Source organism: Allobosea spartocytisi (assembly GCF_014764685.1).
Lineage (GTDB): Bacteria > Pseudomonadota > Alphaproteobacteria > Rhizobiales > Beijerinckiaceae > Allobosea > Allobosea spartocytisi.
The window spans coordinates 56,516-170,333 of the sequence record NZ_JACXWY010000008.1 but is presented as its reverse complement, the minus strand read 5'-3'; the positions used below and the strand labels follow the sequence as shown (position 1 = coordinate 170,333).

General features: G+C 66.7%; 98 protein-coding genes (1 of these 98 only partly in view). 43 read left to right on the top strand and 55 right to left on the bottom strand.

Translation table 11 applies throughout. The features are described from left to right. Positions 1 to 109: 109 nt before the first annotated feature. From IED13_RS15090 to IED13_RS15070, 5 genes are all read right to left on the bottom strand, one after another. A complete protein-coding gene (locus IED13_RS15090) occupies positions 110 to 400 on the bottom strand; it encodes a (2Fe-2S)-binding protein (RefSeq protein WP_038363536.1) in 291 nt (96 codons plus the stop codon). After that, positions 397 to 930: an iron response transcriptional regulator IrrA gene (gene irrA / locus IED13_RS15085; protein WP_051988175.1), complete on the bottom strand. Its 534-nt coding sequence runs from the start codon at positions 928 to 930 to the stop codon at positions 397 to 399. Before irrA ends, IED13_RS15090 begins: the two co-directional genes overlap by 4 nt. 168 nt (positions 931 to 1,098) lie before the next feature. Further along, positions 1,099 to 1,674, bottom strand: a complete 576-nt coding sequence (locus IED13_RS15080) for a YbhB/YbcL family Raf kinase inhibitor-like protein (protein ID WP_133560645.1) — start codon at positions 1,672 to 1,674, stop codon at positions 1,099 to 1,101. Between the two features lie 43 nt (positions 1,675 to 1,717). Further along, positions 1,718 to 3,304: a DHA2 family efflux MFS transporter permease subunit gene (locus IED13_RS15075; protein WP_133560647.1), complete on the bottom strand. Its 1,587-nt coding sequence runs from the start codon at positions 3,302 to 3,304 to the stop codon at positions 1,718 to 1,720. An 18-nt stretch (positions 3,305 to 3,322) separates the two neighbouring features. After that, the gene (locus tag IED13_RS15070; RefSeq protein WP_112763645.1) at positions 3,323 to 4,510 is read right to left on the bottom strand and encodes an HlyD family secretion protein; all 1,188 of its coding nucleotides are present in this window, start codon (positions 4,508 to 4,510) and stop codon (positions 3,323 to 3,325) included. Between the two features lie 150 nt (positions 4,511 to 4,660). Between IED13_RS15070 and IED13_RS15065 the strand changes: the two genes are divergently transcribed. Next, positions 4,661 to 5,362 (top strand): TetR/AcrR family transcriptional regulator, encoded by a 702-nt coding sequence (locus IED13_RS15065; RefSeq protein WP_142022125.1) that lies wholly within the window; start codon positions 4,661 to 4,663, stop codon positions 5,360 to 5,362. Here the strand turns inward: IED13_RS15065 and IED13_RS15060 are convergent. From IED13_RS15060 to IED13_RS15050, 3 genes are all read right to left on the bottom strand, one after another. Continuing rightward, positions 5,355 to 5,849: a histidine kinase gene (locus tag IED13_RS15060; protein WP_210323623.1), complete on the bottom strand. Its 495-nt coding sequence runs from the start codon at positions 5,847 to 5,849 to the stop codon at positions 5,355 to 5,357. The two genes, IED13_RS15065 and IED13_RS15060, sit on opposite strands and share 8 nt — an antisense overlap. 99 nt (positions 5,850 to 5,948) lie before the next feature. Beyond that, complete coding sequence (locus tag IED13_RS15055) at positions 5,949 to 6,905, bottom strand: DMT family transporter (protein WP_260368447.1); 957 nt, start codon at positions 6,903 to 6,905, stop codon at positions 5,949 to 5,951. 295 nt (positions 6,906 to 7,200) lie between these two features. Beyond that, on the bottom strand, positions 7,201 to 8,235 hold the full coding sequence (locus IED13_RS15050; protein ID WP_038363528.1) for an aspartate-semialdehyde dehydrogenase: 1,035 nt from the start codon (positions 8,233 to 8,235) through the stop codon (positions 7,201 to 7,203). Between the two features lie 458 nt (positions 8,236 to 8,693). On the opposite strand from IED13_RS15050, the gene IED13_RS15045 reads away from it, so the two are divergent. Both IED13_RS15045 and IED13_RS15040 read left to right on the top strand, forming a co-directional pair. Then, the gene (locus IED13_RS15045) at positions 8,694 to 9,797 is read left to right on the top strand and encodes a hypothetical protein (RefSeq protein ID WP_191124646.1); all 1,104 of its coding nucleotides are present in this window, start codon (positions 8,694 to 8,696) and stop codon (positions 9,795 to 9,797) included. A 115-nt stretch (positions 9,798 to 9,912) separates the two neighbouring features. Beyond that, the gene (locus tag IED13_RS15040; protein ID WP_038363524.1) at positions 9,913 to 10,218 is read left to right on the top strand and encodes a hypothetical protein; all 306 of its coding nucleotides are present in this window, start codon (positions 9,913 to 9,915) and stop codon (positions 10,216 to 10,218) included. A 104-nt stretch (positions 10,219 to 10,322) separates the two neighbouring features. On the opposite strand, the gene IED13_RS15035 is transcribed toward IED13_RS15040, so the two are convergent. The 3 genes from IED13_RS15035 to IED13_RS15025 form a co-directional block, all read right to left on the bottom strand. Beyond that, positions 10,323 to 12,719 (bottom strand): transketolase-like TK C-terminal-containing protein, encoded by a 2,397-nt coding sequence (locus tag IED13_RS15035; protein WP_112763650.1) that lies wholly within the window; start codon positions 12,717 to 12,719, stop codon positions 10,323 to 10,325. A gap of 158 nt (positions 12,720 to 12,877) precedes the next feature. Further along, entirely contained in the window at positions 12,878 to 13,405 is a 528-nt protein-coding gene (locus IED13_RS28845) for an invasion associated locus B family protein (protein WP_208112833.1), read from the bottom strand. Between the two features lie 392 nt (positions 13,406 to 13,797). After that, positions 13,798 to 14,475, bottom strand: coding sequence for a GntR family transcriptional regulator (locus IED13_RS15025; RefSeq protein WP_081925417.1), 678 nt, complete (start codon positions 14,473 to 14,475; stop codon positions 13,798 to 13,800). A gap of 123 nt (positions 14,476 to 14,598) precedes the next feature. Between IED13_RS15025 and IED13_RS15020 the strand changes: the two genes are divergently transcribed. Continuing rightward, the gene (locus IED13_RS15020; RefSeq protein ID WP_191124644.1) at positions 14,599 to 16,020 is read left to right on the top strand and encodes a M20 family metallopeptidase; all 1,422 of its coding nucleotides are present in this window, start codon (positions 14,599 to 14,601) and stop codon (positions 16,018 to 16,020) included. Positions 16,021 to 16,041: 21 nt separating this feature from the next. Here IED13_RS15020 and IED13_RS15015 read toward each other — a convergent pair whose 3' ends face one another. Beyond that, positions 16,042 to 16,314, bottom strand: coding sequence for a hypothetical protein (locus tag IED13_RS15015; RefSeq protein ID WP_142022129.1), 273 nt, complete (start codon positions 16,312 to 16,314; stop codon positions 16,042 to 16,044). 73 nt (positions 16,315 to 16,387) lie between these two features. After that, positions 16,388 to 17,341 (bottom strand): pca operon transcription factor PcaQ, encoded by a 954-nt coding sequence (gene pcaQ, locus IED13_RS15010; RefSeq protein ID WP_191124643.1) that lies wholly within the window; start codon positions 17,339 to 17,341, stop codon positions 16,388 to 16,390. A 202-nt stretch (positions 17,342 to 17,543) separates the two neighbouring features. Here pcaQ and IED13_RS15005 point away from each other — a divergent pair, with 202 nt between their 5' ends. Further along, entirely contained in the window at positions 17,544 to 18,266 is a 723-nt protein-coding gene (locus IED13_RS15005; RefSeq protein ID WP_318652264.1) for a Crp/Fnr family transcriptional regulator, read from the top strand. 17 nt (positions 18,267 to 18,283) lie between these two features. On the opposite strand, the gene IED13_RS15000 is transcribed toward IED13_RS15005, so the two are convergent. From IED13_RS15000 to IED13_RS14985, 4 genes are read right to left on the bottom strand one after another with little or no spacing between them, the layout of a single operon-like run. Beyond that, a complete protein-coding gene (locus tag IED13_RS15000) occupies positions 18,284 to 18,754 on the bottom strand; it encodes a hemerythrin domain-containing protein (RefSeq protein WP_248312596.1) in 471 nt (156 codons plus the stop codon). Between the two features lie 14 nt (positions 18,755 to 18,768). Beyond that, positions 18,769 to 18,900 carry a cytochrome bd-I oxidase subunit CydX gene (gene cydX / locus IED13_RS14995; protein WP_112763656.1) on the bottom strand — a complete coding sequence of 44 codons (132 nt, stop codon included), beginning with the start codon at positions 18,898 to 18,900 and terminating at the stop codon, positions 18,769 to 18,771. 22 nt (positions 18,901 to 18,922) lie between these two features. Then, entirely contained in the window at positions 18,923 to 20,080 is a 1,158-nt protein-coding gene (gene cydB, locus IED13_RS14990; RefSeq protein WP_133560666.1) for a cytochrome d ubiquinol oxidase subunit II, read from the bottom strand. A gap of 24 nt (positions 20,081 to 20,104) precedes the next feature. After that, entirely contained in the window at positions 20,105 to 21,697 is a 1,593-nt protein-coding gene (locus tag IED13_RS14985) for a cytochrome ubiquinol oxidase subunit I (RefSeq protein ID WP_191124642.1), read from the bottom strand. Between the two features lie 100 nt (positions 21,698 to 21,797). Between IED13_RS14985 and IED13_RS14980 the strand changes: the two genes are divergently transcribed. Then, positions 21,798 to 23,411: an ATP-binding cassette domain-containing protein gene (locus IED13_RS14980; protein WP_191124641.1), complete on the top strand. Its 1,614-nt coding sequence runs from the start codon at positions 21,798 to 21,800 to the stop codon at positions 23,409 to 23,411. Further along, the gene (locus IED13_RS14975) at positions 23,408 to 25,006 is read left to right on the top strand and encodes an ATP-binding cassette domain-containing protein (RefSeq protein WP_113254569.1); all 1,599 of its coding nucleotides are present in this window, start codon (positions 23,408 to 23,410) and stop codon (positions 25,004 to 25,006) included. The genes IED13_RS14980 and IED13_RS14975 overlap by 4 nt, the downstream gene beginning before the upstream one ends. Positions 25,007 to 25,014: 8 nt before the next feature. Here IED13_RS14975 and IED13_RS14970 read toward each other — a convergent pair whose 3' ends face one another. The 5 genes from IED13_RS14970 to IED13_RS14950 all read right to left on the bottom strand — a co-directional run bounded on the left by IED13_RS14970 (position 25,015) and on the right by IED13_RS14950 (position 31,178). Further along, positions 25,015 to 26,718 carry an IlvD/Edd family dehydratase gene (locus tag IED13_RS14970; protein ID WP_113254570.1) on the bottom strand — a complete coding sequence of 568 codons (1,704 nt, stop codon included), beginning with the start codon at positions 26,716 to 26,718 and terminating at the stop codon, positions 25,015 to 25,017. Between the two features lie 30 nt (positions 26,719 to 26,748). Continuing rightward, on the bottom strand, positions 26,749 to 27,363 hold the full coding sequence (locus IED13_RS14965; RefSeq protein WP_038364309.1) for an HAD family hydrolase: 615 nt from the start codon (positions 27,361 to 27,363) through the stop codon (positions 26,749 to 26,751). 114 nt (positions 27,364 to 27,477) lie between these two features. Continuing rightward, entirely contained in the window at positions 27,478 to 28,113 is a 636-nt protein-coding gene (locus tag IED13_RS14960; RefSeq protein ID WP_191124640.1) for a TIGR00725 family protein, read from the bottom strand. 5 nt (positions 28,114 to 28,118) lie between these two features. Further along, a complete protein-coding gene (locus tag IED13_RS14955; protein ID WP_038363505.1) occupies positions 28,119 to 28,829 on the bottom strand; it encodes an orotate phosphoribosyltransferase in 711 nt (236 codons plus the stop codon). Positions 28,830 to 29,096: 267 nt separating this feature from the next. Further along, positions 29,097 to 31,178, bottom strand: a complete 2,082-nt coding sequence (locus IED13_RS14950) for a 3-hydroxyacyl-CoA dehydrogenase NAD-binding domain-containing protein (RefSeq protein ID WP_191124639.1) — start codon at positions 31,176 to 31,178, stop codon at positions 29,097 to 29,099. A 235-nt stretch (positions 31,179 to 31,413) separates the two neighbouring features. Between IED13_RS14950 and pgi the strand changes: the two genes are divergently transcribed. The 7 genes from pgi (at position 31,414) to IED13_RS14915 (ending at position 39,479) form a co-directional block, all read left to right on the top strand. Next, positions 31,414 to 33,054: a glucose-6-phosphate isomerase gene (gene pgi / locus IED13_RS14945; protein ID WP_191124638.1), complete on the top strand. Its 1,641-nt coding sequence runs from the start codon at positions 31,414 to 31,416 to the stop codon at positions 33,052 to 33,054. A 41-nt stretch (positions 33,055 to 33,095) separates the two neighbouring features. Then, positions 33,096 to 34,307 (top strand): acyl-CoA dehydrogenase family protein, encoded by a 1,212-nt coding sequence (locus IED13_RS14940; protein WP_191124637.1) that lies wholly within the window; start codon positions 33,096 to 33,098, stop codon positions 34,305 to 34,307. Beyond that, positions 34,304 to 35,329 carry a phosphotransferase family protein gene (locus tag IED13_RS14935; protein WP_191124636.1) on the top strand — a complete coding sequence of 342 codons (1,026 nt, stop codon included), beginning with the start codon at positions 34,304 to 34,306 and terminating at the stop codon, positions 35,327 to 35,329. Before IED13_RS14940 ends, IED13_RS14935 begins: the two co-directional genes overlap by 4 nt. 92 nt (positions 35,330 to 35,421) lie before the next feature. Beyond that, entirely contained in the window at positions 35,422 to 36,129 is a 708-nt protein-coding gene (locus tag IED13_RS14930) for a GntR family transcriptional regulator (RefSeq protein WP_038363495.1), read from the top strand. A gap of 115 nt (positions 36,130 to 36,244) precedes the next feature. Further along, entirely contained in the window at positions 36,245 to 37,207 is a 963-nt protein-coding gene (locus IED13_RS14925) for a dihydrodipicolinate synthase family protein (RefSeq protein WP_113254576.1), read from the top strand. A gap of 16 nt (positions 37,208 to 37,223) precedes the next feature. Continuing rightward, positions 37,224 to 38,465: an NAD(P)/FAD-dependent oxidoreductase gene (locus tag IED13_RS14920; RefSeq protein WP_113254577.1), complete on the top strand. Its 1,242-nt coding sequence runs from the start codon at positions 37,224 to 37,226 to the stop codon at positions 38,463 to 38,465. Between the two features lie 12 nt (positions 38,466 to 38,477). Beyond that, complete coding sequence (locus tag IED13_RS14915; RefSeq protein ID WP_038363492.1) at positions 38,478 to 39,479, top strand: 4-hydroxyproline epimerase; 1,002 nt, start codon at positions 38,478 to 38,480, stop codon at positions 39,477 to 39,479. A gap of 36 nt (positions 39,480 to 39,515) precedes the next feature. On the opposite strand, the gene minE is transcribed toward IED13_RS14915, so the two are convergent. From minE to minC, 3 genes are read right to left on the bottom strand one after another with little or no spacing between them, the layout of a single operon-like run. Further along, on the bottom strand, positions 39,516 to 39,779 hold the full coding sequence (gene minE, locus IED13_RS14910; protein WP_038363490.1) for a cell division topological specificity factor MinE: 264 nt from the start codon (positions 39,777 to 39,779) through the stop codon (positions 39,516 to 39,518). Continuing rightward, entirely contained in the window at positions 39,776 to 40,591 is an 816-nt protein-coding gene (gene minD, locus IED13_RS14905; protein ID WP_038363487.1) for a septum site-determining protein MinD, read from the bottom strand. Before minD ends, minE begins: the two co-directional genes overlap by 4 nt. Before the next feature lie 32 nt (positions 40,592 to 40,623). Beyond that, on the bottom strand, positions 40,624 to 41,358 hold the full coding sequence (gene minC / locus IED13_RS14900) for a septum site-determining protein MinC (protein ID WP_038363485.1): 735 nt from the start codon (positions 41,356 to 41,358) through the stop codon (positions 40,624 to 40,626). Between the two features lie 255 nt (positions 41,359 to 41,613). On the opposite strand from minC, the gene nhaA reads away from it, so the two are divergent. Next, entirely contained in the window at positions 41,614 to 43,455 is a 1,842-nt protein-coding gene (gene nhaA, locus IED13_RS14895; RefSeq protein WP_191124635.1) for a Na+/H+ antiporter NhaA, read from the top strand. A 190-nt stretch (positions 43,456 to 43,645) separates the two neighbouring features. On the opposite strand, the gene IED13_RS14890 is transcribed toward nhaA, so the two are convergent. From IED13_RS14890 to IED13_RS14880, 3 genes are read right to left on the bottom strand one after another with little or no spacing between them, the layout of a single operon-like run. After that, the gene (locus tag IED13_RS14890; RefSeq protein WP_191124634.1) at positions 43,646 to 44,461 is read right to left on the bottom strand and encodes an alpha/beta hydrolase; all 816 of its coding nucleotides are present in this window, start codon (positions 44,459 to 44,461) and stop codon (positions 43,646 to 43,648) included. Continuing rightward, on the bottom strand, positions 44,458 to 45,657 hold the full coding sequence (locus tag IED13_RS14885; RefSeq protein WP_191124633.1) for an NAD(P)-binding domain-containing protein: 1,200 nt from the start codon (positions 45,655 to 45,657) through the stop codon (positions 44,458 to 44,460). The genes IED13_RS14890 and IED13_RS14885 overlap by 4 nt, the downstream gene beginning before the upstream one ends. Before the next feature lie 2 nt (positions 45,658 to 45,659). Further along, positions 45,660 to 46,967, bottom strand: coding sequence for an ATP-grasp domain-containing protein (locus IED13_RS14880; RefSeq protein WP_191124632.1), 1,308 nt, complete (start codon positions 46,965 to 46,967; stop codon positions 45,660 to 45,662). 809 nt (positions 46,968 to 47,776) lie between these two features. Here IED13_RS14880 and IED13_RS14875 point away from each other — a divergent pair. Further along, a complete protein-coding gene (locus IED13_RS14875; RefSeq protein WP_191124631.1) occupies positions 47,777 to 49,282 on the top strand; it encodes a hypothetical protein in 1,506 nt (501 codons plus the stop codon). Between the two features lie 81 nt (positions 49,283 to 49,363). Here the strand turns inward: IED13_RS14875 and IED13_RS14870 are convergent, their stop codons facing one another. From IED13_RS14870 to IED13_RS28840, 3 genes are read right to left on the bottom strand one after another with little or no spacing between them, the layout of a single operon-like run. Beyond that, positions 49,364 to 51,061, bottom strand: a complete 1,698-nt coding sequence (locus tag IED13_RS14870) for an SUMF1/EgtB/PvdO family nonheme iron enzyme (protein WP_191124630.1) — start codon at positions 51,059 to 51,061, stop codon at positions 49,364 to 49,366. 21 nt (positions 51,062 to 51,082) lie between these two features. Beyond that, entirely contained in the window at positions 51,083 to 51,526 is a 444-nt protein-coding gene (locus IED13_RS14865) for a DUF4399 domain-containing protein (RefSeq protein ID WP_191124629.1), read from the bottom strand. After that, on the bottom strand, positions 51,526 to 52,773 hold the full coding sequence (locus IED13_RS28840) for a DUF4399 domain-containing protein (protein ID WP_248312595.1): 1,248 nt from the start codon (positions 52,771 to 52,773) through the stop codon (positions 51,526 to 51,528). The genes IED13_RS14865 and IED13_RS28840 overlap by 1 nt, the downstream gene beginning before the upstream one ends. A 167-nt stretch (positions 52,774 to 52,940) precedes the next feature. Between IED13_RS28840 and IED13_RS14845 the strand changes: the two genes are divergently transcribed. The 3 genes from IED13_RS14845 (at position 52,941) to IED13_RS14835 (ending at position 57,304) form a co-directional block, all read left to right on the top strand. After that, a complete protein-coding gene (locus IED13_RS14845) occupies positions 52,941 to 54,386 on the top strand; it encodes a caspase family protein (protein WP_191124628.1) in 1,446 nt (481 codons plus the stop codon). Positions 54,387 to 54,435: 49 nt separating this feature from the next. Next, on the top strand, positions 54,436 to 55,614 hold the full coding sequence (locus IED13_RS14840) for an OmpA family protein (protein ID WP_248312594.1): 1,179 nt from the start codon (positions 54,436 to 54,438) through the stop codon (positions 55,612 to 55,614). A gap of 325 nt (positions 55,615 to 55,939) precedes the next feature. Then, the gene (locus IED13_RS14835; RefSeq protein WP_191124627.1) at positions 55,940 to 57,304 is read left to right on the top strand and encodes a S41 family peptidase; all 1,365 of its coding nucleotides are present in this window, start codon (positions 55,940 to 55,942) and stop codon (positions 57,302 to 57,304) included. Positions 57,305 to 57,331: 27 nt separating this feature from the next. On the opposite strand, the gene IED13_RS14830 is transcribed toward IED13_RS14835, so the two are convergent. The 3 genes from IED13_RS14830 to IED13_RS14820 form a co-directional block, all read right to left on the bottom strand. Next, on the bottom strand, positions 57,332 to 60,631 hold the full coding sequence (locus IED13_RS14830) for a caspase family protein (protein ID WP_191124626.1): 3,300 nt from the start codon (positions 60,629 to 60,631) through the stop codon (positions 57,332 to 57,334). Between the two features lie 367 nt (positions 60,632 to 60,998). Continuing rightward, positions 60,999 to 61,598, bottom strand: a complete 600-nt coding sequence (locus tag IED13_RS14825) for an NADPH-dependent F420 reductase (RefSeq protein ID WP_191124625.1) — start codon at positions 61,596 to 61,598, stop codon at positions 60,999 to 61,001. Between the two features lie 202 nt (positions 61,599 to 61,800). After that, positions 61,801 to 62,535 (bottom strand): SDR family NAD(P)-dependent oxidoreductase, encoded by a 735-nt coding sequence (locus IED13_RS14820; RefSeq protein WP_038363466.1) that lies wholly within the window; start codon positions 62,533 to 62,535, stop codon positions 61,801 to 61,803. 289 nt (positions 62,536 to 62,824) lie between these two features. Here IED13_RS14820 and IED13_RS14815 point away from each other — a divergent pair, with 289 nt between their 5' ends. Next, positions 62,825 to 63,721 carry a LysR family transcriptional regulator gene (locus IED13_RS14815; RefSeq protein WP_191124624.1) on the top strand — a complete coding sequence of 299 codons (897 nt, stop codon included), beginning with the start codon at positions 62,825 to 62,827 and terminating at the stop codon, positions 63,719 to 63,721. 191 nt (positions 63,722 to 63,912) lie between these two features. Here the strand turns inward: IED13_RS14815 and IED13_RS14810 are convergent, their stop codons facing one another. Next, positions 63,913 to 64,206 (bottom strand): DUF982 domain-containing protein, encoded by a 294-nt coding sequence (locus IED13_RS14810; RefSeq protein WP_191124673.1) that lies wholly within the window; start codon positions 64,204 to 64,206, stop codon positions 63,913 to 63,915. Between the two features lie 173 nt (positions 64,207 to 64,379). Further along, the gene (locus tag IED13_RS14805; RefSeq protein ID WP_092156555.1) at positions 64,380 to 64,649 is read right to left on the bottom strand and encodes an usg protein; all 270 of its coding nucleotides are present in this window, start codon (positions 64,647 to 64,649) and stop codon (positions 64,380 to 64,382) included. 262 nt (positions 64,650 to 64,911) lie between these two features. On the opposite strand from IED13_RS14805, the gene groES reads away from it, so the two are divergent. The 5 genes from groES (at position 64,912) to htpG (ending at position 69,523) form a co-directional block, all read left to right on the top strand. Further along, positions 64,912 to 65,226 carry a co-chaperone GroES gene (groES, locus tag IED13_RS14800; protein ID WP_191124623.1) on the top strand — a complete coding sequence of 105 codons (315 nt, stop codon included), beginning with the start codon at positions 64,912 to 64,914 and terminating at the stop codon, positions 65,224 to 65,226. 56 nt (positions 65,227 to 65,282) lie between these two features. Next, positions 65,283 to 66,908 (top strand): chaperonin GroEL, encoded by a 1,626-nt coding sequence (gene groL / locus IED13_RS14795; RefSeq protein WP_191124622.1) that lies wholly within the window; start codon positions 65,283 to 65,285, stop codon positions 66,906 to 66,908. A gap of 69 nt (positions 66,909 to 66,977) precedes the next feature. Beyond that, positions 66,978 to 67,193 carry a hypothetical protein gene (locus IED13_RS14790; protein ID WP_191124621.1) on the top strand — a complete coding sequence of 72 codons (216 nt, stop codon included), beginning with the start codon at positions 66,978 to 66,980 and terminating at the stop codon, positions 67,191 to 67,193. Beyond that, a complete protein-coding gene (locus tag IED13_RS14785; RefSeq protein ID WP_210323621.1) occupies positions 67,147 to 67,521 on the top strand; it encodes a hypothetical protein in 375 nt (124 codons plus the stop codon). The genes IED13_RS14790 and IED13_RS14785 overlap by 47 nt, the downstream gene beginning before the upstream one ends. A 118-nt stretch (positions 67,522 to 67,639) precedes the next feature. After that, positions 67,640 to 69,523, top strand: coding sequence for a molecular chaperone HtpG (htpG, locus tag IED13_RS14780; protein WP_191124619.1), 1,884 nt, complete (start codon positions 67,640 to 67,642; stop codon positions 69,521 to 69,523). A gap of 368 nt (positions 69,524 to 69,891) precedes the next feature. Here htpG and IED13_RS14775 read toward each other — a convergent pair whose 3' ends face one another. After that, entirely contained in the window at positions 69,892 to 71,145 is a 1,254-nt protein-coding gene (locus IED13_RS14775) for an amidohydrolase family protein (protein WP_191124618.1), read from the bottom strand. A gap of 146 nt (positions 71,146 to 71,291) precedes the next feature. Then, complete coding sequence (locus IED13_RS14770; RefSeq protein ID WP_112763681.1) at positions 71,292 to 72,050, bottom strand: GntR family transcriptional regulator; 759 nt, start codon at positions 72,048 to 72,050, stop codon at positions 71,292 to 71,294. A 182-nt stretch (positions 72,051 to 72,232) separates the two neighbouring features. Here IED13_RS14770 and IED13_RS14765 point away from each other — a divergent pair, with 182 nt between their 5' ends. The 5 genes from IED13_RS14765 (at position 72,233) to IED13_RS14745 (ending at position 77,869) form a co-directional block, all read left to right on the top strand. Further along, positions 72,233 to 73,111 carry an ABC transporter ATP-binding protein gene (locus IED13_RS14765; RefSeq protein WP_191124617.1) on the top strand — a complete coding sequence of 293 codons (879 nt, stop codon included), beginning with the start codon at positions 72,233 to 72,235 and terminating at the stop codon, positions 73,109 to 73,111. Position 73,112: 1 nt separating this feature from the next. Beyond that, positions 73,113 to 73,886: an ABC transporter permease gene (locus IED13_RS14760; protein WP_191124616.1), complete on the top strand. Its 774-nt coding sequence runs from the start codon at positions 73,113 to 73,115 to the stop codon at positions 73,884 to 73,886. Positions 73,887 to 73,910: 24 nt separating this feature from the next. After that, the gene (locus IED13_RS14755; RefSeq protein ID WP_038363453.1) at positions 73,911 to 74,936 is read left to right on the top strand and encodes an ABC transporter substrate-binding protein; all 1,026 of its coding nucleotides are present in this window, start codon (positions 73,911 to 73,913) and stop codon (positions 74,934 to 74,936) included. An 18-nt stretch (positions 74,937 to 74,954) separates the two neighbouring features. Continuing rightward, a complete protein-coding gene (locus IED13_RS14750; protein ID WP_191124615.1) occupies positions 74,955 to 76,391 on the top strand; it encodes an amidohydrolase family protein in 1,437 nt (478 codons plus the stop codon). Positions 76,392 to 76,579: 188 nt separating this feature from the next. Further along, a complete protein-coding gene (locus tag IED13_RS14745; RefSeq protein ID WP_142022160.1) occupies positions 76,580 to 77,869 on the top strand; it encodes an ArgE/DapE family deacylase in 1,290 nt (429 codons plus the stop codon). Positions 77,870 to 77,876: 7 nt separating this feature from the next. Here the strand turns inward: IED13_RS14745 and IED13_RS14740 are convergent, their stop codons facing one another. The 12 genes from IED13_RS14740 to IED13_RS14685 form a co-directional block, all read right to left on the bottom strand. Next, positions 77,877 to 79,352, bottom strand: a complete 1,476-nt coding sequence (locus IED13_RS14740; protein ID WP_191124614.1) for an amidase — start codon at positions 79,350 to 79,352, stop codon at positions 77,877 to 77,879. A gap of 34 nt (positions 79,353 to 79,386) precedes the next feature. Then, entirely contained in the window at positions 79,387 to 81,006 is a 1,620-nt protein-coding gene (locus tag IED13_RS14735; protein WP_191124613.1) for an ABC transporter ATP-binding protein, read from the bottom strand. After that, positions 81,003 to 81,929, bottom strand: a complete 927-nt coding sequence (locus tag IED13_RS14730; RefSeq protein ID WP_113252967.1) for an ABC transporter permease — start codon at positions 81,927 to 81,929, stop codon at positions 81,003 to 81,005. The genes IED13_RS14735 and IED13_RS14730 overlap by 4 nt, the downstream gene beginning before the upstream one ends. Then, the gene (locus IED13_RS14725) at positions 81,926 to 82,867 is read right to left on the bottom strand and encodes an ABC transporter permease (RefSeq protein WP_191124612.1); all 942 of its coding nucleotides are present in this window, start codon (positions 82,865 to 82,867) and stop codon (positions 81,926 to 81,928) included. Before IED13_RS14725 ends, IED13_RS14730 begins: the two co-directional genes overlap by 4 nt. Positions 82,868 to 82,904: 37 nt before the next feature. After that, a complete protein-coding gene (locus tag IED13_RS14720) occupies positions 82,905 to 84,473 on the bottom strand; it encodes an ABC transporter substrate-binding protein (protein WP_191124611.1) in 1,569 nt (522 codons plus the stop codon). Between the two features lie 175 nt (positions 84,474 to 84,648). Beyond that, positions 84,649 to 85,785, bottom strand: a complete 1,137-nt coding sequence (locus tag IED13_RS14715) for a M20/M25/M40 family metallo-hydrolase (protein ID WP_191124610.1) — start codon at positions 85,783 to 85,785, stop codon at positions 84,649 to 84,651. 11 nt (positions 85,786 to 85,796) lie between these two features. Beyond that, entirely contained in the window at positions 85,797 to 86,957 is a 1,161-nt protein-coding gene (locus tag IED13_RS14710; protein WP_191124609.1) for a M20 aminoacylase family protein, read from the bottom strand. Between the two features lie 43 nt (positions 86,958 to 87,000). Further along, positions 87,001 to 88,500, bottom strand: a complete 1,500-nt coding sequence (locus IED13_RS14705) for a M81 family metallopeptidase (RefSeq protein WP_191124608.1) — start codon at positions 88,498 to 88,500, stop codon at positions 87,001 to 87,003. A gap of 239 nt (positions 88,501 to 88,739) precedes the next feature. Beyond that, a complete protein-coding gene (locus tag IED13_RS14700) occupies positions 88,740 to 89,711 on the bottom strand; it encodes an aldo/keto reductase (RefSeq protein ID WP_248312593.1) in 972 nt (323 codons plus the stop codon). A gap of 39 nt (positions 89,712 to 89,750) precedes the next feature. Next, complete coding sequence (locus IED13_RS14695) at positions 89,751 to 90,602, bottom strand: alpha/beta fold hydrolase (protein WP_191124606.1); 852 nt, start codon at positions 90,600 to 90,602, stop codon at positions 89,751 to 89,753. Between the two features lie 28 nt (positions 90,603 to 90,630). Further along, positions 90,631 to 91,632 carry an NADP-dependent oxidoreductase gene (locus IED13_RS14690; protein ID WP_191124605.1) on the bottom strand — a complete coding sequence of 334 codons (1,002 nt, stop codon included), beginning with the start codon at positions 91,630 to 91,632 and terminating at the stop codon, positions 90,631 to 90,633. A 67-nt stretch (positions 91,633 to 91,699) separates the two neighbouring features. Then, positions 91,700 to 92,488: an SDR family NAD(P)-dependent oxidoreductase gene (locus tag IED13_RS14685; RefSeq protein WP_113252959.1), complete on the bottom strand. Its 789-nt coding sequence runs from the start codon at positions 92,486 to 92,488 to the stop codon at positions 91,700 to 91,702. A 110-nt stretch (positions 92,489 to 92,598) separates the two neighbouring features. Between IED13_RS14685 and IED13_RS14680 the strand changes: the two genes are divergently transcribed. Further along, positions 92,599 to 93,162: a TetR/AcrR family transcriptional regulator gene (locus tag IED13_RS14680; protein ID WP_191124672.1), complete on the top strand. Its 564-nt coding sequence runs from the start codon at positions 92,599 to 92,601 to the stop codon at positions 93,160 to 93,162. 45 nt (positions 93,163 to 93,207) lie between these two features. Here IED13_RS14680 and IED13_RS14675 read toward each other — a convergent pair whose 3' ends face one another. After that, positions 93,208 to 94,086, bottom strand: a complete 879-nt coding sequence (locus IED13_RS14675; protein WP_038363422.1) for a LysR substrate-binding domain-containing protein — start codon at positions 94,084 to 94,086, stop codon at positions 93,208 to 93,210. A 106-nt stretch (positions 94,087 to 94,192) separates the two neighbouring features. Here IED13_RS14675 and IED13_RS14670 point away from each other — a divergent pair, with 106 nt between their 5' ends. The 7 genes from IED13_RS14670 to IED13_RS14640 all read left to right on the top strand — a co-directional run bounded on the left by IED13_RS14670 (position 94,193) and on the right by IED13_RS14640 (position 102,846). Next, positions 94,193 to 95,338, top strand: coding sequence for a 2-aminoethylphosphonate--pyruvate transaminase (locus tag IED13_RS14670; protein ID WP_191124604.1), 1,146 nt, complete (start codon positions 94,193 to 94,195; stop codon positions 95,336 to 95,338). A 10-nt stretch (positions 95,339 to 95,348) separates the two neighbouring features. Beyond that, the gene (gene phnA, locus IED13_RS14665; protein WP_191124603.1) at positions 95,349 to 96,602 is read left to right on the top strand and encodes a phosphonoacetate hydrolase; all 1,254 of its coding nucleotides are present in this window, start codon (positions 95,349 to 95,351) and stop codon (positions 96,600 to 96,602) included. 1 nt (position 96,603) lies between these two features. Next, the gene (gene phnY, locus IED13_RS14660) at positions 96,604 to 98,055 is read left to right on the top strand and encodes a phosphonoacetaldehyde dehydrogenase (RefSeq protein ID WP_112763698.1); all 1,452 of its coding nucleotides are present in this window, start codon (positions 96,604 to 96,606) and stop codon (positions 98,053 to 98,055) included. A 106-nt stretch (positions 98,056 to 98,161) separates the two neighbouring features. After that, positions 98,162 to 99,181 (top strand): putative 2-aminoethylphosphonate ABC transporter substrate-binding protein, encoded by a 1,020-nt coding sequence (locus IED13_RS14655; protein WP_142023205.1) that lies wholly within the window; start codon positions 98,162 to 98,164, stop codon positions 99,179 to 99,181. A gap of 116 nt (positions 99,182 to 99,297) precedes the next feature. Further along, positions 99,298 to 100,392, top strand: a complete 1,095-nt coding sequence (locus IED13_RS14650) for a putative 2-aminoethylphosphonate ABC transporter ATP-binding protein (RefSeq protein WP_210323620.1) — start codon at positions 99,298 to 99,300, stop codon at positions 100,390 to 100,392. After that, positions 100,389 to 102,104 (top strand): putative 2-aminoethylphosphonate ABC transporter permease subunit, encoded by a 1,716-nt coding sequence (locus IED13_RS14645; RefSeq protein ID WP_191124602.1) that lies wholly within the window; start codon positions 100,389 to 100,391, stop codon positions 102,102 to 102,104. The genes IED13_RS14650 and IED13_RS14645 overlap by 4 nt, the downstream gene beginning before the upstream one ends. Positions 102,105 to 102,114: 10 nt before the next feature. Next, positions 102,115 to 102,846: a metallophosphoesterase family protein gene (locus IED13_RS14640; protein WP_191124601.1), complete on the top strand. Its 732-nt coding sequence runs from the start codon at positions 102,115 to 102,117 to the stop codon at positions 102,844 to 102,846. A gap of 10 nt (positions 102,847 to 102,856) precedes the next feature. On the opposite strand, the gene IED13_RS14635 is transcribed toward IED13_RS14640, so the two are convergent. Further along, positions 102,857 to 103,726 (bottom strand): LysR substrate-binding domain-containing protein, encoded by an 870-nt coding sequence (locus IED13_RS14635; protein WP_191124600.1) that lies wholly within the window; start codon positions 103,724 to 103,726, stop codon positions 102,857 to 102,859. A 145-nt stretch (positions 103,727 to 103,871) separates the two neighbouring features. On the opposite strand from IED13_RS14635, the gene pbfA reads away from it, so the two are divergent. Together pbfA and IED13_RS14625 are read left to right on the top strand one after the other, a co-directional pair. Continuing rightward, positions 103,872 to 105,233 carry a (R)-1-hydroxy-2-aminoethylphosphonate ammonia-lyase gene (gene pbfA / locus IED13_RS14630; RefSeq protein ID WP_191124599.1) on the top strand — a complete coding sequence of 454 codons (1,362 nt, stop codon included), beginning with the start codon at positions 103,872 to 103,874 and terminating at the stop codon, positions 105,231 to 105,233. Positions 105,234 to 105,243: 10 nt separating this feature from the next. Further along, positions 105,244 to 106,254, top strand: a complete 1,011-nt coding sequence (locus tag IED13_RS14625) for a 2-hydroxyacid dehydrogenase (protein WP_133560755.1) — start codon at positions 105,244 to 105,246, stop codon at positions 106,252 to 106,254. Positions 106,255 to 106,415: 161 nt separating this feature from the next. Here IED13_RS14625 and purU read toward each other — a convergent pair whose 3' ends face one another. From purU to IED13_RS14610, 3 genes are all read right to left on the bottom strand, one after another. Further along, positions 106,416 to 107,318, bottom strand: coding sequence for a formyltetrahydrofolate deformylase (gene purU / locus IED13_RS14620; RefSeq protein ID WP_191124598.1), 903 nt, complete (start codon positions 107,316 to 107,318; stop codon positions 106,416 to 106,418). 11 nt (positions 107,319 to 107,329) lie between these two features. Beyond that, the gene (locus IED13_RS14615) at positions 107,330 to 109,750 is read right to left on the bottom strand and encodes a GcvT family protein (protein ID WP_191124597.1); all 2,421 of its coding nucleotides are present in this window, start codon (positions 109,748 to 109,750) and stop codon (positions 107,330 to 107,332) included. 73 nt (positions 109,751 to 109,823) lie between these two features. Further along, entirely contained in the window at positions 109,824 to 110,594 is a 771-nt protein-coding gene (locus IED13_RS14610) for a DeoR/GlpR family DNA-binding transcription regulator (protein ID WP_191124596.1), read from the bottom strand. 546 nt (positions 110,595 to 111,140) lie between these two features. Here IED13_RS14610 and IED13_RS14605 point away from each other — a divergent pair. The 3 genes from IED13_RS14605 to IED13_RS14595 all read left to right on the top strand — a co-directional run. Further along, the gene (locus IED13_RS14605) at positions 111,141 to 112,043 is read left to right on the top strand and encodes a helix-turn-helix domain-containing protein (RefSeq protein WP_112763706.1); all 903 of its coding nucleotides are present in this window, start codon (positions 111,141 to 111,143) and stop codon (positions 112,041 to 112,043) included. 127 nt (positions 112,044 to 112,170) lie between these two features. Next, positions 112,171 to 113,457: an MFS transporter gene (locus tag IED13_RS14600; RefSeq protein ID WP_113252948.1), complete on the top strand. Its 1,287-nt coding sequence runs from the start codon at positions 112,171 to 112,173 to the stop codon at positions 113,455 to 113,457. 1 nt (position 113,458) lies between these two features. Further along, positions 113,459 to 113,818: the 5' end (the start) of an amidohydrolase family protein gene (locus IED13_RS14595; RefSeq protein WP_404801891.1), read on the top strand. The gene runs 534 nt beyond the window's last position; the window shows 360 of its 894 coding nt (coding positions 1-360); the start codon lies at positions 113,459 to 113,461; the stop codon falls past the right edge of the window.

Genomic DNA, 113,818 nt, shown 5'->3' with positions numbered 1-113,818 from the left:
AATCTACATTAGAATGATACTAATGTAGAGAGGTGCATCCGGGAAGGAAAGAGGGAAAACGAAGGCGGCTGCAATCATCCAACGCCGCCCGATCCCGGCAGCGCGTCGCTTACGCGGCCTGCGAGACATCCTCTGACGGCGCGATGCCGTCCAGCATGCGGCCCACGCTGACATGGACGGCGCACGCGATCTCGCGGCTGGCGCAACTGCCGCACTGCGTCGCGCATGCGGCATGGGCCTCGGCCAGGATCGCACGGACCGCGCGCGCGCAACGCCCGCAATCGGGGCTGCAACCGAGGCAGTCATACGCCTCGCCGGCCGTCCGCGGCCCGCTGCCGTCAGCGCCGACGGTGCCCTTGATCTGCCGGCACGAAATGACGTTGCAGGAACAGACGATCACGCGTGATGGCCCGCCACCCGCTTCGTCGTCGTGACCTCTTCGCCATCGGCGCTGCGCAGCCGGACGATGACCTCAACCGAGGCGATCATCATGCCCTCCGGCGCATCCGGCAGGCCCGAGACATGGATCGTCGAGCCGGGGATGTCGGTGACCGTCTCGTCGTCCTCATTGTAGAAGTGGTGGTGCTCCGAGACATTGGTGTCGAAGAAGGTCTTGGGGCCGGACACCGAAACCTGGCGCAGCAGCCCGGCTTCCGAGAACTGGCGCAGCGTGTTGTAGACCGTGGCGAGGGACAGCGGCTCGCGGGCGCGGATCGCCTCCTCATAGAGCATCTCGGCGCTGACATGGCGGTCGCCCTTGGCGAAGAGCAGCCAGCCCAACGCCATGCGCTGCCGCGTCGGGCGAAGACCCGCCATACGCAGGCGCGCCTTCACCGCGCTGATCGGGCAGGAGGCCGGGCTTTTCTGCGGCCACGGGATATGCTCCGCCGCGACAGCCTGCTCCCGATCCTTGCTCACCAGAACGCTCATCGAAACGCCTTCCACCATGGGGCCTTGCGGCCTCGCAGTTTAGAAAACATCTAAACTACTGATATTACTGCCATATTTGCCCTGCCGGCATCGCAATGTCAATCGCGCGGTTTGCGACATTCCGCTGCAGCACCGCTCCGTCCACCGCCATCCGCGGCTGCAATCCGCCTAGATGAGCTCGAAAATTCCGGTCAGAACCGCGCGCGCCAGCACCCATCCCGCCATCCCCGATGCCAGCTCGGGAAGCATCACGTCATCGAGAGCGGGCAGGACCCGTGCCAGGGCAAAGAGCTGGAAGACATAGCGGTGCGGGCCATGGCCGCGGATCGGCCGCGGCCCCTCATAGCCGATGCGGCCGAGCGAACCCGGCAGGAAGGCGATCTGCGGATTCGTCTCGGGCCGGAGCATGCCCTCCTCCACGCCTTCGCTGTCGACGGCGATGTCCGTCGCGACGAGATGCGTTACCGGCCGCGGCAGCGGTGCGTCCGGATCCTGCATGACGAGGACGAGTTCCACCGTCTCGGCCGGGACGCCACTCCAGGCCAGCGGCGGCGACACATTCTCGCCGACTCCGCGCCCGGCATATCGGCTCGGGATATCGCCGCCCTCGGCAAAGGCCGGGCTGGTCAGCTGCATCGTCCCGGCCGCGACGGCAAGGCGCGGATCGTTGCACAGCAGGTCCGCGTCATGGCCCCGGACAGGCCGCAGCAGGCGGCCGAAGACGCGTTCGAAACTGGGGATCATGACGGAAACGATTCCAGGAGGTCCAGCGGGCGGGATCGCAGGCTCAGTGCCCGCCGCCCGCGCCAGTCGGTGCCGGTTTCGGCTTGCTGAGGAACAACGACAACACCACGAGGCAGGCGAAGATCGCCGTCAGCCCGAGGAAGACGTCGCCGAACGCCATGATGAGCGCCTGCTTGTGGGCACGCTGATTGAGCAGAGCCAGAGCCATCGTATTGGCGGCATCGCCGAAGTCGCCGAAGCGCTGCGCCGTGTTCGCCAGTGCCTCTTCGGCGACTTGCCGCCCGGCCGCGACCCATTCGTGCAGCCGGGTGATGTGCACGTCGGTGCGCGTGTTCAGCATGGTGTTGATGACGGCGAGCCCGACCGCGCCGCCGAGATTGCGGGTCAGGTTGTAGAGCCCGGAGGCGTTCTTGAGCTGCTGCGGCGGCAAGGTGCCGAGCGCGACGTTGTTGATCGGCACCATGCACAGCATCAGCCCGCAGCCGCGCAGGATCTGCGGCAGCAGCAGCTCGTAGAAGTCCCAATCCGCGGTGATGTGCGAAACGATCCAGGTTCCGAGGGCGAAGGCGCTGAACCCGATGATCATCATGATGCGCGGATCGAGCTTGGCCGAGAGCCGGCCGGCGATCGGCGCCGTCAGGAACATGGCCAGTCCCGTGACGAACATGGTTTCGCCGATCATCAGCGCGTCATAGCCGCGGATGCGCCCGAGATAGACCGGGTAGAGATAGGTCAACCCGTAAAGGCCGATGCCCATGCAGAAGGAGAACAGCGAGCCGAAGGCGAAGTTGCGGTTCCGGAAGGCATAGAGATCGACCAGGGGATCGTCGCGCGTCAGCGCACGCCAAAAGAACAGCACCGCGCCGAAGACCATGACCACCGAGAAGAAGACGATCTCGTGGCTCTCGAACCAGTCGAGCCGCGTGCCTTCCTCGAGCACATATTCGAGACTGCCGAGGAAGGCGGCCATGCCGGCGAGGCCCAGCCAGTCGAAGCGCTTCAGCAGGCCGCGATCCGGCTTGTCGAAATCGATCAGCGTCCAGGCCGCGATGGTGACGGCGATGCCGGGGACGACATTGACGAGGAACAGCCAGTGCCAGGAGAAGGCATGGCTGAGATAGCCGCCGACGGTCGGCCCGATGGTCGGCGCCAGCGTCGCCACGAGGCCGATGATCGGCGAGACGATTGGCCGCTTGGAGGGCGGGAAGATCGTGAAGGCGGCCGCGAAGACGCCGGGGATCATGCCGCCGCCGATGAAGCCCTGCACGGCGCGCCACAGGATCATCTCGTTGATCGAGGAGGCCTGGGCGCAGAGCACGCTGGAGATCGTGAAGCCGGCGGCCGCGATGGAGAAGAACACCCGCGTCGACAGGGCGCGGCTGAGATAGCCCGAGAGCGGGATCATGATCACTTCCGCGATCAGATAGGCCGTCTGCACCCAGGCGATCTCATCCGAGGACGCCGAGAGTCCGGCCTGGATCTCCGCCAGCGAGGCCGAGACGATCTGGATGTCCAGGATCGCCATGAACATGCCGAAGACCATCGCGATGAAGGCGAAGATCCGGCGTAGCGGTATGGCGTCCGAGGCCGGCGGGGCACCCGCCGGCGCGTTCAGGGTCGCGGTGGCCATGACGGCCTCCTTGCAGCGTCAGCGCTGGCCGGCGGGACGCGGATCGATGGACACGATGACCGACATGCCGGGGCGCAGCACATGCTTGCCCGTCGATTCCCGGTCGAGCGCGATGCGCACCGGCACGCGCTGGACGACCTTGGTGAAATTGCCGGTCGCGTTGTCGGGCGGCAGCAGCGTGAAGACCGAGCCCGTGCCGCCGGCGATGCCGCTGACCGTGCCGTGGAAGACCTGCCCCGGCAGCGCATCGACCGTGACGCTCGCCTTGTCGCCGATCTTCAGCGGACCGATCTGGGTCTCCTTGAAGTTGGCGTCGACATAGACCTGGTCGAGCGGGACGATCGACATCAGCCGCTTGCCGGCGCCGACGAGGTCGCCGAGCTGGACATTGGTGTTAGCGACGAGGCCGTCGATCGGCGCGTCGATCTTCATGAAGGTCAGGTCGCGGGCGGCCTTGTCCTCGGCCACCTTGAGCTCGTCGATCTGCCTTGCGGCCTCGACGCGCTGCGCCTCCAGCACCTTGATGTTCGCTTCCGCGGCGGTCACCCCGGCATTGGCGCTGACCAGCGCCGCCTGGGCCTGGTCGCGCGCCGCCGTCGCGGCATCGAGCGTCGCCTGCGAACCATAGGACTTGGCCGCGAGGCTCTTGGCGCGATCGAAATCGGCCGCCGTGCGGGTCACGCCGGCCTGGGCCGAGTTCTGCTGCGCCTTGGCCTGCAGCAGGCTGGCGCGGCCGGCCTCGATCTGGCTGTCGATGCGCCCGAGCGTGGCCTGCGCGGTCGCCGTCTTCGCCTGCGCGGCGGCGAGCGCGATGCGCTGGTCGCCGTCGTCGAGAGCGACGAGCGACTGCCCGGCCTTCACTTCCTGGTTCTGCAGCACCGAAACCTTGGCGACATTGGCCGAGAGCTTGGCCGACACCGTCGCCATCTCCGCGCCGACATAGGCGTCGTCGGTGGAGACGATGAAGCGGCCGTTGCGCCACCAGTCGATGCCGTACCAGAGGCCGGCACCGAGCGCGACGCCGGCGAGCAGGATCAGCCCGGCGCGGCGGACAGTATTGCGCTTCGAAGCCGGCTGCGCGGCCTCGACAGGAGCGGCCGGTGCGGTTTCGACGGGCTGGCGCGCCTCGGTGGGCTGTGCCGTCTCCAGGGCCGGGTCGACCAGCTTGAGGCGGTCCCGGCGCTGTTCTGTGATCTCGGCGGACATGAGCTATCCTGATGAGAACAATTCGAACCGATTGGTTCGATTGCGGTTGAAATAGCGCCAGTGATGATGCATATCAAGTGAAATCGAACTGATTGGTTCGATTATTTTTGCAAAGCAGCATTGCATGGCCGGACCGCCCGGCGGAGAAGCATGGCAGAGAACTCCAAGCCGGAGGTTAAGGTGGACCGGCGCAATCGACGCGTTGCCGGGACCGACCCCGAGAAGCGGCGCCAGATTCTCGACGGCGCCTATCAGGTCTTTACGGCCCGTGGTTTCGACGCCGCCAGCATGAGCGACATCGCCATCGCCGCCAATGTCTCGAAGGGCACGCTCTATGTCTATTTCGAGGACAAGGAACATCTCTTCGTCGCGCTGATCGAGCGCGAGCGCGAGGCCCAGAAGCGTGGCGCCATCGCGGCCCTGAACGAGGATCCCGAACCGGCGCGCGCACTGCAGAATTTCGGCCAATGCCTCGTGCGCATGATCAATCAGGAATTCGCGGTCAGCGCCCATCGCATCGTTATCGGCGTCGCCGAGCGGATGCCGGATCTCGGCCGGGAATTCTACGAGAACGGCCCGCTGACGGGCGCGAACATGATCGCGCGATATCTCGACCGCATGGTCGGCGAGGGCAAGCTCGACATCGAGGATACCCAACTTGCCGCGATGCAGTTCCTTGATCTCTGCCAGTCGACCCTGACGCGGCCGCGTCTGTTCAACGCCATCCAGACGCCCCCGAGCGACGAGGAGGTGCACCGCATCGTCAGCGAGGCGGTCACGATGTTCATGGCGCGTTACGCCCGCGCGGCCAGCGCACAGCCTGCCGCGCGCCGGCCGTTACGCTCTATTTGAGGCCCTTCAGGCTGTCGATGATCGAGGCGAGCTCCTTCAGGTTCTCCTTCTCGCCTTCGGGAGAGGCCCAGTAGGTCACAACGAGGCCCTTGGTCTCGGTGACCTGCAGCAGGGTCAGGCTGACATGGGTGGGACCGTCTTCGTCCTTACCGGTCCACTGCACCTGGACGCCCTCCATGCCATTGTTGGAGAACGGCTTCTTCTCTTGCGTCGCGGGATCGACGACGACGCCCTTGCTCTTCAGCCAGGTGACCGCTTCGGCGATGGCCTGTGCGGCGTCCTTCAGCTCCGTCACCTCGACCGAGACGTAGACCGCCTCGTCGTCGGACGTTGATTCGACACCCTTGTCGATCTCTGTGGATTCCCAATCGTCCGGCATCGTGATGACCGCGACGGGATTGGGATCGGGGATCGAATAGGTCTTGGCGCTCGCAAGCCCCGGCAGCAGGAGGAGGCTCGCGGCGAGAACCGCGCGTGCGAGATGCATCGGCATAGGGGATCCTGGCAAAAAGGGCGCCGGTTGGCGTAACGTCACCCTACAGCAACTCGGCCGCAATGCCATTCCTCCAAAGGCGGAGCGGCCGCCCTATCGCGAGCCTTGGTTACCAGCCGTGACCTGCCGCGCCCGAATCCGCTCGCGATGGGCGGTGTAGAGGCCCGAGCCCGCGATGACAGCAGCCCCAACCCAGGTCCACAGGTCCGGCAACGCCGCAAACAACAGGAAACCGAAGAGCGCGGCCCAGAAGAGCTGGATATAGGAGAAGGGTGCGAGCAGCGAGGCCGCCGCATAGCGGAAGGCGACGATCACCAGCCAGTGCCCCGCCGTCGAGACCGCCCCGATGAAGAGGCCGACCAGCGCGATCGTCCAATTCGGCTCGACCCAGTGCACCGGCAGCAGCAGGCTCGAGACGATCGCGCCGAACACGGTCGAATAGGTGATCGTCGCGATCGGATTCTCGGTCCCGCTCATCATCCGCGTCACGATGAGGGCAAAGGCCCAGCTCAGCGACGAGACCACCGGCAGCAGCGAGGCGAGTTGGAAGCCGCTGCCGCCCGGCCTGACCACGATCAGCACGCCGATCAACCCGACGATCGTGGCGAGCCAGCGCCGCCAGCCGACGCTTTCGCCGAGCAGCGGGATCGATAGGGCGGTGACGAAGAGCGGCGCAACGAAGCTGGTTGCCGTCGCATCGGCGATCTTGAGGTATTTCAGCGACGAGACGAAGAAGATCGACGAGCCGATCAGCCCGATTCCACGCAGCAATTGCAGGCCCGGCCGGCGCGTCCGCAACGAGATCTTGCCGCGCTGGAAGCCGATGATCGCGAGCAGGATGAGCGCCGAGGTGACATAACGCAGCCAGACGATATGCAGCGCCGGCACGCTCGCCGCGAGATATTTCGAGGCCGCATCGCCGGCCGACAGGAAGACCGTCGCCAGCAGCATGATGCCGATGCCGAGCAGGGCATTGTCGTGCCGCAGCGATCCGGCTGAGGTCGGATGCGCGGTTTCGGAAGCAGGTCCGGGCGGAATGGGGCTGGGCACAGGGCGGAAAATCGCGAGGGGAACCATAGTCTAATCGATTTGAGAGCCGCGTCGCTGCGCAAAGATCACAGGCGCCTTATGCAGTGTCGGTTTCAGACGCCGGTCCTCGATCGACAGCGATATCACCGTCATTCCGGACAAGCCGCGAAGCGGCACCGATCCGGAATCCATCGTAAAGCTCCGTGCTCTACGATGGATTCCGGGTTTCCCTTCGGTCGCCCGGAATGACGATTGGCAGCAAAAAGGCGGGCCGAAGCCCGCCTTGGAAACCACCCGAAAAACGCGGCCGCCCCGGTCAGGCCGCCTGCTTGCGCGGCTGGATCAGCTTGCGGTTTACCAGCACCTCGGCGATCTGGATCGCGTTCAGCGCCGCGCCCTTGCGCAGATTGTCGGAGACGCACCAGAAGGCGAGGCCGTTCTCGACGGTCGCATCCTCGCGGATGCGCGAGATATAGGTCGCGTCCTCGCCGGCCGCCTCATGCGGGGTGATGTAGCCGCCGGGCTCGTGCTTGTCGATGACGAGGATGCCCGGCGCCGTGCGCAGCACCTCGCGCGCCTCGTCGACGGTGACCGGCTTCTCGCATTCGATGTTGACGCTCTCGGAATGGCCGATGAAGACCGGCACGCGCACGCAGGTCGCGGTCAGCTTGATCTTCGGGTCGAGGATCTTCTTGGTCTCGACCATCATCTTCCACTCTTCCTTGGTGAAGCCGTCCTCCATGAAGACGTCGATCTGCGGGATGAGGTTGAAGGAGATGCGCTTCGGGAACTTCTTGGTGACGACCTCGCCGGCCGAGAACACCGCGCGGGTCTGGTTGAAGAGCTCGTCCATGCCCTCCTTGCCGGCCCCGGACACCGACTGGTAGGTCGAGACGACCACGCGCTTGACGCCGAACTTGTCATGCAGCGGCTTCAGCGCCACGACGAGCTGCGCGGTCGAGCAGTTCGGGTTCGCGATGATGTTCATCTTGGTGAAGCCGGCTGCTGCGGCGGCGTTCACTTCCGGCACGATCAGCGGCACGTCCGGATGCATGCGCCAGGCGGAGGAGTTGTCGATCACCACCGCGCCCTGCGCACCGATCTTCGGCGACCATTCCTTGGAGACCTCGCCGCCGGCCGACATCAGGCAGATATCCGTGTCGGAGAAGTCGTAATGCTCCAGCGCCCGGCACTTCAGCGTCTTGTCGCCGAAGGAGACCTCGGTGCCGATGGAGCGGGATGAGGCCAGCGCCACCACCTCGCCGACGGGGAAAGCGCGCTCGGCCAGGATGTCCAGCATCTCGCGGCCCACATTGCCGGTAGCCCCGACCACTGCGACCTTGAAGCTCATTGATGTGATCCTTTGCGGATAGATCGGTTCGGATCTCCCTTTGGGAGCCGACCCGCCCGGTCTTCGGGCTGGTTCGGCGATCTGCCCCCGCCGGGGGGAGATGGACCCGGAACCGAGGCGAAGCGTCAGCGCGACGTACCGGCTTTCCCGGTCGTCGTTTTGGTCGTGTGTTTCGTCGTCAGGCCGACAGTCACGGAACCAATCCCAAAGGGCTGCAAACTTCGCAGGCGGCGCGAGGATGCGCCGAGATCCGTGAGAACACCCGTTGCGTCGAAAAGTCAATCTCCCTCCCACTCCTGCCTGGTTCGGCCGCCCGCCCGTTAACCCTGCTTCTTGACCGCCTGTTCACGCTGCCGGTCGATTCCGCCCGCTCGGTAACCGCCGGGCGACTCCCCACGGGCAAGCTCGGCACGGGCTGGGATGGTGCAGGGGCGGCGATGCCGCGCGGGAGTGACGGGTTGCGTCTGGTTTCAAGCATGGCGGAAAAGGCGGTCCGGGAGGGGCTCGCGCGGATGCGGCCCGGTCTCGCGACGGCGCGCGATTGGGCTCGCATGCTCGCGGCACGTCTCAAGAGTCTCGATCTCGTTCCCGGGCTGATCAGCGCCGCCGATCACGGCGAGCGCTTCGCTCGTGCCTTCTGGCAAGGCATGCGCCGCCTCGCGCCACGCCGCGGCCTCGGCTTCGCCGGCGCCCTGCTCTGGCGCAGTGCTGCCGCGCTGGCCGGCCTCGGCCTGACGGCCGCGCTCATCACCGGCCTGTCGGCCAAGGATGAGGACCAGCCCCAACTTGCCAGCCTCACGATCGATCGGACGCCTTCTGAGCTGTCGCGCCCGGCCGCGACCCGTTCCGACCGCCCCGGCCCCGCGAACTGGATGGCGATTCCGCGGCCGATCGCGATGTTCCACCTCAGCTCCCCTGAGCTCGGGCGTACGACGCCGGCCTATGAAGCCCAGCGCACGGAGGATGGGCGCCGCGAGGATGTCATGACCTTCGCCGCCTTCGCTGAAGCCGGGCCGCATCTCGTCCTGCGCCTGCGCACCGGGCCGCTCGACATGGCCAGCGCGCGGCCCTTCACGATCGATCTCGTCCGCGAGGCCGCGCTGCGTTCCCTCTCGGTCGGGCGCAGCAGCGCGCCGGCTGCGATCCCGACCCGCTTCGGCCCGCTCGAAACGGCCGACGTCCTCCTCGACGACGGCAGCACGAGCCGCAATTGCCTCGCCTTCCGCTCCGCCGGCACCGAGGCAGGCTTCGCGATGAGCGGCTGGTGGTGTGCTGGCGGCAAGCCGGCGGACCGGCGCCAGCTCACCTGCCTGATCGAGCGCCTCGACCTCGCCAATGCCGCAGGCAGCGAGGAGCTGCGCCAGTCTTTCACGAAAAGCGAGCTCAAGCGCGACGCGGCCTGCGCAACGCCTTTCCTCGCCACGGCGGGCCGCAAGGCGTCCTGGCTCGACACCGACGGCTCCGTGCCGGCCCTGCGCATGAAGACGGCGACGACCGAACCGGCGAAAGCCACGCCGCCCGCGCGACCGGTCCGCCCAAAGGCCACGCGCCGGAAGCGCTGAATCCGCGCAGCGGCCCGCCGTGCTAACAATATTGTTAACAGGCAGGCGCTAGGCTTTGCTTCGTGTTCAGCATGCTTACATCGGGTGGGTAGCGCCACTCCCGGAGACCGCCGTCATGATGTCGTTCAAGCGCGTTGCCACTGCCCTCACCATCGCACTGGCGGCGTCGACCGTCATGGCGGGCATCGCCGAGGCCCAGAGCCGCCGCGAGCCGCTGCGCATCATCGTCCAGAAGCGCAGCTATTTCGATGCCGGGAACGTCGTGCCGGTCGGCTCGATGAACAACTATGCCAGCCAGCACTTCGCGGCGGCGCCGGTCTATGTGAACACCGGCTCGCTCTATGGCGAGAGCACCCTGCCCGGCCGTGTCGGCTCCGGCGCAAATCCCTTCGCCAATACGATCGAGACGCCCCGCTTCTGAACGGGCCAGCCGTCGTGATGCTCGGGCTTGACCCGAACATCACCTGACCAGCGTCTTCTGGTTTCCGAGATGGTCGGGCCAAGCCCGACCATGACGCATTCCCGTCAGGGCAGCGCCTTGAGATAGCGCACCGGCCGCCCCGGCGCGGCCGCATTCGCCGCGTGCACGATTGCGTTCGCGTCGATGCCGAAATGCCGGTAGAGATCGGCGACCGTGCCGGTCTGGCCGAAATGCTCGACGCCGAGCGCCTTTTGCCGATGGCCATGCACGCTGCCGAGCCAGGCCAAAGTCGCCGGATGCCCGTCCAGCACCGAGACGATGCCGCAATCCCGCGACAGCTCTCCGAGCAGCCGCTCGATATGGCTCGTCGCAGCATGGTTGCCGCGCTGGCGCGCCCGCTCCGCCGCCTGCCAGCCGGCATTGAGCCGATCGGCCGAGGTGATGGCGAGCAGGCCGACATCGCGCCGGTCCTCGCTGAGCAGCCCCACCGCCTCGATCGCCTCAGGTGCCACCGCACCGGTATAGGCGATGACGACCGAGGCGTTCGGACCGGGCTTACGCAGCCAGTAGGCGCCGTCGATGATCTCGCGCTCCAGCTCCGGCGTCATCGTCCGGCTCGGTTGCTCGACCTGCCGGGTCGAGAGCCTGAGATAGACAGAGCCGCCGGTCTCGTCGCGCAGCCAGGTGCGCTCGTCCGGATCGCCCTCGCCATCGCGCTGCATGTAGTCGAAGGACCAGCGCATCATCACCGCGAGTTCGTCGACGAAGGCGGGCTCGAAGGCGCAGAGCCCGTCCTGGCTCATGCCGATCAATGGCGTCGCGATCGATTGATGCGCCCCGCCTTCCGGCGCCAGCGTCACGCCCGACGGCGTCGCCACCACCATGAAGCGCGCATCCTGGTAGCAGGCATAGTTCAGCGCATCGAGCCCGCGCGAGATGAAGGGATCGTAGAGCGTGCCGATCGGGATCAATCGCTCGCCGAAGATCGAATGCGACAGGCCGAGCGCCGACAGGTTGATGAACAGGTTCATCTCGGCGATGCCCAGCTCGATATGCTGGCCGCTCTGCGAGAATTCCCATTTCTGCATCGAGGGAATGCGCTCGTCCTTGAAGGTGTCCGCCATCGAGGCCTTGGCGAAGAGCCCGCGCCGGTTCACCCAGGGGCCGAGATTGGTCGAGACGGTGACGTCCGGCGCCGTCGTCACGATGCGGTCGGCAAGCGGGCCACCCGTCTTGGCGAGATCGTCGAGCACCTTGCCGAAGCCCATCTGGGTGGACATCGTGGCCTGGATGCCGGCCTCCAGCTTCTCCGGAACCGGCAGTTTCGCGGCCGAGAAGCGCCGCCGCCCCTGCGAGAAGAACGGCACCTTGTCGAGGAACGCCCGGATCTCGCTCTCGGGCAGGTCGAGCCCCTCGAACAAATCCCATTCATGGCCGGGGCGGATATCGTTGGCCTTGCGGAAGCCGTCGAGCTGCTCCTTGGTCATCAGCCCGGCATGATTGTCCTTGTGGCCAGCGAGCGGCAGGCCAAAGCCTTTCACCGTATAGGCGAGGAAGCAGACCGGCCTGTCATGGTCGATGCTCTCGAAGGCTTCCAACAGCGACGGCAGATCATGGCCGCCGAGATTGCACATCAGCTTCGAGAGCTCCGCGTCGGAACGCTTCTCGATCAGCTTCGTCACCGGCCCCTGATCGCCGAGATCGTCCATCAGCCGCTTGCGCCAGGCCGCACCGCCCTGGAAGGTCAGGGCTGAATAGAGCTGGTTCGGGCAGGAATCGATCCAGGCCTTCAGCCGCTCGCCGCCCTTCTCCTTGAAGGCCGCCTGCTGCAGCGAGCCGTATTTCAGCGTGACAACGTCCCAGCCGAAATTGCGGAACATCGTCTCGAAGCGGTCGTAGAGCCCCTCGCGGATGACGGCGTCCAACGACTGGCGGTTGTAGTCGATGATCCACCAGGTGTTGCGCAACCCGTGCTTCCAGCCCTCCATCAGGGCCTCGAAGATGTTGCCCTCGTCGAGCTCGGCATCGCCGATCAGCGAGACCATGCGGCCTTCGGGGCGATCCTTCGCCCAGCCATGCGCCTTTACGTAATCCTGCGTCAGCGAGGAGAACAGCGTCTGCGCGACGCCGAGGCCGACCGATCCGGTCGAGAAATCGACGTCGTCGATGTCCTTGGTGCGGGACGGATAGCTCTGCGCGCCCTTGTAGCCGCGGAAATTCTCCAGCTTCTCACGGGTCTGCAGCCCCATCAGATAGTTGATGGCGTGGAAGATCGGCGAGGCATGCGGCTTCACCGCGACCCGGTCCTGCGGGCGCAGCGCCGCCATGTAGAGCGCGGTCATGATCGTGGCGAGCGAGGCCGAGGAGGCCTGATGCCCACCGACCTTCATGCCGTCGCCATTGTCGCGCAGATGATTGGCGTTGTGGATCGTCCATGAAGCCAGCCAGAGGATCTTCCTCTCCAGCTCGGCGAGAAACGGCAGGCGCGGATCGGTCGTCATGATTGGCTCGAACTCCCCAGAACTCCGATCATGCATCGAAGCCTCTGGCTAAGCGAACCAATTTTCAGCGATCGGCCCGCCCGACTTGGCGGATTCCGCCAATCGAGGCGGCATGAAAGCCGGAAGCTGCCAATCTGCTCCTGTGAGCCGAATGCCGGCTATCGATCGATCTGGGCGATGCGGTCGAGCGCCGCGGCAAAGCCGTTGAGCGACACATTGAAGGAAGCCGGTTCGCTGGTGGAGAGGTTGAGCGCCGCCACCGTCAGCGTCTTACCCGTCTTCATCGCATCGGTCGCGACCGTCGGGAAGGAGATCGGCAGGAGGCAGCCCTGCGCCAGACAGGTCGAGAAGCGCAGGCCCTGGCCCAGATTCTTGTCGTCGAGCCGCAGCACCGCGCCATTGTCGAGCTTCATGCCGAACGGCATCAGGATCGTGCCTTCCGCCCGGCCCTCGCGCGGCGTGCGCAATTCGATGGCGAAGACGCGCTGGCCTGTCTGGCTGTTGCCCTGCGACTGGCTGAGCACGCAGAGCCGCTGGCCGTTGAGGATGCGGCAATCGACCGTCCAGTCGCCATAGGTCTCGTTGATGGCGCTGGCGCCGTTGGGCAGCGTCGCGGCCTGCGTCGCGGGCTGCGTGACGGCTGGCGCCCCTTGCGCGGAAGGAGCCGGAGTGGCGGGCTTGGCCACCGGCCGTGCCGGCGCGGCTGGCCTGGGAGCCTGGCGCGGGACCGTAGGCGCCGCAGGCGCGGCAGAGGGCTCTTCCTGCGCTTGCAGCGGCCCGATGCCGAACCAAAGCGCTGAGATCAGAAACGCTGCGGAGGAAACCAAGGTCAGGCGACAAGAAAGATTCATGACGGCTCAGTTCAGCAAGAGGGCCTGGAACGACAGGTAGCAAGGCACCCGGGCAGCGTCAAAACCCGATGCACCACGTCCCCAACAAGATCTCGCCATGTGTCTTTTCGGCAAGGAAACTGAATTCGATCAAATCTAAACTTCAATCTCCAGATGCCAGCGGCGGCCGGAGAGAATGACGCTTGCGTTCGAAATCGGACCGATGAGCCATCGGCGGAATCCCGCGCCTATTCCGCGCTCTGCTGGATATGCTCCCCCACCAGCCGCCGCAGCGCCTCCGTGTCGCGCGCGGCCAGCGCCTCGACCATCGCCAGATGCTCGCGGTTCGACTGCTCGATGCGGCTGCGCTTCTGCCATTGCCCGGCCACGGCCGAGGAGATGCGCCCGCGCAGCTCCTTCACCAACGCCGCCAATTCGAGATTGCCGCACAGCCCGAGCAGATGCTCGTGGAAGGCGATGTTCGCATCGTGCAGGTCGATGGCCGTGCCGTTCAGCAGCAGCGCCTCGAAGTGCCGCGCCAGCCGCATCGCCTGCGCGATATCCTCTTCCCGCGCCCGCGCCACGATGCCGTCGACCGCGCTGGTTTCCAGGATGACCCGCACGGCCCGGATCTCCTGCGCCAGCCGCCCATCCGGCTTGAAGACGTGGTAGCCGCGATTGGGCAGATGCACGACCAGCCGCTTCTGCACCAGCCGGTCGAGCGCCCGGCGGACATCCATGCGCTTGGCTCCATGGCGCTCCTCGATGTCGATCTGCTTGAGCCATTGGCCGGGGGAAAGCGCACCGGACTGGATCTCCGCCGCGAGGAGATTCGCCAGGGCCTCGTGACGCTCCGCACGCGCCTTCGCGCTCTTGCCGCGATTCTTGCCGCGAACGGCCCCACCGCTCAGCTCGCTCTCAGACATCGTTGCCCCATGCACCGTTCGATCGGCCGCCCCGCATCCGGCTCGGCTTGTCGCGCCATGACCCTTATGCGAGAAATTGGCGCCAATATCAAAGATGACTTACATCCGGGAACAGGAACTCCGATGAGCAACAGCAAGGAAGTCTGGCAGCGCGTGGACGACAAGGCGCCGGGCTATTTCGCGTTGTCCGACCGCATCTGGCACATGCCCGAGCTCAATTATCAGGAGGTCCGTTCCGCGGCCGAGCACCGCGCCATGCTGGAGCGCGAAGGCTTCCGCATCACCGAGAATGTCGCCGGCATCCCCACCGCCCTGATCGGCGAAGCGGGAGAGGACGGCCCGGTCATCGCGATCATGGGCGAGTACGACGCCCTGCCCGGCCTGAGCCAGGAGGCCGGCATCGCGAGCGAGACGCCGGTTCAGAAGGGCGGCGATGGCCATGGCTGCGGCCACAACATGCTGGGTTCCGCCTCGCTGCTCGCGGCCGCCGCGGTCAAGGACTATCTCGCGGCCAACGGGCTCAAGGGCCGGGTGCGCTATTATGGCTGCCCCGCCGAGGAAGGCGGCTCCGCCAAGGGCTTCATGGTCCGCGCCGGCGCCTTCGGCGATGTCGACATCGCCCTGTGCTGGCACCCGGCCTCTTTCACCGGGGTCAACCGGCCGTTCTCGCTGGCCTGCGTCGAGGTCGAGTTCACCTTCACCGGACGGGCCTCGCACGCCGCCGCCGCGCCCCATCTCGGCCGCTCGGCGCTCGATGCAGTCGAACTGATGCATATCGGCGTCAACTACATGCGCGAGCACATGCCATCGACGGCCCGCGTGCACTACGCCATCATCAACGCTGGCGGCATCGCGCCGAACGTGGTGCAGGCGACGGCGACGACACGCCAGCTCATCCGGGCCGCCAACCTGTCGGAGATGTGGAGCCTCGTCGCCCGCGTGAAGAAGATCGCCGAGGGCGCCGCGCTGATGACGGAGACGCAGGTCGCAGCCAAGCAGCTTTCGGGCGACGCCAATCTCGTCGGCAACCGCCCGCTCGAGGAAGCGATGCATGCCAATCTGCAGGCGCTGGGCGGCCCCGGCTTCGACGCGGCCGATCAGGCTTTCGCGGCAAAGTTCCAGAAGACCCTCAATGGCGAGGACATCGCCTCCTCCTATGCCCGCTTCGGCTTGAAGCCGAAGGCGGGCGAATCGCTGAGCGACGAGATCTACCCGCTCGGCTCCGGCAGCGATTCCTTCGTCGGCTCCACCGATGTCGGCACGGTGAGCTGGGTCGTCCCCACCGTCCAGTGCCGCGCCGCCTGCTATGCGGTCGGCACGCCCGGCCATTCCTGGCAGCTTGTCGCGCAAGGCCTGGCGCCGGCGGCGCATAAGGGTCTCGCGCTCGCGGCCAAGGCCATGGCCGGCGTCGCCCAGGATGTGCTGAACGACCCCGCCCTGCTCAAGGCCGCGAAGGATGAGTTCGCCAGCTTCCGCGCGGGCAACCCCTTCGCCAACCCGATCACGGACGATGTCGAGCCGCCGCTCGACATGGCCGCTCACTGAGTCGATTCGGCTCGGCCGGCTCTACGCTTCGGGGCCGGTCGGGCGGGTCGCCTTGAATTCCTCGACGGCCGCGGTGGCCAGGTCCGTAACGGAAGCAGGCGGCGCGCCGATGAGGCGCAGCACGATCCGCCCGAGACGGGCCTTGGCATCGGTTTCCAGCTCCGGATCCAGCCGTCCGTCATGGTCGAGCGACGCCCAGGCGCGGGCATGGACCGCTTCGGCGACGAGCAGTTCGCTGGAGTTCAGCACTCCGGGAAAACGGAAGGAGCGGCTCTGGATCGGCGTATCGGACATGAGGCTATCGGGCATGGTCACCGCGCCGATATAGGGTCCGGGCCGGCGAGGGCAACCCCGCTCGTGGTCGCACTCAACCGTGCGGGGCCGTGTCCATGGCCCGTTGCGCCACGAGCTCCCGCAGCGCCGCGGCCAGAAGCTGCGCCGGCAGCGGCAATGCCGTATCGGTCCGCGTCGTCAGGCCGACCGGGCCGAACGTATCGCTCGTATCGGCCGGCAACACGGACAGCCAGCCCGTCCTGACATCCTCCGCGACGACGCCTTCCGAGATGAACCAGATTCCGTCGGTGAGGCGCAGATAATTGCGCGCGAAGGCATCCGAGACCGTCTCGATCACTCCGGCTGCCGGCTCCAGCGCATGGGCGACGAGATAGCGCTCCACCGTGGAACTGATCACCGAGCCCGGCGGCGGCAGCAGCCATTGATGGCGGGCGACCCCGGCGATGTCGAAAGGCGAGGATGCCAGCAGCGGATGGTGCGGACCGACCACCAGCGCGATCCGCTCGGAATAGAGATGCTCGAAGGCAAAGCCCCGCATCGTCTCCGGGTCCGCCATGCGGCCGATGACGAGATCGAGGTCGCCCAGCCTGAGCTGGGACATCAGCACGTCGTTCGGCCCGGTCACGACACGCGGGCGCATCGCGCCATGGCGCTCCATGACCTGCGCGAGCGCACGCGGCAGCATATGCGCGGAAACGGTCGGCAGCGCCCCGACGGAGAAGGCGACATCCGTATTGGCGCCGTCGCGCCCGACCATGCTGATGCCTTGCCTGAGCGCCGTCACGCTCGATCCGGCATAGCGCAGGAAGACCTCTCCCGGCCCGGTCAGCATCATCGGCCGGCGGTTCTGCTCGAACAGCGAAACCCCGAGCGCGTCCTCCAGCTCCTGAACCGTCTTGGAGATGGCCGGCTGGCTCAATCCAAGCAGAGCGGCCGCCTTCACCACGCTCTTCAGCCGCGCCACCTCCAGGAAGCACACCAGATGGCGCAGCTTGATTCGTCCGTTCAGCGGGACAGGGCGGGGCATCGTCACGTCCGGATGATCCTGAAATTGATCCTGAGTCCGATGGTTGAGCATACCGGCCCGGCCCCGCGCCAGGAAACCCGTGCCGCGCGCGGCGGATCGAGAGAGTTTTCCCCGGTGTCATAACGACGGGCCTCATCCTGCGGCATCGTGGACGGCCTGCCGAGTTGGCCGCGCAGCGCGGATCGGGATAAGGTACTTCACCGTGCGCGAAGACATTCATACAACCGGATTTCCGGCCCTTTGCGCCTCCTGCGAGGCGCGCCACCGCGGCATCTGCGGCTCGCTGACGGCCGAGCAGCTCACCCAGCTGGCGAAAGCCTCCTCGAAGCGAAGAGCCGAGCAGGGTGCCGAGCTGATCGGCGAGGCCGAGAACGTCGAGAGCTACGCGAACGTCCTGTCCGGCGTGGTGAAGCTGACGAAGATGCTCTCCGACGGCCGGCAGCAGATCGTCGGCCTGCAATTCGCGCCGGATTTCGTCGGCAGGCCCTTCCGGACCGAGAGCACGCTCACCGCCGAGGCTGCGACCGATGTCGAGCTCTGCTCCTTCCCTCGCGCGGCCGTCGAGCGGATGATGGTGGCGCAGCCCGATCTGGAGCATCGCCTGCTGCAGCAGACCCTGAAGGAGCTCGATCAGGCGCGGGACTGGATGGTGACGCTCGGCCGCAAGACCGCCGCAGAGAAGGTCGCAAGCTTCCTGCTGATGATCGCGCGCAATATCGACCCGACGATGCAGCCGGGGCAGCGCGCCGTCGCCTTCGACCTGCCGCTGTCGCGGGCCGAGATCGCCGATTTCCTCGGGCTGACCATCGAGACCGTCAGCCGACAATTCACGCGCCTGCGCACCGAGGGCGCGATCAGCATCGAGCACAACCGCCACGTCATCCTCGACGACATCCGCAAGCTCGCCGCCTCTTCGGGGGATTGACCGGACGGTCGCGCGCCTCAGCGCCCATCCGGCCCGGGCAGCGCCGACAGGATGCAGTCCTGCTCGAAGGCGATGTGCCGGCGCATCGAATCGAACAGCGCCCGCAGCATGTAGCCGAAGGCCTCCGGATTCGCGATCGGCCGGCCATTGCCATAGGCCAGCAGCGCTTCGCTGAGGTCCTCGGCGGCACAGCGATCCTGCACATGTTCGGCCCTGAGCCGGTTCACGATCCCGGCGTTGCGCCGCGACGTCGCGAAAGCCAGAAAGACCGAGCGCTCCTCGAAGCGGTGGCAGGCGTCGATCAGCGGCACCAGGCTGTTCCCCAGCATCAGGCAGCGCAGCCGGTCGACATGGGAGGGCAGGTCGTCGGCGAGCTGCTCCAGCGCGTCGCAGATTTCCAGCATCCGCGCATGGCCGCGCGCCATGTCGATATGCGGGACGAAGCCGGCCCCACTCTGTCCGCCGCCGCTGGCTGCATGCCGCGCCATGGCCGGCCCGCCGGTCAGGGCGTCGGCAGCGGCACGGTTGCCTTCGCCGGCTCCTCACGCACGGTGCGCAGCTCGTACCACAGCGCGTTCAGGATGCCGACGGAGGCGGCGAGGCCGAGGCCGAGAATCCAGGCGAAATACCACATGGCGCGTTCACTCCTGTCCGGATCAATAGGCCGAATGGCCGGCGTCCTCGACGCTCTTCTCGGTGACCTTGCCCCACAGCACGCTGTAGACCCAGGCGGTGTAGGCCAGGATCAGCGGCATGAAGATCACCGTCGCCAGCAGCATGTTGCGCAGCGTGGCGCGGCTCGACGAGGCATCGAACACCGCGAGCGAATGGCCGGGATTGCTGCTCGAGGGCAGCAGGATCGGGAACATCGCGACGCCGACCGTCGCCACGATCATGGCGACGCCGAGCTTGGAGGCGAGGAAGGTCAGCCCCTCCCACCGCGCCCGGAAGCCGATCGCCGCCAGCAGCGGCGCCACGACGCCGAGCGCCGGCACCGCCCAGAGCGCGGGATGCGCCCGGAAATTCGCAAGCCAGGCGGCGGGATCGGCGACGACGGTCTTCAGCAGCGGATTCGACGGCCCGTCCCAGACGATCGGCGAGGTCACGCGATAGCCGCCGAGCAGCCCGAGCCAGACCAGCACCCCGCCGCCGGCGAACAGCAGGGCCGTCAGGAACGCCGCCATCGTGCCGAAATCGCGGGCCCGGCCGGCGACGGCCCCGTCGGCCTTGAAGGTCAGCCAGGCGGCGCCATGCATCGTCAGCATCGCCAGCGAGACCAGCCCGCAATACAAGGCGAGCGGATTGAGCAGGCCGAAGAGATTACCCTCGTAGATCGGCCGCAGATCCGGCGTGAAATGGAAGGGCACGCCCTGCAGCGTGTTGCCGACCGCGACGCCGAAGATCAGCGAGGGAACCGCGCCGCCGATGAACAGCGCCCAGTCCCAGCGCGCGCGCCAGGCCGGATCGGGCTTCTTGGAGCGGTATTTGAAGCCGACGGGCCTGAGGATCAGCGCGCACAGCACCAGGAACATCGCGAGGTAGAAGCCCGAGAAGCTCATCGCGTAGAGCGCCGGCCAGGCCGCGAAGATCGCGCCGCCGCCCAGGATAAACCAGACTTGGTTGCCCTCCCAGACCGGGCCGATCGTGTTGATCGCCACCCGCCGCTCGATGTCTTCCTTCGCGACGAAGGGCAGGAGCGTGCCCACGCCCATGTCGAAGCCGTCCATCACGGCGAACCCGATCAGCAGGACGCCGAGCAGCACCCACCAGACCAGCCGCAGCGTTTCATAGGAGAAGAGAAAGTCGATCATCATCGTGATCCTTGGCTTGGCGTCCGGTCACTCGGCGGGATAGGGCGCGACGGCGTGCGGCCCCGGCTGCCCCGGTCGCCTCGGCCGCAGCCCCTCGACCACATCGGCGACATCGGGCCCTTTGCGGATGGCGGCGAGCATCAGCTTGACCTCGATGACGGCGAGCGTGCCGTAGAGAAGGGTGAAGCCGGCGATGGTGAGCAGCAGGTTGTAGACGCCGAGCTCGGAGGTCGCGAGGAAGGTCGGCAGCACGCCCTCGATGATCCAGGGTTGGCGACCGAACTCGGCGACGAACCAGCCGACCTCGATCGCGATCCAGGGCAGCGGCATCGCCAGAAGCGCCATGCGGAACAGCCAGCGCGGCGCTTCCGACTCGCGGATGGTGTGCCAGAGCGAGACCGCGAAGACGCCGAGCAGGATGAAGGCGCACAGCACCATCAGGCGGAAACCGAAGAACAGCCAGGGCACGCCCGGCACGGTCGACCAGGCGGCGTCCTTGATGTGCTGCTCGGTCGCCTGCCGGGGATCGGCGACGAATTGCTTCAACAGCAGCGCGTAGCCGAGATCATGCGAGGAGGCCTTGAAGGCCGCGCGGGCGACGCCGTCATTGCGATCGGCCTTCATCTTCTCCAGCGCGTCATAGGCGACGAGCCCGTCGCGGATGCGCGCCTCGGCCCGCTGCACCAGCTCGTTGATGCCGGGGATCGGCGTGTCGACCGAGCGCGTGCCGATGAGCCCCATCACCCAGGGGATATGGATGGCGAAATGGGTCTTGCGATCGGCAAGGCTGGGGAAGCCGATGGCGGTGAAGGAGGCCGGGGCCGGCTCGGTCTCCCACATCGCCTCGATCGCGGCGAGCTTCATCTTCTGGTTGTCGGTGAGCGCATAGCCGCTCTCGTCGCCGAGCACGATGACCGAGAGCGCCGAGGCGAGGCCGAAGGCCGAGGCTATGACGAAGGAGCGCTTGGCGAGCTGTACATGCCGGCCGCGCAGCATGTACCAGCCGGAGACGCCGAGCACGAAGGTGGCGGCGCAGACATAGCCGGCCGAGACGGTGTGCACGAACTTCGCCTGCGCGACGGGGTTGAAGATCACCGCCATGAAGTCGGTGACTTCCATGCGCATCGTGTCGGGGTTGAAGGCGGCGCCGACCGGGTTCTGCATCCAGCCATTGGCAATGAGGATCCACAGCGCCGAGAAATTCGTGCCCAGCGCCATCAGCCAGGTCACGATCAGATGGGCGCGCGGCGAGAGCCTGTCCCAGCCGAAGAAGAACAGGCCGACGAAGGTCGCCTCGAGGAAGAAGGCCATCAGGCCCTCGATTGCCAGCGGCGCCCCGAACACGTCGCCGACATAATGCGAGTAATAGGCCCAGTTCATGCCGAACTGGAATTCCATGGTGATGCCGGTCGCGACGCCGAGCGCGAAGTTGATGCCGAACAGCACGCCCCAGAACTTCGTCATGTCCCGCCAGATCGGCCGGCGGGTCATGACATAGACCGTCTCCATCATCGCAATCAGGATGGAGAGGCCGAGCGTCAGCGGCACGAAGAGGAAATGATAGAGGGCCGTCAGCGCGAACTGCAGGCGGGATAAATCGACGAGGAGCGGATCGACCATGGCATCATCCTTTCGGGACGCTCTCTTGTAGCCGCACTCCCCGTCGAGCCTCTTGATCTGGATCAAGCGAGCATGCGCCGCGTCATGCGAGAGAAGGGACATGGAGCAGCCCGTCACAGCGGAAGACCGGCCTGACCGTCGCGGCGAAAGCCATGACGCCTTCGCGGCGCTCGCCCGGGCGCGGCGTCTCGGCAGCGCAGGGCTCGGCCGCGTGCTCGGCTGGCAGCTCGCCCGCACCGCGCTGCGCCTCGCCGCCGCGGCGTCGATGGCCGTGCTCTTCGGCAAGCTGATCATGGAGCAGCCATTCGAGACCTCGCTCCTGACTGCGCTGGCGATCTCCGTGCCGGGCGCCGCCGTCGCCGGGCTGATGGCCGATCGCGCGCAGGCACGGGCCGAGACGGAGGTTTCGACTTCACTGCGCGACGCCGCCATCGAAAGGCTGCAAGCCATGCCGGCGGGCCGGCTGCGCGCGCTCGCGGCCGGCAGCGTCACGGTCGGCCTCCAGCGCCATCCCGAGGCGGTGGCGGGCCTCGTCATCGGTCACCGCGCCGCCAGCTTGATGATGGCGATCGGTCCGCTCATGGCGGCGGTCGCGCTCGCCGTCGTCTCCTGGCAGGCGGCCTTGCTCGTTCTCGTCCTGACGCCGGTGATGATCCTGTTCTTCGCGCTGGTCGGCGAGACCATCCGCAGCCGCGCCGACGCGCAAGAGAAGGCCTTCAGCCATCTCGCCGGCCAGTTCGCCGACCGCATCCGCACCCTCCCGACCATCCTCGCCAACGATGCGCTGGCAGGGGAGGAGGCCAAGCTCGCCGGCCGGCTCGACGCCTATGTCGGCAAGACCCTGGGTGTGCTGCGCATCGCCTTCATCAATGCCGGGCTGATCGACTTCTTCGCCTCGCTCTCGATCGCGATGCTCGCCGTCTTCCTCGGCCTCGGCCATCTCGGACTCGCCACGATTCCCGGCTTCTCCGGTCTCGAACTCTGGCAGAGCCTCTTCATCCTGATGATCGCGCCGGACTATTTCGCGCCCTTCCGCCGCTTTTCCGAGCAGTACCACGCCAAGGCCGAGGGGCTCGCCGCCGCGGCCGCGCTCGACCAGCTGCTCGACGCCGAACATGCTCTCACGCCGGCCCTGCCGGCGGTCGAGCGGGCATTGTCGGAAATGACGATGCCGCCCAGCGGCCTCCTCGTCATCTCCGGTCCGAGCGGGGCCGGCAAATCGACCTTGCTGCGCCGGCTCGCCGGCATCGAGGCGGGGCCGACGCCTTCGCCATGGACAATGCCGCAGGGCTGCGTCTGGATCGCGACCGACAGCTTCGTCGCGACCGGCACCTTGGCCGAGGCCATCGGCAACGGGCTCGACGCCCCCTGCCCGACCCGCCTGCGCGAGGCTGCAGCCTGCATCGGCCTGCTCGACGACGCCTTGCTGCCCGGCGGCCTCGCGGCCCGTATCGGCGAGGGCGGCGCCAATCTCTCCGGCGGCCAGAGACTGCGGATTGCGCTCGCCCGCGCGCTCGTCAGCCAGCGCACGGTCATCGCCGACGAGCCGACCGCCAAGCTCGACCCGGCGACGGCCGATGCGGTGCGCCGCGCCCTGCTCGACATGGCGAACAGCCGGCTCGTCATCGTCGCGAGCCACGACCCCGAGCTGATCGCGCTGGCCGATCGGCGCATCGCGCTCGATGCGACCGCCTCTCTGGAGGAAGCAGCATGACGGACAACGCCGCAACGCGAGCCGCCGCTGCTCGCAAGCTGTGGCGCTATGCCGGGATGCTTGCCGCCGCGGCGCTGCTATGCGGTGTCCTGCTGGGCGGGCTGTCGGCCTGGTTCCTCGGCTCGGTCGCCATTGCGGGGCTCACGAGCGCCGCCTACAGCTTCAATGTCCATATCCCCGGAGCCCTGGTGCGCCTCTTCGCGGTCGGCCGGACGGCGGCACGCTATGGCGAGCGCCTCGCCGGCCACCACGCGGCGCTGGCGGATCAGACGACGCATCGGGTCGGATTGTTCGAGGCGATGGCCGCGGCCCCGGCCGTGCGCGGTGCCGGCTGGCAGCTCGCCGATCAGGCGCGTCTCGCCGACTATCTCGACGATGTCGAGGATCTCGACCTCGCCCGGCTGCGAGCCGATCTCCCGGCCCTTCTCCTCGCCGCCGGCCTGATCGGCGCCTTGATCGCGACCGCTTTCGTCGCGCCGCTGGCTCTCACCCCCATCATCGCGCTGCTCTGCGCGCTCGGCGCCATGGCGCAGCAGCTCGCGCGAGCCGGTGCCACCTCATGGGCGCAAACCCGCCTGTTACGGCGCCAGGCCGCGCAGCAATTCGGGGCGGCCCTGACCTCGGCCGTCCCGCTGCAAGCGGAAAAAGCCTGGGCCGGCCGCTGCACCGATGCGCTCGGCCGCTTCTCGCAAGCCGAGGAAGCCCAGCACGCCCTGCGGCTCGCTCAGGCCGGCCTCGATGCGCTGGCCTCGCTGCTTGGCCCCGTCGCCGGCGTCAGCATCTTCGCCGCGGCCTGGTTCGCCGGCGCGCGGGGCGAGGCTCTGCTGATCCCGGCCTTCCTCGCCTTTTCCTGGATCGCGCTCGCCGAGACGGCACAAGGCCCCTCGCGCATGGTCGTCGCCGCCTTGCGCCGCCGGGCCGCGAAGGCGGAGATCGAGCGCTGGATCGGCACAGCGACGCAACCGGCGCACTCTCCGACACGGTCACCGGCAGGGCTCACAGCCCTCCACACGTCGATGCAGCGCCGCGCCCCGGACAGGCGCCCGCTCGGCGCCAGGCTCACGCTCGCGCTGACGGCCGGTCGGCCGACGATCCTCACCGGCGCGAGCGGTGCCGGCAAGACCAGCCTGCTCAAGCAGATCGCCGGCTGGATCGGGCAGGACAGCATGGAGAGCGAGACCGGCCCGCTATCGGCCGAGGACCGGCGCAGGATGGCGATGTTCTGCCCGCATGACGCCGCGATCCTCACCGACACGGTGCGGGCCAATCTCTTCGCACCCGCCCTCCCCGACGAAGAGCTCTGGCAGGCGCTCGAAGCTGTGGAGATGGCCGATCGCATCGATGCCGCCGGCGGTCTGGACGGCTGGATCGCGCAGGACATGCTCTCGCTCGGCGAGGCGCAGCGGCTCAACCTCGCCCGCGCCTGGCTTTCGACGAAGCCGCTTATCCTGCTCGACGAGCCGACCGAGCATCTGCGCGCCGATCAGGGGCAGCGCATCCTGGCACGCCTCGTCGAGCGTCTCGACGACCGCATCGTCGTGATGTCGAGCCACAACGCTACCGGCCTGCCCGACGCCGCGACGATCCGGCTCTGACGACCTCCTCAGCAGAAATCGAAATCGACGCCCTCGTCCGCTTGCAGCACATGGCTGTCATAGAGCTTGTCGTAGCCGCGCCGTTCGACCTCGACCGCAGGCGGCCGTGCCGTGCGCCGCGCCGCCAGCTCCGCCTCGCCGACCAGCAGGTCGAGCCGCCTCTCGGAGACGCTGAGCCTGATCCGGTCGCCATTGCGCACCAGCGCGAGCGGCCCGCCAACAGCCGCTTCCGGCGCGACATGCAGGACGATGGCGCCATAGGCGGTGCCGGACATGCGCGCATCGGAAATACGGACCATGTCCTTGACGCCGCGCGCCGCGAGCTTGCGTGGAATCGGCAGATAGCCGGCTTCCGGCATCGCCGCGCTGCTGCGCGGCCCGGCATTCTGCAGCACCAGCACGTCATCGGGCTCGACATCGAGGTCGGGATCGTCGATCCGGGCCGCGAGATCCTCCAGCGAGGCGAAGACGACGGCGCGGCCTTCATGCTCCAGCAGGCGCTTCTCGGCCGCCGCCCGCTTCACGATCGCACCGCGCGGCGCCAGCGTCCCGAAAACCGCGACGAGGCCGCCATCGGGATCGACCGGCTCCGCGCGCGACCGGATGACGCCGCGATCGAGCGCCTCGACCAGCGGCGCATCGATGAGCTCGCCCAGCGTCTTGCCGGTCACGCTCAGCGCATCGAGATGCAGCAGGTCGCGCAATTCGCGCAGGACCGCCGGCACGCCGCCAGCCGCGAAGAAGTCTTCCATGTAATTGGCGCCGACCGGCTTCAGATTGACCAGCACCGGCGTCTCATCCGAGAGCCGGTTGAGGCGGTCGAGGTCGACCTTGACGCCGGCGCGCCGCGCGACGGCGGTCAGATGGATGACGGCGTTGGTCGAGCCTGAGATCGCCAGCAGCACCCGCCAGGCATTCTCGATCGCCTTTTCAGTGACGATCTGGCGCGGCCGCAGCGTCTGGGTGCCGATCAGTTCCACCGCCCGCCGGCCGCTCTCCTCGGCGCAGCGCAGCCGGTCGGCATGAACGGCCGGGATCGCCGCCGAGCGCGGCAGCGCCAGCCCCAGCGTCTCGGCGATGCAGGCCATCGTGCTCGCCGTTCCCATCACCGCGCAGGTACCCGCGGTGGTGGCGAGCCGTCCCTCGACGGCCTCGATCTCGGCGGCGTCGATCTCGCTGGCGCGGTAGCGCGCCCAGAAGCGGCGGCAATCGGTGCAGGCGCCGAGACGCTCGCCGCGATGGCGCCCGGTCGACATCGGCCCGCCGACGAGCTGCACCGTCGGCACATTGGCGGAGAGCGCCGCCATGAGCTGCGCCGGCACGGTCTTGTCGCAGCCGCCCATCAGCACCACGGCGTCGATCGGCTGGGCGCGGATCATCTCCTCGGTGTCCATCGCCATCAAATTGCGGAATTTGAGGCTGGTCGGATTGAGGAAGACCTCGCCCAGCGAGATCGTCGGGAATTCCACCGGCAAGCCGCCGGCCATCAGCACGCCGCGCTTCACCGCCTCCAGCAATTCCGGGAAATGGCGGTGGCAGTTGTTGAAGCCGCTATAGGTGTTGGCGATGCCGACGATCGGCCGCGCCAGCGCCTCGTCGGAATAGCCCATCGAACGCGCGAAGGAGCGTCGCAGATAGGCGGCGAACTCCGGGTCGCCGTAATTGGTGAGGCCGCCGGCGATGCCGCGCCCCTTCGCTTGCCCATCGCCCATGCGTTCCTCCCGAAAATTTTGTCGCGACGGTCAGAGCGCCAATCCGCGCTCCCGCAGCGCTGCGCGCAGATCGATCGGCTCGACGAAATGCACCGTCCGCATGCCGACACCGTCGGCGGCGGCGATGTTCTTGGCGCTGTCGTCGACGAAGATGCAGTCACCGGCAGCGAGGCCGTAGCGCTCCAGCAGCACGTGGAAGATCGCCGGGTCCGGCTTGATCAGCCGCTCATGCGCCGAGACCACGACCCCGTCGAAGGATTGCAGGAAGGGGAAGCGGATCAGGCTCTCCGCCCATTTCTCGCGTGAGAAATTGGTGATGGCGTAGACCTTGTCACCGCGCGCCTTCAGCTCCTTCAGCGTCGCGACGCTGTCCTCGATGATGCCGGGTACGGTCTCATGCCAGCGCTCGTCATAGGCCCTGATCTCGCGCTCCCATTCCGGGTGCTCAGCCACCAGCAACGCCACCGCCTCTTCCCAGGAGCGGCCGCGATCCTGCTCGATGTTCCAGGCGGCGGTGCAGACATTCTGCATGAACCAGTCGAGCCGCTCCGGATCGGGAATCAGGTCCCGGTAGAGCAGGCGCGGATCCCACCGGATCAGCACATTGCCCACATCGAAAACCACCGTCGGGGAAGCTGCTGCCATGATCTCCATCCGCTCATCCGCCCCCGCCGGCGACAGAAGGCCCGGCACGAAGCATCGCGCCGGAGGGTGGAGCGGCACCGGCTGCCGCGTCAACCGGGCGATATGCCGTTCACCTCAGAGCGCGAGAAAAACCCGCGCGACCTGCGCAAGCGCCTCCTCGGCATCGGCGCAGCGCACCGCGCCTTCGACCGCCGGCGCCCCATCGAGCAGGAAGACCGGCCGCTTGAACTGAAGCGCGAAGGCGATTTCCGACAGGGTGCCGTAGCCGCCGCCGATAGCGACGAGACAGAAGGCCGCCCGCGCGATCAACGCATTGCGCGCCACGCCGATGCCGGTCGCCAATGGCACGGTGACGTAGGGATTGGCCGCCGCCGGCTCATCGTCAGGCAGCAAACCGATCGACAATCCTCCGGCGCCCTCGACGCCGCGGCAGACCGCCTCCATCACGCCCGAGCGGCCGCCGCAGAGCACCGTGACGCCGTGCCCGGCGAGCAGGGCGCCCATATGCTCGGCCATGGCGTCCTGCGATGCGGTCGGCGTCCGCGTCCCGATCACCGCGACGGGGACACGCACGGCCTTGCCGCTCTCCCGCTGCAGCCAGCGCAGGGCTTCGGTGGGAGAGATCGCCACATCGTCGGAAACCCCAGCCCCGGCGCCCCAGATGCGGGCCGCCGGATCGAAGCAGCGCCCGGTCCCGTCGTGCAAAACGCGGCGGCCGGCATCGAGGCGTAGTGGCTTGCCCGGCTCCATCCGCGTCAGGCCGACTTCTCCTGGCCGAACTCGGAGATGCCGCCATGCCTGGCCGACCAGCTCGCCGGGTCGTTCAGGAAGCTCTCGACCTCGGCCAGCACCTTCGGCTCGAAATGGCCGCTCTCCTTGGCGACCGCCAGCACGTCCCACCAGGTCGTCAGATAGTGCAGGTTCACGCCGATCTCGGCCATGAGCTCGCGGCTCTTCGGGAAGATGTCGTAGTAGAACAGCACGAAGCAATGATCGACGACGGCGCCGGCATCGCGCAGCGCCTGGCAGAAATTGACCTTGCTGCGCCCGTCCGTCGCGAGATCTTCGACCAGCAACGTGCGCGCGCCGACCACGACCTCGCCCTCGATCTGGGCATTGCGCCCGAAGCCCTTCGGCTTCTTGCGGACATACTGCATCGGCAGCATCAGCCGCTCGGCGATCCAGGCGGCGAAGGGAATGCCGGCGGTCTCGCCACCGGCGATATTGTCGATCGATTCGTAGCCGATGTCGCGCACGATGGTCGAGGCGGCGAAATCCATCAGCGCCGAGCGCAGGCGCGGATAGGAGATGATCTTGCGCGAGTCGGTATAGACCGGACTTGCCCAGCCGGAGGTGAAGACGAAGGGCTTGTCCTTGTAGAAATGGACCGCATTGATTTCGAGGAACATCTTGGCCGCTTCGCGCGCGAGGACCGACCGATCGGCGGCGGTGAACAGATTGGCCATGGCGTCGATTTCTCCGGTCTGAGCGCCATCGTTCGCCGCGCGCGGCGTGAGACGAGGCACCTGTCAAGTTCGCAAACGGCCCCTTCTGTTCCTTCGCGACGGGAGGGTCAATAGCGGAAAAAGGTTTTCGACAGAGAGCACCGATGCGGCGTCGCTTCCCGGAAACGCTCGGTCGCCTTGTCGGGATTTCCCAGCGCAGATCGCGGTCTGGCTGGGTCGTCGCCCCGGAGTTTCGAGCCGCGGCAGGCTGAGCCGCGCCGATCCGGCTCAGCCTGCCGCGGCACCGAAACTTGCGAATCCCTTGCCTTCGGCCGCGAGGCGCTTGAGCAGCGGTGCCGGCTCCAACGCCTTGTCGCCGCTCTCGGCCGCCTGCGCCTCCAGCCGCTTGGCGATCACGTCGAGCCCGACGCCGTCGGCCCAGTACATCGGCCCGCCGCGCCAGGCCGGCCAGTTGTAGCCGTTGATCCAGACGACATCGATGTCGCCCGGCCGCGCCGCAATGCCCTCTTCGAGGATGCGCGCGCCCTCGTTCACCATCGGGTCGAGCAGCCGTGCCAGGATCTCCGCCTGCGAGAAGGCCCGGCGCGTCACGCCCTGCTCGGCCGAGATGCGTTGGATCAGCGCCTCGACCTCCGGGCAGCGCTGGCCGGCGCGCGCGCCCTGCGGGTAGAGATAATAGCCGCGCCCGGTCTTCTGCCCGAACCAGCCGGCCTCGCAGATCGCATCCGCGACGGGAGCCTTCAGGCCCCGCGCCTTGCGCGAGCGCCAGCCGATATCGTTGCCGGCGAGATCGGCCATGGCGAAGGGGCCCATCTTGAAGCCGAAATCGACCAGCGCCTGGTCGACCTCGTAGGGCAACGCGCCCGCGACGAGCAAACGCTCGGCCGCGCGCGTGCGCTGCTCCAGCATCCGGTTGCCGACGAAGCCGAAGCCGTTTCCGACGACGACAGGCACCTTGCCGAGCTTGCGCCCGAGCGCGACGGCAGTCGCGATCGCATCGTCCGCCACGCCCTTCGGCCTGACCACTTCGAGCAGCTTCATCACATTGGCCGGGCTGAAGAAATGCATGCCGAGCACGTCCTGCGGGCGTTTCGTCGCGGCCGCGATGGTGGGCACGTCGAGATAGGAGGTGTTGCTGGCCAGGATCGCGCCGGGTTTCGTCACCTTGTCGAGCTCGCCGAAGATCTGCTGCTTGACGCCCATCTCCTCGAAAGCCGCCTCGACCACGATATCGGCTCCAGCCGCCCCGGCGAGACCGACCACGGGCTTGATCAGCGCCAGCCGCGCCGCCCGCGCCTCCGGCGTCAGCGAACCGCGCTGGACGGAGATATCGTAGATCGCGGCGATGCGGTTCACGCCGTTGTCGAGCGGTGCCTGCGCCGTCTCGATCAGCGTCACCGGGATGCCGGCATTGGCGAAGCACATGGCGATGCCGCCGCCCATCGTGCCCGCGCCGATCACGGCGGCGCTGGCGATGGGGCGCGGCTTCACCTCGGGCCCGATGCCCGGCACCTTCGCGATCTCGCGCTCGGCGAAGAAGACATGGCGCAGAGCCTTCGAGCGCGGGTCGTCAACGAGCGCGAGGAACAGCTTGCGCTCGGCCGCCAATCCCTCCTCGAACGGCAGCAGGAAGACGTTGCGGACCGCCTCGACCAGCGCCGGCACATTCGGCATCTCGCCCGCCTTGCGCAGCGCGTCTTTCGCCTGAACCTCGAAAGCGGCGCGGTCGGCTTCGGTGAGCTTGTCGACGGCAGCGCTGGTGACGGGGCGGCGCCCCTCCCCGGCGAGCCCTTCGGCGACGCGGATCGCCGTGGCGAGGAGATCGCTCGACACCACCTCGTCGAGCAGCCCCCATTCGAGCCCGCGCCCCGCCGGGATCGGGTCACCCGAGAGCATCATCGGAAACGCCTTTGCCGCGCCGATCAGCCGCGGCAGGCGCTGCGTGCCACCCGCGCCGGGAATGAGGCCGAGCTTGATTTCGGGCAGGCCGAGCTGCGCTGACGGCAGGGCGACCCGAGCATGGCAGGCGAGCGCGACCTCGAGCCCGCCGCCGAGCGCCACGCCCTGGATCGCGGCAACGACCGGCTTCGGCGAACGCTCGATCGTGTCGAGCACATCGGGCAGGAACGGCGGCACCGGCGGCTTGCCGAACTCGCTGATATCCGCGCCGGCGATGAAGGCCTTGCCGGCCGCCGCGATCACGATGGCGCTGACCGCCTCATCCGCATTGGCTCGCCCGATCGCCTCGACCAGCCCTGCCCGGACCGCCGCGCCGAGCGCGTTCACCGGAGGACTGTCGAGCGTGATGACGGCAACCGCCGCGTTGCGGGAGAAGGCGACAGGATTCAAGGCGGCGGCTCCGGTTGAGGCATCCGTGGCGGCCGGCTGCCCAGCCGCCCCGAACGACACCGAGGAATAACCGATCTCGGTTGCCGGTCAGCAGATTTTTTTGCGGCCGGGCGCATGCGGGGCACGCTGCGGAAGCCGACCGGAAACCGCCATGCATGGCAAGGTTGCAAGTCGAGGTGTCGGCACGGGCCGCTCTTGTCGTATGGTCCTGCGCATGACGAACGGAGCATCGACTATGCCGAAGCGGTTGGAAGAGATCTGGAGCGCGTTGGCGGCCTGCCGCGACGCGACGAAAGGACGCCATCTGCGCGCTTTTTTCGCCGAGGACGCTGAGCGCTTCGCCGGTTTCTCGGCCCGGCTCGACGATCTGCTTCTGGACTATTCCAAGACCTCGGTCACCCCGGACGCCTTGGCTCTTCTCCTGAAGCTCGCGCAGACCGCGGAGGTCGAGGCCAAGCGCGACGCCATGTTCGCCGGCACCGCCATCAACACCACGGAAAACCGCGCCGTGCTGCATGTCGCGCTGCGCAACCTGTCGGACCGCCCGATCCTGGTCGACGGCATCGACGTGATGCCCGAGGTGCGCGCGACGCTGGACCGTCTCTTCGCCTTCGCCGAGGGCGTGCGCGACGGCAGCATCGCCGCCGCCGATGGAGGGCGCTTCACCGATGTCGTGAACATCGGCATTGGCGGCTCCGATCTCGGGCCGGTGATGGCGACGGCGGCGCTGACGCCCTATCATGACGGCCCGCGCCTGCACTACGTCTCCAATGTCGACGGCGCCCATATCGCCGACACGATCGCGAAGCTCGATCCAGCGCGGACGCTGGTGATCGTGGCGTCCAAGACCTTCACCACCGTCGAGACCATGACCAACGCCGCCACCGCGCGCAAATGGCTGGCCGGCGCGCTCGGCGAGGCGGCGGTCGGCGCCCATTTCGCCGCGGTCTCGACCGCACTCGACAAGGTCGCCGCCTTCGGCATCCAGCCGGAACGCGTCTTCGGCTTCTGGGACTGGGTCGGCGGCCGCTATTCGGTCTGGTCGGCGATCGGCCTGCCGGTGATGATCGCGATCGGGTCGGAGAACTTCCGCGCCTTCCTCGCCGGCGCCCATGCGGTCGACGAGCATTTCCGCACCGCGCCGCTCGACAAGAACCTGCCTGTCCTCATGGGCCTGATCGGCCTGTGGCATCGCGATGTCTGCGGCTATCCCTCCCGCGCCATCCTGCCTTACGACCAGCACCTTGTCCGGTTGCCCGCCTATCTCCAGCAGCTCGACATGGAATCGAACGGCAAGCGCGTGCGCAAGGACGGCACGCCGGTGGAGCGACCGACCGGCCCCGTGGTCTGGGGCGAGCCCGGCACCAACGGCCAGCACGCCTTCTACCAGCTCATCCACCAGGGCACCGACGTCGTGCCTTGCGAGTTCCTGATCGCGGCCGAGGGCCATCATCCCGACCTCGCCCACCATCAGCGCCTGCTGATCGCCAATTGTCTCGCCCAGAGCGAAGCCCTGATGAAAGGCCGCACGCTCGACGAGACGAAAGCGCAGCTCACCAAACGGGGCCTTGCTCCCGAAAAGCTGGAAGCGCTCGCCCCGCATATGGTCTTCCCCGGCAATCGCCCCTCGCTGACCATCGCCTATCGCAAGCTCGATCCCTTCGCGCTCGGCCGGATCGTCGCGCTGTTCGAGCACCGCGTCTTCGTCGAGGCGGCGATCTGGGACATCAACGCCTTCGACCAATGGGGCGTCGAACTCGGCAAGGAGCTGGCGACGGCGCTGCTGCCGGTGATCGAGGGCAAGGCGCCCGGCGCCAGCCATGATTCCTCGACCGCGGGCCTCGCCGCCTATCTCACGGCTGGCAAGAGCGCCTAGCGGCCTGCCGCCTCTCCCTCCCTCATCAGCCTGGACCGACGATGGATTTCACGATTTCACCGGAGCTCGAGGATCTGAGGCAGCGGATCGCGGCCTTCGTCGAGAGCGAGATCATCCCGCGCGAAGCCGATCCCGCGAGCTGGGACGCGCATGAGAACATTGCCTTGCCCGCATTGGCGGAGTTGCGGGCGAAGGCCCGCGCGGCCGGGCTCTGGTGCCTTCAGCTCAAGCCGGAGACGGGTGGGCTCGGTGTCGGGCGCGTCGGCATGGCGGTCTGCTACGAGGAAATGAACCGCTCGATCTTCGGCCCGGTCGTGTTCAACTCGGCCGCGCCCGACGACGGCAACATGATGGTTCTGGAGGCGGTGGCGACGCCCGACCAGAAGCGCCGCTGGCTCGCGCCGATCGTGGCCGGCGAGGTCCGCTCCGCCTTCGCCATGACCGAGCCACATCCCGGCGGCGGCTCCGACCCGACCATGATCCGTACGCGAGCCGAGAAGCAGGCCGATGGCTCCTGGAAGCTCTACGGCCGCAAATGGTTCATCACCGGCGCGGAAGAGGCGGTGCATCTCATCGTCATCGCCCGCACCTCCGACGATCCGCGCCGCGGCCTGACCGCCTTCCTCTTCCACCGCGACCAGCCGGGCTGGGAGATCGTCCGCCGCATCCCGATCATGGGGCCCGAAGAGCATGGCGGCCATTGCGAGATCGCCTTCGACGGTCTGCGCGTCGCGGCCGAGGATGTGCTGATGGGCGAGGGCGACGGCTTCAAGGTCACGCAGATCCGGCTCGGCCCCGCACGCCTGACCCATTGCATGCGCTGGCTCGGCCTCGCCAAGCGCAGCGTCGAGATCGCCCGCGCCTATGCCGCGACGCGCGAGGGCTTCGGCATCCGCCTCGCCGACCGTGAAAGCATCCAGCTCAAGCTCGGCCGCACCGCCATGGCGATCGAGATCGGCCGCCTCCTGGTGATGAAGGCGGCCTGGGAGCTCGACCGTGGCGGGCAGGCCCGCAAGGAGGTCTCGATGGCCAAGGTTCAGGCCGCCAACACGCTGCACGAAGCGGCTGACATGGCGATCCAGATCAACGGCGCGCGCGGCTATTCCAAGGACACCGTCCTCGAATGGATCTACCGCTACGCCCGCCAGGCACGGCTGGTCGACGGCGCCGATGAGGTCCACCAGATGGTCCTCAATCGCTTCCTCGACAAGGAAGGCGACGCCTTCTGGCGCTGGCCGGTCGCTGGCGCATGATCGCTCCCGCCGGACAGCCCGATCCCGGCTTCGACGCCGCCATCCTCGACCGCTTCCTGCGCGGCGCCGTGGAGGGGCTGTCCGGCCCGATGCGGCTGCAGCAGATCAGCGGCGGCCAGTCCAACCCGACCTTCTTCGTCACCTATGACGAGCGCGCGCTGGTGCTGCGCAAGCAGCCGCCGGGCGATCTTCTGCCTTCAGCTCACGCCATCGACCGCGAATATCGCGTGATCAGCGCGCTCGCCCAAACCGATGTGCCGGTGCCCCCCGCCCTGCTCTATTGCGACGATCGCACCATCCTCGGCACGCCCTTCTACCTAATGGAGAAGGTCGAGGGCCGCGTCTTCCACGACTGCACTTTGCCCGGCCTTTCCCCCGCAGAGCGCAACGCGATGTACGCCTCGCTCGCGACCACGCTGGCGGCGCTGCACAATGTCGATGTCGCGGCGGTGGGTCTCGCCGATTACGGCAAGCCCGGCAATTACTTCGCCCGCCAGATCGCGCGCTGGGGCCGGCAATGGGAATTGTCCCGCAGCCGCGACGACGCCCATATCGACCGGCTCCGTGCCTGGCTGCCGGAGCATATCCCGGCCGACGAGACCGTCAGCCTCGTCCATGGCGACTATCGCATCGGCAATGCCATGTTCCATCCGACCGAACCGCGCATCGTCGCCCTGCTCGACTGGGAACTCTCGACGCTCGGCCACCCGCTCGCCGACCTCGCCCATTCCGCCATCGCCTGGCTGTCGCGGCCGGACGAGTATGGCGGCATCGAAGGGCTCGATCTCGCAGCGCTCGGCCTGCCCGATCTCGCTGGCTTCACCTCCCTCTATGCAGCCGAAGCCCGCCACGGCCAGACGCTGCAGCCCTTCCACCTCGCCTTCGCCCTGTTCCGCTGGGCCGTGATCTTCGAGGGCATCGCGGCGCGCGCCCGGGCCGGCAACGCTTCCGCCGACAACGCCGCCGAAACCGGGCGCCTGGCTGCCGCCTTTGCCCGGCATGCGGCGGACCTCACCCAGTGAGCTGGGTCCGCCCCCCTCGCCGCGCCGATTGATCCGCCGCCGTCCCACCCGTATGCCTCTTGTCGACAAGAGGGCCCGCAAGAGGACTGTGGATGAGCGCGACGAAGACACCAGCCCCCGCCCCGGAGCGCAAGCGCGGCTCGGGCGTCAAAGTCGTCTACGACCTGCTGCGCGACGAGATCCTCGACCTCGTCCTGCCGCCGGGCAGCCCGATCGACGAGGTGCAGCTCGCCGAGCGCTTCCAGATGTCGCGCACGCCGATCCGCGAGGCGCTGGTGCGGCTGGCCGGCGAAGGATTGATCGACACGCTGCCGAACCGCTCGACCATGGTGGCGAATCTCGACTTCCTCAACATGGCGCCCTTCTTTGACGCGCTGACGCTGATGTATCGGGTCACGACCCAGCTCGCCGCCCAGAACCACCGGCCCGCTGATCTGGAGGCGATCCGCGCCCGGCAGGCCGAGTTCGCCGCCGCCGTCGCGGCACAGGATGCGCTGGCGATGATCGCGACCAACGCCGCCTTCCATGCCGCGATCGCGGAAGCCGGCCGCAACCCCTATTTCAACAGCCTGTTCAGCCGCCTCCTCGACGAGGGCCGCCGCTTCCTCAGGCTCTACTACCAATCCTATGACGACCGGCTGCCGCAGCAATTCGTCGATGAGCACGAGGCGATGATCGCCGCGATCGTCACGCGCGACACGGCAGCGGCGGAGCGTCTCGGCAAGGCCCATGCCGAACAGATCGTCGAGCAAATTCAGAAGCTTATGGTCGGCGAGAAACGACTCGAAATCCCGCTCTAGAACGCTCGCCCGAATTCTTGTCGACAAATAATATGCAAGATGCTAGGAAGGGGCATGGAGAGGCGCCCCGACGCGGCGCGAGCCTCCGCCGACCGGCAGCCAGAAGGAGATCGAGATGAAGGCCAAGATTTTCTCCGGCGTGATCCCCGCGCTGATGACGCCCTGCAAGGCGGACCGCACGCCCGATTTCGACGCGCTGGTGCGCAAGGGCAAGGAGCTCATCGCCGCGGGCATGTCCGCGGTGGTCTATTGCGGCTCGATGGGTGATTGGCCCCTGCTCACCGACGCCCAGCGCATGGAAGGCGTCGAGCGTCTGGTGAAGGCCGGCATCCCGGTCATCGTCGGCACGGGCGCGGTCAACACCGCCTCCGCCGTCGCCCATGCCGCCCATGCCCGGAAGGTCGGCGCCCAGGGCCTGATGGTAATCCCGCGCGTGCTCTCGCGCGGTTCGGTCATCGCCGCCCAGAAGGCTCATTTCAAGGCGATCCTCACCGCTGCCCCCGACCTGCCGGCGGTGATCTACAACAGCCCCTATTACGGCTTCGCCACCCGCGCCGAGCTGTTCTTTGCTCTCCGCGCCGAGCATCCCAACCTCGTCGGCTTCAAGGAATTCGGCGGCCCGGCCGACATGCGCTACGCGGCCGAGAACATCACCAGCCGCGATGACGGCGTCTCGCTGATGATCGGCGTCGATACCGCCGTCTTCCACGGCTATGTGAACTGCGGCGCCACCGGCGCGATCACCGGCATCGGCAATGTGCTGCCGAAGGAGGTGATCCATCTCTGCAAGCTGTCCGAAGCCGCCGCCAAGGGCGATGCCGAGGCGCGCCGGCTCGCGCTGGAGCTGGAGCAGGCGCTGACCGTGCTCTCCTCTTTCGACGAAGGCCCGGACCTCGTTCTCTTCTTCAAGCACATGATGGTGCTGAAGGGCGATGCGGAATACGCGCTGCACTTCAACGAAACCGATGCGTTGAGCGACAGCCAGCGCGGCTATGCCGAGACGCAGCTCAAGCTCTTCGACGCCTGGTACGCGGATTGGTCGAAGCAGCCGGGCGCCGCGCGGAAGCACGCCGCCTGACGGCAGCGCCCACCCGATGGCCGCTCCCGATGTCATCGTCATAGGCGCCGGCGTGGTCGGCCTCTCCGCCGCGATCGCGGCGCAGGGGCGCGGCCTCTCCGTCGTCGTGCTGGATCGCGAGGGGCCGGCGGCAGGCGCCTCGGCCGGCAATGCCGGCGCCTTCGCGTTCACCGACATCCTGCCGCTCGCCTCGCCCGGCATTCTGCGCAAGGCGCCGCAATGGCTGCTCGACCCGCTCGGGCCACTCTCGGTGCCCCCGGCCTATGCGCTGCGGATCGCACCCTGGATGTTCCGCTTCTGGCGAGCCTGCGCGCCCGCCCGCGTCGCGCATTCCACCGCCGCGCAGACCGCGTTGATGGACCTGTCCAAAGCCGAGCTCGAACCCTTCCTGCGCGAGAGCGGCACGCTCGGCATGCTGCGCAAGGACGGCAATCTCCAGGTCTATGAGGGCGAAGCCGAGCTCAAGGCCTCCCTCCCCGGCTGGCGCGCCCGCGAGGCGCACGGTATCGAATTCCGCCACCTCGATGCCGCCGGCATCGCCGACATCCAGCCAGGCCTCGCACCGCGCTTCAGCCACGGTACCTTCACGCCGGGCTGGTATTCGATCGCCGATCCCAAGCTCTACACGCTCGCTCTGGCCGAGCATTTCCGGCGCAAGGGCGGCACGATCGAGCGGCTGGACGTCGTGGGTCTGGCGCCGCAGGGCGACGGCATCGAAATCCGCGCCCGTGACGGTATCTCCCGTCAGGCCGCGAAGGTCGTCCTCGCCGCCGGCGCCTTCTCCCACCGCATTGCCCGCAGCCTCGGCGAGCGCATCCCGCTCGAAACCGAGCGCGGCTACAACACCACCCTGCCCCCCGACGCCTTCGACCTGCGCACGCAGATCACCTTCGGCGGCCACGGCTTCGTCGTCTCCCGGCTTTCGACCGGCATCCGCGTCGGCGGTGCCGTCGAGCTCGGCGGATTGGACCTGCCTCCGAATTTCCGCCGTTCGGAGGCGATGCTGGCCAAGGCCCGGACCTTCCTGCCGGGCCTCAACCCCGAGGGCGGCGTGCAATGGATGGGCTTCCGCCCCTCGCTGCCGGACAGCCTGCCGGCGATCGGCCGGGCGCGGGCCTCAGCCCGCGTGGTCTATGCCTTCGGCCATGGCCATCTCGGCCTGACGCAATCGGCCGGCACCGCCCGGCTCGTCGCTGACCTGTTGACAGACCGGCCAACCGCCGTCGACATCGTCCCCTTCTCCCCGCAGCGCTTCTGAGAGGCGTATCCCATGGCCAGCCATACCTTCTCCTGCATCGACGGCCATACCTGCGGCAATCCGGTGCGCCTCGTTTCCGGCGGCGGCCCGCTGCTGGAAGGCGCGAACATGCTCGAGAAGCGCGCCCATTTCATGCGCGAATTCGACTGGATCCGCACCGGCCTGATGTTCGAGCCGCGCGGCCACGACATGATGTCGGGCTCGATCCTCTACCCGCCGACCCGGCCCGATTGCGACGTCGCCGTGCTCTTCATCGAGACCTCGGGCTGCCTGCCGATGTGCGGCCACGGCACCATCGGCACGATCACCATGGGCATCGAGAACGGGCTGATCACCCCGCGCGAACCGGGCAGGCTCTCGATCGACGCCCCCGCCGGCAAGGTCGATATCAGCTATCGCCAGGAGGGCCGCTTCGTCGAGGAGGTCCGCCTGACCAATGTGCCGGGCTTCCTCCATGCCGAGGGACTGACCGTGGATGTCGAAGGCCTCGGCGAGATCGTCGTCGACATCGCCTATGGCGGCAATTTCTACGCCATCGTCGATCCGCAGAAGAACTTCCGCGACATCGCCGACCACACCGCCGGCGAGTTGGTCGGCTGGTCACCAAGGCTGCGCGCCGCGCTCAACGCCAAATACGAGTTCGTCCACCCGGAACACCCCGAGATCACGGGCCTCCGCCACATCCTGTGGACCGGCCAGGCGACCAAGCCGGAAGCCCATGCCCGCAACGCCGTGTTCTACGGCGAGAAGGCGATCGACCGTTCGCCCTGCGGCACCGGCACCTCGGCCCGCATGGCGCAGCTCGCCGCCAAGGGAAAGCTCAAGGTCGGCGACGAGTTCGTGCACGAATCGATCATCGGATCGCTGTTCAAGGGCCGCGTCGAGGCGGCGGCGACGGTGGCGAACCGCGAGGCCATCATCCCCTCCGTCGCCGGCTGGGCCCGGATGACCGGCTACAACACCATCTTCATCGACGACCGCGACCCCTTCGCCCACGGCTTCGTCGTCGCCTGAGGAAGCCCTGAGGCCGCGATGTGTGAAAGGCGGCCCTCAGGCCGCCTTCTTGCCCGCGTCGAACGGGATCTCGATGTCGACGGCCAGCGTCGAGACCTGGGCGCCGCGCTCCATCCTGACGGTGACCTTCTCGTCATCGACCTGCATGTGCTTCGAGATGGCGCGCAGGATTTCGTCGCGCAGCTTGGTGACGAGGTCGGAATCGCCGACGGCGGCGCGCTCATGCGCCAGCAGGACCTGCAGTCGCTCGCGAGCTGCCGGAGCCGATGGCGAGCGGGAGAAAAGACGGAGCAGATTCATGCCGCTTTCCTTCCGAAGAACTTGCCGAAGAAGCCTCGCTTCTCGCCGGGGATCGCGACCGGGAGGCTTTCTCCCTTAAGCCGGCGCACGGCCTCGAAATAGGCGATCGCCGGCGCGCTGCGGTCGTCTGCAAGCGTGACGGGCGAGCCGATATTGGAGGCGCGCAGCACGTCCATGCTCTCCGGGATGATGCCCAGCAGCGGGATCGACAGGATCTCGAGGACGTCGTCCACCTTGAGCATGTCGCCGCGCTCGGCGCGGGCGGGGTCGTAGCGGGTGAGCAGCAGGTGCTTCTCGACGCGCTCGCCGTTCTCGGCCCTCAGCGTCTTGGAGTCGAGCAGGCCGATGATGCGGTCGGAATCGCGCACCGATGAGACTTCCGGATTGGTCACGACGATGGCGATGTCCGCATGGCGCATGGCCAGCGTCGCCCCGCGCTCGATGCCGGCCGGGCTGTCGCAGATGACCCAGTCGAAGCTCTGCTTCAGCGCGCCGATCACCGCCGCGACGCCCTCGGCCGTCAGATTGTCCTTGTCGCGCGTCTGCGAGGCCGGCAGCAGATAGAGCGTCTCGACCCGTTTGTCGCGGATCAGCGCCTGCGTCAGCTTGGCCTCGCCCTGGATGACGTTGACGATGTCGTAGACCACGCGCCTTTCGGCGCCCATGACGAGGTCGAGATTGCGCAGGCCGACGTCGAAATCGATCACGACGACCTTCTCGCCGCCCTGTGCGAGTGCAGCGCCCAGCGCGGCGGAGGAGGTCGTCTTACCGACGCCGCCCTTGCCCGATGTGACCACGATGACCTTGCCCATTGACCGCTCCTTTGAATGTTGATGCCTGCGGCTCAGGCGAGCGCTTCGACCTTGAACGCTTCGTTCTCGAGCCAGATCTGGACGGATTTGCCGCGGAGCCCGGGCTCCATGTCCTCCGCCGTCTTGTAGTAGCCGTCGATGGCGATCAGCTCCGCCTCGAGCTTGCGGCAGAAGATGCGTGCCGCGCCGTTGCCCATCGTGCCGGCCATCGCCCGTCCGCGCAGGGTGCCGTAGACATGGACCGAGCCGCCCGCGACGATCTCCGCTCCCGATGCGACCGAGCCGATGACGGTCACGTCGCCTTCCAGGAAGACCAGCGACTGCCCCGAGCGCACCGGCTGCGTGACGATGATGGACGGCACGGCTTTCGGCAGCTGCGGCGCAACCGGCTCGCTGCTGGCGACGGCATCGGCCTTGGGGCTCTCGGCTGCGACCGGGGCCTCGAAATCCGAGGTCGGGCGCCCATCCGCCATCGCCGGCGGCAGATCCGAGCCGAGTAGCGACGGGGACGCGCCCTCGATCCCCATGATCCGCACCTGGCGTGAGCCGAGCTTGCCGACGAGCTCCCGCAACTCAGCGCGGTCGATCTCCAGGCCGGAAACGTCGAGCACCACGGGGCGCCGCAGGAAGAAGCCGGCGGAGCGCGAGGCCAGATCGTCAAGCCGCGCCAGCCAGTCCTCGAAGGGCTGCTCCGGGGTCAGCGTCAGCGCGAGATAGGACCGCCCCTTGAGGCGGATAGGCCGGGGTTGAGTTAACACGTCGGTCATCTTGGTAAATTTTCGGTTGCTTCGGTGTATCGAGGGAATGGTTAACGGAGTGTAAATCGCCCCGGCGCAGCCAGCGGGTGTCCACATTCTCTCCACAGCGCACATCGGCTCGATCCGGCCGGCATCGCGCATCTGCGACACCCGGTGCTGACGTGGGCCGGATGCTGCGGCTACCATGGCCGGGAAGCGCTTGCCTCGGACAGCCGATGCTGGTGTCTCGTCGAGCGTTCCGCCGGGAAACAGGGAATCACAGGAATGTCGCAGGCCGCGATTGCCAACCGTCTGGACCGCCCGGTCGACGACGCAGCCGATCACGTCCTCGGCCCCGGCCGCGCGCAGATCACGCTCGTCGAATATGGCAGCTACGCCTGCCCCCATTGCCGGGCCGCCAATGAGCGCATCGCCGAAATCCGCGACCAGCTCGGCGAACGCGTGCGCTATGTCTTCCGTCACCGGCCGCTGACCGGCAGCGACATCGCGCTGCGCGCCGCCGAGCTCGTCGAACGCGCCCGGACCGCCGAGCAGTTCTGGGACGCGCACGTCAAGCTGATGACGCGCTCGCAGGTGCTGACCGAGGACGATCTCGAGGCAGTCGCCCGCGATCTCGGCCTCGCCGAGCAGACTCCCGATCAAGCCGCGCAGGAGGCGCAGCAGGCCGCCGCCCGCGTCGAATCCGACATCGAAAGCTCCCATGCCAGCGGCGTGCGCTTCACCCCGACATTCTTCATCAACGAGCGCCGCTATGACGGCCCCTGGGACGAGAGTTCCTTCCTCGATGCGATGCTGGGGACGCTCGGCCATCGCTTCCGCACCGCCGCGCTCGATTTCGCGAGCTGGGGCCCTTCGGCCGGCATCCTGCTGCTGCTCGCAACCGTCCTCGCCATCGCTCTGACGAACTCACCGCTGGGGCCGGGCTTCGAGGCCTTCTGGCATCGCGAGGCGGCGCTCTCTTTCGGCGATGCCCGCTTCGGCATGTCGCTCCAGCACTGGGTGAATGACGGCCTGCTCACGATCTTCTTCCTGGTCGTCGGCCTGGAGATCAAGCGCGAGTTCACCGTCGGCCACCTCGCCGGACGGCGTTCCGCCGCACTCCCCATCGCCGGCGCGATCGGCGGCATGGTCGTCCCGGCATTGCTGTACATCCTCGTCCTGCCAGGCGGGCCCTGGTCCCATGGCTGGGGCGTGCCGATGGCGACCGACACTGCCTTCGCCATCGCCATCATCGTCATGATGGGCTCGCGAGTGCCGATCGAGCTGCGCATCTTCCTCACCGCCGCCGCCATCGTCGACGACATCGGGGCGATCGTCGTGGTCGCGCTGTTCTATTCGGGCAAGCTCCAGCTCGGCTACCTGATCGCCGCACTCGTCCTAACCGGCGGGCTTGCCGCCCTCAACCGCGCGCATGTCTATCGCGTCGCGCCCTATGCGCTGATCGGCCTCGCGCTCTGGGCTTGCGTCCATGCCGGAGGGCTGCACGCGACGCTCGCCGGCGTCGTGCTGGCGCTGTTCATCCCGACCCGGCCGCCGGCCAATCTCGCCGCCCTCACGGCGCAGGCCAACTCGATCATGCTGGGCGAAGCGGCCCATGGCGGCGAGGTGCTGCGGCACGGCCCATCGACCCCCGCCCTGCGCGCGCTCGACGCGATCCATGACCGTCTGGAATCGCCGGCCGACCGGCTGCTGCGCCACGCCGGCGCCCGGTCGAGCTATCTCGTCCTGCCGCTCTTCGCCCTGGCCAATGCCGGCGTCGTCATCGCGCCGGACGTCCTCGAGGGACGCGGGATGCTGGTGCTCGCGATCGCGGCTGGGCTGGTCCTCGGCAAGCCGCTCGGCATGCTCGGAGCCGCCGCCCTCGCCGTCCGCCTCGGCGTCGCGCTCAAGCCCGCCGAATATTCCTGGCTCCAGCTCGCCGGAGCGAGCGCGCTCGCCGGCATCGGCTTCACCATGTCGCTCTTCATCGCCGGCCAGGCCTTTGCCGATCCGGGCGACTTCGCCGCAGCCAAGATCGCGGTCTTTGCGGCCTCGATCGCTTCGGCCTTGCTGGGAGCGGGCTTGCTCGCGGCTGCGGCGCGAAGATTCGCGGACCGGGCAGCATAGGTCGCCGCGCGTCCATCGGATACGATAACGAAACTATATCCACGCTATATCGCATATAATTCTCAAGAATCGCGCCTATATCGACCTAAGGGGACTCATAATCTCGTAAATTATAAGTATACTTTTGGTATTATAGAGCAATCCACGCCAATATTTCTATAAATGACTACGATACCCCAGCTTCGACGCATCAATGAAATACAGGACCGGCGTCGTTCCACTCCGCGGTCGCCGCGAGAAAGGCGGCGCGCAACGCGGCGGCGTTCTCGGCCTCGAACAGCGTCTCATGGTTGCCGGGAAGATCGATGATGCGAAGCTCGGGGCAACGCTTGCGCCAAAGACCGTCATTCGCCGCCGTCGCTGCAGTTCGCAGCAGAGCCGCCGGCGCGTGCAGAGACGTGGTGCGGTCGTCGAGGTTGCGCATCCATGCCGCGGTCATGCGGATCCGGAGCCGCATGCTCAGCTCTTCCGCGAATGCCGGATCGATCGTGCCGATCCGATGAAGCGGCGCGGCGTGCTCTCGCGCGAGCACGGGCAATCCATCTCCGGCGAGGCGAAACAGGCCGCGCCAGGCGAGATGCCGGGCGTGAAGCACCAGTGCGCCCGGGCGCCCGCGCCGCAGAAGATCGGCCGCGTGGGAGGCGAGGCGCGCCTTCCACTGCGCCGATCGTGCCGCCGTGATGCTCCCGGAATCGATGATGCACAAACCCGCGACGGTGCGCCCAAGGCTCTCGAGACGGAGCGCGGTCGCATAGGCGAAATGGCCGCCGATCGAGACGCCGAGCAGAACGACCGGCATCTGCGGGATGCGATCCATGATCTCCGCCGCGAAAGCATCGACCAGGGCCTCTCCGGTGAGGCCGGCATCGACGGAATTCCGCCAGTTTGGATAGCGCAGCGCAATGACGCGATCCCGGTCCGACGGCCCGGCGCAGAATGGTGAGCAATCCGGCGCGTGGCCGCTCGCGCCCGGCAGGACGATGAGCGGCAGGCCCGCGGCGTTCATGTGCGGGCCATGGCCGTTCGGGACAAGGCCGCCGCGATCGTGCGCGCGGTGTACTCGGCCCCGGCGACGAAGCGGAACACCGGGCCGAAGCTCATCGACGATGCCGGACCGGCGAAGCGCAGCCCCCGGACGGAAGACTGGAAGGATGCATCGAGCCGTGGCGCGCAGCCTTGCCGGGCAATGGCGCTGCGCAATTCGGGCGCCAGAAACGGGATGCGCTCGACATTCACCTCGTAGCCGGTGCCAGCGATCACCCGGTCGACGAGCAATTCGCGATCCTGCTTGTCCGCGCCCCGCAAGCACAGCGACACGCGATTGCCGATCGCCTGCCCCGCAACCACGCTGGTATCGTATTCGACCGGCACGAGCGCCTCGACCCGCTCGCGCAGCCACCATGCCCCCTCGGGCGGCAGGAAATTCCTGAGGAAGAGCGCGCGCCCGCAGGCCGGCAGCCGATGGAACGCGCCGGGCAACTGCGTCAGGGCCCATGCTTTCGGACTGCCGCCCAGCGCCGAGACCGGCCAGCGGATCCGCTGCCAGAGCGTCGGCGTGCGGCTCCCGCGGGTCATCCAAAGAGTGGACGGCTTGCGGATCAGCAAGCGCGGCGACGCACCGGCTTCGTGGAGCAGCGCGGCCGCTTCGAGGGAGGACTGGCCGGAGCCGAGAACGGCGACCTCGAGGCCCTGGAAAGCAGCGAAGCTGTCGACCCTGGCGGTGTGCGTGGCGAGGGCGCCGGGCAGCGCTCGCAAGGCGTGCGGCATCTTTGCGAAGTTCGCCAGCCCCGTGGCGACGATGACATCCGATGCCTCGACCGCGTCACCATTGCTGAGCGTCAGGAGGTAACCCTGTCCCCGCCGGGAGACATTCGCGACATCGACGGGCTCGATCCAATCGACATGCCGCTCCTGGAACCAAAGGCCGTATTCGGCGAAATTCGCGATGGAGCAGGGCTCGAACGTCTCCAGGCCTCGCGGCTCGTTGTAATCGGCGAAGGTCGAGCCCGGGTGCGGCGACGAGATGTTCGTCCCGAAGCAATAGGACTTGAGGTAGCGCCGGGATCCGGCGCGGGCGATCTGGCTCCAGAAGGCCATGGGTTGGCCGAAGATCCGGTGCGGGACATTGCGGGCCGCGAGATGGCTCGCAAGCGAGAGCCCGTAAGGTCCGCCGCCGATGATCGCCACGAGTTGCTTGCTCATCGTCACAGTCCGCGCGCGACCAGGGGAGAAGACGGAAGCATGGTCCGCACGAACCGCGGCGCCGCCCGAAATCCGAGATAGAGCTCGGACAGAACATGCACGATGCCCGGCATGGGGTCGCTGGGATCGGAGGCGAAATGGACCATATGCGCGCGGTTCTGCCGCGCCCAGCTGCGCCAATGCGCGAGATCCCCGAGGCGCGCCCGCATGCAGAGCGTCTGCGCCAGAAGGATCGCATGAAGGGTGAAGTTGTCGCAGAAGACGACCTTCTCGGCCGGGTTCTCATCTTGCGCCTCGGCCGCGAGGCTTCGAAGGGCTTCGGCTTCGCCGAGCGCGTCCAAATAGGCCAGCAGCGGCAGAGGTAGCCCGCGGCGCAGATCGAGGCCGATCTGGTTGAACAGGCGCGGATTGAAATCGATGATCGCCCAGGCGCCGTCGTGCAGGATGAACTCGACCTCGAACAGTCCGAAATAGTCGAGCTCGCGGCACAGGCGATGGACAGCCTGCGACAATGCGGGGTCGGCCGGGCGCGACTCGTAGCACACGCCGACCCCCACCGGCCGTGACCGCTGGAGGATCTTGGTCGAGCGCCGGGTCACGAACACATCCGCGCTCCGCCCGATGAAGCCGGAGATGGAAACCACGCCTTCGCGCCCGATCTCGACGAATTTCTGGATCACCGGCCGCACCGAGCCGGGCTCCCGCGGCGTTTCGTCGAAGCGATACCGCTCGCGGGCGAGGAAGCGTGGATATTCCGCGATGAGCTCTTCCGCCGAATGCACGACGACGCCCTTGTCGTTGCGCAGGCGATGGACATGGGTCCGCGGCTTGATCAGGACCGGATAGGGAAGGTGCGGCGCCCATTCGGCCAGCTCATCCAGGTTCTGCGGGTCCCAGCTCGGCAGGACAGCAACGCCGGCGCTCGTTGCGGCCTGCTCGAGCAGCGCCTTGTCGAGGATGCGCCTGATCGTCTCGATCGGCGGCTGGTACAGCCGAAAATAGCGCGCGAGGAGCGGCGCGTTTGAACTGTAAAGCCAGACCAGCTCGTCGGAGGTCGGCAGCAGCACCTGACCGGGGTCGGACTTTCCGATCGCAAGCAGCCGGTCGAGATAGCGCATGCTGTCGCTTTCGACCGGCCCCACATAGCGGCGCCCGACATGGCGCGACCATCCGGCCGGGCAGAAGCGGTGATCGACGATGACATTGGCGCCGATGCCGTAGCCGGCGAGGTGGCGCACGGCCGCGATCGTTCCTCCCGAGGACGCCGATCCCAACAGGACGGCGGGCCGTTTGAGAATGGGTTCTTGCATGCCAGGCCTCGATCGAGTGCAAGCCCTCCTGGCCGTCGCAAACCGCTTTCGCGAGTGGACAGCTGCCTCTAGAAACGCGGCAGCATGCCGTTACGGCACGCCGCTCTCGGAATAATCCTGGTGGGGTCGGGATGTCCGGGAGGTCTTGGCGCAATTGCGCGAGCGTGGACGCAGCACGCGCGGCGTGAAAACACGCAGCGATCCCGGAATGGTATGGAGACGAGAGTGGAGATCTTCGAACCGCTCAAACGCGCAACCGGTTGCGTTTTGTGGATCCGTATCGGGGTAGAGTCGCAGGCATAACCGAGGGCACCCGCGATCACCGAGGCAACATAAATATCAATGTCTCATACAAACCCAGATTCTCGATTTTGACATTACAAATACATTTATCCGCACGAATCGTTAAGTAACATATACATAGATGATCAAATTATCGATATAAATTTCTGAATAATACTTAAATGAGCAAAATAGAACCAAATGGCACCAAATAATCTAACCGGATCTGACGGGCGGTAGCCTTCTTGGCTGCGCGCGATATCGAAATTCGGCGTTGCACGGGTTCGTCGTGCTGGCAATCGCAGCGCTCCGGCTTCTACCCGAGGGGCGCCGAACAGCGCCGGCTAGGGGCCCGCATCGTCCATACGTCCTGCCATTTTATTGACGCGAACCCTTGCGAATCATGGAACCATCGAAAGCGACGGGGCGGCACGAAGCATTCGCGATCGGCAGATAAGATGCGTTATTGCGTCTTATCTGGTCAAGAACTCGTGCAGATGCATAAATGTGTCTTATTGCGAGGTCGAATGACTGTCCCGCCGATACTTTTCCAACGTTCAGTGCGCCGGTCGCGCAATGCAAAGAGTTGCCCCGGCGGCCTCCTTCAAACGGCCCAAGCAGCGCAGCTCGCGAGCGGCTTCCATTGCGCTGGCCTATCCGCGGTCGCGGCCCGTGCCAGGATTGGCAGCGTCGGATCGGTCGCGCTGCTCACGCTTCTCGCAGGCTGTGCCCAGAGCAACGCTCCCGGACAGGTCTTCGACTATGCCCCGGTGACATCGGCGGCCGCTGCGCTTCCATCCGGCAGGACGACGGGCCAGCACGAACAACCGCGAGCCAAGCCTGCAACCGCTGTTCTGGGAACGCTCCAGACAGGCCCCGGTTACACCGTAGAAAGCAACGCCAGAAGCGACGGACGATACAACACCTACGTCTTTGCCACGGAGTTCGGCACCTACCCGGTGACCGGCGACGATCTCGCACGCAATCACCTCCAGGAGCTCGTCGCCCTGGACGCGCTCAAGAAACAGTCTTTGTCAGGGGAATTCGTGCACGGTGCCGGCAAAGCCGTCCTCAGCCCGATCCGAGGTGTCGTCAATACGGTGAGGGACCCGATCGGCGGCGCGCAAGGAACATACAGCAACGTTTCCCGGCGAGTAGGCTCGGTGCGGCGTACCCTGTCCGACGCTGGCGAATTCGTCACCACGTTCGGCAAGCCGGAGAAGCGACGGCCGGAGCGCGAGAACGAGAACTTGCTTGAGAAGTTCGTCGACAGACCGAAAGAGAAGCGACGTCTGGCCGAGGCATTACGCGTCGATCCCTACACTCATTTCATCCCGCTCTCGCGCGAGCTCAACAAGGTCGCATCCTACTCGGCCGCTGGATCCTTCGGCGTCAACCGTGCACTTGGCTTCGTTCCCGGCGGAGCGGGTACCGTCTTTTCGGGCCTCGGAACGCTCGATTCACTCACGTCTCGAACGCTCGACATGCCGCCGGATGAAACGGCGGCGGTCAACCGCGAGCGCTTGGAAAAGCTGAACATCCCGGAGGACACGATCAAACGATTGCTGCTGAGCGACAAACTCACGCCGACCGAAAAGACACGGACGGTGGGTTTCCTGAGCGGCATGTCGGGCGCACCGGGCCTCGAAGCGCTCGCCTCCTTCGTCGCGTCGAGCGAAACAAGAGTGGACGCCTTCACGGCGCTGCAGACGCTCGCCTATCTCTCGGCACGTCCCTTTGGCAACGACGGTATCAGTGGCGTGGAAATCGTCGAACGCATTCCGGTCATTTCGGTCGGCGCGAACAGGAGAGTGGCTCTGTTCACAGCCGACGACCTTGCCTGGACATCGGAAAACGCGGCTCAGCTCTCGCAGCTCGGTACCGCACTGGCGAGCAGCAGCAATTCTCGGATCAGGAAGGAAATCTGGATATCGGCAGACGCATCCGCGATGGCAAGACGCGAACTGCGACGTCAAGGATGGCTGGTGAAGACGAACGTCTTCAGTCCGCAGGTCAGGCTCGCCGCCGATTAAGAGGCCGCTGCGCATGCGAGCGTAGGAGTCGATGACCGCGCGAACACGACGCTCTTGCAATTCGAGGTGGAACGGACAGGCCTATCGGTCGCGCGCGACGCGGAAGCCGTTGGTGTAGAAGCGCACATCGGGCTCGTATTTGAAGCGCGCGGCCGAGCGCAGATAGCGCGGATCGTTGTTGAACGAGCCGCCACGCAGCACGCGCTCGCGGCAATTCGCGACCGTATAGGCGCTGCCGTCACGGGGCGCGCTGCGATAATTCTCGCTCCAGCAATCGGCGACCCATTCGGCTGCATTGCCGGCCATGTCGTAGAGGCCGAACGCATTGGCCGGGAATTGGCCGGCCGGAATGGCGCTGCCGCGCTTTTGGTCGTTGCAGCCGAGGCAGTTCGCCCGCTCCTTCACCAGCGTCTGGCCCCAAGGGTAGGTCGTCGTCGTGCCGGCGCGCGCCGCATATTCCCACTCGCTTTCGGTCGGCAGGCGATAGGGCTTGCCGGTCCGGGCCGAGAGCCAGGTGAGATAGGCATTGGCATCGTTCCAGTGGATGTCGGTGACCGGCCGCTTGCCGCGGCCGAGCCCGCGATCATCCGGCCGGTAATTGCAGCCGCCCTGGTCGACGCAGAGATCCCACTCCTCGAAGGTCACCTCGCGGGCGCCGAGATAGAAGCCGCGGACGGTCACTGGATGCACCGGCTTCTCGAATTCGTAGAGATCATTCGAGCCCATCTGGAAGCTGCCGGCTGGGATCGCGACCAGCTCCGGGCAGCCTGTGCAGTCGCGCTGCGGCGCGCCTGCTGGCTGGGGCGATGCCGGCGGGGTGGCGATTGCAACGGCTGTGGCAGCAGGTGCAACCGGGCCGGCGCGATATTCCTGCTCGCGGGCCCGGGCCAGCGAAGCGAAGCGCCCGTTCGGAAAGGCATCGAGATAGGCGCGGTACTCCGCCGCGTTCCGGCTGTTGCGGATCGATTCCCAGAAGGCGAGATCATAGGCCGCATCCTGGGTTACGCCCGGCGTCTGCGGCGGCGGGATGACGGCGCGGCTGCCGAGCGCCACGGCGACCGGCTGAAAGACCGGCGTGACGACGAGCCCCTTCGGCGGTTCCGCCGAGAGCCAGACCTGCTGGCTGCGCCGGGTTTCGCGCGAAACCGTGTCCCGCACCTGCTTCACCGCCTGCGCCATCTCCAGCCCCGGCGTCCGGATCGCCTTGAGCCAGGCCGCGACGGCGCGGTCGGGACCGCCCGGCAATGCCTTGCCCGGTGCCGTCGGGAACAGCACCGCGATGCCATCCATCGGTTCGAGCGGCAGGAGCCCCTTGGCCTTGCCTTGCCAGGGATTGTCGCGGCCGGCATCGAGGAAGATCAGCGCGCTCGCCGGCCGGGCGACGATCAGCGGATCGACGATCTCGTCGAGATCGACCGCGCCCTCAGCGCCATTCTGCACCGACAGCAAGAAATTGCGGTTCCGCTCCTGAACGGCATGACCGCTATAGAACACCACGGCCTGCGCACCGCGCCTGAGCTTGCTCGCAAAGCCGGCGATCGCCTGCCGCAACGCATTGCGATCGGCATTCTCGACCGAGACGACATCGAAGCCGCCGGCGCTCAACACCTGCGCGACGGCGCGACCCCGCTGGGCGGCGCCCGCCATCGGCGCCTCCGGATAGGCTTCGTTGGCGATGACGAGTGCGACACGCGCGACCTCGCTCGGCTGCTGGGCAAGCCCGGAAGCGGCCAGCATCGGCAGCAGCACGACGGCGATCAGGACGCGTAACCAGGCCATCTTCAGACGAAAGCCCCTCAGCTAGCGGACATTGATCGTGATCTTCGGCGACATCACGGGCGGATCATGCGGCGCATGGGTGTAGTCGCCGAGCAGCAATTGCAGCGTGTGCCGGCCCTTGGGCAGGGTCACCACCACCTCGGTCTGGCCGTTGCCCAGATGGATATGGTTGTAGTCGGACGGGATCGGCTGGTCCGGCGGTCCGGGCTCGGTGTCGATCAGCAGGTGGTGATGCCCGGTCCGCGCATGGTTGACGCCGGCCGGCGCGACGCCCATGCCGCGCAGGCCGATGCGCACAGTGAAGCGCTCGGGCACGCTCAGGCCATCGATCGGATAGTGGAAATAGACCTGCGCGCCCGGCGGCGCGGGTTGGCGCGCGGGCGTCTGCGCGACGGCTTCCGCGGGAAGGCCCTGCCACGCTGCCAGCGCGAAAAGGCCGGCGGCTGCGATGCGGGCTCGCGACATCACCGGCGCCTCCTCGCGTTCGGCCCGCCCGGTGCCACGATCACCGTGATGCGCTCCGAAATCACCGGTGGATCATGCGGCACATGGTTCTCGTCGGCGAGCAGGAGCTGCAACGTGTGCCGCCCGTTCGGCAGGGTCAGCTTGTACTCGGTCTGGCCGCCGCCGAGATGGATATGGTTGAGATCGGCCGGAATCGGTGCATCGAAGGAAGGCGGCCCGACGTCGACCAGCAGATGGTGATGGCCGGTATTCGGCTTGGCGACGCCAGCCGGCGCCACGCCCATATTGCGCAGGCCGAAGCGGATGGTCGATGTCGGATAGATCCGGTCGCCATCCCGCGGATAAACGAAATAGACAGCCGCATCGTTGGGCGATGGCGTGCGGGCAGCGCCATGCGGCGCCGGCTGCGCAGCAACAACGGGTTGCCCATCGGCGACGACGCGGACCCGGATGCGCGCCGACATCACGGGAGGATCGTGCGGCACATGCTCGTGATCGCCCATCAGCAATTGCAGCGTGTGTTCGCCGGGCGGCAGCGAGAGCTCGGCCTCGGTCTGCCCGCGCCCGAAATGCAGATGGTTGAAATCGCTGGGGATCTCGCGGTCGAGCGCCGGCAATTCGGTATCGACGAGGAGATGGTGGTGGCCGCCATTTGGGCTGGCGGTCCCGGCCGGCGTCACCGTGATGCCTTCCGCCCCAAAGCGGATCCTGGCGTGGCTCGGGATCGTCGCGCCGTCCTGCAGGTCGATGAAGAAGACACGCGCGCCGGGCGCGGCAGCCGAGCGCGGCTTCTCAGGCGCCGCCGCCGGAACCTCGACCGTGATGCGCTCGGACATGATGGGCGGGTCATGCGGCACATGGTTGTGGTCGGCGAAGAGCAGCTGCAGCGTGTGCTTGCCCGGCGTCAGCGCGATCTCGGCCTCGGTCTGGCCGCCGCCGAAATGGATATGGTTGAAGTCGCTGGGGATCGGCTGGTCGAGCGGCGGCAATTCGGTATCGATCAGCAGGTGGTGATGCCCGCCATTGCGCGCGACTTGGCCGGCGGGCACGACCTCCATGCCGGTGATCGCGAACCGCACCGTGAGCTTGGCGGGAACCTGCGCCTTGTCGGCGAGACCGATGAAGGAAAGACGCGCGGTGGCAGGGGCCGGGCTGCGCTGCCGGGCGCGTTCCTGCGCCGATGCTCCGGCCAGCGGCATCGCCACAGCCAGACCCAACAGCAGAAGCGCCGGCGCAAGGCGGAGCATCAGCGTCTTCCTTCCGCGAGAAGATGGACGGAAGGCTAGCAGCGGAGCCTGGAGCCTTCAAGCAAAACACCGTCCCCTCTTGTCAATGACTATGCTTTGTTCTGGAGAAGGCCGGGATCATGCATTAGCATGACGTAGAGGTTGCCGGCAGCCTCTAGGGAAGCCTCATGATCCTCGTCGCCAGACTCTGCGGCCTGATCCTCCTGCTGCTGTCCGGCCTTGCCCTGGCCGAGACGCCGCCCGAGCGCCGCGTGGCGCTCGTCATCGGCAATTCCGCCTATCGCAACGCACCCGTGCTGCCGAACACCATGAACGACGCGCGCGACATGGCGGTCGCCCTGCGCAAGGTCGGCTTCGAGGTGGTCGACGGCATCGATCTCGACAAGCGCGGCATGGACGCGGCCCTGACGCGCTTCGCCCGGCTGGCTCAGGATGCCGATGCCGCGATGTTCTATTTCGCCGGCCACGGCTTCCAGTTCAACGGCGAGAACTATCTCGTTCCGGTCGAGGCGAAGATCGAGGACGAGGTCGGCGTCCAGTACGAGACGACGCGGCTCAACGACGTCGTCACCGCCCTGAACTATGCCAAGGGCGTCAAGATCATGGTGCTCGACGCCTGCCGCAACAACCCCTTCGTCGGCTTGCTCGCCAAGCGTCAGGCGACGCGCGGCTTCTCTGTCGGCTCCGGCCTCGCCCCGGTCCAGCGTGCGCAAGGCATGGTCATCGCCTATGCCACGCAGGCGAACGACGTCGCCGCCGACGGCGCCGGCCGCAACAGCCCCTTCACCGCCGCCCTGGTGCGCGAGATCGACCAGCCTGGCCTCGAAGTCGCGGCACTGTTCCGCCGCGTGCAGAAGAGCGTCTACGATACGACGGCCGGTCGCCAGACGCCGGAACTCTCGCTCTCCCTGCTGGGCGACTTCTACCTCAATCGCGAGGAAACGGATGCCGATGTCTGGCGCCGCATCCGCGCCAGCGACGATCCCACCGCGCTGCAGGCCTTCATCCAGCGTTATCCGCAGAGCTTCTTTGTCATCGATGCGCGCACGCGGCTCGACCTGCTCGAGCGCCGCTCCACGACCTCGAGCGAGCGCGACCAGCTCGTACGCGAATTCGCCGAGCGCGAACGCGCCTTGCTCGAGCGTCTGGAAAAGGCGGAACAGGGCCGGCGGCAGGCTGCCGACGATCTCGCCCGCAAGGATAGCGGCGACGCGGTCGGCGTTCCCGCGCCCTCGCCGGCTCCGGGTTCCGCGCCTGCCGCGATTGCCCCTGCCCCGCCCCCGCCGCGCGCCCAGGACAAAGCGGAACGCGCGCGCCTCGCCGACGAGCTCGCCCGCCGGGAAGCCGAGCTCGCGGCGATCGAGACGGAAAAGCAGCGCCTTGCCGAAGAGCGTCGGGCCGTCGAGCAAGCCATGGCGGCCAGGCTCGGCACGCCCGGGGCGCTGCCGCAGAACCGCTCGACGCAACCCGTCGCCATGCCGGGCGTGCCCGCGCGCCCGGCGGAGGCCCCGCCGAGAGGGCGAGCCTCCGGCGAGTGCGCCGAACTTCTGATGCGTGCTCAGCTCGGCGATCTCACGCCCGCGGCACGCGAACAATTGCGGCAATGCCGCTGATGCGGGGTGGTCGCGGCGAAACGCCCGGCCGAAGCTGGAAAGGTGAGGCATGACAGGCCTGGTCCGCTTCAAGATCGCCATGATCGGCCTGGCCCTGCTGGCAGGCGCACCCGCGGCCATCGCCCAGCCCCCACCGCCTCCGACGCCCGTTCCCTTTGCCGATGCGCTCCGAAAGGCGGCGGACGATCTGTTCGGCAAGGCGACCGTCTCCGGAGACAAGGTCAACCTCGTCATCGACCCGCTGATCGACGCGGCCTCCGGCGCGCAATCGGCCGCGACGCGCTCGATGCAGGCGACCCTGATGGAGATGGTCAAGGCGAACTATCCGCGCTTCACCGTCCTGCCCTTCGACAGCGAGGCCCTGGCGAGCAAGCCGGTTGTGCTGGTCGGCACCTTCACCGCCGTCAACAACCAGGGCGTGGCGGACGGACCGCGCGACGCCTACCGGATCTGCCTGACGCTGGCCGATCTCAAATCCAACAGCATCGTCTCCAAGGGCGTCTCGCGTGCCCGCCCGGAAGGCGTCGACACGACGCCGACGCTTTATTTTCAGGACTCGCCGCTCTGGGCGAAGGATCAAGCGACGGATTCCTATATCAAGGTCTGCCAAGGCACGAAGCTGGGGGATCCGATCGATCCCGCTTATGTCGAGAAGCTGACCGCCAATGCGCTGATCAATGACGGCATCCTCGCCTATGAGACCCAGCATTTCCGCGAGGCACTGGCCTTCTACCGGGCGGCGCGCAAGCTGCCGGGCGGTGAGCAGCACCGCGTCAGGATCGGCACCTATCTCGCCGCCAGCAAGCTCGCCCGGCGCGAGGACATGGTCGATGCCTTCGGCGACCTGATCGATTACGGCCTCGCCACCGATCGGCTGATGGTGAAGCTGCTGTTTAAGCCCGGCACGACGCAATTCGTCGATGACCGCCAGATCACCGATCCCTATCCGATGTGGCTGAGCCAGATCGCGACGCGCTCCCGCCAGAAGGGCGCCTGCCTGGAGATCGTCGGCCATACCTCGCATACCGGCCTGCCCCAGGTGAACGAGCGGCTTTCGACCCTGCGGGCGCAATTCGTCATGGACCTGCTCCTGACCGGCGCGCCCGACAATCGCGGCCGCATGATCGCGACGGGCCGCGGCTACAAGGAGAACCTCGTCGGAACCGGCAAGGACGATGCCAGCGACGCGCTCGACCGCCGGGTCGAGTTCAAAGTGATCGGCTGCTGAGAATTCCGTCGAGACCTCACGCCCGATCGCATCGGGAATGCGCAAGATGACGCGCAGACCGATCAACGCGCCTTTTTTCGCCCGCAGTGCGCAGACGCTCCAACCGAGCACGCCATGATCGGTGACAGTCGGCGTATGACCGGTATCTCGCCCTGCCCTCCGCGGCTCTCCGCCGGGACGGCCCGGGCGAGCACCCCGGGCTGATTCCTGCCCCGAATCTGCTATCGCTTGCAGCGGCGAGCGCCGCAGCAGTCGCGCCCGCCTTGATACCCATGGGTGAGATGCGATGAGATTGCTGGCGCTCCTGACATTCTGGACCACAGCCATGGGAGCAATGCTGCCGGCCGCTGCCGCACCGCGCGAGCAGGTTGAAACCACGATCACCCTGGCAGCTGCACAGGTGACGGAGCACTATGTCGACGTGGTCGAACCCCGCAGCCTGTTCATGCATGGGCTGCGCGGGCTCGGAAGCGTGGCCGGGGAGCCCGGCTCTTCCCGAAGGCGCTCGCTCGACGCGGCCATGCAGGCCGAGGCGACCGCCATTGGCTTCAAGCCGCAAGCGGATCTCTTGATCGCCGAAATCATGCGGTTTCGCGCCGGCCGCGAGCGCGACGCAGCGCTCGCGGCCGCCCTGCGGGGCATGATGGCGGGTCTCGATCCGCACAGCCGGCTCGTGCTGCCGGCCGAGATGCAGCCGCCGCCGGCCTCGGTCGGTCTGGAGCTGACGGTGAAAGGCGGAGCGCTCACGGTGGTCCGCCCATTGCCCGGTGGCCCCGGCGAGCGCGCGGGACTTCAGGCCGGCGATGTGCTGGTCGGCATCGACGGCCGCCCGACGACGGGACTGCCCCTGCCGGAGGCGGTGGCGCTGCTGCGCGGAGCGCTCGGCACCAGCCCTGTGCTCAAGGTCGAACGGCCCGGCGCACCCGCGCCGCTCACGCTCCGCCCGGTGCGCGGGCCGGTGCAGGCCCCGCCTTCGTTGCGCTGGACTCTCGAGGGCCGTGTCGCAGTGATCAAGATCAGCGCCTTTGACGGCAATACGCGAACAAACCTGCAATCCGCGCTCGACGCGGCGGCTTCACGCGCCGGGGGGCCGCTCGAAGGGCTGGTGCTCGACATGCGCGGCAATGCCGGCGGCCTGCTCGACGCAGCAGAGCAGCTCGGCGGCATGATGCTGCCGGCTGGAACCGAGATAGCGAATCTGCGCGGCCGCACCCCGGCCAATGCGCGCAGGCTCGTCTCCCGGCAAGGCGACGTCGTTTCCGGGCTGCCTATCGTGATGATCGTCGACAGTCGGACCGGCGCAGGCGCCGAGATCGTCGCCGGCGCGCTGCAGGACCATGGCCGCGCGCTCGTGGTCGGGCAGAAGACCGCCGGAGCGGGCACGATCCAGACCGTACTGCCGCTGCCGGAGGGGCAAGGCGCCCTCATCGTCACGACGGCGCGCGTCTATCGCGCGACCGGCGCCGCGCTGGACGGTGCGGGCGTCGCTCCCGATCTCGTGCTCGACGAGGAGAGCGGATTGCTCACGCCGCGCTCCGGCAGCGGGTCGAGACTCGATGCCCAAACCGAGAGCGAGGTGGCCGGCGCGGTTTCGGCGGCGCCATCGGGCACGGATACGGCGCTGCTCGCAGCGATCAAGCTGGTTGGAAGCGTCGGCAAGCCCGCGACCTCCAAGGCCGCGGCGCCATAGGATGCGCGCCGGCGGCTCCGGTCGCGGTCATCGCCGGGTCGATTTCGGCTGTGCCAGCTCGTAGCTTTCGCCGGAGCGCGCGACGATCCCCGCGGCGGCGAGCGCCTTCAGCGCCTCAGGCGCCCCGCCCCGGGGATGGGTCTCCTGAAGCTGCGACAGGATCTTCACGGCCCGCTCGCGCACGCCGCGCGGCAGCGTCCCGTTGCGGACGATCTCGCTAAGGGAGGTCGCCGCTGCCGGCACGCCATGGCGTCCGAGCTCCGCAAGGTTGAAGAGGGCGCGCGCATAGTCGCGATCCTCCTCCTTCTCGGTGTTGAGCAGCACCGTGACGAGCCCGAGCCGGGAGCCGAGATCCCCCTTCGCGATCGCCCGCTCGTACCAGAGCTCCGCCTGCTCGGGTGACGGCGAGACGCCGAACCCGCGCTGATAGGCGACGGCCAGATTGTGCATGGCAGGGACATGGCCACGCTCGGCAGCAGCCTTGAAGTTCTCGAAAGCCAGCTCGAAATTCCGGGTGACGCCGAGACCGTGGCGGTAAGCCACGCCGAGATTATTCATGGCGCCCGGCTCGCCGTGCTCGGCGCCGGTCTGGTAGTTGCGGAAAGCCTCCCGCGGCGAAGCATCCGGCAGCATCCGGTCGGCGTGGAGATCGCCGAGATGGCGATAGGCTTCGACCTCGCCGGCTGCGATCGCCATGTCGAAGTACCCGGCCGCCTTCGGGCCGTCGGGCCGTCCGCCGAAGCGGCCTTCACGATAGCCGAGGCCGAGCAGAAGCGCGGCCATGCCCCGCTGCGGTCCGTCGAGTCGCTGGACCAGCGTCTGTTCGGTCGCCGTCTGCATGTCGACGCCCTCGCGTTCGCGCCAGACCATGCGCAGCGCCTCGGCCGCGACCGTATTGCCCTGGCGGTTGGCCGCTTGCACCAGCAGCAGCAGCGCCCGGTCCCGATCAGGCTGGGGCGCGCCGATCTTGCCGTCGGTGATGATCGCCAGGAGCGTGCCGGCCGCCCAGCCATTGCCCTCAGCCAAGGCGCGCTCCAGCCAGCCGAATGCGCCGTCCGTGTCGCGAGTCTGCCCGTGCTCGCCGAAATAGAGGTTGCGGGCATGCAAGGTCATCGCCTCGCTGCCGCCTGCTTCGGCGCCGCGCCGCGCCCAACGCCCGGCTTCCGCCTGATCCTCCGGGTTGGTGCTACGCTCCCCATAGAGGACCGCCAGATTGTAGTAGGCCGGCTGATCGCCCGCGCTCGCGGCCCTCTGCCAGAGCTCCTGGGCCTGCACGGGATCCCTCGGCACGCCGCGGCCCAGCCTGTAGAGGCTCGCGAGCTCAGAAAGCGCCGCCACGCTGCCGAGATCGGCAGCCTGCTTGTAGAGCTCGGCGGCCCTGGCCGGATCGGCGGGGCGGCCCACGCCCTTCTCGGTCATCTGGGCCAGCCGGAAGGTATAGGACGCGTCGCGGGTCCGCCCGACCACTTTTTCGAGGGCGGCCGCGCCCAGCGTCGGGTCGGGCGTGCTCGTCAGCATGCCGTTGTTGACGAGCACCGCGAGCGAAGCCTGGGCCCGACCGTCCCCCAGCTCCGCCGCGCGCATGTAGTAAGCGATCGCCCGATCCATGTTGCGGCGCACGCCAAGGCCCTGCTCATACATCACGGCGAGGTAGCGTGTGCTGACGGCATCGTTCAACGCAGCCCCGCGTCGGTATTGCGCCACGGCCTCGGCGGGATTCTGATCGGTGCCGAGCCCGGCTTCGAAGGCATGGCCGAGATCGGCGAAGGCCTCGGCCGTTCCCGCCGCCACAGCCTTGCGGAACCAGGACACGGCTTCGGCCGGGTCGGGAGCGACGCCCTGCCCTTGCTGGTATTGCCGGCCGAGCATGAGCATCGCCAGGCCATCGCCGCGCTCCGCCGCCTGCTTCGTCAGCGCATGCGCCCGCACCGGATCGGCCAGCCGACCGCGCCCGAGGCCGAACAGCTTGGCCTGTTCGAGCAGCGCCTCGGCGGAACCGCGCATGGCGGCGCGCTCCAGCCAGAAATCGGCCTCGCGATAGTCCGTCTCAGCCCGGTCGGGTGTCGCGTAGAGACGGCCGAGTTCCACCATGGAGGCAAGGTTCTCGGCTGCGGCGTTCTCGCGCAAAGCCGCGATCGTGGCGTCCCTGTCCAGGGCCCGGTCGAAGCGAAAGCGCAGGTTCAGGCTGAGATAACGGGCTGTCGCATCGCGGTGTCCCGCCTGCATGGCGCGGCGATAGAGCGCTATTGTCTCCTCCGTCGGCTTGCGGCCTTCCGGCAGGCGCTTCGCATCCTGCTCCGCCAGCAGGAACATGCCTTCGGCGCTGCCGGCCTGCGCCGCCTTCCCGTACCACTCCCGGGCGCGGCCGCCCGGCATCAATGCGTTCTGATCGCGCGAAGCCTCGAAGGCGCCAAGCGCCAGCATCGCGGCGATGTCCTTGCCCTCGGCCGCGCTGCGAAGGAGTGCCGCGCCGCGCTCGACATCCATGGCCACGCCCTGACCGCGCAGATAGGCCAAGCCGAGTTCGCGCGCGGCCGAGGCGTCGCCCTTCAGCGCCTTTCCGTAGAGGTCGAAGAGCTGTGGCGCCGCCGGCGCGGCATTGATGACGAGCGGCCCGGTGAGCGCGTCCTCACTCCACGGAACCTGCCGCTCGCCGGTGGCGCGCGAAACGCGCTCGCGCACCTTGCGCATGATCACGCCGATATCCTGGCCCGGAATCAGCAGTTCATCGATGAAGGCGAAGGTGAAGGGGCTGAGCCCGCGCCCGCCGCCCCTGTCGAAAGCCTCGCCTCCGGGAGCCGAAGCATAGGCGAAAAAGGTCCCGGTCGCACGCGGCGGCGGCGCGAGCCCAGCCTCGCCGGCAGCGTCCTTCAACTCCGTTTCGGTGCGGCAGGCATCAAGGACGAAGATCGTCGAGCCTGCCTTCAGCCGCTGGAAGCGAGTGCTCAGCTCGGCCAGATCGAGCGTCTTCTGCCGGTGCGTCTGCGGATCCCGCTCGCCCAGCGCGAGAAGGGAAACGCCGCCGACCCTCCGGCCATGGCCGGAGAAGAAGAACAGCAGCGACTGGATCGGCGTTGCGGAATCGAGCCCGTCGATCGCGGCATCCACCGCCGCTGCGCGCGGGTTGATAAGCGTGCGGACGTCGTAGCCGAGCCGTTCGAGCGTTTCGGCTGTAGCGCGCGCATCCCGTTCCGGATTGGTGAGGTTACCCTGCCCGCCATAATCCGACACGCCGATCACGAGCGCGATCCGGCGTCCCTCGGGCGCCTGCGCGAAAAGCGGCCCGGCCAGGACGGCGAGCACGAACGCGGCCAGAAGGGCACGCATCCCCACAACCCGCCAGCTCGAACCGACGACACGATGACGGCGGGCCTCGACCGTGGGTATGCGCAAGTCCCTCATCTCAGCCAACCGAGCATGGTCCTGAGCGTGATGTTGGAATTTGCATTCGTCGCATCGGATCGCCGCTCTTCCATCCCCCGCCTCAAGCAATCACACCATAAGCAGGCTTCCTGTCCAGACGGTCGCCGTCCCCGGCTACAGAACAATGACAGTGGCTCTCCGGCAATAAGTCGGCGAGCGCAATATCGGCGTTCAACCGAAGGCGAACTGAGAGCCGCGCAGGTTTCTGGTCAGCGGATTTCACCGCAGGATCCATCCCCATGGCTTCCCGGATCTGCCAGTAGACAATCCATTACGGCTCTTTCTTGAACAGGTCCTGGAAGATCAGCGGCCCCCAAATGCGGCCGCGTGCGTGCACCAGCGCGCCGCCCTCGTCGAGCTTTCCCAACTTGACGGGTGCGAAGCCGAGTTGCTTGGCCAAGGCCGCCACGCGAGCGGTCGCGTCCTCGTCGTCACCAGACAGAAAGACGACGCGGTGGCCGCCCGCGACGACCGGGTCGGTCGCCAGGGTGGCGGCACCCAGGTGATTGAACCCCTTGACGAGTTTGGCGCCGGTGAACGCCTTCGCGACAAAGGCGGAGGACGGCAGACCATCCAACTCTTCAGGGACCGGAAACGCGTTCGTCGCGTCGATGATCGTCTTGCCTTCCCAGCTCGGCAGGGCCTTCGCAACCTCACGGTGCTCCCCGAACGGGACCCCCAAGATGATCGTGTCGGCCTTGAGTGCTTCCCGCAGCGACTTGGCGACGACCATGGGACCGATCGCCCGAGCCTGCGGCTCCAACGCCTCGGGCGGCCGGCGGCTCGCGACGGTCACATCGATGTTTTTACGGGCGAAGGCGTGGGCGAGGGCCTGGCCTATCCTGCCGAATCCTACAATCGCATAGCTCATGATACGTCTCCGATCCTTGTTGGTATTGTTTCCCCGGCCTTCAACGGCGCTGGGTCTTCATTCCGCAGTGTGGCGACCCGCGCGTAGGCGTCCGGCTGTGAACGACTTCCGCGCGGCCGGGCCGGCCGTCAGCACGGAAGTCGTTCCACCACGGACGCGCTGGTTGCCGCCGCTCGGCCGCTTCCCGCGATCGAGCGCGAATTCAGATGGCCGAGAAGCCGCCGTCGACGGACAATTCCAGCCCATTCACGAAGCTCGAATCGTCTGACGCCAGAAACAGCGCGACCGCCGCGATTTCCTCGGGACGACCCATCGTTCCCCGCGGGATCAGGGACTCGAACATCTGCTTCGCCTCCTCGGTGAGGACCTGGCTCTGCATCGGTGTGGCGATCGGCCCGGGGTGCAGCACGTTCACCCGGATATTCCTGCCCTTCAGCTCGTTGAGCCACCCGCGTGCGAACGCGTGCAATGTCGCCTTGCTCGCGGCGTAGACGCTGTAGCCGGGGAAGCCTTTCAACGAAGCAACCGACCCGGTCATGAAGATCGATCCGCCATCATTGAACAGCGGCAGCGCCTTTTGCACCGTGAACAGCGTGCCGCGCGCATTCAGGCCGAAGGTCGCGTCGAAATGCTGCTCGGTAATCTCGCCCAGCGGGACGGCTTCGCCCGTGCCGGCGCTCGCATACAGGACGTCGATCCTGCCCTTTTCCCGCTTGACCGTATCGAACAGGCGGTCGAGGTCGTCGAGATTGGCCGCGTCGCCGCGCACGCCGGTCACATTTCGGCCGATCAGCCCGACGGCCTCATCGAGCGCCTCCTGCCTCCGGCCGGTGATGAAGACATAGGCGCCTTCTTCGACGAACCGCTTGGCGCTCGCCAGCGCCATGCCGCTCGATCCACCCGTGATGACTGCAACCTTACCCTCAAGCTTTCCCATGACTTTTCCTTCAGGCTCCATCTTTGACTGATCGGGGAAGTTCCCCGAGAGCCTCGAGATGGGTCTGCCGGGGTCGGGCGTTGAGTGCGGAAGCGCGCAGATCGGTGGTGCGAAATTCATCCGGTCGGGCGACTGACGCCAACCGCGACGATCGGCGCCCGCCGTTCGGAATTGGCACGCGCCTGTCGGCATGGGCTATGATGTCCGCCCGACCGCCAACAATCGAGATGCGGGTCGATATGTTGAATCCGAGCTTTGGAAGGGGCACCACGCGGTGCCGGATTGCACCATGATCGACTGGGATGACGTTCGCTACTTTCTTGCCGCCGCCCGCGGAGGCTCGGTGCGGGCTGCCGCCAAGCATCTCCGGGTGAATCACTCGACCGTGCTGCGACGCATCGCTCAGCTCGAGGAACGCCTCGGGGCGCAGATGTTCGAAAAGCTGCCTTCGGGCTACCGCCTGACGGCGGCGGGCGAGGAGGTCCTCGAGCTCGCGGAACAGATGGAAGCGTCGTCGCACCAGTTGGAGACGCGCGTCTTCGGTCGCGACCAGAGCGCGCGCGGGCTGTTGCGGGTGACACTTCCGCCGTTCCTCGCCACACATCTGCTCATGCCGGATCTCGCCGACTTCGCGCATCTCCATCCGGACATCGAGATGGAAATCTCGTCGACCGGCGAGGTGGCGAATCTGACCAACCGAGAGGCCGACGTCGCGGTCCGCATCGTCACCGACCGCAAGACCCTGCCGCTCAATCTGCACGGCCTGATGGGACCGGAGCTGTTCAGCGGCGTCTACATCTCTCGTAAACGGCTGGCCGCGCGGCGTGCGGGCGCGCCTGATCCGATCCGGTGGATCGTCATAGACAGTCAGGGACTCCCGGCTTGGGCCCGCGCGGGAGAGGTTCACGCCACGGAAGTGCCGTTCAGGAGCCCGGACGCCGAGACGCAGATCGCCGCCGTGCAGAAAGGGATCGGGATGACGAAACTGCCGTGCTTCGTCGGAGATGCCGACCCTCTCTTGGTGAGAGTGCCGGGCACCGACCTGCCCATGCATGGGACGCTCTGGCTTCTCACGCAGGGGGAGACACGCAAGACGAAGCGTGTGCGGCTCTTCACCGAATTCGTATCCCGCAGGCTCGCCGCCTACGCTCCGCTTCTCGCGGGACTGTCCGTACCGGACGACTGACGCCCGGCAGATCGCCGGCGAAGCTTACAGTCGACAGCGGTCTCTAAGCGGACATCCTCAGCGCGCGACTTGGGTCGGCACCGGAAATCAGACCTCTCATTGGGAGCGTCAGCTTTCAGGCAAGCTCCCAATGTCCGCGTCTCTGACGGGCGAGAGGATCAAGCTCCGGTTGGCCGATGCCGGGCTCCTGGTCAGGCGCGGCCGCGCGAGCCTTCCCTCCGGCTGCCGGCGAATGCGGCGATGTCGGGCGCGAGAAGATCGTGCTTTTCCGCCCATGACGCGAACAAGCCGCGCGCCGTATCCGGCTCGATCTCGCCACGGATCGCCGCCAGGCAGGCCTTCAGCGCGAAGCCGTGGACCGCATCGCGCCTGCTCGCCGGCCAGTCGGCCAGGAACATGTAGGCCTCCATTGCAGAGCCGATCGCCGCCGGGTGCCCGAGCCCGGTTAGGATCACGACCGGCCTCTCGAAATCGTCGGATGTCATCATGCAGCCCTCCCTTGGTTGGGAGCGATTGCCAACATTGCCATAGCCATATCCTCCTGGAAGCAACATGGATCCGGTTTGGTTGAGCGCCGCGTCGAGCACCTTGCGCTGTCGGCGGCTGCAATGATGTTGGTAAGCCTTTTCTCCGGATCAAGCCCACCGAAACATCGACATTACTGGAGCCGGAATTCGCCGCTGACCGCACTGAGGTCGGCGGGGCCGATCAGGTCCTTGTGAGCCACGGTGATGCGGAACAGCTTGCCGTCGAGCTTGGCCTGCCAGAAGGCGAGGAACTTGTTGAGCTCGGGGAAGCGCGGGGCGAGGTCGTAGTCCTGCCAGATATATTCCTGCAGGATCGAAGGGTGGTCGGGCAGGCGGTAGAGAATCCCCGCGGTGGTCAGTCCATAGCCCGCGATCTGGCGGGCGAAGTCGGTCGAAGCCATTCCTTTCAGCTCCCTGGTTTCTCTGCGCCGATGGCAGCGCGTTTCCAACGCCTTGGCAAGCCGAAAGGTTGCGTTTGTGCTGCCTTTTCAGGCTGTTAGCACTCGGTCAAAAAAAGTGCTGCCAGCCTCTTGAAGGCAAAAATGGGGCAACCCAAATCATCGCGCGGGCACGGTGCCTTAGGGCTGCGCGGAACCTCGCCGCGAGACCCGCACAGGGCCGGCCCGCTTTGACATGTGACCGACATGGAAACTGGAGGAACTCATGAAGTTTCGGCCACTGCATGACCGCGTCGTCGTGAAGCGCATCGACGCCGAGGAGAAGACCAAGGGCGGGATCATCATCCCCGACACGGCCAAGGAAAAGCCGCAGGAGGGCGAGATCGTCGCCGTCGGCGCCGGCGCGCGCGACGAGACCGGCAAGCTCGTGCCGCTCGACGTCAAGGTCGGCGACCGCGTGCTCTTCGGCAAATGGAGCGGCACCGAGGTCAAGATCGATGGCCAGGACCTTCTGATCATGAAGGAGTCCGACATCATGGGCGTCGTCGAGGTGACCGCGACCCTCAAGCAGGCCGCCTGACGGGGCCTCTTCCAAACCACCAACCTGAAACCTCAAGTCTGAAGGAGTGAGGAATCATGGCTGCGAAGGACGTGAAGTTTTCGCAGGACGCGCGCGAGCGGATGCTGCGCGGCGTCGATACGCTGGCGAATGCCGTGAAGGTCACGCTGGGTCCGAAGGGCCGCAACGTCGTGATCGAGAAGTCGTTCGGCGCTCCGCGCATCACCAAGGACGGCGTCACCGTCGCCAAGGAAATCGAGCTGTCCGACAAGTTCGAGAACATGGGCGCCCAGATGGTGCGCGAGGTGGCGTCGAAGCAGAACGATGCCGCTGGTGACGGCACCACGACCGCGACCGTGCTCGCCCAGGCGATCGTCCGTGAGGGCGCCAAGGCGGTGGCCGCCGGCATCAATCCGACGGACCTGAAGCGCGGCATCGATCTCGCCGTCGAGGCGGTGACCAAGTCGCTCGGCGAGCATTCCAAGACCATCACCGGTTCGGAGGAGGTCGCGCAGGTCGGCACCATCTCCGCCAATGGCGACCGCACGATCGGCGAGATGATCGCCGAGGCGATGAAGAAGGTCGGCAACGAGGGTGTCATCACCGTCGAGGAAGCCAAGACCGCCGAGACCGAGCTCGACGTCGTCGAAGGCATGCAGTTCGATCGCGGCTACCTCTCGCCCTATTTCGTGACCAACACCGAGAAGATGGTCGCGGAACTGGAAGACCCCTACATCCTGATCCACGAGAAGAAGCTCTCGGGCCTCCAGACGATGCTGCCGCTGCTGGAAGCGGTCGTGCAGACCGGCAAGCCGCTGCTGATCGTGGCTGAGGATGTCGAGGGCGAGGCCCTGGCCACGCTCGTCGTCAACAAGCTCCGTGGCGGCCTCAAGATCGCCGCCGTCAAGGCTCCGGGCTTCGGCGACCGCCGCAAGGCCATGCTGGAGGACATCGCGATCCTCACCGGCGGCACCGCGATCAGCGAGGATCTCGGCATCAAGCTGGAGAACGTCACGCTCGACATGCTCGGCCGCGCCAAGAAGGTCCGCATCGAGAAGGAGAACACCACCATCGTCGATGGCGCCGGCAAGAAGGCCGAGATCGAGGCTAGGGTTGCGCAGATCAAGGCGCAGATCGAGGAGACCACCTCGGACTACGACCGCGAGAAGCTCCAGGAGCGTCTGGCCAAGCTCGCCGGCGGCGTCGCGGTGATCCGAGTCGGCGGCGCGACCGAGGTCGAGGTCAAGGAGAAGAAGGACCGCGTCGACGATGCCCTGAACGCCACCCGCGCCGCGGTGGAAGAAGGCATCCTGCCGGGCGGCGGCGTCGCCCTGCTGCGCGCGGTCAAGGCGCTCGAAGGGCTTGTGCCCGGCAATGACGACCAGAAGACCGGCGTCGAGATCGTCCGCAAGGCGATCACCGCGCCTGCCCGCCAGATCGTCGAGAATGCCGGCGGCGATGGCGCGGTCGTGGTCGGCAAGCTGCTGGAGTCGCAGGACTATGCCTGGGGCTACAACGCCCAGACCGGCGAGTATGGCGATCTGGTCAAGGCCGGCATCATCGACCCAACCAAGGTCGTGCGCACGGCGATCCAGGATGCGGCGTCGGTCGCAGGCCTGCTGATCACCACCGAGGCGATGATCGCCGAGGCGCCGAAGAAGGACCCGGCACCGGCCATGCCCGCCGGTGGCATGGACTATTGATACAGGGAGGGCGCTGCGGCTTTCGCGGCGCCCTCGGGCGCCCTCAACATTAAGCCGACGGAGGAGGCCATGCCGTTTTCATCCTTGACCGATCCCATCGACTTGGCCCGCGCCGAGGCTGCTCTCGAAAGGGCATGGGCGGAGCTCAAGCCGTCGCTTCCGCAAGGCGCAGACGAACGGGAGCGGAACAACCTCGCCTATATCGTGGCCTCGCTGGTCCCCCTGGCGCTCGACGAGGATGATCTGGCACAGCGTGCGATCGATCGGTTTCGCGAGAAGGCCTAAGCGAGAGGATCCGGGAAAAACGCCTCCATTCAGTTCATCTCCATCCTATTCGGCATCCGACATGACCGATGGCCCGCAGGAACCGCAGCACCTCTCACCTTCCGACCGCTTCAAGGCGCTCATCACCAACGCCGAAAGCGCGACATATGGGCTCAAGGACAATCTTTTGGCCGTCATGACACGGGATGGATCGGCAACGTGGCAGAGCGTCGCCGCCCATGTCGAGGCCCAATTGTCCGGCGCGGGCGAGTTCGCGACCGCGCGGTTGAATGCGATCCTCGCTCTGATCAGGACGCTATCCAATCGACAAGCCTCAGGCAGCGGATGAGCACCGTGTTCCAAGAGTTGCCCTCGATCCCGGCGCAGACGGGCTAGCTCGTCACGTTTCCGCAGGTTATCGCTCTTTGCTAGGGCCTCCCTGTTGCCCCTCTCTTCGAGAATTCCGAATGACAACGACCGCCACAGCCGAACATCGCAGCTTCGAAGCCGACGTCTCCCGCCTGCTGCACATGATGGTGCATTCGGTCTATTCCGACCGGGACGTCTTCCTGCGCGAATTGATCTCGAACGCAGCCGACGCTTGCGAGAAGCTGCGCTATGAGGCGATCGGCAAGCCCGAGCTTCTGGGAGAAGAACCGAAGCTCGCGATCACCATCTCGACCGATCCGGAGGCCGGCAAGCTGACCATTGCCGATAACGGCATCGGCATGAGCCATGACGAGATGATCGAGGCCCTCGGCACGATCGCCCGCTCCGGCACGCGCAGCTTCATGGAGCGGGTCGCAACCGCCGACGGCAAGGACGGCGCGCAGCTCATCGGCCAGTTCGGCGTCGGCTTCTATTCCGCCTTCATGGTCGCGACGAAGGTCGAAGTCGTCAGCCGTCGCGCCGATAGCGCGGAAGCCTGGACCTGGTCCTCGGACGGCAAGGGCGAGTTCTCGGTGGCGCCATCGCCCCTGGAAGAGGCTCCCGCACGTGGGACGCGCGTGACGCTTCATCTGCTGGAGGACGCCAAGTCCTATGCCGAGCGCTGGACCCTGGAGCGCATCGTCAAGGAGCAGTCCGGTCATGTGCCGGTGCCGATTTCGCTGATCACGGAGCCGGGAGCTGACGCGGTCGCCCTCTCCGACGGGGCCGCGCTCTGGACCAAGCCGAAGAGCGAGATCACCAAGGACGAATACGCCGATTTCTATCGCAGCGTCGCGGGGCAATATGACGAGCCGGCCGCCACGATCCATTTTCGCGCTGAAGGCCTGCACGAATATACCGCGCTCGCCTTCGTCCCGGGCGCGCGTCCGTTCGACCTTTTCGACGCCGATCGCAAGGGGCGGATCAAGCTCTACGTGAAGCGCGTCTTCATCACGGACGAGGCGGAACTCCTTCCGCGTTACCTGCGCTTCGTCCGTGGCATCGTCGACACCGCCGACCTGCCGCTCAACGTCTCGCGCGAGATGATCCAGGACAGCCCACTGCTCGCTGCGATCAAGAAGGGGGTCACCAGCCGTGTCCTCGCCGATCTCGCGAAACTGGCCGAACAGGAACCGGACACATTCCGCCTGATCTGGGACAATTTCGGCGTCGTCATCAAGGAAGGGCTTTACGAGGATTTCCAGCGCCGGGACCAGCTGCTCGGCCTCGCTCGATTCCGGACGACAGCCTCCGGCGAAGGGTGGCGCAGCCTCAAGGACTATGTCGGCGCGCTGAAGGAGAACCAGACCGCGATCTACTACATCGCCGGCGACGATGCCTCCCGGATTGCCAGCTCCCCGCAGCTCGAAGGCTTCCGCGCGCGCGGCATCGAGGTTTTGCTGCTGTCGGATCCGATCGACAGCTTCTGGGCGTCGACGGCACCGGATTTCGAGGGAAAGCCGTTCAAATCGGTGACGCAAGGCGCAGCCGATCTCGGTCTCATCCCATTGCTTGACGGCACGGCGCCTCCGTCGGCTGAAACGAGTGAGAAGATCAGCGCTCTGCTTGCATCAATGAAGGAGATTCTGGCCGAAGAGGTCGCGGATGTCCGATCCTCCGATCGGCTGACCGAGAGCGCGGTCTGCCTTGTTGCGTCAGACAAGGGGCCGGATCGCCAGTTCGAACGCTTGCTCAGCGCCGCGGGGCGCGTCGACAGCGCGGCCAAGCCGATCCTCGAGGTCAACCCGCGTCATGCGATGATCTCAGCCATCGCGTCTGCCGAAGATCAGGCGCTGCGGAACGACCTCGCCCATCTTCTCTTGGATACCGCCCGCGTCTTGGATGGCGAACGCCCGACCGACGCAAATGCATTCGCCGAAAGGCTGAACCGGCTGGTAACGCGAAGCTTTGGCGACAGCTGAGGCAATGGCGGGCTTTTCGCTATCGGCCAGCGCTCGCTCAAGTCTGTCGAGTGCTGACGAGAGCAATAGTGCCAAGCGGAATCCTGCCGGGACGACAAGCGCGGTGACTACACCCAGGCCTGCGCCTCCCCAGGAGCCCAAAATCATCGCCCCCAAAACAGCGTTGAGCATGCCATCAAAGGCTCGCGGGCCTCGCTCGATCAGCGGGACTGCCTGTCCCGCTGGCTGTCGATGTCGGCAGCATCGTGATCCGCCCGACTGCGCAGGACTGATCGCAGCTTCCCAAGGTGCGCTACTGCGGTGTTTCTGATTTCGTCCTGCAAGGCCGCCACATCAAGGCGAGCCCCCTTTGCGGCGCGACATCGTGGCTAGAGCGCACGTCTTGTCTCAGGTCCGTTCAATCGCGCGGGCGGCCGTTCGAAACTCAGACGCCCTCGCTTGTAGCCCGCGACGGGCTCCGCGATCTCGGCCAGAGCCTCGACTGCCGTCGTGGCATCGAGGATGATCAGGTCGGCGGGATTGCCGGGCGCGATGCCATAGTCGCCGAGCCGCAAGAGCCGGGCCGGAAGCGACGTGACGAGGTCGAGGCATGTTTGGAAACGGTCCGGCCCGCATTGCGCGACGTTGGCGTAAAGATTGGCCATACGCAGCAGCGAGGCATCGCCAAACGGCGTGAACGGGTTCAGGACGTTGTTCGTCGCGACCGTGCAGACCACGCCCTGTTCGATGAGCAGATGCACCGGCGTTACTCCACGCGGCCGCCCGTGCGTCACCTCTCTGCCGGTGAGATAGAGATCGGTCGCCGGCAGCACGGTGAGGCCGACGCCGGACCGGGCGAGACGAGAGCCGATGGCGGCCAGCGTCGCGGGCTCCACCATTGAAAGCTTGGTGACATGGCCGATCGCGACGCGACCGCCCCAGCCATGCCGCTCTGTCTGGCGGCAGATCTCGTCGAGATGCATCCAGCTCGGGTCGAGGTCGAAATCGAGGTGAAAGTCGAGATCGACGTCGAACTCCCGCGCGAGGGCGAAGAGCCTGGCCATCTGCGCCGTCGGATCGGCATCGGTATAGGGGCAGCCGCCGAGCAGGTCGGCGCCGTCGCGCAGGGCCGCGACGAGCAACGCCTCGGTGCCGGGATCGTTGGTCAACCCTTCCTGCGGAAAGACGCAGATCGAAAGATCCAGCGCCCAGGCATAGTCGACCTTCAAGGCCTTGATCGCCGAGAAACTGCGCAGGCCGACGCGCGGATCGACCTCGACATGGGTACGCATGCGGGTCGTGCCCTTGGCAATCGCCTTTTCGATCACGCGCGCGCCGCGCTCGTAGACGTCGGCCTCGGTGAAGTCGCGCTTCATGGCGGCGACCGCAGCGATCGCCTCGGCAAGGCCGCCGCGACTATGCTCGCAGCGACCAAGCAGGCAGGCCTTGTCGAGATGGATATGGCTCTCGACGAAACCCGGCACGACCACGCGGCCACCGACGACGACCTCAGGCGCATCGCACGTGATCCGTGGTGCGATGGCTGCGATCCTGCCGGCTCGCACGCCGATATCCTGCGGCTGGCTCTGGCCGGGGATGACGGCCTGGCGGAAGACGAGGTCGAGAGCGCTGTCGGTCGGCATGAATCTGCTTACGGACTGGTATTCAATGGGCAAAAAACATGCATGCACTTTATATGCCGAACCGCCGGCATCATGGGCGGAGGATGGACGTCCAGAACGACAGCGCCGAGCGCATCCTGCAGCAGCGCGGCACGTCGCCCGATCCGCTATTCCGCGGCGTCCAGACGGCGCTTGCGGCCCGGCCCGCCGGCCGGCGCGGGAGTCATGTCGGCATAAGGGGCAAGGATATCCATAATGTCGCGCCCACGCGGCTTCGCCTGCGCCACCAGGGCCCGCTCCGCGACGGAATCGAGATGATGGTGCATCAGGCTCGCAACCTTCTCGCCATCGCCCGCTTCGAGCGCGTCGATCAACAGGCGGTGTTCATTGATCGCGCATTCGGATGAATGCGGCCGACTGAACAGCGACAGGGTCAGGCAGCAACGATAGGCGATCTCGCTGACATAGCGGATCAGGACCGGGCTCTCCGTCATCGTCGCGAGCAGAACGTGGAACTCTGTGGCAAGCCGGATCGAGACCGCGTCCGGCCCGCCGCGCGCCGCGTCCTCCGCGTCGACATGGCCGCGAAGGGTTGCGAGCTGGGCCTTGCTCAGCCGCCCGGCAAGCTGGCGCACCACGAGCCGCTCCAGCTCGATCCTGATGTCAAATGTATCGCGCGCTTCCTGCCAGCTCGGCGTAGCCACCACGGCGATGCGGTTACGACGCAACTCGACCAGGCCTTCGGCCGCGAGCTGCCCGAGCGCATGGCGCGCGATTGTGCGGCTGACGCCAAAACGTTCGCCAAGCGCATCCTCGGGCAGCTTGGCGCCAGGCTCCAGCGCCTGCTCGATAATCGCGCGACGCAATGCACGGCAGATCGTCCCGACCTTGTCTGACGAGCCGTTCTCGCCCCTGTCACGCGCCATCGCCGGTCATCCGTTTCGACGGCCCGTCTTAGCGCTTAGCCGGCCCGCTTCGCAATGCATGCGGTGCGGAACTTCGCGCCACCAGGCGCTGGGGCACGGCATGGGAGCGTCTCGACGGCAACCGGCCTACGTTCAGTTGCCCATCGGATACAGAATGGCATTGCAATTGCATGCACTTTCTTATGAGCCAAGCCCATACGAAATTCGCGATCGTCAAGGGCGCGCCGCCCGAACCTGCTTCGCCGACACGCGCGGCGCTGGCGGTCGAGTTGTCGCAGACCTCCGTGACCTTCGGCAGCGGAGCAAGCGCCGTGCCGGCTCTCTCCGAGACGACGCTGCGCATTCCCGACGGCGAGTTCGTCGCGCTTGTCGGACCGTCCGGGTGCGGCAAGTCGACGATCCTGCGGCTGGTCAGCGGCCTGGTGCAGCCGAGCACCGGCGCCGTCATCGTCGGCGGGCGCGAGATCGCGGCGAAGGCGCTCAGGATCGGCATGGCCTTCCAGAACCCGACCATGCTGCCCTGGCTGACGATCGAACAGAACGTCATGTTGCCGCTCAAGATCGTCGAGCCTTTTCGCTCGCGTTTCCGGCAGGAAAAACGCGGCAGCTTCCGCGACAAGGTGCATGGGCTGCTCGCCCAGGTCGGGCTCAGTGGATTTGCCGGCAAATATCCCTGGCAGCTCTCCGGCGGAATGCTCCAGCGCGCCAATCTCTGCCGGGCGCTGATTCACGAGCCGCGCATGCTGCTGCTCGACGAGCCCTTCGGCGCGCTCGACCAGTTCACCCGCGAGGAGCTTTGGGCGATCCTGCAGGAGCTCTGGCTGGCGCATCGCCCAACCGTGCTGCTGGTGACGCACGACCTCCGCGAGGCCGGCTTCCTGGCGAGCCGGATCTGCGTGATGAGCGCCCGGCCCGGCCGCATCCTCGACGACAGCCCTGTCGAATTCGCGCGACCGCGCAGCATCGCCATGACCTTCGAGCCGGATTTCGTGGCGCTGAACCAGCGCCTGCGCGAGCTGATCGTCGATGCCCGCGCAGTCCAGACAGCAGGGAGCGCCTGACATGTCCATCAATCTGAAGCGGAGGTTCTGGGCGACCGGGCTGATCCTGCTGTTCTTCGTCGGCTGGGAACTGTTCTGCGTCATCTCCGGCATGTCGGACCTGATCCTGCCGCGGCCGAGCCAGGTCTTCGCGACACTGGTACAGCGTTTCCCGGTCCTGTGGCCGCATATCCTCCAGACACTCGCGACGACGATGCTCGGCTTCGTCCTCGGCGTGGCGCTCGGCGTCGTGCTCGGCGCGATCATCGGCGTCTCGCGCACGGCCTATGACACCGCTTACCCGCTGCTGATCGGCTTCTCGTCGATCCCGAAGGTCGCGGTGGTGCCGATCTTCGTGCTCTGGTTCGGCTCGGGCACGGTGCCCGCCGTGCTGACCTCGCTCTCGATCTGCTTCTTTCCGATCGTCGTGAACATCGCCACCGGCCTCGCCACCACCGAGCCCGAGATGGAGGACGTGCTGAAGGCGCTCGGCGCCAGCAAGTTCGACATCCTGTGGAATGTCGGTCTGCCGCGCACGATGCCGTTCTTCTTCGCCTCGCTGAAGGTCGCCATCACCTACGCCTTCGTCGGCACGGTGCTGGCGGAGACCGTCGCCTCCAATCGCGGCATCGGCAACGTGATGATGACCGCATCCTCCAATTTCAATGTGCCGCTGGTCTTCGCCGGGCTGTTCATCCTCGCGGGGCTCGGCGTCGCGCTCTACGTCGCCTTCTCGCTGATCGAGATGCGCGTCACCGGCTGGGCCACCCGCAAGAACGATTTCGCCGCCGCCTGACCACTTCACGAGGGGAGAACAATCATGCTGAAGACGTTCGCTGCGACGCTGCTCACCGGCCTAGCCTTCGCCGGCTCCGTGCTGGCGCAGGAGACCACGGTCAAGTTCACGCTCGGCTGGAAAACGCAGGGCTCCGATGCCGCCTTCTTCGTCGCCCGCGACAAGGGCTACTACAAGGCCGAGGGACTGAACGTCGTGATCGACCAGGGCGAGGGCTCGGGCGCGACCGTGACCCGCATCATGGGCGGCGCCTATGATGCCGGATTCGGCGATGTCAATGCCATCATCCAGAACGCCGCCGCCAAGCCGGGGGAGAACCCGGTCATGGTCTACATGATCTGGAACCGCCCGCCCTTCGCCATCTCGAGCAAGAAGGCGACCGGGATCACCAAGCCGGCCGATCTCGAAGGCAAGACGCTCGGCGGGTCGCAGGGTACGCCGACGACGCGTCTGCTAGAGGTCTTTGCGCGCAAGAACAATGTCGACATGGCCAAGGTCAAGCTGTCGAACATGGCGCCGAACCTCCAGGAGCCGCTGCTGATCAAGGGCGACATCGACGGCGCCCTGATCTTCAACATCACGAGCTATTTCAACCTCGTGCTCAATCGCCAGGACCCGGACAAAGACTTCAACTGGCTGATGTTCGGCGACTACGGGCTCGACCTCTACTCGAACGGCCTGATGGTCTCGCAGAAGCTGATCAAGGAGAACCCGAAGGCGGTTGCCGGCCTCGTGCGCGCCACCAACAAGGCCATGATCGAGATCGCCAAGGATCAGGCACTCGGCATGAAGAGTGTGATGAACTTCGACAACCTCGTCGACGAGAAGGTCGAGAAGCGCCGGTTGCAATACTCGTTCAGCGAGTTGATCGTCTCGCCGGAGATGAAGGAGATCGGCATCGGCGACACCAAGGATGACCGCATGACACGCGCCATCGGCATCATCGTGGAAGGCTACCAGCTCGCGCGCACGCCGAAGCCGGAAGAGATCTTCTCGCGCCAGTTCCTGCCGCCGAAGAGCGAGCGCGAGCTGGTCTACACGGCGAACTGATCCGGCGGAGCAAACGCCATGACCGAAGCGACCTTCGCGACGAGCCTGTTCAACGGAAGCGAGCTCGTCGCGAACGCTTCGCTTCACCATCAGGACGGCGTGATCGACGCCGTCCTGGTCGATCAGCCTGCGATCTCCGGCCCGCGCCGGCTGATCATCCCGGCGCTCGTCAACGCGCACGACCATGCGCGGCCGAGCATGACGTCCTTCGGCGCGGCCAACCTGCCGCTCGAAACCTGGATTTTGCGCTCGGCCCTCGGAACGCCGCCCGATCCCTATCTCGCCGCCGCGGTCTCGCTCGCCCGCAGCGCCCGCTCGGGCTGCGGTGCGATGATGGTCCACTACACCCGTCCGAGCGGCACGATGCCGATCGTCGCGGAAGCCCGGCAGATCGCCAAAGCCGCGGCGGATGTCGGCATCCGGATCGCCTTCGCACTGGCCGTGCGCGACCAGAACCCGCTCGTCTATGGCGAGAGCGCCGCCGTGCTCGATGCCTTGCCAGCCGAGGCGCGACAGCCGGTCGAGGATCTCTTCGTCAGGCCGCCCACGCGGCCCTCGGACTATCTCGATCTGATCGACGAGATCGATGCCGCGATCGCAGGCCCGCTGGTCGATGTCCAGTTCGGTCCGGCCGGCGTGCAATGGTGCTCGCCCGCGCTGCTCGAAGCCATCGCCGAGCGCTCGGCCACGACCGGACGGCGCGTGCACATGCACATGCTGGAGACGATCTACCAGCGCGCCTGGGCCGACCGGACCTTCCCGGACGGGATCATGCGCTACCTCAAGGAGATCGGGCTGCTCTCCGAGCGCCTGACGCTCGCCCATTGCGTCCATGCACGGCCGGACGAGCTCGACATGATCGCCGAATCCGGCGCGACGATCGTCACGAATTTCAGCTCGAACCTGCACCTGCATTCGGGCCTCGGGCCGATCGCGGAGGCCCATCGGCGCGGCTGCGCCATTGCGGTGGGCGTCGACGGTGCGGCCCTGGACGAGGATGACGATGCCATCCGCGAGATGCGCCTCGTCCAGCTCGCTCATGACGGGCTCGGCTTCAGGCGCAACTGGAGTCGTGCTGCGTTCCTGGGGCTCGCCATTCGCAATGGCCGACGGGCAACCGGAGCGCCGGGCTCCGGCGAGCTCGTCGCGAGCGCTCAGGCCGATTTCACGGTGATCGACCTGGACCATCTCGATCGCGACGCGATCATGCCTGTCGCCCCCCTCGACCTGCTATTCGCCCGCGGCAACATCGATTGCGTGCGCGATGTCGTGGTCGCCGGACGCTGTATCGTTCGCGATGGTGAACCAACCGGCATAGACCTCACGGCGCTTCAGGCGGAACTCCGGCAAATGTTTCGGCGCCATTTGCCGGGTTTCCGAAAGATGCAGGCAGCTTGGCCGGCCCTGGCCGACGCGACGGCTCATTGGTTCGAGCATGTGGGCTGCGGCTGTTAGCACCGGCATCGCCCTGTCCGGGCGGTGACCGTCTTGCCGCATCGGCTGATCCTGCGGAACCTCGGTTGCGTCAGGCGCAGGCCTTACATGCCGGCTTGGGGCTTCGTGCCGCGGCGCGGGGCCGTAGATTTCCAGGCCGGCCGTCAGCGGGCGAAGCCGATCTTTGGCAATTTGGACGGAGAGCAAGCATGTCCCTCGACCCTGCCCTGCGCGACAGGATTCTCGCTGCCGTCGATGAGGGCTTCGACGAACAGGTTCGCTACACGCAGGATCTCGTCCGCTTCGCCTCGACGCGCGGGCAGGAGCATACCGTCCAGGATTTCGTCTTCCGGGCGATGAAGGACCGCGGCTTCACCATGGAACGCTTCGCGATGGACCGGGAGGCGATTGCGGCCCATCCGGGCGGTGCGCCCTTCTCCGACAGCCATTCCGAGGCTCCGATCGTCGTCGGCATCCATCGTCCACGCGAAGAGCGGGGGCGCTCGCTCATCCTCCAGGCCCATGTCGACGTGGTTCCGGCCGGGCCGCGCGACCAATGGACCCACGCCCCGTTCGACCCGGTGATAGAAGGCGACTGGATGTATGGCCGCGGCAGCGCCGACATGAAGGCCGGGGCCGGAGCGAACCTGGCCTGCCTCGACGCGCTCAGGCGCATCGGCCTGCAGCCGGCGGCGACGGTCTATGTCGAATCGGTGGTCGAGGAGGAATCGACCGGCAACGGCGCGCTGATGACCCATCTGCGGGGATACCGCGCCGATGCCGCCCTTATCCCCGAACCGGAGCAGGAGATGCTCGCCCGCGCCAATATCGGCGTGCTCTGGTTTCAGTTTGAGGTGCGCGGCGTGCCGGCCCATGTCCGCGAGATGGGGACTGGCGCGAATGCCATCGACGCCGCCTATCGCGTCGTTGCCGCGCTGCGGAAACTGGAGGAAGAATTCAACGCCGAAAAGGCGGGTCGCCCGCATTTTGAGGACGAGCCGCACCCGATCAACCTCAACATCGGCAAGATCGAGGGGGGCGACTGGGCTTCCTCCGTGCCGTGCTGGTGCCGCGTCGATTGCCGTGTCGGGCTCTATCCCGGTGTGACCGCGGAGGAGACGGCCCGGCGTATCGAAGACTGCATCCGTGCCGTATCCCGTACCGATGCCTTCCTCGCCAACAATCCCCCCAGGGTGACCTTCAACGGCTTCTGGGCCCAGGGCTACGTGCTCGAGCCGGGCAGCGAGGCCGAGGCCGTTCTCGGCCGGGCGCATGAGGCCGCCATCGGCAAGCCGCTGAAATCCTTCATGACGGCAGCCTATCTCGATGCCCGGGTCCATGCGCTCTACGACCGGATTCCGGCGCTCTGCTACGGCCCTTCGGGCGAAGGCATCCACGCTTTCGACGAGCGGGTGAGCCTCGCCTCGGTCAAGCGCATCACCGGCGCCATGGCGCTGTTCGTGGCGGAATGGTGCGGCGTCGAGGCCTTGAAAGACTGAATGGCTCTCAGGCCGCCGTCACATGCACGGGCGGCCGCCTGCCATCGTTCCAGCGACCTCCCAGCGCGCGCTCGATCTGCGCCGCGAGCTGCAGCAGCAGACCGTCGCCGGCCTGCCGCGCCTGCGCCTGGATGCCGAAGGGCAGGCCGTTCTCCTGCCGGCCCATCGGCAGCGAGATCGCCGGAATGCCGCAGAGATTCGACAGCGGCGTGTAGGCGAAGAACTTCCAGAGATGGCCGAACCAGTCGAGCACATCGGGATTGTCGCTGATGGTGAGGTATTCGGTGGCGCCGATCTTGGGCGTCGGCAGCGCCGTGATCGGGGTCAGGATGATGTCCCATTCCTCGAAGAAGGCGCCGAAGGCCCGCGCCGTGCTGTTGAACACCGCCTGCATCCGGTAGCGCTCGGCATAGGACATATCCTTGCCCGCCTCCCAGATGCGAATGTTCATCGGCTCGATCAGCCCCTCCGGGGGGCGTTGCAGGCCGCGCGTCTCCAGAAGGCCGGCGATGACCTGTGCGAAGTTGCTGATGTAGCAGGTGGTCTGCGCAGCGAAGGCGGCGCGCAGATCGGCCTCCGGCAGGGCCCAGTCGACATGGTGGCCGAGTCCTTCAAGGAAGCGCCCGGCCTTCTCCAGTTCGGCGACGATGGCCGGCGTGGCGCGATAGTCGCCCCATTCATGCGAGAGGGCGATGCGCAGGCGGCCCGGATCGCGTTTGATAAGCTGCGTATAGGGCTCGGGCGCGGTCCAGTAGGGCATGAACTCGCCTGGTGCGCCGCCGCGACAGGCGTCGACGAAAGCGGCGGTGTCGCGCACCGAGCGGCTCTGGCAGCCTTGCGTCGAGACAAAGCCGGAGATGTCCGAAAGGTTGGGCGCGATCGAGAACACGCCGCGCGAAGCCTTCAGCCCGATATTGCCGTTGAAGCCGGCCGGGATGCGGATCGAGCCTCCGCCGTCGGTCGCATGCGAGAGCGGCACGGCGCCGGCTGCCACCATCGCCGCCGTCCCGGCCGAAGAGCCGCAAGTGGTGTAGTCCGTGTCCCAGGGATTGCGGGTGACGTAGACTGCGGGGTTCTCGGCCGAGCTGCACACGCCGAACTCGGGCGTCGTGGTCCGGCCCATCAGGTTGAGGCCCGCCTTGCGCATGCGCGCTGTCAGCCAGGCATCGGCCGCCGGACGGTTGCCGCGCATGAAGAGCGAGCCCTGTTCCTGCAGCCTGCCCTTCAGTGTGGGACCCAGGTCCTTCATCAGGAAGGGCACCCCGGCGAAAGGGCCGGCAGGGTCGAGCCCGTCACTCAGCGGATCGGCGACCACATCCTCGAAGACCTCCACCACGGCGCTGAGCGAAGGATTCGTCTTCGCGATGCCCGCGGCTGCCTGCCGCGCCAGCTCGGCCGGCGTCAGCTCACCATTGCGCACCCGCTCGGCGAGGCCAACTGCGTCGTGGGAGGCCCATTCCTCCCAGCTCATCGCCAGGGTCATGACGTCGTCTCCAGCTTGTCGCCGAATATCCGCTTCAGGCCTCGCCGGTGGCGAAGTCGCGGCCGGGCGCGGCCTCGATCAGGCTACGCGTATAGGGGTGGGCGGGGGCGGCGAAAACATCGGCCGTGCGGCCCTGCTCGACCACCAGCCCCTTCTCCATCACCACCAGCCGGTCGCAGATCTGCGCGGCGACCCGCAGGTCGTGGGTGATGAACAGGATGGCGAGGTCGAAGCGCTTCTGCACGTCGTCGAGCAAGGCGAGCACCTGCTTCTGCACGGAGACGTCGAGCGCCGAGACCGCCTCGTCCGCGATCAGGATCTCCGGCTCCATGGCGAGCGCACGGGCAATCGCGATGCGCTGGCGCTGGCCCCCGGAGAACTGGTGCGGATAGCGCGAGAGCGCGGAAGGCTGCAGGCCGACGAGTTCCATCAGCTCGCGGGCCCGTGCCAGCGCCTTCGCCCGCGGCTGCCCGAAATTCACGGGGCCTTCGATGATGGATTCGCTCACGGTAAGGCGCGGATTGAGCGAGCGGAACGGATCCTGAAAAACCACCTGGATTTTGCGCCGGTAAGGTCGCAGGCGCCGTTCGGAAAGCCCGGCGATGTCGATGTCGGGGACGAGGATCTGGCCCTCGCTTGGCGGCATCAGCCGGGCGACGCAGCGCGCGACCGTGGTCTTGCCCGAGCCGGATTCCCCGACGATGCCGACCGTCTCGCCGCGCCGGACCCGGATGCCGACATCGGCGGCGGCCCGGACGACGCGTTCCTTCTTGAACAATCCGCGCGAGCGGTAGGTTTTGCCGAGGCCGGCCGTCTCCAGGGCGATCGGCCCTGTCGGCTCCGGGCGCTGCGCCGGTTTCAGGACCGGCACGGAGGCGATCAGCATGCGGGTGTAGGGATGCTGGGGGGCGCGCAACACCTGCGCCGTCGGCCCCTGCTCGACGACGCGGCCCTTCTCCATCACCACGACGCGGTCGGCGATCTCGGAGACGACGCCGAAATCATGGGTGATGAACAGCACGCCCGTGCCGCGCCGCTCCTGCATCTCCTTGATGAGCTTGAGGATCTGCGCCTGCGTCGTGACGTCGAGCGCCGTCGTCGGCTCGTCGGCGATCAGCAGGGCGGGGTCGAGGATCAGCGCGGCGGCGATCATGACGCGCTGGCGTTGCCCGCCCGAAAGCTGGTGCGGGTAGGAGGCGTGCATGCGCTCGGGATCGGGCAAGCGCATCGCCTCCAGCATGGCGAGCACCTTCGCGCGCCGCGCCGGCTGGTCGAGATCGGTATGGATGCGCAGCACCTCCTCGATCTGGTCGCCGATGGTGAGCACCGGGTTGAGCGCGGTCATCGGCTCCTGGAAGATCATGGCCATGCGGTCGCCCCGCAGCGCGCGCAGGCGCTGCGGCGTGGCGGCGAGCAGGTCCTCGCCCTCCAGCCGGATCGACCCCGCTACGGGCTTCAACACTTTGGCCAACAGGCCCATCACCGAGAAGGCGGTGACGGATTTGCCCGAGCCGGATTCGCCGACGACGCAGACGATCTCGCCCTTGCCGACGGCGAGCGAAACGCCCTCCACCGCATGGTTGCGGTCGCCGCCGCCGGGCAAGGCGATGGTGAGGCCCGAGACCTCGAGGACGGGGGATGCCTCGTTGCTCATCGGCCGGCCATCTTCGGATCGAGCGTGTCGCGCAGGCCGTCGCCGAGGATGTTCACGGCGAGCACCGTCAGCCCCAGGAAGATGCCGGGATAGAGGATGTTGTGCGGGAAGACCCGGAAGAGGTTGCGCCCCTCGGCCATGATGTTGCCCCAGCTCGGAGTCTCCGGCGGGATGCCGACGCCGAGGAAGGACAAGATGGCCTCGACGAGGATGGCGGAGGCGGCGATGAAGGTGCCCTGCACGATCAGCGGCGCGGTGGTGTTGGGCAGGATGTGGCGGATCATCAACTTGGGCACACGCGTGCCGGCCATGATCGCCGCCTCGACATAGGGCTCCTCGCGAACCGAGAGCACGATCGAGCGCACGAGCCGCACCACGCGCGGGATCTCCGGCACGATGATCGCGATGATGACCGCGGTCAGCCCGGCCCGGAACAGAGAGACGACCGCGATGGCGAGCAGGATGCCCGGTATCGCCATCAGCCCGTCCATCACGCGCATGATCGGCCCGTCGAGGATGCGCACATAGCCGGCAACGAGGCCGATGACGAGGCCGATCGCGATGCTCGCCAGCGCCACTGCGATCGAGATCGCCAGCGAGATCCGGGCGCCGTAGACGACGCGGCTGTAGACGTCCCGCCCAAGCGAATCGGTGCCCATCCGGTAGGTGAATGTCGAGCTCGTGCCGTCATCGGCGCGGATGGTGCGCTCGAAGCCCGGCTTCTTGTTGCGCGCGACGGGATCGATCGCGGTCGGATCGACAGTCCCGAGCTGCGGCGCCAGCAGGGCGATCAGTGTCATCACCACCAGGACGACGCCTCCGATCAGTACGGAAACATTGGTCAGTAGCCGGCGCAGGATGCTCCGCCCGGAGGGAGCGGGCTCGTCGGCGACCGGGGCCAGCAGGGTCGGCTCGGCGCTCAATAGCGGATCCTCGGGTCGAACAGGCTGTAGGTCAGGTCGATCAGCAGGTTGATCCCGACATAGATGCCGGAGAACAGAAGGATGACGGCCTGGATGGTGGGATAGTCGCGCGCCAGCACGGCATCGACGGTCAGCCGGCCGAGACCGGGAATGGCGAAGACGCTCTCCGTCACCACGACCCCGCCGATCAGCAGCGCGATGCCGATGCCGACCACGGTGACGATCGGCACGGCCGCGTTCTTCAGCGCGTGGCGGAACAGGATCTTGCGCTCGACCTGCCCCTTGGCGCGGGCGGTGCGGATATAGTCCTCGTTTAGCACCTCGAGCACGCTTGCCCGCGTCATCCGCGCGATCAGCGCGATGTAGATCACCGAGAGCGTCAGCGCCGGCAGCACGAGCCGCTGCACATAACCACCGAACCCGGCCGAGATCGGCTGGTAACCCTGCACCGGGAACCAGCCCAGCGTGATCGCGAAGAGATAGATCAGGAGGTAGCCGATCACGAAGACCGGTATCGAGAAGCCGAGCACCGAGAAACCCATCACGATGCGGTCGATCCAGGAGCCGTGCTTGTAGGCGGCGAGCACGCCCAGCGGGATCGCGACGCAAATCGCGATCAGGATGGTCGCGAAGGCAAGCGACAGCGTCGGCTCGATACGCCCGAGGATCAGCTCGGAGATCGGCTTCTTGAAGAAGAAGGATTCGCCGAGATTGCCCGAGAGCAGGTTCTTCGCCCAGATCGTGAACTGGGCGAGGATCGGCTGGTCGAGCCCGAGCCGGTTGCGCACCAGCGCGATCTGCTCCGAGCTGGCGTTGTCGCCGGCGATGACCGCTGCCGGGTCGCCCGGCGTCAGCCGCAGCATCAGGAAGACCAGCACGGCGACGATCACGAGGACCGGGATCGCCGCCAGCAGGCGCCTCAGAATGTAGCCGAGCATCAGGACGGCTTCCCGGAAAGGAGCAAGCGCATCCGGCTCACTTCTTCTCGACGTTCCAGAAGACCGGCGCCGGCGCCGTCAGGATGCCGGTGATGGTCTTCCGGGCCGCGATCGGCACGTTGTACTGGCCGAGATGGACATGGGTCACCACCTCGCGCCAGCGGACCTGCACGGCTTCCGCAATCGCCTTCTGCTTCGCCGGATCGGGCTCGCGGGCGAAGTCGTCGCGCAGCTTCTCCATCTCCGCATCGCAGGGCCAGCCGAAGGCGGCCTTGTCGCAGCTCGCATTGAAGAAGCCGGCCATGACGGGGTTCAGGATGTCGGCCGAGACCCAGGAGGTCTGCATCAGGTTCCAGCCGCCCTTGTCGATCGGATCCTTGCGGACGCGTCGCGAGACCACCGTCTGCCAATCCGAGGACTGCATGTCGACCTTGAAGCCGCCCTTCTCGAGCAGTTGCTTGGCGACCGGGCCGAGATTGGTCAGCGACTGCAGATCGGTCGAATGCAGAAGCACCACCGGCTTGCCGTCATAGCCGGCCTCCTTCAGGAGCTCCTGCGATTTCTTGAAGTTCGACTCGAGCAACCCGTCCATGCCCTTTTCGGAGGCGAGCGGCGAGCCGCAGACGAACATCGCCTTGCAGACCTGGTAGTAGTCGGGATTGCCGACGGTCGCTTCGAGAAAGTCCTTCTGGTTCAGCGCATAGGTCACGGCCTGGCGCACCTTCGGATTGTCGAAGGGCGGCTGCGTGTGGTTGAAGCGCATCGTGTACTGCAGCCCGAGCGGGTTGTAGTTCCACAGCTTGATGTTGCTGTCGTCCTTGAGCAGCGGGATCAGGTCGAAGGCGGGCTGCTCGACCATGTCGATCTCGCCCGCCAGCAGCGCGTTGACCGCCTGCTGCTGGTCGCTGACCGCAAGCCATTCGACGCGGTCGATATGGACGACCTTGCCGCCGGCCAGGCCGGATGCCGGCTCGGAGCGCGGCTTGTAGTCCTTGAACTTGGTGTAGACGATCTTGTCGCCGGGCTTCCACTCATCCTGCTTCAGGACGAAGGGGCCGGAACCGATGAACTCGGAGATCTGCGTGTTGGGATCGGTGTCCGCGACGCGCTTGGGCATCATGAACGGCACGTTGGAGGAGGGTTTGCCGAGGCCGAAGATCAACAGGCCGGTCGGCGATTTCAGCTTGACCGTGAAGCTCTTGGCGTCGTCGGCGGTGATCGAGTCGACGAAGGTCATCAGCTTCTGGCCGACCGGATCCTTGGCCGACCAGCGCTTGATCGAGGCGATGCAGTCCTCTGCCGTGACGGGCTTGCCGTCGTGCCAGAGCAGGCCGTCGCGCAGCGTAAACTTGTAGGTCAGCTTGTCCGGCGACTCCGTGAAGGTCTCGACCATCTGCGGCTTGATCTCGCCTTTCTCGTCCATCGAGAACAGGGTGTCGTAGATCATGTAGCCGTGGTTGCGGACGATATAGGCGGTGGTCCAGATCGGATCGACGATCTTCACGTCCGAATGCATGACGACCTTCATGGTCGTCTGGGCCTGCACCATACTGCTGCCGGCCAGCAACGCTGCCGCCGCGGCAACCATCTTCCAACGCGACATCATAAGGCTAATCTCCCCTCTGGCCGTTTGCCCGGCCGGCTTTGCCGATCGTGATGTGCAGGTCGCAAGTGCTGATACTTCGTCTTCTTTTGCCTTTTGTCCGCCTTGCCGTTCCGCCTTATGCAGGCGCCATGCCACGATGCGAAAGGCTCCCCCGTCGAAGCGCCCTGTCAATCGTTCAGGGCGCGAGCCGCGCCAGTAGCCCCGCCATCAACCTGATCCGTCGTGGCAGGCTCTCGATCTCGATATGCTCTTCCAGCGTGTGATAACCGGCCCCCAGCAGGCCGAGCCCGTCGAGGGAGGGGATGCCGGCCGCACCGGTGAAATTGGCGTCGGAGCCGCCGCCGGCCGAGGCGTGGCCGAGCTCCCAGCCCAGTTCGCCGGCGATCTCGCGGGCGAGGCCGTAGAGCGCCATGGTTCCCGCATCCGGCTCCCAAACCGGGCGGGTCACGCCGCGTGTCACGGAGAAGCCGGTGCCGTCCTCCTCGCGGCGGGTGAGAGCGAGCATGCGCTCGACGCCACGGTCGAGATCGGCCTGCCGTTTTGCCATGCTCAGGGCTTCGGCCTTGCAGAGGGTCGGCACGCAGTTGACCCAGCGCCCGCCCTCGATGACGCCGACGGAGAAGGTGCAATCCTCGCCGGTCATCTCCTCGATGGCCAAGAGCTGGCGCGCCATCATGTTGATGGCCGAGCGCCCGTCCTTGAGGCGGGAGCCGGCATGGCTCGGCCGGCCCTCCGCCTGAAGGTTGAAGCGAGCGATGGCGTAGCGGCCGGTGACGACACCGTCGCCCGGCTGGCCCGGCTCCGGCACCAGCACGAAGCGGTCGCGGCGGGCCTGCTCCATGATGATGTCGCGCGTACCCGGGCTGCCGATTTCCTCGTCGCTGGTGTAGAGCACGCTGACCGGCAGTGGCGTCTCGATACCGGCCTTCGCCAGCGCGACGATGGCCTGCAGCCCGGCATAGGCGCCGCCCTTCATGTCGAGGATGCCCGGGCCGTAGCAGCGCGAGCCCTCGCGCCGGAAGGGCAGCGTCTCGAGCGTCCCGACCGGATGCACGGTATCGAGATGCGACATCACCAGGATGCCGGGCTCCCCGCGCCGCGGATGTGGAAAGTCGCCGCGTACGCAGTCGCCGAGGCCGGGCGGTCCGGGGATGCGGGTGATCATGGCGCCCGCCGCCGCCGTCTCGGCCGCTGCGAGGTCCATCATGCGGTTGACGGCAGCGGGGTCGAAGGTCGGGCTCTCGCACTCGATCCAGGGCTTGAGCCCTGCGAGCAGGACCTCGCTGTCGAGCGGCAGGGTGCGGAGATCCATCGCCGCACGCCTCAAGCCGCCGCACGCGTCTCGACAATGCGCGCCAGCAGGCTCGCCCCGACCGGCAGGATGCCGTCGTCGAGCACATAAGCGGGGTTGTGCACCGGCACGTCCCCGGCATGGCCGACCCAGGCATAGGCGCCGGGCACCACGCGCAGCATGTCGGCGAAATCCTCGCTGCCCATCATCGCCTTGGGCTCGGTCAGCACGTTCGCGCCGCCGACGATCTCGGTGGCGACCTCCGCCATCGCCTGCGCCGGGGCATCGTGATTGACCAGCACGTTGAAGATGTTGCGGATGTCGACCTCGATCGTCATGCCGAAGGTCGCCGCCGTGCCGGCCGCGATCTCGCGCATGCGGCGGCGTACCAGCTCGCCCGTCTCCTCCGAGAAGGTACGGATCGTGCCCGCCAGCACCGCTTCCTCGGGAATGACGTTGTAGGCCGAGCCAGCATGGACCTGGGTGATCGAGAGCACGGCGGCCTCGCGCGGGTCGGCATTGCGGCTGACAATGGTCTGCAGCGCTGCGGCCAGGCTCATGGCCGCCATGACAGGATCGCGCCCCATATGCGGCATGGCCCCGTGGCTGCCCTTGCCGGTGATCCTGATGTCGAAGAAATCCGCGCCGGCCATGGCCGGACCGGGGAAAACCGAGATCTGGCCGGCCTCGAGATTAGGTGCATTGTGCAACCCGTAGATCTCGTCGCAGGGGAAGCGCTCGAACAGCTTTTCCGCGATCATCCGGCGCGCGCCGCCGAGCCCTTCCTCCGCCGGCTGGAAGACGAAGATCGCCGTGCCCTTGAAGCCCCGGTTCTCCGCAAGGTAGCGCGCGGCACCGAGCAGCATGGTGGTGTGCCCGTCATGGCCGCAGGCGTGCATCTTGCCAGCCACGGTCGAACGCCAGGGCAAATTGGTGGTCTCCTGGATCGGCAGCGCATCCATATCGGCCCGCAGCCCGATGCGCCGGCCCGGCCCGGCCTGACCGTGCAGCACGCCGACGACGCCGGTCGTGCCGATCCCGGTATGGACCTCGATGCCCAGCTCCCTCAGCTTGTCGGCGACGATGCCGGCGGTGCGAACCTCCTCGAAGCCGATCTCGGGATGGGCGTGGAGATCGCGGCGGATCGCCGTGAGGTCATCCTTGAAGGCGTCGATCTGCGGCAGAACGGGCATAGGAACTCCAGGCGATGAAAGGCTGATGCGAGGGAGGACGTGCTCAGGCGAACGGCCTGCCGAGCGGTGATGTGCGCAGGCCCTGGCGCAGCCGGCGCCATGGCAGGACCGCCGGATCGACCGGCATCGGGCCGGGTGCCGCGCAGACGAGGATCATCTCGGCGATCGGCTCGAAATCGGCGCGGAAATGCACCGAGCTCTTGTTGACGAGAATCGCCTGCTCCTCCGGTTCGATGCCGACCTGCCGATACATCGCCCGGTCGGCCATCTGCGCCTTGCGCGAGCCGACGACGATGCGCACCCCGCCGATGCGCAGGCAGGCGCTCGGCCCCAGATTCATGCGCGAGCCGCCATAGAACGGGCCCGGCGCGACGAAGCGCCCGTCGGACAGCTTCTCCACGGTAAAGCTCGCCACGAGCGGGGCGTCGCCGGGAATGCGGGACTTCGCGCCAAGCGCGAGCGTGACGATCGCACCTTCGCCCGCCTCATGGGCGACGGCGGCGGCCTCAGGATCGACGATGACGCCGATTGCGGCGCGCTCGGCGTCGTTGCGCACGAGAGCCGCTGCCATGCCCATCGTGTCGGAATCGCCCCCGGCGCCGGGATTGTCCTGCGTATCGGAGATGACAATCGGCTTCGTTGCGCTTTCTGCGAGCCGCATCGCCTCGCGCACCCCGGCATCGGGATCGAAGACCGTGCCCTTGAAGGCGGCCTCGCTCGCCATCACCCGCCGGGCGACCGCATCGGCCGCCGCGTCGGCCTCGGCCTGCGTCGTGCCGTAGGCGACGACGGCCGGCCCGCAATCGGGAAAGTCGGCGGCCGGGAAACCGGGCAGGAAGGAGAGGCTCGGCACCGTCTCGCCTTCCAGCGCGGCAAGCTCGGCATAGATCGTGCGGCAAGGTTCCATCGCCGTTGCCTGCCAGGCAATGGGAATGAGATAGGGAATTTGCCGGAAGGCCTTGGTTGGACGCCTTTTGGTGCCGAGCAGGCCAGCCAGGGCCTGCGCGGCGCGGGCACCGGTCAGGGCCATGTCGACATGCGGATAGGTGCGGTAGGCGACGAGCATGTCGGCAGCCTCGACCATTAGCGGCGTGACGTTGCCATGCAGGTCGAGACTCGCGACCAGCGGCACGTCCGGTCCGATCACGGCGCGTACCCGGCGCAGCAGCTCGCCTTCGCCGTCGTCGAAATTCTCGCTCACCATCGCGCCGTGCAGGTCGAGATAGACGCCGTCGATCGGCAGCGTCGCGCGAATCCGCTCCACCAGCTCGCCTGCGATCGTCTCGAAGGCCCCGGCCGTGACATGGGCCGAAGGGCTGGCGGCACACCATAGCGTCGGCACGGCTTCCCAGCCCTTCTCGCGGGCCACGTCGAGAAAGCCGGAGGCGCCGACATTGACGTTGGTCACGGCCGCGAAGATCGCCTCGCCCCGCGCCAGCGGCGGCCAGCCTCCGCCTTGCTGGAAGGCGTCCATCCCCGCCTTGCTCGGCGCGAAGGTATTGGTTTCATGCAGGAAACCGCCGAAGGCGATGCGGCTGGACATCGAAGGCTCCGATCGAGAAGAGCCGAGGTAAACACGCCACGTCGCGCCGACCAAGTGAGAATTTTCACCGCGGCTGCCCGGATATTGAGCTTTCAATCGCGAAATTCGCACGGGGTCGGCTTCAGGCCCAACTCCTCCCGGGTCTCTCGTGTCCAGGGCGGCCGCAGCCTCCAGCGCGTCTAACGCTGCAGCCCGATGCTCTTGAATGAGGCCTGGCGGGGCATCGGTAAGCTCGTGCGTCAGGCGACAGCGAGCGTCGTCACGCGAGGTGGCGCCTCCGCCGGTGCGCTCGCCGCATCGAGGCGCGCAATCTGCTCCGCTGAAAGCTTCAGCGCCGCCGCGCCCAGATTACTCTCCAACTGCCCGAGCGAACGGGGTCCGATGATCGGCACGGCGCCGTGCGTCATGGCCCAGGCGATGGCGACGCGATCGGGACTGGCGCTGGCCTCTTCGGCGACCTGCAGTACGGCGTCGACGGTGGCTGAGCGTTGCGGCGTGTTCTCTGCCTGAAAGACGCGGCCACCAAATCCTTCGGCGCGCCCTGTCTCACCCTTGCGATATTTGCCGGTCAGCACGCCGCCGCCCAGAGGCGACCATGTCACAGCGGCGATTCCCAAGGCGTGACAGGCGGGGAACAGATCGGCCTCGGGTTCGCGATGGACGAGGCTGTGCTCGAACTGCGCGGCGGCAATTGGCACAGCTCGCGTCAGCTCAGTCAGCGTCGCCGCGCGTACCAGCCGCCAGGCGGGGAAGTTGGAGAGACCGGCGTAGAGAATCTTGCCGGCGCGCGCGAGATCGTCGAGGCCGCGCACGATCTCTTCCATGGGCGTCAGGCCATCGGGATGATGCACCCAGTAGAGGTCGATCCGATCGGTCTTCAGGCGCCGCAGGCTCGCCTCGACCGAGGCGATCATGGCCTTGCGGCTGTTGCCCTTCACCAGCCGGTTGGCGTCCGGCGAGGCGCCATTGCTGAACTTGGTGGCGAGGACGAAATCCTCGCGCCGCCCCTCCAGCGCCTTGCCTAATATCTCTTCCGACTGGCCGAACTGATAGACGTCGGCCGTGTCGATGAAATTGCCGCCTGCCGCGGCGTAGGCGTCCAGAATGGCCACCGCCGTTTCAGGATCGGCGCCATACCCCCAGCCGGTGCCGAAATTGCCGGTGCCAAGCGCGAGTCTGGAAAGCTGAAGGCCGGTACGGCCGAACGTCATATGGTCCATCTGATATGTCCTTGTGGGCGGTGCTGGCGTTCAGGCGGCCAGGAAGGCCTTGGCCTTCCTCAGGAAGGCGTCGTGATGCTGGAAGATGCCGCCATGCCCGGCGTCGGCGAAAAGGACGAGTTCGGCATCGGAAATACGGCGTGCCAGATCGACCGAATTCTCGCTCGGCACCATGATGTCATGGTCGCCGTTCGCGACGAGGACGGGCGTGCGGACGCCATCCAGTGGCTGCGGCGCCTGGAGGCCCCAGGCCTTGATGGCCTTCAACTGGCGCAGGAAGGCCGTCAGCGAGACCGCCTTGTCACGATCCCCCGTCCGCTCCTTCAATCGCGCGAGAAACTCGAAGGCCGCTCGCTTGCCTGCCGCGCTCGACGTGAAGAAGAGATAGAATTTGGGATCGCGAAAGGTCAGCAGCCCTTTGATGATGAGTGGCCACGACACCGGACCGACCCGCTCGATCCCGGTCCCGCCCGCAGGCCCCGTGCCGGCGAGGATGGCGCGGCGGATGAGATCGGGGGCGTCAAACAGGATTTGCTGCGCGACGAAGCCACCGAGCGAGAAGCCAATCAGATCGACCGACGTCAGTCCCAGCGCGCGGATCGTGGCGATCGTGTCGTTGGCCATTTCTGCCACTGTGAGCGGCGCCCTGCCGCCCGAGCTGCCGATGCCGCGATAGTCGAGCGCATAGACCGGTCGATCGGCAGCCAGGCCCTCGACGATGGGAGGATCGAAATTGTCGAGGTTCGCGCCCCAGTGATTGAGCAGCACCACCGGCGCGCCGGTATCAGGCCCGAGACGGCGATAAGCGAAGCGCGTGCCGGCAGCCTCGACATGGCGGGTGGGTGCCGCCTTCCAGTCTGCGCTGCGAATATGGGTGGCCATGGCGAAATCCTTGTTTCCGAAAATCGCGTCACTTGAGCGTGACGACGACCTTGCCCTTGGCGCGACCAGTGTCGATGTAGGCGAGTGCGTCGTTCACCTGCGCGAAGGGGAAGGCACGATCGACCACCGGGCGGATCGTGCCGTCTTCGATCAGCCTGGTGATCCGCTCAAGCTGCCCTCCGTCGGCGTGCATGAAGAGAAAGGAATACTCGACGCCCGCGCGCTTCGCCTTGCGCCGGATGCCCGCGCTGAGCAGGCGCAGCACGAGCCGAAGCACCACGTTCAAGCCCTGGCTGCGTGCGAAAGCGGGATCGGGAGCGCCGGAGATCGAGATGAGCTTGCCGCCGGGCTTCAGCACCTTCAGCGATTTTTCCAGCGTCGTGGCATCGAGCGTGTGGAGGACGAGGTCGTAGCCCGACAGCTCTTCCTCGAAGTTCTGGCTGCGATAGTCGATGACGACATCAGCCCCGAGCTCCTTCACCATTGCGGCATTGGCGGCGCTCGCCGTCGTCGCGACGGTGGCGCCGAGATGCTTGGCGAGCTGGATGGCGAAGGTGCCGACACCGCCCGACCCGGCGTGGATCAGCACCTTCTGTCCCGGCTTGATCTGCGCGCGCTCGACCAGCGCCTGCCAGACAGTCAGCCCGATCAGCGGGATCGATGCGGCCTCGGCCATCGAGATATTGCCCGGCTTGAGCGCCAGATCGCTCTCGTTGACGACGATCCGTTCGGCAAAGGCGCCGATCCGCCCGTCACGGGGACGGGCATAGACGGCGTCGCCGACTTTGAAGCGCCGCACGTTTGCTCCGACGCTGATCACGGTGCCCGCCAGATCGTGCCCAAGCACGAGCGGCGTCTTGTAGGGTAGGACCAGCTTGAATGCACCGTCCCGGATCTTGGAATCGATCGGGTTGAGCCCTGCCGCCTCAACCTCGACCAGCACGTCGTCGGGACCGGGCACGGGCTCCTGCACGTCGCCCAGACGCAGCGCCTGTTTCTTGCCGTAGCGATCGAGGATGAAGGCCTTCATGATGCTGTTTCTCCAGATCAGGCGTCAGCCATGACGGCGGTGGGATAATCGATGTTTCGTTTGATGCTCAGGCGCCCGTGCGATACCGCTCGGCGGGACGTGCATTCCGGTAGTTCGGAAGCATGGCCTGACGCGCGGCCTCAAGCGCGTCCCACTGCCCGGCATCGGGAAGCGGCGGGATTGTCACAGCTTCGCGGCGGTCGAAGCCCACCAGCGCCGCATCGACCAGATCGCCCACCTCCATAACCCCGGTCATGGTATCGACCTCGGCGCCGACATGGTCCCAGATCTCTGTTCGCGTCGTGGCGGGAAGCACGGCCTGGACGTAGACGCCCTTTGGGCCGAGCTCGAGGCTGAGTCCCTGCGACAGGAACAGAACGAAGGCCTTGGTTGCGCCGTAGACGCTCATTCCGAATTCCGGCGCCAGGCCGACCACGGAGCCGATGTTGACGATCGCCCCTTCGCCGGTCTCTGCAAGTCGCGGAGCGATGGCGCTGGCAAGCCGCAGAGGTGCGGTCGTATTGAGCGCCACGAGGCGTGCCACATCATCGGTGCTCTGCTCGATGAAGCTGCCGCCAATGGCGGTTCCGGCGTTGTTGACGAGAACCCCGATACGGACATCGTCGCGCAGCCTGGTCTCCACCGCCGCAAGGTCTCCCGGTCGCGTAAGGTCGGCCTGGATGATGTCGATCGCCACGCCCGTCTCCTGACGCAGCCGATCCGCCAAGGCTTCCATGCGCGCGGTGTTACGGGCGACCAGCACCAGGTCATGCCCGCGGCGCGCGAAGCGCTCGGCATAGGCGGCGCCGATGCCGGTGGAGGCGCCGGTGATGAGAACTGACGGAATGACGGTCATAGGGTTGCTCTCTTTTGTGGTCGCATTTATATTCATGACGATCATCATGATTGATGCTAAATATGATGGCCATCATGTAAGTGTCAATGGTGCTCGCGGAGAATTTTGAAATGAAGGTCAGTCGAGAACAGATGGCGGAGAACCGTCGCCGGATCCTGGATGCGGCCAGCCGGCTGTTTCGCGACAAGGGGTTCGACGCGGTCGGCGTCGCGGAGGTGATGAAAGCCGCCGGTCTCACCCATGGCGGATTCTATGGCCACTTCAGCTCGAAGGACGATCTGATCGCGCAGACCCTTGCCCATGTCCTCACCGTGGACGCGGGCGGAGGGGGCGATTTTCGCTCGTATGTAGATGCTTATCTTTCAACCGGTCATCGCGACAACTGCGCCGGTGGTTGCCCGACCGCTGCCCTGGCTGCGGCCGTGCGCCATCAAACCCCGGCTGCACGCGCGGCCATGACCCAGGGGCTACGATCGCAACTTGACCGGATCGGCGAGGCGCTCCCGGAGTTGGATGTGGCGGACAGACGCCGCGTGGCGATCGGAAGCTTTGCGGCGATGGTGGGAGCTATGATCCTCGCCCGGGCGGTAGACGATTCCGCGCTCTCGGATGAGGTCCTGGAGCAGACGCGTGATTGGATCGATACCGGGATCAGTCTGGCATCTGCCAGCTAAGGGCTCTGTCCGGCGTCCGGATACGGCCGAGTGCCAGCCTTGGTGCTAGGTCCCTTCGACGATTTGCTGCACCATCTCAAAGAAGCTCCGGACCAGAGGCAGGCGGCGCCGCTCCGCCCGGCAGGCCACATATTCTCCGACGCTGAAATCAGCGCCGGTCAAGGTCAGCCGCTTCAGGTTGGAGTCAGGTCTGAATTCGGCTTCGAAGACGACGCCAATGCCGAAGCCGGCCGCGACAGCCTCTCGAACAGCCTCGCGCGATTGCACTTCGAGCAGGTTCATCGGTTTGACGGCAGCCATCGACAGCCTGTTCTCGATCACCTCCCTCGTGATGGATCCCCGTTCGCGCAAGACAATATCCTGACCTGCGAACGCCTCGATGGGGATGCTGTCGTGCCGAGCGAGTTCATGGTCGGCCGCGATGAACGCGATCAGATTGTCCGACCGCAGCTTGATGCTGTGGATGCGAGGATCGGAGTTCGGGCGCGCCGTGATCGCGACATCGGCGACGAAATCCATGATCTGATCGACGACCTCGGACGAGTTGCCGATGGTCAGCGAGAAGGTGAGCCCCGGGTAGTTCGCACGCATCTTCGCGAGGGCCGCCATGACATGCGTCGCGCTGTCAGCCGCAATCCGCAGATGGCCGCGCTGCAACGTTCGCGTGCCGGCCAGGAGAGCCTGCGCCTCGTCCTGGGCGGTGAACAACCGGGCGGTGATCACGAAAAGGCTCTGCCCGAGCGGGGTGAGCCTAACCTGCCTGCCCATCCGATCGAAAAGACGCACACCATACGCGTCCTCGAGCGCCTTCACCTGCGTGGAGAGCGTGGGCTGGCTGAGATTCTTGGCCTTCGCCGCGCTGGTAAAACTTCCCGCTTCGGCCACGGCATGAAACGCAGCGAGGCCGGAATAGCTGACGGCCATATCTATAGATCCTCTCTATATCAAACATGAAGAGGATGTATTGGACCTATGTCAAGAGCGTGTTCTAGCGTCGGCCATCCGCTGGAAAACGAGAGCGAGACCTGCAATGGCCCAAGCCCGACGCCCCGCCACCTCCGAAACCGGCGATCCGCTGCTTCTGACGCCGGGACCTTTGACGACCAGCCGCGCCATCAAGGAGGCCATGGTGCATGACTGGGGCTCGCGCGACGCGACCTTCGTCGGCATCAACAAGGCGGTTCTGGAAGAGCTGCCGAAGATCATCCATGGCGGCGAGGATTTCGTCACCGTGCCGATGCAGGGCTCCGGCACCTTCGCCGTCGAGGCGATGCTCACCACCTTCGTGCCACGCGACGGCAAGATCCTGGTCCTGATCAACGGGGCCTACGGCCAGCGCGCCAGGCGCATCCTGGAGATCGCCGGCCGCGCCGTCGCCATCCACGAGACCGCCGAGGACACCCCGCCCGATCTCACCGAGATCGACCGGATGCTGGTCACGGATACCGCCATCACCCACATCTTCACCGTCCATTGCGAGACGACCAGCGGCATCCGCAACCCGGTCGAGGCGATCGCCGCGCTCGCCAAGCGCCATGGCCGCCGCCTGCTGATCGACTCGATGAGCGCGTTCGGCGCCCTGCCGCTCGACAGCCGCGAGGTCTATTTCGACGCGGTCGCCGCCTCCTCGAACAAGTGCATCCAGGGCGTCCCCGGCCTCGGCTTCGTCATCGCCCGCAAGAGCGCGCTCGCAGAGACCAAGGGCAACGCCACCACGCTGGTGCTCGATCTTCATGACCAGAATGCCGGCTTCGAGCGCACCGGCCAGTACCGCTTCACCCCGCCGATCCATGTCATCGTCGCCTTCCACGCAGCCTTGCAGGAATTCTGGGCCGAGGGCGGCGTCGCGGGCCGCGGCGAGCGCTACGCCGAAAACGCCCGCATCCTGATCGAGGGCATGGAAGGGCTCGGTTTCCGCACCTTGCTGCCGGCGGCTCGTCAGGCGCCGATCATCGTCACCTTCCACATGCCGCAGGACAAGAATTTCGTCTTCCAGCGCTTCTACGACGCGCTGAAGGATGCCGGCTACGTCATCTACCCCGGCAAGCTGACGGTCGCGGACAGTTTCCGCATCGGCTGCATCGGGGCGCTGGGCGCACAGGACATGCGCGCCTTCGTCGCCACGGTGTCGGATGTCCTTGATGAGATGGGCGTCGGCTTGAAGTCGGCCGCTTGAGGAGGTGATGATGAACATGCATTCGAAAGTCGGGTCGGATGTCGTCGCGAACGGTCGGGGTTATGCCCGGCCGCAGCGCCCGACGGTTGTGATCTGCATGGACGGCTCGGAGCCGGCCTATATCGAGGCTGCCAGCGCCAAGGGCCTGACGCCGAACCTCGACCGGATCATGCGGACCGGCGCCAGCACATACGCCTATTCGGTGATCCCGAGCTTCACCAACCCCAACAACCTCTCGATCATCACCGGCCGCCCGCCGGCCTGGCACGGCATCGCCGGCAACTTCTTCTACGACCGCGAGGCCAAGGAAGAGGTGATGATGAACGATGCCCGCTTCCTGCGGGCGCCGACCATCCTGGCGGAGTTCCAGAAGGCCGGCTTCAAGGTCGCGATGGTCACCGCCAAGGACAAGTTGCGCACCCTGCTCGGCAAGGGCCTGGATTTCGCCTCGGGCAGTGCGATCGCCTTCTCCTCGGAAAAGGCCGACAAGGCCAACAAGGCTGAGAACGGTATCGAGAACGTGCTCGATTTCGTCGGCATGCCGGTGCCGTCGGTCTACTCGGCCGATCTCTCGGAGTTCGTCTTCGCTGCCGGCGTCAAGCTGCTGGAGACCTTCAAGCCCGACCTGATGTATCTCTCGACCACCGACTATGTGCAGCACAAGGCCGGCCCCGGTTCGGAGATGGCGGACTCGTTCTACGCCATGTTCGACGGTTACGTCGGCAAGCTCGATGCGCTCGGCTGCACGCTGGTCATCACCGCCGATCACGGCATGAACGACAAGCATCTCGCCAGTGGCGAGCCGGATGTCGTCTATCTCCAGAGCTTGATGGACGAGTGGTATGGCAAGGGCACGATGCGCGTGATCCTGCCGATCACCGACCCCTATGTCGTGCATCACGGCGCGCTCGGCTCCTTCGCCACGGTCTATCTGCCTGATGGCGCCAGCCAGGAGGAGGTCGCCGCCCGCATCTCCGGCCTCGACGGTATCGCGCTGGCTGTGACCTCGGCGGAAGCCTGCGAGCGCTTCGAACTGCCGGCCGACCGGATCGGGGATGTCGTGGTCGTCTCGACCCGCCAGAAGGTCATCGGCACCTCGCCGGACCGGCACGATCTCTCCGGCCTGACCGAGCCCTTGCGCTCGCATGGCGGCATCACCGAGCAGCGCGTGCCGATGATCGCCAACCGGCCGATCACGGTGCCGATGGGCCGCACGCTCCGCAATTTCGACGTCTTCGACGTCGCCCTGAACCTGGTGAACTGAGATGAACGCGACGGTGAAGCCGCCGGTGCGGCGCGAGGCGATGCGCATCGCCGGCAAGCTGGTCACGACCGACGACATGGTCGAGGTCAGGAACCCCTATGACGACAGCGTCGTCGGCCTGATCCCGGCCGCCCGGCCCGAGCATGTCCGCGAGGCCTTCGCCAAGGCCAAGGCCTTCAAGCCGACGCTCTCGCGCTACGAGCGCCAGCAGATCCTGCAGAAGACGGCCGAGCTGCTGCGTGACCGCAAGGAGCTCTTCGCGAAGCTGATCACGGCGGAAGCCGGCCTGTGCTGGAAGGACTCGCTCTATGAAGCCAGCCGCGCCTACGACGTCTGGTCCTTCGCGGCGCAGCTCACCATCAAGGACGATGGCGAGATGTTCTCCTGCGACATCTCGCCGAACGGCAAGGCGCGCAAGATCTTCACGACGCGCCAGCCGCTGCTCGGCGTGATCTCGGCAATCACCCCGTTCAACCACCCGCTCAACATGGTCAGCCACAAGCTGGCTCCGGCGATCGCGACCAATAACCGTCTCGTCCTGAAGCCGACGGAACTGACCCCGCTGACCGCGCTGGCACTCGCCGACGTGCTCTACGAAGCGGGCCTGCCGCCGGAGATGCTCTCGGTCGTCACCGGCAACCCCTCGACCATGGGCGATGCGATGATCACCGATCCGGACGCGGATCTGGTGACCTTCACCGGCTCGGTGCGCGTCGGCAAGCACATCGCCAATACCGCGGGCTACAAGCGCATCGTGCTGGAGCTCGGCGGCAACGATCCGCTGATCGTCATGGAGGATGCCGATCTCGACAAGGCTGCCGAACTCGCCGTCACCGGCGCGACCAAGAACTCGGGCCAGCGCTGCACGGCGGTGAAGCGCATCCTGGTGGTCGAGAGCGTCGCCGACGCCTTCGCCAAGCTCGTCGTCGAGAAGGCCAGGAAGCTGAAATGCGGCGACCCGATGGACCCCGCCACCGATGTCGGCTGCGTCATCAACGCCCGCTCGGCCGCGCTCTTCCAGGCCCGCGTCGACGACGCCGTCAGCAAGGGGGCCGAGGTGCTCTACGGCAAGCGGGCGGAAGGGGCGCTGTTCCACCCGACCGTGGTCGACAAGATCCCCTATACCTGCGAGCTCGTCCATGAGGAAACCTTCGGCCCGGTGATCCCGATCATCCGCGTGCCCGACGACATCGCGCAGGTGATCGCGATCTCGAACTCGACCGCCTATGGTCTCTCCTCCGGCATCTGCACCAACCGCTACGATTATATCCAGCGCTTTGTCGCCGATCTCGAGGTCGGCACCGTCAATCTCTGGGAAGTCCCGGGCTACCGGATCGAGATGTCCCCCTTCGGCGGCATCAAGGATTCCGGCCTCGGCTACAAGGAGGGCGTCGTCGAGGCCATGAAGTCCTTCACCAACGTCAAGACCTGGTCCATGCCCTGGACCGCGTGAACAAGAAAAGCCAGCGCAGGCGGAGCGATCCGCCTGCGTTTTTGCATATCAGGGGAAGAAAACGTCCGAAGAGCGTTCAAACTGATCATAAAGAGGGGATGAGATCATGAAGAACTGGCTAGCTTCCTGCGTCATCGGTGCCTTTGCGCTCGCACTTCCGGGGATCGCTCACGCGCAGAAGACCAAGGTGACGATCTACACCGCGCTGGAGAACGACCAGCTCGCGCCTTTCAAGTCGTCGATCGAGAAGGCGGTGCCCGAGGCCGAGGTCGTCTGGGTCCGCGACTCCACCGGCGTCATCACCGCCCGCTTCCTCGCCGAGAAGGACAATCCCCGCGCCGACATGGTGATGGGCCTGGCGGCGTCGAGCCTCCTGATGTTCGAGAAGGCCGGCTTGCTCGAAACCTACAAGCCGGCCGGCGCCGATGCCCTGAAGCCGGTCTTCCGCGATCCCAACAGTCCCTATACCTGGACCGGCATGGACGCCTATCTCGGCGTCGTCTGCTATAATACGGCCGAGGCCAAGGGCGTTCCGGTCCCGACCTCCTGGAAGGACCTGCTCAATCCGGCCTTCAAGGGCAAGATCGTGATGCCGCATCCGGCTTCGTCGGGCACCGGCTACCTGATGGTCGCCGGCTGGCTGCAGAGCATGGGCGAGGCCGAGGGCTGGAAGTTCATGGATGGTCTGCACGAGAATATCGGCGCCTACCTGCATTCGGGCTCGGCGCCTTGCGTCCAGGCGGCGCGCGGCGAGCGCACGATCGGGCTGGCGCTCGACATGCGCGGCGCCTCCGAGAAGAGCAAGGGCGCGCCGATCGAAGTGGTGATCCCGAAGGAAGGCGTGGGCTGGGAGATGGAAGCCAGCGCCATCGTCAAGGGCTCGAAGAACCTCGCGCTCGCCAAGAAGATCGCCGACTGGTCGACCACGAAGGACGCCAACGAGCTCTACTCCAAGACCTATGCGATCGTCGCCGCGCCCGGCGTCGAGAACAAGCCGGCGAACTACCCCGCCAATGCCGAGGCGGGGATGATCAAGAACGATCTCGGCTGGATGGCCGATAACCGCGAACGGGTGCTTGCCGAGTGGTCGAAGCGCTACGAGTCGAAGGCTGCGCCGAAGAACTGAGCCTCTGCCATGCCGCCGGCCGCGTGGGCGGCCGGCGGCATGATCCGTGCAAGACGCAAGAGAAGTCCCGCCGCTCTTCGCGGGACGGATCTCTGTCCGTTCAGATGAAGGCCGGCATGATGTCCAGCAATACGACACCCTTCCTCTCCATCCGCCAGGTCGCCAAGAATTTCGGCGCGTTCAAGGCGTTGCGCGACATCAACCTCGATATTCATCGCGGCGAATTCGTCTGCTTCCTCGGCCCGTCCGGCTGCGGCAAGACCACCTTGCTGCGGGCGGTCGCCGGCCTCGATCTCCAGGACAGCGGCACGATCCATATGGGTGGGCGCGATGTCTCGCATGCCAGCCCTTCCGAGCGCGATTTCGGCATCGTCTTCCAGTCCTATGCGCTCTTTCCCAATCTCACCGTCGCCGACAACGTGGGCTACGGGCTGGTCAACCGCCGCCGCTCCCGCGACGAGATCAGCAAGCGCGTGAGCGAGCTTCTCGCCCTCGTCGGCCTGCCGGAACAGGACAAGAAGTATCCGGTCCAGCTCTCGGGCGGCCAGCAGCAGCGCGTGGCATTGGCGCGGGCTCTCGCCACCTCGCCGGAACTGCTGCTGCTCGACGAGCCGCTTTCGGCGCTGGATGCCAAGGTGCGGGTGCGCCTGCGCGACGAGATGCGCTCGCTGCAGCAGCGGCTCGGCGTGACCACGATCATGGTGACGCATGACCAGGAGGAGGCCTTGGCGATGGCCGACCGGATCGTCGTGATGCGGGATGGCGCGGTCGAGCAGGTCGGCTCGCCCGAGGAGATCTACCGGCGCCCCGCGACGCCCTTCGTCGCCGATTTCGTCGGGCACATGACCTTCATGGACGCGATCGTCACCGGACCGGGCAAGGTCCGCGTCGACGAGCTCGATCTCATCGTCGCCAACGCAGCGCCCTTCGCGGTGGGCACGCCGGTGCGTCTGGCGATGCGGCCCGAGGAGGTCCGCACGCGCAGCATCGGCGAGGACACGCCCAACCGCTTCGAGGCGACGATCGGGGACCTCGCCTTCCTCGGCTCCTATTGCCGCGCGCATCTCCAGCCGACGAGCTCGCGCGCGACCAGCATCGCCGCCGATTTCTCGACCAATGCGATGCGCGATCTCGGCATTGTCCCGGGGCAGGTCCGCGCCGTCGCCTTTCCGCCCGAGGCGCTGCACGTCTTTGCCGGGGACGGACGATGAGCGATCTGGCACAGCCCCTGCCGATGACCGATACGCCCGTGAAAGTCGCGCCGCTGCGGATCAGCGAGCGCCATGTCGCCGGCGCGCTCATCCTGGCGCTCTGCGCGGTGCTGGTCCTGATCATCGCGCTGCCGCTCTGGGCGCTGCTGTCCAAGAGCCTGGAGGACACGCAAGGCAAGTTCGTCGGCCTCGCCAATTTCGTCAGCTACGCGACGACGCCCTCGCTGTTCTATTCGCTGCTCAACAGCCTGCTCGTCGCCGGCGTGACCACCGTGATCGTGGTGCCGCTCGCCTTCCTCTACGCCTATGCTTTGCGCCGGAGCTGCATCCCGGCCAAGGGCGCGTTCTATGCCGCCGCGATGGTTCCGGTCTTCGCGCCTTCGCTGCTGTCCGGCCTCGCGCTGATCTATCTTTTCGGCAATCAGGGCATCCTGAAATCCCTGATGATGGGCGCTTCGCTCTATGGCCCCATCGGCATCATCGCGGCCGAAGTGCTCTACTGCTTTCCGCACGCGATGCTGATCCTCGTCACGGCGCTGGCGCTCTCGGACGGGCGCCTGCGCGAGGCCGCGGATGCGATGGGCACCTCGCGCTGGCGCATTTTCCACACGATCACCCTGCCGGGCGCGCGCTATGGCGTGATCAGCGCGACCTTCGTCGTCTTCACGCTGGTCATTACCGATTTCGGCATACCCAAGGTCATCGGCGGGCAGTTCAGCGTGCTGGCGACCGATGCCTACCGGCAGGTCGTCGGCCAGCAGAATTTCCCGATGGGCGCCGTCGTCGGCATCATCCTGCTGGTGCCGGCCGTGCTCGCCTTCTTCGTCGACCGTGTCGTGCAGCGGCGCCAGAGCGCGATGCTGTCCGCCCGTGCCGTGCCTTACATCCCGCGCCCGGACCGGCGCCGGGATCTCGCGCTGCTCGGCTTCGTCGGCCTGATCGCGCTCGCCATCGTCGGCCCCTATGCGGTCGCCTTCTGGGGCTCCTTCGTCAAATACTGGCCCTATAACCTGTCGCTGACGCTGAGCAATTACGACTTCGCCCAGGTCGAGCCCGACGGCTGGGGCACCTATGCCAACTCGTTGATGCTGGCCTCGCTGACGGCGGTGATCGGCACGGCACTGATCTTCACCGGCGCCTATCTGATCGAGAAGGTGAAGCTCTTCCCGCGCCTGCGCGCCTTCGCCCAGTTCCTGGCGATGCTGCCGATGGCGGTGCCCGGCCTCGTGCTCGGCCTCGGCTATGTCTTCTTCTACAATGCCGGCTGGAACCCGCTCGGCTTCCTCTATGGGACGCTGACGATCCTGGTGATCAACACCGTCGCGCATTTCTACACGGTCGGACACATCACGGCGCTGACCAGCCTGAAGCAGCTCGACGGCGAGTTCGAGTCGGTCTCGGCTTCGCTCAAGGTGCCGTTCTGGTCGACCTTCCGGCGCGTCACCGCGCCGATCTGCCTGCCGGCGATCCTCGACATCGCCGTCTATGTCTTCGTCAACGCGCTGACCACGGTCTCCGCCGTGATCTTCCTCTATGGAGCAGACACCAAGCTCGCCTCGATCGCGATCGTGCATATGGACGAGGCCGGCGCCATGGCTTCCGCAGCGGGCATGGCGAGCATCATCATGGTCACCGCCATCGCGGTGAAGCTCGCTCATGTCGGCCTCGACCAACTGGTCTTCGGCCGCCTGCAGCAATGGCGCCAGCGCTAGGATGCCGAGCATGCGCCTGGGCGTGATCGCCGATGTCCATGGAAACCTGCTCGCGCTCGAAGCCGTGCTCGCGAGGCTCGATGAGATGTCCGTCGATCGCCTCATCAATCTCGGCGATTGCGCTTCCGGGCCGCTCTGGCCGGCCGAGTCCGTCGCGCTGCTGCGTTCGCGCGACATGAGCCACGTCCGGGGCAATCACGACCGGGCTCTCGGCGCGGCCTCGCCCGAGGGACTGGGGGCATCCGATGGCTATGCCTGGCGCGTGCTCGATCCGCAGGCGCGTGGCTGGCTGGCGGGTATGCCGGTCGAGGCCATGGTCGAAGGGGCGCTCTGCTTCCATGCAACCCCCGACCATGACGAAACCTACCTGATGGAAGAGGTGTATGATGGCCGTCTCGTGCCCTCGTCGATCGCGGCGATCGAACAGCGCCTCAAGGGACGGACGGCGCCGCTGATGCTCTGCGGGCACAGCCATCTGCCCCGCGCTGCGCGGCTGAGTTCCGGCGCGATCGTGCTCAATCCCGGCAGCGTCGGGAATCCGGCCTATCGCGACACGAACCCGACCCATGTTTCCGAAAGCGGCATGCCTCATGCCCGCTTTGCCGTCGTGACGCTCGGCGAGGAGATCGCGATCGAACATCACCTCGCGATCTACGATTGGGAGCGATCGGCCAAACGGGCAGAGGCGAATGGACGCGCCGACTGGGCGCACGCCTTGCGAACCGGGACAGCGCTTCCGTAGCACGGCGCGCTCAACCGCGCAGGGATCGTGCCAGCGCGAAGAAGGCCTGGATCGCCTTGCTGTTGCGGCGCTCGTGCAGGCAGATCAGCTTCTCGTGCATCTTGAGCGGCGGCCCGTCGAGCGGAATGCGGACGAGCCGCGGATCGTCCTCGCCGAACTCGGCCGCCGAGACGAAGCCGATCCCGCCGCCCGCCGCCACGATGGCGCGCACCGCCTCGCGGCCCTCGGCCTCGACCGCATGAACGAGCGTAACGCCCTGCTCCGCCGCACGCCGTTCCAGCAATTGCCGCGTGCGCGATCCGCGCTCGCGCATGACGAGCGGCCAGCTTGCCAGCTCTTGCAAGGAGAGCGTTGCACGGGCCGCCGCCGGATGCCCCTTCGCGGCAAAGGCGATGATCGGTGAGACGTTCAGCGGCAGCACCGCGAAGGGCCGTTCGTCGCCGAGCTCACCCAGAACGCCGATCTCGGCATCGTAGCCGATCAGCGTTTCGACGATGCTGCCGGTGTTGCCTTGCGCGATCGAGACCTGGATGCCGGGATGGCGCTCGCGGAAGGCGGTGAGCACATCGAGCACATGATGCACGGAATCCGCGACGATCCTGAGCGCGCCGGTCCGCAGCGAACGCTCCTCCTGCAACAGCTCCAGCGCCTCGCCCTCGGCACCGAACAGGCGATGCGTGACAGCCAGCAATCTTTGCCCTGCCGCTGTCAGCACGATCTGGCGATGACGGCGGCTGAACAGGGCGACGTCGTATTCCTCTTCCAGCTTGCGGACCTGATCCGAAATCGCGGGCTGGGTGAGGTTGAGCGCGAGCGCCGCTTTCGAGAAGCCGCCGGACAACGCGACCTGATGGAAGGCACGGAGCTGAACGTAGCGCATGGCGGGCGGAGCCTCGAAAAGCCGACGCGGAATGATATCGCTGAAATTTATACTTGGATATGAAATAGCGATTTTTCAGATTGATGGAACGAAGGCATTCTGAGCCTCGACAGCGCCCCCGCCGGCGCGAACCGAGGCCTTTACCATGCGCGCCGAAGCCGCCGTCATCGTCCATACCGAGGGCGAATCCAACACCTCCGCGGCGCGCGGCGACTGGTCCGCCGGGATCGGCGATGCCGGTACCCGCGAATTGCTCGCGCGCGATTCCGCAGCCTTCCTGCACCAGAGCCTGTCGAGCCCCTGCCTCACAGCCATCGCCAAGGCGGAAGGCATCTGGATCGAGGACACGATGGGCCGCCGCTACATGGATTTCCATGGCAATAGCGTGCACCATATCGGCTATGGCCATCCGCGCCTGAAGGAGGCGATCAAGGCACAGATCGACGAGCTCTGCTTTGCGCCGCGGCGCTTTACCTGCGAGCCGGCGGTCGAGCTTGCCGAGACTCTCGGGCGGCTGGCGCCGGGCGATCTCGGCAAGGTGCTCTTCACCACCGGCGGCTCCGACGCCATCGAGGTCGCGCTCAGGCTCGCTCGCGCCGCGACCGGCCGGTTCAAGACCCTGTCCTTCTGGGACGCCTTCCATGGCGCCGGCTTCGGCGCCTCCAGCGTCGGTGGCGAGGCGACCTTCCGCTCCGGTATCGCCGGCCCGCTCTTGCCGGGCGCCGAGCATGTCGCGCCCTGGGGCACCCGCAACTGCGCCTATGGCCACGACAATCTGGAAGATTCCGCGCGCGCCTGCGCCCGCATGATTTCCTATGTGCTGGCGCGGGAAGGCGATGTCGCGGCGGTCGTCGCCGAGCCGATGCGGGCGACGCCTTATCCGCCGGCGCCGGGCTTCTGGAAGAGCGTGCGCGAGGCCTGCGACCGGCACGGCACATTGCTGATCTTCGACGAGATCCCGACCGGTCTCGGCAAGACCGGGCGCTTCTTCGCCCATGAGCATGACGATGTGCAGCCCGACATGATCGTGCTCGGCAAGGCGCTGGGCGGCGGCATGCTGCCGATCGCAGCGGTGGTGGCGCGGCGCGATCTCGACGTCGCCGGCGGCTATGCGATCGGCCACTACACCCATGAGAAGAACCCGGTCACGACCCGCGCGGCGCTGACCACGATCAACATCATCCGCGAGGAGGGGCTGACCGAGCGCGCCGCCGAGCTCGGCGGCTATGCGATGCAGCGGCTACAGCACTTCGGCGCGAGCTGCGCGGCTGTGGGCGACGTGCGCGGCCGCGGCCTGCTCTTCGGGATCGAGCTCGTCTCGGACCGCGACGCCTGGACGCCGGACAATGCGCTGGCCGAGCGGGTCTATTACCGCTGCCTCGAAGCGGGCCTGAGCTTCAAGATCAGCCAGGGGAATGTGCTGACCCTGTCGCCGCCGATGGTGATCGCGCGGGCCGATCTCGAACGCGCGCTCGGCATCGTCGAGCAGGCGATCCTGGCCGGCTGAGGAGGCGGTGATGAAGGTTGTCCGCACCGACCGGGAACTGGAATGCCCGGAGATCGACGCAGGGCTTCGTGCCCGCGGCGTCGATCTCGTCACCTTGCCGGACGGGATCTCCGAGGAGGCGCTGATGTGGGAGGTCGCGGACGCCGACCTGCTATTGATGTGCTACACGCCGGTCACCGCGCGGGTGATCGCGGCGGCGCCCAAGCTCAAGGGCATCGTCAAATACGGCGTCGGCATCGACGCGATCGACATCCCCGCCGCGATCGCGCGCGGCATCCCCGTGGTCAACGTGCCCGAATATGCCGAGGAGACGGTCGCCGAGGGCGCCTTCTCCCTGATGATCGCGCTGGCGAAGCGCCTGCCGGAGATCGGCCGCGCCGTCCAAAGCGAGGGTTGGGTCTGGCCGGCCGAGCGATGGCTCGGCCGTGACATCGCCGGCGCGACGCTGGGCTTGGTCGGCACCGGCAAGATCGGGCGCAGCATGGCGCGGATGGCGGGGCAGGGCTTCCGTGCGCGCGTCCTCGGCTACGATCCGCATGTCGATGCGCAGACCATGGCTGCCGCCGGAATCGAGAAGGTCGACGACCTCCACGCGATGCTCAGGCAATGCGATCTGGTCTCGCTGCATAGCGTCCTGAACGACGCCACCCGCCACATTATCGGCCGAGACGAGCTTGCTTGCCTCAAGCCCGATGCGATCCTCGTCAACGTCTCGCGCGGCGCGCTGATCGACGAGGCGGCGCTGGTCGAGGCGGTGCTGGCGGGCAAGCTCGGCGGCGTCGGGCTCGACGTCTACAGCCAGGAGCCGCTCGCCCGTTCCGGCCATCCGCTCCGCCCGCTCTTCGGCCGCGACGACGTCATCCTGTTCCCGCACCTGACCTTCTTCACGGTCGAGGCGATGCGGCGGCTATCGGACGACACGCTGGCGCGCTGCTTCGAGGTCCTCGACGGCAGGCCAGTCCAGATCCGCTCGCGTGACCCGCGCCTGCGGGCGCAGACGCGGAACGTCGCCTTCGCGTGAGCGGTTCCAGAGCAGGCCGAGCAATCTCAAAGCCGCGCCGTCATCCCGGGCTTGCCCCGGGATCCATCGAAGAGCGCAGAGCCTTGCGATGGATCCCGGATCGGCGCTGCTGCGCAGCTTGTCCGGGATGACGGTGTGGTTCCGAGGAGAAGGCGTCGGTCTTAGCGGAAGATCACCGTGCGGCGGCCGGCCAGCATCACCCGGCGCTCGATATGGAGCCTGAGCGCCCGCGCCAGCACGACCGCCTCGATATCGCGCCCGGCACTGACCAGATCGTCCGGCGTCAGCGAGTGGTCGGCGCGGCCAACGTCCTGGTCGATGATCGGGCCTTCGTCGAGATCGGAGGTCACATAATGCGCGGTGGCTCCGATCAGCTTCACGCCGCGATCATAGGCCTGATGGTAGGGCTTCGCGCCCTTGAAGCTCGGCAGGAACGAGTGGTGGATGTTGATCGCCCGCCCGTCGAGCGCGCGGCAGAGGTCGTTCGAGAGCACCTGCATGTAGCGGGCGAGCACGACTAGCGAGGAGTTCGTCTCCGCGACGATCTCGAGCAGGCGCGCCTCCTGCTCCGCCTTGGTCGCGGGCGTGACCGGCAGGTAGTGGAAGGGGATGCCGTAGCTCTTGGCCAGCGCTTCGAAATCGCGGTGATTGGAGACGATCGCCGGGATTTCGATGTTGAGATTGCCGGTCGCCTGCCGGAATAGCAGGTCGTTCAGGCAATGGCCGAAACGCGAGACCATCAGCAGGATTCGCGCCGGGGCGGCGGCATCGATCGCGTCCCAATCCATCCGGAAGGTGCCGGCGATGCCGTCGAACTCGCGCTTGAATGTGCCTTCGTCGAAGCGATCACCCGCCGCAAAGGCGACACGCATGAAGAAGCGGGCGTCGCGCGGATCACTGAACTGCGCGCTCTCCAGGATGTTGCAACCGTGCCGGTAAAGGACTCCACTGACCGCATGCACGATGCCGGGCCGGTCCTCGCAGGAAAGGGTCAGGATGCGGGCGGGCTTCTGCACGGCGATGTCGCGGGGAATGCTGAGCGAGAGCGGCGCAAGGTCGGTCATGGCCGCGCGCCTCACGCCGGCTTGCGATCGAGAGGCGCCGCGAGGCTGGCCGTGACGGCGACGGCCGTCCCTGCCAGATCGATCGTCCATTTGCGGGCATCGAGCCAGGCTTGATCGATCGCTTCGTGGCTTTCGGCCCAGCCGAGCGCGACGATTCCATCGACAGTCGCACCGAAGGCCGCCGAGGTGATCTCGCCGACGGGCTTGCCGTCGGCCAGGATCGCCTCGCCGCCCCAAGCCATCTGGCCGGTCGGACGTGGGCCGATGAGCGCGACGAGCCTTTTGGTGCGTGGCGCGGCCTTGGCGGCGACAAGGGCTTCGCGCCCCATGAATTCGCCCTTGTTCAGATTCACGGCGAAGCCGAGACCGGCCTCGTAGGGATTGATATCGGGCGTCAGCTCGCGTCCCCAGGCGCGAAAACCTTTCTCGATGCGCAGTGAATCGACGGCGTAGTAGCCGACATCCATGAGGCCGAGATCGGCCCCGGCCTTGTGGAGCGCGTCATAGATCGCTGGCGTGAACTCGACGGGAACGTACAGCTCGAAGCCCTCACCGAGATAGGAACGGCGGCACGCCCAGTTCGTGGCATAACCGATCGTGATCTTGCGGATGGCATTGGCCGGGAAATCGGCAAGGTCGAAGGAGGTCGGCGAGAGGCGGGCCAGGATCTCGGTGACCTTCGGCCCGGCAAGCGAGAGCACGGCATAGGCCGAGGTTACGTCCGTCAGCGTCGCGCCCTCCGGGAGCTGGCGCCTGATCCAATGCGCGTCGCGCGTCGCCTGGGCGGTACCGGTCAGCAGAAGATAGGTGTCCGGCGCAATCCGGGCCGCCGTCAGGTCGCTCTCGAAAGTGCCGCGCGCGTTCAGGAGAGCGGTGTAGACCGAGGTGCCCACGGGCACGGCAACGTCGTTGGCGGCCAGACGCTGCAGCGCAGCCTCGGCCTTTGGCCCCTGCAGCAGGAACTTGGCGAAGCTCGACATGTCGACGAGCCCGGCGGCCTCGCGGCAGGCCCGGTGCTCGGCCGCGACCGTCTCGAACCAGTTCTGCGGCCCGAAGGAATAGCCGATCGTGCGCTCATCCTCGCTGCGGGCAAAGTAGTTGGCGCGCTCCCAGCCCATCTTCGAGCCGAAGACGGCGCCCTTGGCCGCCAGGCGATCGTAAAGCGGCGAGCGGCGGAAGGGCCTTGCGGTATCGAGCTCGCGGTTCGGCCAGGGCATGGTGTAGTGAAGGCCGAGCGTCTCCTTGATACGGTCCTTCAGCCAGGCCGGGTTGTTGTTGAAATCCGCGAAGCGGCGAATGTCGACCGGCCAGAGATCGCTGGTCGCCTCGCCCTCGACGATCCATTCCGCGAGCGCCCGGCCGGCGCCTCCGGCGGAAGCGATGCCCATCGAGTTGAAGCCGGCCCCGACATAGACGCCGGCCACTTCCGGCGCCTCGCCGAGCAGAAAGTTGTTGTCGGGCGTGAAGCTCTCGGGACCGTTGAGGAAGGTCTTGATCTCGGCTGTCTCCAGCGCCGGCACGCGCTCCAGCGCGTTCTCCATCAGGATGCCGAACTGGTCCCAATCGTCGGGCAGGAGCTGGAATTCGAACGGGTGGGGGATGCCGTCCATGCCCCAGGGCTTCGCGTCCGGCTCGAACCCGCCCATCACGAGCCCGCCGACCTCCTCCTTGAAGTAGATATAGCCGTCGGGATCGCGCATCACCGGCAGGTCCGGCGAGACGCCCGCGATCTTGCCGGTGACGATGTACATGTGCTCGGCCGAATGCAGCGGCACCGAGACGCCGCACATCTGGCCGATGGCACGCGACCATTGCCCGGCGCAGATGACGAGAACCTCGCACTCGACCCGGCCCTGGTTGGTCTGCACCGCCTTGACCCGGCCCTTCTCGGTCTCGATGCCAGTAACGCGGATGCCCTCGCGCACGGTCGCGCCGCCGCTGCGGGCGCCGCGTGCCAGCGCCTGCGTGATGTCGGAGGGGTTCGCCTTGCCGTCGCCGGGAAGCCAAACCCCGCCAAGCAGATCGTCGGTGCGCATCACCGGCCATTTGTCACCGGCCTCCTGCGGGCTGAGCTCCTCGATCTCGACGCCCTGTGCCCGCGCCGCCGAGATCGTCCGGCGCAACTGCGTCATGCGCTCCGGCGTCCGGGCGACGGAAACCGAACCGCAGCGTTTCCACCCGGTTGCCAGCCCGGTTTCGTTCTCCAGCGAGGCGTAGAGCTCCGTCGAATAGCGGATCAGGCGCGTCATGCTGGACTGGCTGCGGAGCTGCCCGACGAGGCCCGCCGCATGCCAGGTCGTGCCCGAGGAGAGGCGCCCCTGCTCAAGCAGCAGCACGTCGCGCCAGCCGAGCTTCGTCAGGTGGTAGGCGACCGAGCAGCCGATGATACCGCCGCCGACAATGACGACGCGAGATTGGGAAGGAATGGACATGAGCGCCTCCGCGATGAAGGCAGCCTATAGTGTCAAAACACAAAAAACAACAAAAACCACAAAATCGGTCAAATTAACCGGCGAGTACGCGAACCCTGTTTTCGGCGAGTTTTGCACCGATCGTCTCTGGCGGAAGCCGGTCGACCAGCAATGCAGCGCAACGCTCCTCGCCCTCGATCCGACTGGGCAAAACCAGCCCGAACTTGCTGCTGTCGGCCATGAGAAAGCCCTGCTCCGCTGCGTGCAGAAGCGCACCCCGGATCGCCGCTCCGGCGCGGTTGTAGTCGGTGAGCCGACCTTCCACGTCGACCCCTCCGACGCTGACAAAGGAAAGGTCGGCCGAGAGGCGCGCAATCGCCCGCAGGGCCTCGGAACCTGAGGTCGCGTCCTCATTGCGGTCGAACTCGCCGCCGATCAGAAAGACCCGGGCATCCGGCAAGCGGCTGACCAACCGGGCGTTTTCCAGGGACGTCGTGTGGACCACCAGCCTCTTGCGGTCCGATCTGGCCAGCGCGCGGGCTACGGCTTCGGTCGTCGTGCCGGAATCGAGCAGGATCGTCATGCCGTCGCCGAGCATCGAGGCCGCCAGGCTGGCGATCCGTTCCTTGCCCTCGCGATTCACGGACCGGCGGCTCGCGAACGATGCTTCCGAGCGCTCGTTGCGAATGGCTCCGCCATGAACGATCGACAGCCGTCCATCTGCGGACAAGACCTTGAGGTCGCGCCGGATGGTTTCGCGCGAAACCTCAAGCGATCGGGCAAGCTCCTCGACAGTGACGGATTCCAGCCGATCGAGGTCGTCCAGGATGGCGCGATGCCGTCGCGCTGCGATATCGCGTGTCATGCAAACGAGACCAAAAGTCCGATCCAGCGGATGAATTCAATCGGCATATGCCCGCGACGGGCGCTTGGCAATCGAGCTCGCTTGGCCACTGGCGCAGCGGGAACAAGCCTCTTCTGGCAGGATCAGGAGCCACATTCGCCATCGACCTTCGGTGTCCCGCCTGTGCGACAGGACGATCGCACAGACCGCGGCGCCGTTCGGAGTGTCGGCCGCCCGAAGCATTCGTCTGCTCCGCTCCTGCTTCCCGCGAGTGTTTCCAGATATGTGAAGCTATTCTCTTCGCGGCTGTGCGCGGTCCAAGCCGCATATTCGCTCGTCAGCGGCCGCTGCATGGGGATCGGCGGGTTCGGTTGCTCGAACGGGATTGGGCGACTGGCGCGGCACGCAAGCCGGAGTTTGCATCGCGGCCCGTTCGCAAACTGTCCGGTGAGATCAACGTCGACCGTTCAGTCGCGGAATCGAACCTAAGATGGCTGCGGGGTCGTTGGTGGCCAGTCCAAACGATCGATGCTATTGGAGGCGGTCTTTGCAGCTTGATCCAATTCGATGCAGCTGAACCCGCTTCTTCACGCTGAGCTTGTCACAGGTCGAAGGCAGTCAGCTCTCATCGATCTTTGGTCGACGACGGGCTTTGCTGCGGCCGTGAGCGAGGTGACCGGGCCACATCTCTACGAGTTTGGCGAACTGCCTGTCCCAACGGTCGCGATCACACTCTACGACGTCCGCCGCCACGTGTTGATCGAAGATGGCCGGATCCGGCGCGACGGGCCCGTTCATGCGGGGCGTTTTCGCATCGGGCAGCCGGGGCGCAGTGTCGTCGTGGATGCGGTGCCCGAGGTCGGATCTGGAAAACTGCTTCTGCTCTACCTTGGCAAAGCGCTGCTCAAGGAGGTCGGTGCCGCGCGCGGATCAGCCGCCCCGATCGCTCTGATGGACATGGCTTGGGATATCGAAGATCCGCTGCTGAAAATGTCGGCCCAGCGGCTCGTCGAAGCGAGCGACAGCGGCCAGCGGCCCAATGCGCTCTTGGCAGAGCAGATCGCCTACACGCTCGCGCTGCACCTGTCGGACCGCTACGCAGCTCCTGGCTCGCCGAAATCCGATCGTCTCCCGAGCCTGGACGAGACAATGTGCGCCCGCGTTGCAGAGTTCGTACAAGCCAACGCCAGCGCTCCGGTCACCTTGGCTGAGATGGCGCAAGTGGCTGGCATGACCCCTTCCAGCTTCATCCGAAGTTTCAAGCGCTCCACCGGCCTGACACCGCACCGTTTCGTGGTGGAACAACGCGTGCTCGCCGCCCGGCGACTGCTCGCGACCTCCAATCTGCCGATCGTCGAGATCGCCCTCGCGGTTGGCTTCTCCTCGCAGTCGCATTTCGGCGTCGCTTTTCGAGCCATAACGGGCGAGAGTCCAGCGCGCTATCGCCGCCTGCAGCGCGGGCACGGATAATTTTTCGACAAAACGGCGGACGTTGGTGTGCCGCTGGAGAATTTTCCGGCAGACGTCTCCCAACGTTTTGGAAGACCTCTCCTTCGAGCTGATCGCCCATGGAAGGCGAATGCAAGGGAGGTTACGAATGCCGACATCTTCAAGCACGATCACGCCGGTCGAGGATACCAGCCTGACCGGCTTCTACAGGGACATGACCGTTCCCGAGAAGCGCACCTTCTGGGCCTGCGCGACGGGCTGGGCGCTCGACGGCATGGACTTCATGATCTATCCGCTGGTGATCGGCACGATCATTATGCTCTGGCAGGTCGATGCCGGCACCGCGGGTCTTGCCGGGACGGTAACCTTGCTTGCCTCAGCGCTCGGCGGCTGGGGGGCCGGCTATCTCGCCGACCGCATCGGCCGGGTCCGTACCCTGCAGCTGACGATCATCTGGTTCTCGTTCTTTTCGCTGCTCTGTGCGTTCGCGCAGAATTTCGAGCAGCTCCTCATCTACCGCGCCTTGCTGGGCCTCGGCTTTGGTGGCGAATGGGCCGCGGGTGCGGTGCTGATGGGCGAGACGATTCGCGCGCAATACCGGGGCCGGGCCGTCGGCTCGGTCCAGTCAGGTTGGGCCGTCGGCTGGGGGCTCGCCGTGCTGGCGCAGGCCGCGCTGTTCTCCCTGCTGCCGGCCGAGCAGGCCTGGCGCTGGATGTTCGCGATGGGAGCGCTGCCGGCGCTGCTGGTCCTCTATCTGCGCGCCTATGTGAAGGAGCCGGAGGTCTCGGTCGAGGCTCGCGCCAAGCTGGCCATCTCCGGCGATCGCCCGTCGATCCTCGAGATTTTCCAGGGCCCGATCCTGAAGACGACCATCCTCGCCTCGCTCGTCACCACCGGTTGCCAGGGCGGCTACTACGCCATCACCTTCTGGGTGCCGCGTTTCCTGACGACCGAACGGAAACTCTCCATCGTGAGCTCGACCGGCTATCTCTCGGCGCTCATCATCGGCTCCTTCATAGGCTACCTCGTCGGCGCGTGGTTCGCGGACAAATACGGCCGCCGCAGCCTGTTCCTGACCTTTTCGCTGGGGGCTATGGTGGTCGTCCTCGCCTATACGCAGCTCCCACTCTCGAACGAGCTGCTCTGGGTTCTCGGCTTCCCGCTCGGCTTCTTCGCCTCCGGCTATTTCTCCGGCATGGGCGCCTTCCTGACGGAACTCTATCCGACCAGGCTGCGCGGCTCCGGCCAGGGCTTCTGCTACAACTTCGGGCGCGGTGTCGGCGCGCTCTTCCCCTTCCTCGTCGGCTATCTGTCGCAGATCACGACTCTCGCCAACGCGATCTGCCTCTTTGCTCTGTTCGCCTATGTGCTGTTTTTCTTGGCGGCCTATGGGCTGCCGGAAACGCGCGGCAAGGTGCTGCACGCCGATGGTTGAGATGAATTCTGCAATCGAGCCGGCGCCAGCTTGCCCGGGGCCCGATCCCCATCCGCACCGGCCGACGCGCTTTGTGGTGCCGCAAGGCGCAGTCGATACCCACGCCCATGTCATCGGGCAGCCTCCGGCTCACCCTTTCGTGTCCGACCGCAGCTACACGCCGGGACCAGCCACACCGGAAAGCTACCTCGCTATGCTGGACGCGACCGGCATGACCTATGGCGTCCTCGTCCAGGTCAGCGTGCATGGCATGGACAACAGCCTGATGGTCGAGACCCTGAGGGCGAACCGCGAGCGACTCCGTGGCATCGCCGTCATTCCGCTCGGCCTGCCCGACCGGGAGCTGGCGGCGCTTAAGGAG

What these genes read in the sequence shown, in the direction of transcription:
- irrA (WP_051988175.1), bottom strand. Translation starts at nt 930, where the DNA reads ATGAGCGTTCTGGTGAGCAAGGATCGGGAGCAGGCTGTCGCGGCGGAG.
- IED13_RS15080 (WP_133560645.1), bottom strand. Translation starts at nt 1,674, where the DNA reads ATGATCCCCAGTTTCGAACGCGTCTTCGGCCGCCTGCTGCGGCCTGTC.
- IED13_RS15075 (WP_133560647.1), bottom strand. Translation starts at nt 3,304, where the DNA reads ATGGCCACCGCGACCCTGAACGCGCCGGCGGGTGCCCCGCCGGCCTCG.
- IED13_RS15070 (WP_112763645.1), bottom strand. Translation starts at nt 4,510, where the DNA reads ATGTCCGCCGAGATCACAGAACAGCGCCGGGACCGCCTCAAGCTGGTC.
- IED13_RS15065 (WP_142022125.1), top strand. Translation starts at nt 4,661, where the DNA reads ATGGCAGAGAACTCCAAGCCGGAGGTTAAGGTGGACCGGCGCAATCGA.
- IED13_RS15060 (WP_210323623.1), bottom strand. Translation starts at nt 5,849, where the DNA reads ATGCATCTCGCACGCGCGGTTCTCGCCGCGAGCCTCCTCCTGCTGCCG.
- IED13_RS15050 (WP_038363528.1), bottom strand. Translation starts at nt 8,235, where the DNA reads ATGAGCTTCAAGGTCGCAGTGGTCGGGGCTACCGGCAATGTGGGCCGC.
- IED13_RS15040 (WP_038363524.1), top strand. Translation starts at nt 9,913, where the DNA reads ATGATGTCGTTCAAGCGCGTTGCCACTGCCCTCACCATCGCACTGGCG.
- IED13_RS15035 (WP_112763650.1), bottom strand. Translation starts at nt 12,719, where the DNA reads ATGACGACCGATCCGCGCCTGCCGTTTCTCGCCGAGCTGGAGAGGAAG.
- IED13_RS15025 (WP_081925417.1), bottom strand. Translation starts at nt 14,475, where the DNA reads ATGTCTGAGAGCGAGCTGAGCGGTGGGGCCGTTCGCGGCAAGAATCGC.
- IED13_RS15020 (WP_191124644.1), top strand. Translation starts at nt 14,599, where the DNA reads ATGAGCAACAGCAAGGAAGTCTGGCAGCGCGTGGACGACAAGGCGCCG.
- IED13_RS15015 (WP_142022129.1), bottom strand. Translation starts at nt 16,314, where the DNA reads ATGTCCGATACGCCGATCCAGAGCCGCTCCTTCCGTTTTCCCGGAGTG.
- pcaQ (WP_191124643.1), bottom strand. Translation starts at nt 17,341, where the DNA reads ATGCCCCGCCCTGTCCCGCTGAACGGACGAATCAAGCTGCGCCATCTG.
- IED13_RS15000 (WP_248312596.1), bottom strand. Translation starts at nt 18,754, where the DNA reads ATGGCGCGGCATGCAGCCAGCGGCGGCGGACAGAGTGGGGCCGGCTTC.
- cydX (WP_112763656.1), bottom strand. Translation starts at nt 18,900, where the DNA reads ATGTGGTATTTCGCCTGGATTCTCGGCCTCGGCCTCGCCGCCTCCGTC.
- cydB (WP_133560666.1), bottom strand. Translation starts at nt 20,080, where the DNA reads ATGATGATCGACTTTCTCTTCTCCTATGAAACGCTGCGGCTGGTCTGG.
- IED13_RS14985 (WP_191124642.1), bottom strand. Translation starts at nt 21,697, where the DNA reads ATGGTCGATCCGCTCCTCGTCGATTTATCCCGCCTGCAGTTCGCGCTG.
- IED13_RS14980 (WP_191124641.1), top strand. Translation starts at nt 21,798, where the DNA reads ATGGAGCAGCCCGTCACAGCGGAAGACCGGCCTGACCGTCGCGGCGAA.
- IED13_RS14975 (WP_113254569.1), top strand. Translation starts at nt 23,408, where the DNA reads ATGACGGACAACGCCGCAACGCGAGCCGCCGCTGCTCGCAAGCTGTGG.
- IED13_RS14970 (WP_113254570.1), bottom strand. Translation starts at nt 26,718, where the DNA reads ATGGGCGATGGGCAAGCGAAGGGGCGCGGCATCGCCGGCGGCCTCACC.
- IED13_RS14965 (WP_038364309.1), bottom strand. Translation starts at nt 27,363, where the DNA reads ATGGCAGCAGCTTCCCCGACGGTGGTTTTCGATGTGGGCAATGTGCTG.
- IED13_RS14960 (WP_191124640.1), bottom strand. Translation starts at nt 28,113, where the DNA reads ATGGAGCCGGGCAAGCCACTACGCCTCGATGCCGGCCGCCGCGTTTTG.
- IED13_RS14955 (WP_038363505.1), bottom strand. Translation starts at nt 28,829, where the DNA reads ATGGCCAATCTGTTCACCGCCGCCGATCGGTCGGTCCTCGCGCGCGAA.
- pgi (WP_191124638.1), top strand. Translation starts at nt 31,414, where the DNA reads ATGCCGAAGCGGTTGGAAGAGATCTGGAGCGCGTTGGCGGCCTGCCGC.
- IED13_RS14940 (WP_191124637.1), top strand. Translation starts at nt 33,096, where the DNA reads ATGGATTTCACGATTTCACCGGAGCTCGAGGATCTGAGGCAGCGGATC.
- IED13_RS14935 (WP_191124636.1), top strand. Translation starts at nt 34,304, where the DNA reads ATGATCGCTCCCGCCGGACAGCCCGATCCCGGCTTCGACGCCGCCATC.
- IED13_RS14930 (WP_038363495.1), top strand. Translation starts at nt 35,422, where the DNA reads ATGAGCGCGACGAAGACACCAGCCCCCGCCCCGGAGCGCAAGCGCGGC.
- IED13_RS14925 (WP_113254576.1), top strand. Translation starts at nt 36,245, where the DNA reads ATGAAGGCCAAGATTTTCTCCGGCGTGATCCCCGCGCTGATGACGCCC.
- IED13_RS14920 (WP_113254577.1), top strand. Translation starts at nt 37,224, where the DNA reads ATGGCCGCTCCCGATGTCATCGTCATAGGCGCCGGCGTGGTCGGCCTC.
- IED13_RS14915 (WP_038363492.1), top strand. Translation starts at nt 38,478, where the DNA reads ATGGCCAGCCATACCTTCTCCTGCATCGACGGCCATACCTGCGGCAAT.
- minE (WP_038363490.1), bottom strand. Translation starts at nt 39,779, where the DNA reads ATGAATCTGCTCCGTCTTTTCTCCCGCTCGCCATCGGCTCCGGCAGCT.
- minD (WP_038363487.1), bottom strand. Translation starts at nt 40,591, where the DNA reads ATGGGCAAGGTCATCGTGGTCACATCGGGCAAGGGCGGCGTCGGTAAG.
- minC (WP_038363485.1), bottom strand. Translation starts at nt 41,358, where the DNA reads ATGACCGACGTGTTAACTCAACCCCGGCCTATCCGCCTCAAGGGGCGG.
- nhaA (WP_191124635.1), top strand. Translation starts at nt 41,614, where the DNA reads ATGTCGCAGGCCGCGATTGCCAACCGTCTGGACCGCCCGGTCGACGAC.
- IED13_RS14890 (WP_191124634.1), bottom strand. Translation starts at nt 44,461, where the DNA reads ATGAACGCCGCGGGCCTGCCGCTCATCGTCCTGCCGGGCGCGAGCGGC.
- IED13_RS14885 (WP_191124633.1), bottom strand. Translation starts at nt 45,657, where the DNA reads ATGAGCAAGCAACTCGTGGCGATCATCGGCGGCGGACCTTACGGGCTC.
- IED13_RS14880 (WP_191124632.1), bottom strand. Translation starts at nt 46,967, where the DNA reads ATGCAAGAACCCATTCTCAAACGGCCCGCCGTCCTGTTGGGATCGGCG.
- IED13_RS14875 (WP_191124631.1), top strand. Translation starts at nt 47,777, where the DNA reads ATGACTGTCCCGCCGATACTTTTCCAACGTTCAGTGCGCCGGTCGCGC.
- IED13_RS14870 (WP_191124630.1), bottom strand. Translation starts at nt 51,061, where the DNA reads ATGGCCTGGTTACGCGTCCTGATCGCCGTCGTGCTGCTGCCGATGCTG.
- IED13_RS14865 (WP_191124629.1), bottom strand. Translation starts at nt 51,526, where the DNA reads ATGTCGCGAGCCCGCATCGCAGCCGCCGGCCTTTTCGCGCTGGCAGCG.
- IED13_RS28840 (WP_248312595.1), bottom strand. Translation starts at nt 52,773, where the DNA reads ATGCTCCGCCTTGCGCCGGCGCTTCTGCTGTTGGGTCTGGCTGTGGCG.
- IED13_RS14845 (WP_191124628.1), top strand. Translation starts at nt 52,941, where the DNA reads ATGATCCTCGTCGCCAGACTCTGCGGCCTGATCCTCCTGCTGCTGTCC.
- IED13_RS14840 (WP_248312594.1), top strand. Translation starts at nt 54,436, where the DNA reads ATGACAGGCCTGGTCCGCTTCAAGATCGCCATGATCGGCCTGGCCCTG.
- IED13_RS14835 (WP_191124627.1), top strand. Translation starts at nt 55,940, where the DNA reads ATGGGAGCAATGCTGCCGGCCGCTGCCGCACCGCGCGAGCAGGTTGAA.
- IED13_RS14830 (WP_191124626.1), bottom strand. Translation starts at nt 60,631, where the DNA reads ATGCGTGCCCTTCTGGCCGCGTTCGTGCTCGCCGTCCTGGCCGGGCCG.
- IED13_RS14825 (WP_191124625.1), bottom strand. Translation starts at nt 61,598, where the DNA reads ATGAGCTATGCGATTGTAGGATTCGGCAGGATAGGCCAGGCCCTCGCC.
- IED13_RS14820 (WP_038363466.1), bottom strand. Translation starts at nt 62,535, where the DNA reads ATGGGAAAGCTTGAGGGTAAGGTTGCAGTCATCACGGGTGGATCGAGC.
- IED13_RS14815 (WP_191124624.1), top strand. Translation starts at nt 62,825, where the DNA reads ATGATCGACTGGGATGACGTTCGCTACTTTCTTGCCGCCGCCCGCGGA.
- IED13_RS14810 (WP_191124673.1), bottom strand. Translation starts at nt 64,206, where the DNA reads ATGACATCCGACGATTTCGAGAGGCCGGTCGTGATCCTAACCGGGCTC.
- IED13_RS14805 (WP_092156555.1), bottom strand. Translation starts at nt 64,649, where the DNA reads ATGGCTTCGACCGACTTCGCCCGCCAGATCGCGGGCTATGGACTGACC.
- groES (WP_191124623.1), top strand. Translation starts at nt 64,912, where the DNA reads ATGAAGTTTCGGCCACTGCATGACCGCGTCGTCGTGAAGCGCATCGAC.
- groL (WP_191124622.1), top strand. Translation starts at nt 65,283, where the DNA reads ATGGCTGCGAAGGACGTGAAGTTTTCGCAGGACGCGCGCGAGCGGATG.
- IED13_RS14790 (WP_191124621.1), top strand. Translation starts at nt 66,978, where the DNA reads ATGCCGTTTTCATCCTTGACCGATCCCATCGACTTGGCCCGCGCCGAG.
- IED13_RS14785 (WP_210323621.1), top strand. Translation starts at nt 67,147, where the DNA reads ATGATCTGGCACAGCGTGCGATCGATCGGTTTCGCGAGAAGGCCTAAG.
- htpG (WP_191124619.1), top strand. Translation starts at nt 67,640, where the DNA reads ATGACAACGACCGCCACAGCCGAACATCGCAGCTTCGAAGCCGACGTC.
- IED13_RS14775 (WP_191124618.1), bottom strand. Translation starts at nt 71,145, where the DNA reads ATGCCGACCGACAGCGCTCTCGACCTCGTCTTCCGCCAGGCCGTCATC.
- IED13_RS14770 (WP_112763681.1), bottom strand. Translation starts at nt 72,050, where the DNA reads ATGGCGCGTGACAGGGGCGAGAACGGCTCGTCAGACAAGGTCGGGACG.
- IED13_RS14765 (WP_191124617.1), top strand. Translation starts at nt 72,233, where the DNA reads ATGAGCCAAGCCCATACGAAATTCGCGATCGTCAAGGGCGCGCCGCCC.
- IED13_RS14760 (WP_191124616.1), top strand. Translation starts at nt 73,113, where the DNA reads ATGTCCATCAATCTGAAGCGGAGGTTCTGGGCGACCGGGCTGATCCTG.
- IED13_RS14755 (WP_038363453.1), top strand. Translation starts at nt 73,911, where the DNA reads ATGCTGAAGACGTTCGCTGCGACGCTGCTCACCGGCCTAGCCTTCGCC.
- IED13_RS14750 (WP_191124615.1), top strand. Translation starts at nt 74,955, where the DNA reads ATGACCGAAGCGACCTTCGCGACGAGCCTGTTCAACGGAAGCGAGCTC.
- IED13_RS14745 (WP_142022160.1), top strand. Translation starts at nt 76,580, where the DNA reads ATGTCCCTCGACCCTGCCCTGCGCGACAGGATTCTCGCTGCCGTCGAT.
- IED13_RS14740 (WP_191124614.1), bottom strand. Translation starts at nt 79,352, where the DNA reads ATGACCCTGGCGATGAGCTGGGAGGAATGGGCCTCCCACGACGCAGTT.
- IED13_RS14735 (WP_191124613.1), bottom strand. Translation starts at nt 81,006, where the DNA reads ATGAGCAACGAGGCATCCCCCGTCCTCGAGGTCTCGGGCCTCACCATC.
- IED13_RS14725 (WP_191124612.1), bottom strand. Translation starts at nt 82,867, where the DNA reads ATGCTCGGCTACATTCTGAGGCGCCTGCTGGCGGCGATCCCGGTCCTC.
- IED13_RS14720 (WP_191124611.1), bottom strand. Translation starts at nt 84,473, where the DNA reads ATGATGTCGCGTTGGAAGATGGTTGCCGCGGCGGCAGCGTTGCTGGCC.
- IED13_RS14715 (WP_191124610.1), bottom strand. Translation starts at nt 85,785, where the DNA reads ATGGATCTCCGCACCCTGCCGCTCGACAGCGAGGTCCTGCTCGCAGGG.
- IED13_RS14710 (WP_191124609.1), bottom strand. Translation starts at nt 86,957, where the DNA reads ATGCCCGTTCTGCCGCAGATCGACGCCTTCAAGGATGACCTCACGGCG.
- IED13_RS14705 (WP_191124608.1), bottom strand. Translation starts at nt 88,500, where the DNA reads ATGTCCAGCCGCATCGCCTTCGGCGGTTTCCTGCATGAAACCAATACC.
- IED13_RS14700 (WP_248312593.1), bottom strand. Translation starts at nt 89,711, where the DNA reads ATGACGTTCGGCCGTACCGGCCTTCAGCTTTCCAGACTCGCGCTTGGC.
- IED13_RS14695 (WP_191124606.1), bottom strand. Translation starts at nt 90,602, where the DNA reads ATGGCCACCCATATTCGCAGCGCAGACTGGAAGGCGGCACCCACCCGC.
- IED13_RS14690 (WP_191124605.1), bottom strand. Translation starts at nt 91,632, where the DNA reads ATGAAGGCCTTCATCCTCGATCGCTACGGCAAGAAACAGGCGCTGCGT.
- IED13_RS14685 (WP_113252959.1), bottom strand. Translation starts at nt 92,488, where the DNA reads ATGACCGTCATTCCGTCAGTTCTCATCACCGGCGCCTCCACCGGCATC.
- IED13_RS14680 (WP_191124672.1), top strand. Translation starts at nt 92,599, where the DNA reads ATGAAGGTCAGTCGAGAACAGATGGCGGAGAACCGTCGCCGGATCCTG.
- IED13_RS14675 (WP_038363422.1), bottom strand. Translation starts at nt 94,086, where the DNA reads ATGGCCGTCAGCTATTCCGGCCTCGCTGCGTTTCATGCCGTGGCCGAA.
- IED13_RS14670 (WP_191124604.1), top strand. Translation starts at nt 94,193, where the DNA reads ATGGCCCAAGCCCGACGCCCCGCCACCTCCGAAACCGGCGATCCGCTG.
- phnA (WP_191124603.1), top strand. Translation starts at nt 95,349, where the DNA reads ATGAACATGCATTCGAAAGTCGGGTCGGATGTCGTCGCGAACGGTCGG.
- phnY (WP_112763698.1), top strand. Translation starts at nt 96,604, where the DNA reads ATGAACGCGACGGTGAAGCCGCCGGTGCGGCGCGAGGCGATGCGCATC.
- IED13_RS14655 (WP_142023205.1), top strand. Translation starts at nt 98,162, where the DNA reads ATGAAGAACTGGCTAGCTTCCTGCGTCATCGGTGCCTTTGCGCTCGCA.
- IED13_RS14650 (WP_210323620.1), top strand. Translation starts at nt 99,298, where the DNA reads ATGATGTCCAGCAATACGACACCCTTCCTCTCCATCCGCCAGGTCGCC.
- IED13_RS14645 (WP_191124602.1), top strand. Translation starts at nt 100,389, where the DNA reads ATGAGCGATCTGGCACAGCCCCTGCCGATGACCGATACGCCCGTGAAA.
- IED13_RS14640 (WP_191124601.1), top strand. Translation starts at nt 102,115, where the DNA reads ATGCGCCTGGGCGTGATCGCCGATGTCCATGGAAACCTGCTCGCGCTC.
- IED13_RS14635 (WP_191124600.1), bottom strand. Translation starts at nt 103,726, where the DNA reads ATGCGCTACGTTCAGCTCCGTGCCTTCCATCAGGTCGCGTTGTCCGGC.
- pbfA (WP_191124599.1), top strand. Translation starts at nt 103,872, where the DNA reads ATGCGCGCCGAAGCCGCCGTCATCGTCCATACCGAGGGCGAATCCAAC.
- IED13_RS14625 (WP_133560755.1), top strand. Translation starts at nt 105,244, where the DNA reads ATGAAGGTTGTCCGCACCGACCGGGAACTGGAATGCCCGGAGATCGAC.
- purU (WP_191124598.1), bottom strand. Translation starts at nt 107,318, where the DNA reads ATGACCGACCTTGCGCCGCTCTCGCTCAGCATTCCCCGCGACATCGCC.
- IED13_RS14615 (WP_191124597.1), bottom strand. Translation starts at nt 109,750, where the DNA reads ATGTCCATTCCTTCCCAATCTCGCGTCGTCATTGTCGGCGGCGGTATC.
- IED13_RS14610 (WP_191124596.1), bottom strand. Translation starts at nt 110,594, where the DNA reads ATGACACGCGATATCGCAGCGCGACGGCATCGCGCCATCCTGGACGAC.
- IED13_RS14605 (WP_112763706.1), top strand. Translation starts at nt 111,141, where the DNA reads ATGCAGCTGAACCCGCTTCTTCACGCTGAGCTTGTCACAGGTCGAAGG.
- IED13_RS14600 (WP_113252948.1), top strand. Translation starts at nt 112,171, where the DNA reads ATGCCGACATCTTCAAGCACGATCACGCCGGTCGAGGATACCAGCCTG.